The organism is Streptomyces sp. Ag109_G2-15 (assembly GCF_900215565.1).
In the GTDB taxonomy this organism is placed as follows: domain Bacteria; phylum Actinomycetota; class Actinomycetes; order Streptomycetales; family Streptomycetaceae; genus Streptomyces; species Streptomyces diastatochromogenes.
This window is the reverse complement of sequence record NZ_OCNI01000001.1, coordinates 6,051,829-6,166,035: the sequence shown is the minus strand read 5'-3', so window position 1 is coordinate 6,166,035 and position 114,207 is coordinate 6,051,829. Positions and strand designations below refer to the sequence as shown.

Annotated in this window: 96 protein-coding genes, 10 pseudogenes and 1 riboswitch (1 of these 107 only partly in view); of the genes and pseudogenes, 31 read left to right on the top strand and 75 right to left on the bottom strand. The window is 69.9% G+C overall.

Annotated features, from left to right (window positions below):
- On the top strand, positions 1–236 hold the 3' portion of the coding sequence (locus CRP49_RS27870; RefSeq protein WP_097255838.1) for a hypothetical protein. It extends 202 nt beyond the left edge of the window; the window shows 236 of its 438 coding nt (coding positions 203–438); its start codon lies off the left edge, out of view; it ends in the stop codon at positions 234–236.
- Positions 237–257: 21 nt separating this feature from the next.
- Here CRP49_RS27870 and CRP49_RS27865 read toward each other — a convergent pair whose 3' ends face one another.
- From CRP49_RS27865 to CRP49_RS27850, 3 genes are all read right to left on the bottom strand, one after another.
- On the bottom strand, positions 258–1,352 hold the full coding sequence (locus CRP49_RS27865) for a phosphotransferase family protein (RefSeq protein ID WP_097255837.1): 1,095 nt from the start codon (positions 1,350–1,352) through the stop codon (positions 258–260).
- An 11-nt stretch (positions 1,353–1,363) separates the two neighbouring features.
- The gene (locus CRP49_RS27860; protein ID WP_097257565.1) at positions 1,364–2,461 is read right to left on the bottom strand and encodes a hypothetical protein; all 1,098 of its coding nucleotides are present in this window, start codon (positions 2,459–2,461) and stop codon (positions 1,364–1,366) included.
- 343 nt (positions 2,462–2,804) lie between these two features.
- On the bottom strand, positions 2,805–3,977 hold the full coding sequence (locus CRP49_RS27850; RefSeq protein WP_097255836.1) for an acyl-CoA dehydrogenase family protein: 1,173 nt from the start codon (positions 3,975–3,977) through the stop codon (positions 2,805–2,807).
- Between the two features lie 331 nt (positions 3,978–4,308).
- On the opposite strand from CRP49_RS27850, the gene CRP49_RS27845 reads away from it, so the two are divergent.
- Positions 4,309–5,547 carry a glycoside hydrolase family 18 protein gene (locus CRP49_RS27845; protein WP_097255835.1) on the top strand — a complete coding sequence of 413 codons (1,239 nt, stop codon included), beginning with the start codon at positions 4,309–4,311 and terminating at the stop codon, positions 5,545–5,547.
- Between the two features lie 54 nt (positions 5,548–5,601).
- Here CRP49_RS27845 and CRP49_RS27840 read toward each other — a convergent pair whose 3' ends face one another.
- The 5 genes from CRP49_RS27840 to CRP49_RS27825 all read right to left on the bottom strand — a co-directional run bounded on the left by CRP49_RS27840 (position 5,602) and on the right by CRP49_RS27825 (position 10,698).
- Positions 5,602–6,255 (bottom strand): TetR/AcrR family transcriptional regulator, encoded by a 654-nt coding sequence (locus CRP49_RS27840; RefSeq protein WP_373560370.1) that lies wholly within the window; start codon positions 6,253–6,255, stop codon positions 5,602–5,604.
- Positions 6,256–6,335: 80 nt separating this feature from the next.
- Positions 6,336–6,476 carry an SCO1431 family membrane protein gene (locus tag CRP49_RS46270; protein ID WP_107428310.1) on the bottom strand — a complete coding sequence of 47 codons (141 nt, stop codon included), beginning with the start codon at positions 6,474–6,476 and terminating at the stop codon, positions 6,336–6,338.
- A 107-nt stretch (positions 6,477–6,583) separates the two neighbouring features.
- Positions 6,584–7,951, bottom strand: a complete 1,368-nt coding sequence (locus tag CRP49_RS27835) for a peptidase C39 family protein (RefSeq protein ID WP_097255833.1) — start codon at positions 7,949–7,951, stop codon at positions 6,584–6,586.
- Between the two features lie 205 nt (positions 7,952–8,156).
- Positions 8,157–9,698, bottom strand: a complete 1,542-nt coding sequence (locus tag CRP49_RS27830) for an amino acid permease (RefSeq protein ID WP_097255832.1) — start codon at positions 9,696–9,698, stop codon at positions 8,157–8,159.
- A gap of 43 nt (positions 9,699–9,741) precedes the next feature.
- Complete coding sequence (locus tag CRP49_RS27825; protein WP_097255831.1) at positions 9,742–10,698, bottom strand: hypothetical protein; 957 nt, start codon at positions 10,696–10,698, stop codon at positions 9,742–9,744.
- A 252-nt stretch (positions 10,699–10,950) separates the two neighbouring features.
- Between CRP49_RS27825 and CRP49_RS27820 the strand changes: the two genes are divergently transcribed.
- Entirely contained in the window at positions 10,951–11,571 is a 621-nt protein-coding gene (locus CRP49_RS27820) for a uridine kinase (RefSeq protein WP_097255830.1), read from the top strand.
- A 431-nt stretch (positions 11,572–12,002) separates the two neighbouring features.
- On the top strand, positions 12,003–13,865 hold the full coding sequence (locus CRP49_RS27815) for an AAA family ATPase (RefSeq protein ID WP_097255829.1): 1,863 nt from the start codon (positions 12,003–12,005) through the stop codon (positions 13,863–13,865).
- Positions 13,866–13,939: 74 nt separating this feature from the next.
- Here CRP49_RS27815 and CRP49_RS27810 read toward each other — a convergent pair whose 3' ends face one another.
- The 9 genes from CRP49_RS27810 to CRP49_RS27770 form a co-directional block, all read right to left on the bottom strand.
- Complete coding sequence (locus CRP49_RS27810) at positions 13,940–15,025, bottom strand: hemolysin family protein (protein WP_097255828.1); 1,086 nt, start codon at positions 15,023–15,025, stop codon at positions 13,940–13,942.
- Positions 15,022–16,356: a hemolysin family protein gene (locus tag CRP49_RS27805; protein ID WP_097255827.1), complete on the bottom strand. Its 1,335-nt coding sequence runs from the start codon at positions 16,354–16,356 to the stop codon at positions 15,022–15,024. The genes CRP49_RS27810 and CRP49_RS27805 overlap by 4 nt, the downstream gene beginning before the upstream one ends.
- A gap of 173 nt (positions 16,357–16,529) precedes the next feature.
- On the bottom strand, positions 16,530–16,973 hold the full coding sequence (locus tag CRP49_RS27800; RefSeq protein WP_097255826.1) for a PH domain-containing protein: 444 nt from the start codon (positions 16,971–16,973) through the stop codon (positions 16,530–16,532).
- A 14-nt stretch (positions 16,974–16,987) separates the two neighbouring features.
- Complete coding sequence (gene hisG, locus CRP49_RS27795; RefSeq protein WP_094221665.1) at positions 16,988–17,836, bottom strand: ATP phosphoribosyltransferase; 849 nt, start codon at positions 17,834–17,836, stop codon at positions 16,988–16,990.
- 46 nt (positions 17,837–17,882) lie between these two features.
- On the bottom strand, positions 17,883–18,155 hold the full coding sequence (locus CRP49_RS27790) for a phosphoribosyl-ATP diphosphatase (RefSeq protein ID WP_031486114.1): 273 nt from the start codon (positions 18,153–18,155) through the stop codon (positions 17,883–17,885).
- Between the two features lie 34 nt (positions 18,156–18,189).
- The gene (gene ribH, locus CRP49_RS27785) at positions 18,190–18,675 is read right to left on the bottom strand and encodes a 6,7-dimethyl-8-ribityllumazine synthase (RefSeq protein WP_094221666.1); all 486 of its coding nucleotides are present in this window, start codon (positions 18,673–18,675) and stop codon (positions 18,190–18,192) included.
- 22 nt (positions 18,676–18,697) lie between these two features.
- Positions 18,698–20,035 carry a bifunctional 3,4-dihydroxy-2-butanone-4-phosphate synthase/GTP cyclohydrolase II gene (locus CRP49_RS27780; RefSeq protein ID WP_097255825.1) on the bottom strand — a complete coding sequence of 446 codons (1,338 nt, stop codon included), beginning with the start codon at positions 20,033–20,035 and terminating at the stop codon, positions 18,698–18,700.
- Complete coding sequence (locus tag CRP49_RS27775; RefSeq protein WP_094221668.1) at positions 20,032–20,673, bottom strand: nicotinamide mononucleotide transporter family protein; 642 nt, start codon at positions 20,671–20,673, stop codon at positions 20,032–20,034. The genes CRP49_RS27780 and CRP49_RS27775 overlap by 4 nt, the downstream gene beginning before the upstream one ends.
- On the bottom strand, positions 20,670–21,275 hold the full coding sequence (locus CRP49_RS27770; protein ID WP_097255824.1) for a riboflavin synthase: 606 nt from the start codon (positions 21,273–21,275) through the stop codon (positions 20,670–20,672). Before CRP49_RS27770 ends, CRP49_RS27775 begins: the two co-directional genes overlap by 4 nt.
- 161 nt (positions 21,276–21,436) lie before the next feature.
- A riboswitch (FMN riboswitch) is annotated at positions 21,437–21,567 on the bottom strand.
- 259 nt (positions 21,568–21,826) lie between these two features.
- On the opposite strand from CRP49_RS27770, the gene CRP49_RS27765 reads away from it, so the two are divergent.
- Positions 21,827–22,717 carry an RNA polymerase sigma-70 factor gene (locus CRP49_RS27765; RefSeq protein WP_097255823.1) on the top strand — a complete coding sequence of 297 codons (891 nt, stop codon included), beginning with the start codon at positions 21,827–21,829 and terminating at the stop codon, positions 22,715–22,717.
- Positions 22,718–22,812: 95 nt separating this feature from the next.
- Positions 22,813–23,556 carry an SDR family oxidoreductase gene (locus CRP49_RS27760; RefSeq protein ID WP_097255822.1) on the top strand — a complete coding sequence of 248 codons (744 nt, stop codon included), beginning with the start codon at positions 22,813–22,815 and terminating at the stop codon, positions 23,554–23,556.
- A 54-nt stretch (positions 23,557–23,610) separates the two neighbouring features.
- Here the strand turns inward: CRP49_RS27760 and CRP49_RS27755 are convergent, their stop codons facing one another.
- Positions 23,611–24,819, bottom strand: a complete 1,209-nt coding sequence (locus tag CRP49_RS27755; protein WP_097255821.1) for an ROK family transcriptional regulator — start codon at positions 24,817–24,819, stop codon at positions 23,611–23,613.
- A 123-nt stretch (positions 24,820–24,942) separates the two neighbouring features.
- On the opposite strand from CRP49_RS27755, the gene CRP49_RS27750 reads away from it, so the two are divergent.
- Positions 24,943–26,157, top strand: coding sequence for an MFS transporter (locus CRP49_RS27750; RefSeq protein WP_097255820.1), 1,215 nt, complete (start codon positions 24,943–24,945; stop codon positions 26,155–26,157).
- Here the strand turns inward: CRP49_RS27750 and CRP49_RS27745 are convergent.
- Positions 26,117–26,575: a thioesterase family protein gene (locus CRP49_RS27745; protein WP_094221674.1), complete on the bottom strand. Its 459-nt coding sequence runs from the start codon at positions 26,573–26,575 to the stop codon at positions 26,117–26,119. The genes CRP49_RS27750 and CRP49_RS27745 overlap by 41 nt on opposite strands.
- A 101-nt stretch (positions 26,576–26,676) precedes the next feature.
- Positions 26,677–27,933, bottom strand: coding sequence for an alginate lyase family protein (locus CRP49_RS27740; protein WP_097255819.1), 1,257 nt, complete (start codon positions 27,931–27,933; stop codon positions 26,677–26,679).
- A 132-nt stretch (positions 27,934–28,065) separates the two neighbouring features.
- Here CRP49_RS27740 and CRP49_RS27735 point away from each other — a divergent pair, with 132 nt between their 5' ends.
- The gene (locus CRP49_RS27735; protein WP_097255818.1) at positions 28,066–29,475 is read left to right on the top strand and encodes a uracil-xanthine permease family protein; all 1,410 of its coding nucleotides are present in this window, start codon (positions 28,066–28,068) and stop codon (positions 29,473–29,475) included.
- Here CRP49_RS27735 and CRP49_RS27730 read toward each other — a convergent pair.
- On the bottom strand, positions 29,457–30,575 hold the full coding sequence (locus tag CRP49_RS27730; RefSeq protein ID WP_097255817.1) for a glycoside hydrolase family 6 protein: 1,119 nt from the start codon (positions 30,573–30,575) through the stop codon (positions 29,457–29,459). The two genes, CRP49_RS27735 and CRP49_RS27730, sit on opposite strands and share 19 nt — an antisense overlap.
- 209 nt (positions 30,576–30,784) lie before the next feature.
- On the opposite strand from CRP49_RS27730, the gene CRP49_RS27725 reads away from it, so the two are divergent.
- Both CRP49_RS27725 and CRP49_RS27720 read left to right on the top strand, forming a co-directional pair.
- Positions 30,785–31,471, top strand: coding sequence for a DUF5995 family protein (locus tag CRP49_RS27725; RefSeq protein ID WP_097255816.1), 687 nt, complete (start codon positions 30,785–30,787; stop codon positions 31,469–31,471).
- A gap of 96 nt (positions 31,472–31,567) precedes the next feature.
- A complete protein-coding gene (locus tag CRP49_RS27720) occupies positions 31,568–32,497 on the top strand; it encodes an LLM class F420-dependent oxidoreductase (RefSeq protein ID WP_097255815.1) in 930 nt (309 codons plus the stop codon).
- Positions 32,498–32,539: 42 nt separating this feature from the next.
- On the opposite strand, the gene CRP49_RS27715 is transcribed toward CRP49_RS27720, so the two are convergent.
- The gene (locus tag CRP49_RS27715) at positions 32,540–34,237 is read right to left on the bottom strand and encodes an NAD(P)/FAD-dependent oxidoreductase (protein WP_097255814.1); all 1,698 of its coding nucleotides are present in this window, start codon (positions 34,235–34,237) and stop codon (positions 32,540–32,542) included.
- 79 nt (positions 34,238–34,316) lie between these two features.
- The gene (locus tag CRP49_RS27710; RefSeq protein WP_097255813.1) at positions 34,317–35,105 is read right to left on the bottom strand and encodes a carbon-nitrogen hydrolase family protein; all 789 of its coding nucleotides are present in this window, start codon (positions 35,103–35,105) and stop codon (positions 34,317–34,319) included.
- A 304-nt stretch (positions 35,106–35,409) separates the two neighbouring features.
- On the opposite strand from CRP49_RS27710, the gene CRP49_RS27705 reads away from it, so the two are divergent.
- Entirely contained in the window at positions 35,410–35,961 is a 552-nt protein-coding gene (locus CRP49_RS27705; protein WP_097255812.1) for a Repetin, read from the top strand.
- Between the two features lie 26 nt (positions 35,962–35,987).
- Here CRP49_RS27705 and CRP49_RS27700 read toward each other — a convergent pair whose 3' ends face one another.
- The 3 genes from CRP49_RS27700 to CRP49_RS49190 all read right to left on the bottom strand — a co-directional run bounded on the left by CRP49_RS27700 (position 35,988) and on the right by CRP49_RS49190 (position 37,257).
- Complete coding sequence (locus tag CRP49_RS27700; RefSeq protein WP_257033503.1) at positions 35,988–36,371, bottom strand: DUF742 domain-containing protein; 384 nt, start codon at positions 36,369–36,371, stop codon at positions 35,988–35,990.
- A 7-nt stretch (positions 36,372–36,378) separates the two neighbouring features.
- Positions 36,379–36,816, bottom strand: a complete 438-nt coding sequence (locus tag CRP49_RS27695) for a roadblock/LC7 domain-containing protein (RefSeq protein ID WP_097255811.1) — start codon at positions 36,814–36,816, stop codon at positions 36,379–36,381.
- 168 nt (positions 36,817–36,984) lie between these two features.
- Positions 36,985–37,257, bottom strand: coding sequence for a hypothetical protein (locus tag CRP49_RS49190; protein ID WP_373560400.1), 273 nt, complete (start codon positions 37,255–37,257; stop codon positions 36,985–36,987).
- Here CRP49_RS49190 and CRP49_RS49185 point away from each other — a divergent pair.
- On the top strand, positions 37,189–38,103 hold the full coding sequence (locus tag CRP49_RS49185; RefSeq protein WP_373560399.1) for a Cys-every-fifth RiPP peptide CefA: 915 nt from the start codon (positions 37,189–37,191) through the stop codon (positions 38,101–38,103). The genes CRP49_RS49190 and CRP49_RS49185 overlap by 69 nt on opposite strands.
- On the opposite strand, the pseudogene CRP49_RS49180 reads toward CRP49_RS49185, so the two are convergent.
- From CRP49_RS49180 to CRP49_RS27665, 6 genes and pseudogenes are all read right to left on the bottom strand, one after another.
- A pseudogene (locus tag CRP49_RS49180) lies at positions 38,018–39,637 on the bottom strand (nitrate- and nitrite sensing domain-containing protein); the annotation flags it as partial. The gene CRP49_RS49185 and the pseudogene CRP49_RS49180 overlap by 86 nt on opposite strands.
- A gap of 309 nt (positions 39,638–39,946) precedes the next feature.
- A complete protein-coding gene (locus tag CRP49_RS27685) occupies positions 39,947–41,413 on the bottom strand; it encodes an HAD-IA family hydrolase (protein WP_097257562.1) in 1,467 nt (488 codons plus the stop codon).
- Between the two features lie 14 nt (positions 41,414–41,427).
- A complete protein-coding gene (locus CRP49_RS27680) occupies positions 41,428–42,504 on the bottom strand; it encodes an ABC transporter ATP-binding protein (RefSeq protein ID WP_097255810.1) in 1,077 nt (358 codons plus the stop codon).
- 3 nt (positions 42,505–42,507) lie between these two features.
- Positions 42,508–43,326, bottom strand: a complete 819-nt coding sequence (locus tag CRP49_RS27675; RefSeq protein WP_097255809.1) for an ABC transporter permease — start codon at positions 43,324–43,326, stop codon at positions 42,508–42,510.
- Positions 43,311–44,210, bottom strand: coding sequence for an ABC transporter permease subunit (locus CRP49_RS27670; protein ID WP_097255808.1), 900 nt, complete (start codon positions 44,208–44,210; stop codon positions 43,311–43,313). Before CRP49_RS27670 ends, CRP49_RS27675 begins: the two co-directional genes overlap by 16 nt.
- The gene (locus CRP49_RS27665; protein WP_097255807.1) at positions 44,207–45,367 is read right to left on the bottom strand and encodes an ABC transporter substrate-binding protein; all 1,161 of its coding nucleotides are present in this window, start codon (positions 45,365–45,367) and stop codon (positions 44,207–44,209) included. Before CRP49_RS27665 ends, CRP49_RS27670 begins: the two co-directional genes overlap by 4 nt.
- A 226-nt stretch (positions 45,368–45,593) precedes the next feature.
- Here CRP49_RS27665 and CRP49_RS27660 point away from each other — a divergent pair, with 226 nt between their 5' ends.
- On the top strand, positions 45,594–46,334 hold the full coding sequence (locus CRP49_RS27660; protein ID WP_094220759.1) for a GntR family transcriptional regulator: 741 nt from the start codon (positions 45,594–45,596) through the stop codon (positions 46,332–46,334).
- A 126-nt stretch (positions 46,335–46,460) separates the two neighbouring features.
- On the opposite strand, the gene CRP49_RS27655 is transcribed toward CRP49_RS27660, so the two are convergent.
- The 3 genes from CRP49_RS27655 to CRP49_RS27645 form a co-directional block, all read right to left on the bottom strand.
- Entirely contained in the window at positions 46,461–47,369 is a 909-nt protein-coding gene (locus CRP49_RS27655; RefSeq protein ID WP_097255806.1) for a 3-hydroxyacyl-CoA dehydrogenase, read from the bottom strand.
- Positions 47,366–48,355: a 3-hydroxyacyl-CoA dehydrogenase NAD-binding domain-containing protein gene (locus tag CRP49_RS27650; RefSeq protein WP_097255805.1), complete on the bottom strand. Its 990-nt coding sequence runs from the start codon at positions 48,353–48,355 to the stop codon at positions 47,366–47,368. Before CRP49_RS27650 ends, CRP49_RS27655 begins: the two co-directional genes overlap by 4 nt.
- 102 nt (positions 48,356–48,457) lie before the next feature.
- Positions 48,458–49,879 (bottom strand): hypothetical protein, encoded by a 1,422-nt coding sequence (locus CRP49_RS27645; protein ID WP_097255804.1) that lies wholly within the window; start codon positions 49,877–49,879, stop codon positions 48,458–48,460.
- A gap of 246 nt (positions 49,880–50,125) precedes the next feature.
- On the opposite strand from CRP49_RS27645, the gene CRP49_RS27640 reads away from it, so the two are divergent.
- The 3 genes from CRP49_RS27640 (at position 50,126) to CRP49_RS27630 (ending at position 53,602) form a co-directional block, all read left to right on the top strand.
- Entirely contained in the window at positions 50,126–51,409 is a 1,284-nt protein-coding gene (locus CRP49_RS27640) for an acyl-CoA dehydrogenase family protein (protein ID WP_097255803.1), read from the top strand.
- Between the two features lie 83 nt (positions 51,410–51,492).
- On the top strand, positions 51,493–52,710 hold the full coding sequence (locus CRP49_RS27635) for a CaiB/BaiF CoA-transferase family protein (protein ID WP_097255802.1): 1,218 nt from the start codon (positions 51,493–51,495) through the stop codon (positions 52,708–52,710).
- A gap of 112 nt (positions 52,711–52,822) precedes the next feature.
- Positions 52,823–53,602, top strand: a complete 780-nt coding sequence (locus CRP49_RS27630; RefSeq protein ID WP_097255801.1) for a crotonase/enoyl-CoA hydratase family protein — start codon at positions 52,823–52,825, stop codon at positions 53,600–53,602.
- Between the two features lie 50 nt (positions 53,603–53,652).
- Here the strand turns inward: CRP49_RS27630 and CRP49_RS27625 are convergent, their stop codons facing one another.
- Positions 53,653–54,915: a CdaR family transcriptional regulator gene (locus CRP49_RS27625; protein WP_143670031.1), complete on the bottom strand. Its 1,263-nt coding sequence runs from the start codon at positions 54,913–54,915 to the stop codon at positions 53,653–53,655.
- Between the two features lie 117 nt (positions 54,916–55,032).
- Between CRP49_RS27625 and CRP49_RS27615 the strand changes: the two genes are divergently transcribed.
- Entirely contained in the window at positions 55,033–56,598 is a 1,566-nt protein-coding gene (locus CRP49_RS27615) for a long-chain fatty acid--CoA ligase (protein WP_097257561.1), read from the top strand.
- Here the strand turns inward: CRP49_RS27615 and CRP49_RS27610 are convergent.
- The 9 genes from CRP49_RS27610 to CRP49_RS27570 all read right to left on the bottom strand — a co-directional run bounded on the left by CRP49_RS27610 (position 56,519) and on the right by CRP49_RS27570 (position 65,013).
- Positions 56,519–57,631, bottom strand: coding sequence for an aminotransferase class V-fold PLP-dependent enzyme (locus CRP49_RS27610; RefSeq protein ID WP_097255798.1), 1,113 nt, complete (start codon positions 57,629–57,631; stop codon positions 56,519–56,521). The genes CRP49_RS27615 and CRP49_RS27610 overlap by 80 nt on opposite strands.
- A 74-nt stretch (positions 57,632–57,705) precedes the next feature.
- Positions 57,706–58,158, bottom strand: coding sequence for an Lrp/AsnC family transcriptional regulator (locus CRP49_RS27605; RefSeq protein WP_046726552.1), 453 nt, complete (start codon positions 58,156–58,158; stop codon positions 57,706–57,708).
- A gap of 10 nt (positions 58,159–58,168) precedes the next feature.
- Complete coding sequence (locus tag CRP49_RS27600) at positions 58,169–59,635, bottom strand: amino acid permease (protein ID WP_097255797.1); 1,467 nt, start codon at positions 59,633–59,635, stop codon at positions 58,169–58,171.
- Between the two features lie 344 nt (positions 59,636–59,979).
- Entirely contained in the window at positions 59,980–61,422 is a 1,443-nt protein-coding gene (locus CRP49_RS27595; RefSeq protein ID WP_179851769.1) for a GuaB1 family IMP dehydrogenase-related protein, read from the bottom strand.
- A gap of 133 nt (positions 61,423–61,555) precedes the next feature.
- A complete protein-coding gene (locus CRP49_RS27590; protein ID WP_094220755.1) occupies positions 61,556–61,885 on the bottom strand; it encodes a barstar family protein in 330 nt (109 codons plus the stop codon).
- A complete protein-coding gene (locus tag CRP49_RS27585; protein ID WP_097255795.1) occupies positions 61,882–62,361 on the bottom strand; it encodes a ribonuclease domain-containing protein in 480 nt (159 codons plus the stop codon). The genes CRP49_RS27590 and CRP49_RS27585 overlap by 4 nt, the downstream gene beginning before the upstream one ends.
- 50 nt (positions 62,362–62,411) lie before the next feature.
- Positions 62,412–63,455, bottom strand: a complete 1,044-nt coding sequence (locus CRP49_RS27580; RefSeq protein ID WP_094220753.1) for a sugar-binding transcriptional regulator — start codon at positions 63,453–63,455, stop codon at positions 62,412–62,414.
- A 90-nt stretch (positions 63,456–63,545) separates the two neighbouring features.
- A complete protein-coding gene (gene rpe, locus CRP49_RS27575; protein WP_097255794.1) occupies positions 63,546–64,232 on the bottom strand; it encodes a ribulose-phosphate 3-epimerase in 687 nt (228 codons plus the stop codon).
- Positions 64,233–64,350: 118 nt separating this feature from the next.
- Positions 64,351–65,013 carry a GAP family protein gene (locus tag CRP49_RS27570; RefSeq protein WP_097255793.1) on the bottom strand — a complete coding sequence of 221 codons (663 nt, stop codon included), beginning with the start codon at positions 65,011–65,013 and terminating at the stop codon, positions 64,351–64,353.
- 280 nt (positions 65,014–65,293) lie between these two features.
- Here CRP49_RS27570 and CRP49_RS27565 point away from each other — a divergent pair.
- Positions 65,294–65,656, top strand: a pseudogene (locus CRP49_RS27565) (transposase); the annotation flags it as partial.
- A 61-nt stretch (positions 65,657–65,717) separates the two neighbouring features.
- Here the strand turns inward: CRP49_RS27565 and CRP49_RS27560 are convergent.
- Positions 65,718–67,271, bottom strand: a complete 1,554-nt coding sequence (locus CRP49_RS27560; protein WP_097255792.1) for an alpha/beta hydrolase — start codon at positions 67,269–67,271, stop codon at positions 65,718–65,720.
- Between CRP49_RS27560 and CRP49_RS49175 the strand changes: the two are divergent.
- Positions 67,259–67,714: pseudogene (locus CRP49_RS49175) on the top strand (transposase); the annotation flags it as partial. The gene CRP49_RS27560 and the pseudogene CRP49_RS49175 sit on opposite strands and share 13 nt — an antisense overlap.
- 57 nt (positions 67,715–67,771) lie before the next feature.
- Here CRP49_RS49175 and CRP49_RS46980 read toward each other — a convergent pair.
- Positions 67,772–68,388 (bottom strand): annotated as a pseudogene (locus CRP49_RS46980) (IS5 family transposase); the annotation flags it as partial.
- 947 nt (positions 68,389–69,335) lie between these two features.
- Positions 69,336–69,476 (bottom strand): annotated as a pseudogene (locus tag CRP49_RS27540) (IS5/IS1182 family transposase); the annotation flags it as partial.
- Positions 69,477–69,605: 129 nt separating this feature from the next.
- Between CRP49_RS27540 and CRP49_RS46535 the strand changes: the two are divergent.
- From CRP49_RS46535 to CRP49_RS27510, 7 genes are all read left to right on the top strand, one after another.
- On the top strand, positions 69,606–72,509 hold the full coding sequence (locus CRP49_RS46535) for a hypothetical protein (protein WP_143670029.1): 2,904 nt from the start codon (positions 69,606–69,608) through the stop codon (positions 72,507–72,509).
- A gap of 35 nt (positions 72,510–72,544) precedes the next feature.
- Positions 72,545–74,236, top strand: a complete 1,692-nt coding sequence (locus CRP49_RS46530; RefSeq protein ID WP_143670028.1) for a hypothetical protein — start codon at positions 72,545–72,547, stop codon at positions 74,234–74,236.
- A 59-nt stretch (positions 74,237–74,295) separates the two neighbouring features.
- The gene (locus tag CRP49_RS27530; RefSeq protein ID WP_097255789.1) at positions 74,296–74,748 is read left to right on the top strand and encodes a hypothetical protein; all 453 of its coding nucleotides are present in this window, start codon (positions 74,296–74,298) and stop codon (positions 74,746–74,748) included.
- A 105-nt stretch (positions 74,749–74,853) separates the two neighbouring features.
- Positions 74,854–76,038, top strand: coding sequence for an IS701 family transposase (locus CRP49_RS27525; protein ID WP_097255788.1), 1,185 nt, complete (start codon positions 74,854–74,856; stop codon positions 76,036–76,038).
- A 135-nt stretch (positions 76,039–76,173) separates the two neighbouring features.
- Positions 76,174–76,707: a hypothetical protein gene (locus CRP49_RS27520; RefSeq protein WP_257033500.1), complete on the top strand. Its 534-nt coding sequence runs from the start codon at positions 76,174–76,176 to the stop codon at positions 76,705–76,707.
- A 232-nt stretch (positions 76,708–76,939) separates the two neighbouring features.
- Entirely contained in the window at positions 76,940–78,760 is a 1,821-nt protein-coding gene (locus tag CRP49_RS27515; RefSeq protein WP_143670027.1) for a hypothetical protein, read from the top strand.
- 12 nt (positions 78,761–78,772) lie between these two features.
- A complete protein-coding gene (locus CRP49_RS27510; RefSeq protein ID WP_143670026.1) occupies positions 78,773–79,669 on the top strand; it encodes a hypothetical protein in 897 nt (298 codons plus the stop codon).
- A 646-nt stretch (positions 79,670–80,315) separates the two neighbouring features.
- On the opposite strand, the pseudogene CRP49_RS27505 reads toward CRP49_RS27510, so the two are convergent.
- Positions 80,316–80,531: pseudogene (locus CRP49_RS27505) on the bottom strand (transposase); the annotation flags it as partial.
- A gap of 214 nt (positions 80,532–80,745) precedes the next feature.
- A pseudogene (locus CRP49_RS27500) lies at positions 80,746–81,371 on the bottom strand (IS5 family transposase); the annotation flags it as partial.
- Between the two features lie 164 nt (positions 81,372–81,535).
- On the opposite strand from CRP49_RS27500, the pseudogene CRP49_RS27490 reads away from it, so the two are divergent.
- Together CRP49_RS27490 and CRP49_RS27485 are read left to right on the top strand one after the other, a co-directional pair.
- Positions 81,536–81,676, top strand: a pseudogene (locus CRP49_RS27490) (IS5/IS1182 family transposase); the annotation flags it as partial.
- On the top strand, positions 81,653–82,087 hold the full coding sequence (locus tag CRP49_RS27485; protein WP_257033698.1) for a transposase: 435 nt from the start codon (positions 81,653–81,655) through the stop codon (positions 82,085–82,087). The pseudogene CRP49_RS27490 and the gene CRP49_RS27485, both read left to right, overlap by 24 nt.
- Before the next feature lie 196 nt (positions 82,088–82,283).
- On the opposite strand, the gene CRP49_RS27480 is transcribed toward CRP49_RS27485, so the two are convergent.
- The 11 genes and pseudogenes from CRP49_RS27480 to fmt all read right to left on the bottom strand — a co-directional run bounded on the left by CRP49_RS27480 (position 82,284) and on the right by fmt (position 95,051).
- Entirely contained in the window at positions 82,284–84,257 is a 1,974-nt protein-coding gene (locus CRP49_RS27480) for a TniQ family protein (RefSeq protein ID WP_257033697.1), read from the bottom strand.
- A gap of 168 nt (positions 84,258–84,425) precedes the next feature.
- Complete coding sequence (locus tag CRP49_RS27475) at positions 84,426–85,571, bottom strand: TniB family NTP-binding protein (RefSeq protein ID WP_097255783.1); 1,146 nt, start codon at positions 85,569–85,571, stop codon at positions 84,426–84,428.
- Positions 85,568–87,115 (bottom strand): annotated as a pseudogene (locus CRP49_RS27470) (transposase); the annotation flags it as partial. The gene CRP49_RS27475 and the pseudogene CRP49_RS27470, both read right to left, overlap by 4 nt.
- Before the next feature lie 256 nt (positions 87,116–87,371).
- Positions 87,372–87,746 carry a hypothetical protein gene (locus tag CRP49_RS27465; protein WP_097257558.1) on the bottom strand — a complete coding sequence of 125 codons (375 nt, stop codon included), beginning with the start codon at positions 87,744–87,746 and terminating at the stop codon, positions 87,372–87,374.
- Complete coding sequence (locus CRP49_RS27460; protein WP_097257557.1) at positions 87,743–88,570, bottom strand: TniQ family protein; 828 nt, start codon at positions 88,568–88,570, stop codon at positions 87,743–87,745. Before CRP49_RS27460 ends, CRP49_RS27465 begins: the two co-directional genes overlap by 4 nt.
- On the bottom strand, positions 88,567–89,286 hold the full coding sequence (locus CRP49_RS27455; protein ID WP_257033499.1) for a TniB family NTP-binding protein: 720 nt from the start codon (positions 89,284–89,286) through the stop codon (positions 88,567–88,569). Before CRP49_RS27455 ends, CRP49_RS27460 begins: the two co-directional genes overlap by 4 nt.
- Before the next feature lie 154 nt (positions 89,287–89,440).
- Positions 89,441–89,638 (bottom strand): annotated as a pseudogene (locus CRP49_RS48055) (hypothetical protein); the annotation flags it as partial.
- A 599-nt stretch (positions 89,639–90,237) separates the two neighbouring features.
- A complete protein-coding gene (locus CRP49_RS48050) occupies positions 90,238–91,098 on the bottom strand; it encodes a hypothetical protein (RefSeq protein WP_257033498.1) in 861 nt (286 codons plus the stop codon).
- Entirely contained in the window at positions 91,098–91,844 is a 747-nt protein-coding gene (locus CRP49_RS27445; protein ID WP_179851766.1) for a TnsA-like heteromeric transposase endonuclease subunit, read from the bottom strand. The genes CRP49_RS48050 and CRP49_RS27445 overlap by 1 nt, the downstream gene beginning before the upstream one ends.
- Positions 91,845–92,199: 355 nt before the next feature.
- On the bottom strand, positions 92,200–93,618 hold the full coding sequence (locus CRP49_RS27440) for an RsmB/NOP family class I SAM-dependent RNA methyltransferase (protein WP_097255782.1): 1,419 nt from the start codon (positions 93,616–93,618) through the stop codon (positions 92,200–92,202).
- 500 nt (positions 93,619–94,118) lie between these two features.
- Positions 94,119–95,051, bottom strand: a complete 933-nt coding sequence (gene fmt / locus CRP49_RS27435) for a methionyl-tRNA formyltransferase (protein ID WP_097255781.1) — start codon at positions 95,049–95,051, stop codon at positions 94,119–94,121.
- 292 nt (positions 95,052–95,343) lie between these two features.
- On the opposite strand from fmt, the gene CRP49_RS27430 reads away from it, so the two are divergent.
- Positions 95,344–95,922 (top strand): hypothetical protein, encoded by a 579-nt coding sequence (locus CRP49_RS27430; protein WP_097255780.1) that lies wholly within the window; start codon positions 95,344–95,346, stop codon positions 95,920–95,922.
- A gap of 163 nt (positions 95,923–96,085) precedes the next feature.
- On the opposite strand, the gene CRP49_RS27425 is transcribed toward CRP49_RS27430, so the two are convergent.
- On the bottom strand, positions 96,086–98,236 hold the full coding sequence (locus CRP49_RS27425) for a primosomal protein N' (RefSeq protein WP_097255779.1): 2,151 nt from the start codon (positions 98,234–98,236) through the stop codon (positions 96,086–96,088).
- Between the two features lie 57 nt (positions 98,237–98,293).
- On the opposite strand from CRP49_RS27425, the gene CRP49_RS27420 reads away from it, so the two are divergent.
- A complete protein-coding gene (locus CRP49_RS27420) occupies positions 98,294–99,097 on the top strand; it encodes a S1 RNA-binding domain-containing protein (protein ID WP_097255778.1) in 804 nt (267 codons plus the stop codon).
- Between the two features lie 66 nt (positions 99,098–99,163).
- Here CRP49_RS27420 and metK read toward each other — a convergent pair whose 3' ends face one another.
- The 13 genes from metK to pyrR all read right to left on the bottom strand — a co-directional run bounded on the left by metK (position 99,164) and on the right by pyrR (position 113,445).
- Positions 99,164–100,372, bottom strand: a complete 1,209-nt coding sequence (gene metK, locus CRP49_RS27415) for a methionine adenosyltransferase (RefSeq protein WP_097255777.1) — start codon at positions 100,370–100,372, stop codon at positions 99,164–99,166.
- 262 nt (positions 100,373–100,634) lie between these two features.
- The gene (gene coaBC / locus CRP49_RS27410; protein WP_097257555.1) at positions 100,635–101,837 is read right to left on the bottom strand and encodes a bifunctional phosphopantothenoylcysteine decarboxylase/phosphopantothenate--cysteine ligase CoaBC; all 1,203 of its coding nucleotides are present in this window, start codon (positions 101,835–101,837) and stop codon (positions 100,635–100,637) included.
- A gap of 100 nt (positions 101,838–101,937) precedes the next feature.
- Positions 101,938–102,210 (bottom strand): DNA-directed RNA polymerase subunit omega, encoded by a 273-nt coding sequence (gene rpoZ / locus CRP49_RS27405; protein WP_003982715.1) that lies wholly within the window; start codon positions 102,208–102,210, stop codon positions 101,938–101,940.
- A 51-nt stretch (positions 102,211–102,261) separates the two neighbouring features.
- On the bottom strand, positions 102,262–102,819 hold the full coding sequence (gene gmk, locus CRP49_RS27400; RefSeq protein ID WP_097255776.1) for a guanylate kinase: 558 nt from the start codon (positions 102,817–102,819) through the stop codon (positions 102,262–102,264).
- Positions 102,820–102,879: 60 nt separating this feature from the next.
- Complete coding sequence (locus tag CRP49_RS27395) at positions 102,880–103,203, bottom strand: integration host factor (RefSeq protein WP_003977346.1); 324 nt, start codon at positions 103,201–103,203, stop codon at positions 102,880–102,882.
- Positions 103,204–103,505: 302 nt separating this feature from the next.
- A complete protein-coding gene (gene pyrF, locus CRP49_RS27390; RefSeq protein WP_097255775.1) occupies positions 103,506–104,351 on the bottom strand; it encodes an orotidine-5'-phosphate decarboxylase in 846 nt (281 codons plus the stop codon).
- Positions 104,348–105,454, bottom strand: a complete 1,107-nt coding sequence (locus tag CRP49_RS27385) for a quinone-dependent dihydroorotate dehydrogenase (RefSeq protein ID WP_097255774.1) — start codon at positions 105,452–105,454, stop codon at positions 104,348–104,350. The genes pyrF and CRP49_RS27385 overlap by 4 nt, the downstream gene beginning before the upstream one ends.
- A 51-nt stretch (positions 105,455–105,505) precedes the next feature.
- On the bottom strand, positions 105,506–108,814 hold the full coding sequence (gene carB, locus CRP49_RS27380; protein WP_097255773.1) for a carbamoyl-phosphate synthase large subunit: 3,309 nt from the start codon (positions 108,812–108,814) through the stop codon (positions 105,506–105,508).
- Positions 108,807–109,955, bottom strand: coding sequence for a glutamine-hydrolyzing carbamoyl-phosphate synthase small subunit (carA, locus tag CRP49_RS27375; RefSeq protein ID WP_097255772.1), 1,149 nt, complete (start codon positions 109,953–109,955; stop codon positions 108,807–108,809). Before carA ends, carB begins: the two co-directional genes overlap by 8 nt.
- Complete coding sequence (locus CRP49_RS27370) at positions 109,952–110,512, bottom strand: hypothetical protein (RefSeq protein ID WP_097255771.1); 561 nt, start codon at positions 110,510–110,512, stop codon at positions 109,952–109,954. Before CRP49_RS27370 ends, carA begins: the two co-directional genes overlap by 4 nt.
- Complete coding sequence (locus tag CRP49_RS27365; RefSeq protein WP_097255770.1) at positions 110,509–111,795, bottom strand: dihydroorotase; 1,287 nt, start codon at positions 111,793–111,795, stop codon at positions 110,509–110,511. The genes CRP49_RS27370 and CRP49_RS27365 overlap by 4 nt, the downstream gene beginning before the upstream one ends.
- Before the next feature lie 4 nt (positions 111,796–111,799).
- Entirely contained in the window at positions 111,800–112,780 is a 981-nt protein-coding gene (locus CRP49_RS27360) for an aspartate carbamoyltransferase catalytic subunit (protein ID WP_097255769.1), read from the bottom strand.
- 92 nt (positions 112,781–112,872) lie between these two features.
- Positions 112,873–113,445 carry a bifunctional pyr operon transcriptional regulator/uracil phosphoribosyltransferase PyrR gene (gene pyrR / locus CRP49_RS27355; RefSeq protein WP_097255768.1) on the bottom strand — a complete coding sequence of 191 codons (573 nt, stop codon included), beginning with the start codon at positions 113,443–113,445 and terminating at the stop codon, positions 112,873–112,875.
- Between the two features lie 252 nt (positions 113,446–113,697).
- Here pyrR and bldD point away from each other — a divergent pair, with 252 nt between their 5' ends.
- Positions 113,698–114,201, top strand: a complete 504-nt coding sequence (bldD, locus tag CRP49_RS27350) for a transcriptional regulator BldD (protein WP_014671524.1) — start codon at positions 113,698–113,700, stop codon at positions 114,199–114,201.
- Positions 114,202–114,207: the final 6 nt, after the last annotated feature.

Genomic DNA, 114,207 nt, shown 5'->3' with positions numbered 1-114,207 from the left:
ACGCGCTGTGCGCCTCGCCGTGGAACCCGTTCGGGCTCACGGTCTGTGCGGGCACGGGCCGCGCGGCGGCCGACGCCCGTCCCGCCGACGAGTCCGTCGAGCCGCAGGAGCAGGACACGGCCCTGCTGCTCACGCTCCCCCAGGGTCTGAACTGGCGGACGCAGCCCTTCTCGCACGTCGGCGGCCCGGGCTCGCGCCCGATGCGCGTACCGGCGATGCGCCGCGAGGCCGCCTGAGTCCCTGCGGACCGGCCCGGCTCAATCCCAGTAGCTGCCCTGCACCATGGCGCGCAGACTGCCGTGGTGCAGGATCAGTGTGTCCGGGTCCGCCGGGACGGCGACCTCCGCGAAGTGCACCTGGCGGTACGCGACGCGCAGCATGACGATCGCGTGCCGCAGGGCCGCGTAGAGGGTGTAGAACTCCATGTCCCGCGGGGTGTGACCGGTCAGCCGGGCGTAGCGGGCCTCGACGCGGTCGCGGCGCAGGAAGCCGGGCAGTCCGCGCTGTCCGGAGGCGACCGTGAGGTCGTGGAAGAAGCGGTGCAGGTAGACGGTCCAGCCGAGGTCCACCTCGCGCGGGGCGAGGGCCGCCATCTCCCAGTCGAGGACGGCGACGGGGTCGAAGCCGTCGTAGACGACGTTCCCGATCCGCGCGTCGCCCCAGTTCAGGACGGGTGGGCCGGGCTCCTGCGGCCACAGCTGCTCCAGCCGGTCGAAGGCTGCCTCGATCAGGGGTGAGCGGGCGAGCCCGTCGATCACCCAGGAGTAGTAGGCGCGTTGGGCCGTCACATGCCGGCGCATGGCGTCGCCTTCGCCCGGCAGGGTGAGGAACTCGGCGTCTTCCAAGGGCACTTGGTCGTGCAACCGGGCGAGCAGACCGACGGTGGCGGCCTCCAGGTGCTCGCGCTCCGCGTCGCTCGCGGCGTGCAGCCAACTGCCCTCGTACGTGTACGGCATGACGTCCGGCGGCACCCGTCCGGCCACCCGTTCCATGACGAAGAACGGCGCCCCGAGCGGGTCCGGATCCTCCTCCAGCCACAGCACCCGGGGCACCGGAAGGCCGGTGCGGTCGGCCACGAGCTTCAGGGTGCGGTACTGGCGGGCCATGTCGTACTCCGGGAAGACGGTGTACGCCGCCGGGTCCGCCGCGAGCCGCAACGCGCAGGAACGCAGCGGTGGTCGGGGGTGCTCGATGTCGAACAGCAGGGTCTCGCTGGACATCCCGTTGGAGGCCGGGACGGTGACGCCGACGGCCTTGGCCCCGGGCAGCCGGGTGCCGAGCCAGGTCGTGAGGCGCCGGGCGAGTTCCTCGGGGTCTCGGGTGCTGGTGCGCGGACGCGGTGCCGTGGCCATCTCGTCCTCCCTCAGGGTGCGACCGAGTCGAAGCCCGTGAAGCCGCTCGGGTCGTGCCGGCCGAACGATCCGTGCTCGAAGATGCCGTAGCCCGTCTGTCCGTCCATCCGGAAGCGGGCGGAGTGGTCGGTGACGCCGTAGGCGGCGAGGGGGTGCGGCGCCGCCATGTCGTACGTACGGCGGTCGACCCATCCCCGGCCCTGCCAGGTTCCGTGCTGCCAGTCGTCCGCCGGCGGGTAGCCAGCGCCGACCGCGAGCGGCGAGGAGGCCAGGATCTCCGCCTCCACCTCCACGGGTTTGCGCGGATCACCGAGGTGGAGGACCGCGCGCTCGGGGTGGCGGGTGCCGGAGCGGTAGGTGATCTCGGCCTGGGGCCAGCCCAGTTGACGGTCGCGGTGACCGGGGCGGAGCAGGGTGGCGTCGTTCAGGGTGCGGTAACCGTCGGCGTCCTCCTGGGCGATGACCATCAGGAAGCGGTCCTCGAAGCGCACCGGGCACCAGATCCAGTGGAAGCCCTCGGTCGGGTGGTCCTCGGCGAGCCGTCCGCCCTCCTCCCCCGGCACCGGCCGCACGCCCCAGCTGCGGTCCCGGGTGCCGGTCCAGCCCTCGGAGGAGACCTCGAACTCCGTGCCGCCGGCCCGGATCACGCCCGCCACCGTGCCCGCCTGGACGAACCTGCGCCCCTCCAGGGTGAGGCGGTCGCCCCGGCGCTGGAGGTGGTGCGGCTCCCACAGGGCCGGGAAGGCCGCGGTCCAGGTGAGGTCGTACGACAGTTCGTCGTCGCAGACCAGGCGCAGCCGCCGGAGCGGTTCCTGGACCTCGATGCGCAGCGGGCCGACGGCGAGCCGCATCCGGTCCTCGCCGAGCGCGTCCGAGGCACGGACGGCGTGCAGGGTGTCCCCGGTGCGCAGGGTCGCGTAGGCGTCGATCACGCCCAGGTTGGGGTAGACCCCGAGACCGAGGATGAGCAGGGCACGGCCGGTGTGGTCGAAGACGTGGAAGATACAGCGGTCGTAGGCGTTCCGGTCCCCGGTCGCCACGTGCTTCATGGACAGCGGCACCTGGTGGACGGGGTACTCGTCGAGCGGTACGGGACGGTCGTCGGTCACGGACACCCCCCTGGGAGACAGTCCGCTGACGGTACGTCAGACAATCGGAGGAGACCAGAGCCGGAACGGGACGTCCCTGAACTCAGGCTCGATTCCGCCCGGCCGTGACCTGCCCGGCGCCCGGCGCGTTCCCCGGGCATGACCCCCACGTACTCGGCGACCGGGCGTCAGCGCCTCATCTTCGTGCCGCGCCCCGCAGAATCGGCTCCGCCTCCTGTGCCGCTGGACCCGCCCATCTACCTCGCCCTGATGCGCACCTGGGCGGACCGGGGCCGCACCCTGCCGGGCCGCCACGACCCGGAGTGGGTCAGGCTGGCGGCCCCGACGGTCCTCAGGGGGCAGTTCAGCGACCCTCCGGTCCTGCCACGTGACGGGCGATGACCATCCGCTGGATCTGGTTGGTGCCCTCGACGATCTGCAGGACCTTGGCCTCGCGCATATAACGCTCGGCCGGGAAGTCGGCGGTGTAGCCGTAGCCGCCGAGTATCTGCACGGCGTCCGTGGTGACCTTCATCGCCGTGTCGGTGCAGTGCAGCTTGGCCATGGCGGCCTGCTTGGCGAACGGCTTGCCCGCGTCGCGCAGCCGAGCGGCCGCGAGGTACAGCGCGCGGCCGGCCTCGACCTGGGTCGCCATGTCGGCGATCATGAAGCGCAGGCCCTGGAAGTCGGCGATGGGGTGGCCGAACTGCCGGCGCTGGGTGGCGTAGCCGACCGCCTCGTCCAGTGCGGCCTGGGCCAGGCCGATGGCGCAGGCCGCGATGCCGAGCCGCCCGGAGTCGAGCGCGGACAGGGCGATCGAGAAGCCCTGGCCCTCCTCCCCGATGCGCCGGCCGTCGGGGACCCGGACGCCGTCGAAGTGGACCTGGGCGGTCGGGCTGCCCTTCATGCCCATCTTCTTCTCGGGCATCGCGCCGCTCAGTCCCTCGGCGTCGCCCGGCACCAGGAAGGCGGTGATCCCGCGCGGGCCGTCCTCGCCGGTGCGGGCCATCACGGTGTAGAAGTCGGCGATCCCGCCGTGCGTGATCCAGGCCTTGGTGCCCGTGATCACCCAGCCGTCGCCGTCCCGGACGGCCTTGGTGCGCAGGGAGGCCGCGTCCGAGCCGGAGGACGGCTCGGAGAGGCAGTAGGCGCCGAGCAGTCCGCCGCCGAGCATCGCGGGCAGGTACTCGACCTGCTGCTGCTTGGCGCCATAGGCGGCGAGGGCGTAGGAGGCGAGCGTATGCACGCTGACGCCGAGGCCGACGGTGAGGCGGGCCGCGGCCAGCTCCTCCAGGACCTGGAGGTAGACCTCGTACGGCTGGTCGCCGCCGCCGTACTCGGAGTCGTACGGCAGGCCCAGCAGGCCCGAGTCCGAGAGCAGGGTGAAGACCTCGCGCGGGAAGCGTCCGGCGTCCTCCTCCTCGGCCGCCTTCGGCGCGATCTCGCGCTGTGCGATCTCACGGACGAGGGCGAGCAGGTCCCTCGCCTCTTCCGTGGGCAGTTGACGCTCCACCGGCTGCGGGTCGCGGTCGGACATGGCGTCGGTCTCCTCCCTGTTCGGGCACTGGCGGTCTGACCCGTTGTGGGGGCGGCTCCGCCTGGTCGTTCCGGTTCGCCGAAGGGGCCCGCTCCCGGGTCTCGGAAGCGGCTGACCAGCGGCTCTGTGCCGTGAGTATGCCCGATCAGCGACCTCCCGTCACCAGTTAACGACCGCTTACTTCAAGAATCCAGCCGGAACTCTCCGCACACCCGAAATTGGTCCGAACCATTGACCTAGTGGTCTAGTCCTCCTACTGTGCATGACCAACGCTTTACCGCGTTCATGCCAATCGGCGCGCGTTCCCCTCTCCCCCACGAGGAGCCACCCGATGCACACTCCCCACCGTCCCCGCGCCCGGTTCCGGGCGCTCGTCGCCGCCGCGTGTTCCGCCGTCCTCGGCGCCGGGCTGCTGGCCGGGGCGGGCACCGCGACCGCGGCCACGCCGGCCGCTCCGCAGATCAAGGCCGGCTCCAAGGTCGTCGGCTACTTCACCGAATGGGGCACCTACGACCGCAAGTACTACGTCAAGAACATCGAGACCTCGGGCTCCGCGGCCAAGCTGACCCACATCAACTACGCCTTCGGCAACGTCACCGGCGGCAAGTGCGCACTCGGCGACTCCTACGCGGCCACCGACCGGGCCTACACCGCCGCCGAGTCCGTGGACGGCGTCGCCGACACCTGGGACCAGCCGCTGCGCGGCAACTTCAACCAGCTGCTGAAGCTGAAGAAGAAGCACCCCGGGCTGAAGGTCCTGTGGTCCTTCGGCGGCTGGACCTGGTCCAGCGGCTTCGGCGAGGCCGCGAAGAACCCCGCCGCCTTCGCCCAGTCCTGCTACGACCTGGTGAAGAACTCCAAGTGGGCGGGGGTCTTCGACGGCATCGACATCGACTGGGAGTACCCGAACGCCTGCGGCAACACCTGCGACACCAGCGGCCGGGAGGCCTTCAAGAACGTCATGGCCGCGCTGCGGTCCAAGTTCGGCTCCGGCAACCTGGTCACCGCGGCGATCACCGCCGACGCCAGCAGCGGCGGCAAGATCGACGCGGCGAACTACGCGGGCGCGGCCCAGTACGTCGACTGGTACAACCCGATGACGTACGACTACTTCGGCGCCTGGGACGCGGCCGGCCCGACCGCCCCGCACTCCGCGCTGAACTCCTACTCGGGCATCCCGAAGGCGAACTTCTACACGTCGGCGACCATCGCCAAGCTCAAGGGCCTCGGCATCCCGGCCGCCAAGCTGCTCCTCGGCATCGGCTTCTACGGGCGTGGCTGGACCGGGGTCACGCAGGCGGCGCCGGGCGGTACGGCGACGGGCCCCGCGGCGGGGACGTACGAGCAGGGCATCGACGACTACAAGGTGCTCAAGGCCAAGTGCCCGGCGACCGGCACGGTGGGCGGCACGGCCTACGCCAAGTGCGGGAACGACTGGTGGAGTTACGACACCCCGGCGACCATCGGCACGAAGATGACGTACAAGAACCAGCAGGGCCTCGGCGGCACCTTCTTCTGGGAGCTGAGCGGCGACACCACGAACGGTGAGCTGATCAAGGCGATCAACTAGCCCCGGAAGGCAGAGGACTTGGAGCGGAGGACCACGAGCCTCCGCTCCTTGCCGTCAGGCCTCGCGACGGGCCGGGGGCGGGGTCGGGTAGGACGGGTCCAGTTCCTCGATGGCGCGCAGGGATCCGCCGAGTGTCTTCACCAGCAGGTCCCGCATGGTCTCGCGGGAGAGGGCGGGGCGGTCGATCCAGTCGAGGGTGGCCCCTTCGACACTGCAGACCCAGGAGAGCAGGGCCATGCGGGCCAGCGGGGCTATGTCGCTGCGGCCGTAGGCGCCTTCGGCGATGGTGGCGACGATCGCCTCGCGCACACCGTCCCGGATGGCGTGCACCTCGGTGTCGAAGCCGACCCCGCCGCTGACGATGGTCCGGTAGGCGGCCTGGTGGTGCTCGGCGAAGCGCAGGTAGCTGTCGACGGTGCGGTGGACGCGGTCCACGGCGGGCAGTTCGAGGCCGCTCGCGGCGAAGGAGACCAGGTCGGCGACGGAGTCCTGGATGATCGCCAGGTAGTAGCCGCGCTTGGAGTGGAAGTAGTAGTAGATCAGCCCCTTGGCGACATGCGCCTGCCGGGCGATGTCGTCCATGGACAGCGCGTCGTAGGACGTGTCGGCGAACAACTTCCGCCCGATGGCGATGAGTTCGGCGCGGCGCGCCACGGAACGCTCGGTGCCGCGCGCCCGGGGACGGACGGCGGCACTCTGTTGACGCATATTCAATTTCGACCCTGGTCTAGGAGGTCGGCGGGACATCCGCAGTATGTCAGAACATGCCGACCGGATAAGGCGCCGGGTCAGAGCAGACCGAGCTGGGTCACGAGCATCGCGAACACCACGACGAGCACCCAGCCCATGACGTGCTCGAGGATCTTCGGGCCGTCTTCCCGGGGGCCGCCGGTGCGGACGCGGGTGGCGGTGGCCTGCTGTGCGGTCATGGTTTCTCGCAGAGGTCGGACGTACGGAGTGGAATCCCCCCACCCATTTGTCCACCTTGCCACCCGCGACGGCGTTTGCGGCGGAGACCTTGCTCACACGGCTCGGGTCAGCAGACGCCCACCGCCTCGAGCGCCTTGCGCTGGCGCGGGTTCGGATGGGCCGGGAAGTAGAGGTAGCAGACTCCTCCGGTGCCCGAGACGACCTTCCCGGAGGCGTTGTACCGCTTGGTCCTCAGCCAGATGTTCTCGAACTCCCGCCGCAGATAGACGCGCCGCACCGCCGCGTCGTCGGCCGAGGCCGGGTCATTGGCGATCACGTCGCCGTCCGGGGTGAAGCCGATCACGGTCATCAGGTGGCCCGAGGTGCCGTACCCGGCTCCGGTCAGCTCGGTCTTCAGGAAGGACTGGGACGTTATGGCCGGGATGCCGGCCTCGATCAGCGTCTCCAGTTCGGTGAGCGAGGCGAGCCGGGTGACCACGCCCTGGAGACCCTTGAACGTGGCGGCGTAGGCGGCGTTGAAGGGCCAGTTGCCGCAGCCCTGGTACTGGTGGTCATAGGTGAAGCGGGCCGCGTGGTCCACCTGCGGGTCGGCGTAGGACGGGTCGACCCAGGACAGCTGCTCGGGGGTGAGCCGGCCGCCCCAGTACTCGACGATCATCTGAGAGGAGGTGGGGCTGCACCAGGCCTCGCCGCCGTTGTCGTACTCGGGGTACTGGCCCTTGTGGATCTCCTGCGAGTAGCGCGGGACGCCCAGTTCCCGGGCGAGCCCGGGGGTGGAGGCCGGCACGGTGAAGCGGTCGGGGATGTCGGAGCCCATGGCGCCGAGCCGCCAGACGGTCGGGGTGAGCCGGGTGTCCGGCCTGCGGTAGAGGGTCAGGCGCAGCCGGTACGCGGCCAGCCGCAGGCCGGTGCTCGCGTCGTCGATGGCGAAGGTGTCGGTCCAGATCGTGCTCTTGCCGTCCTTCTGGTCGTCCACCGAGGTCCGCTTGATGTCCTGGTCGCCGGCCGCCCAGCGGCCCATCACGTACCAGGGCGTGTCGGTGCCGTCGGAGTACGTGCCCCGCAGCTCGACCTGGAGCCAGGTGCCGTCGGGGGTGTGCGCGTTCCAGGAGGCGACGACCTCCGTCGCGGGCACGGCGAGCCGGTGGACCGGGGAGGTCCAGGTCGCGTACTCCCAGCTGGCGGTGGTGCCGGTGTGCGGGTCGGTGTAGTCGGTGCGGCCCGCGGCGACGCCGATCTCGACGCCGGGGCGCAGGCCGGAGACGGCCCGCACGCCCTGGACGGTGCCGCTGCGCCAGTCGCGGTACGTGGTCCAGGCGTGGTAGTCGATGGGTCGGGCCGCCACCTGGGCGGGGTCGTCGCCGTCGGCGGCGGACGCCGTCTCGGCGGCCGCGGGTACGGCCCCGGAGGCGACCGCGGCGGCCACGGCGGCGGTGAGGACGGTTCGGCGGGACGGCTGCTGGGCTCTGCTCATGGGCTCGGTTACCCCCAAGTATCCGAGTCGTTCCTGGTCCGGTGTGGTTGTGCGCCAACTATGGAGGAGACGGCATGCCCCTGCCAGCACTTCCGCACATGGCGCGCCACCAATATTGGTCTGGGCCACTGGAACAACGTGCGGGGGTGCACGACGGCCCCGGCGCGGACGGGGTGCCGTGCGCCGGGGCCGTGGCCGGTGCGGGTCAGACCAGGTCCATCGCGGCGACCTCGTCGGGGCGGCCGTAGCTGACCGGGCCCTGGAAGCGGCGGCGGGCGGTGGCGAACCACCACACCGTAGCCACGACCAGGACGACGGCCAGCGCGATCGGCGCGTAGTTGAAGGAGTCGACGGTGATCGGCGAGGCCTGCGGCAGCATGAACAGGACGCTGCTGAGCACGATCCAGATCACCGCGAGCCAGCCGATCGGCTTCCCCCAGCGGCCCAGGTGCCAGGGGCCGGGCTGGAACTCGTCGCCCAGCCGCAGCCGCAGGAAGATCGGCACCGCGTAGGCGAGGAAGAGCCCCACCACGTTGACGCTGACGATGGCGGTGAACGCCGTGTGCGACCACCAGCCCGGGACCACCAGGGCGAGCGAGCAGGCCACCGCGAGCCACACGGCCTTCACGGGCGTACGGGTGCGCGGCGAGACCGAGTGCCACAGGCGCGAGCCGGGCATGGCGCCGTCCCGGGAGAAGGCGAAGATCTGCCGCGTGTTGCTGGTGAGGTTGGCGAGACCGCAGAAGAGCATCGCGCCGATCACGATGAGGAGCATCACCTTGGCGGCGCCGAGGCCGAGGCCGTCGATGAGAATCTGGACGGGCGGCGCGGAGGAGCCCGCCACCTTGCCGTAGTCGCTAATGCTGTAGACCAGTGCCAGTATCAGGATCAGGCCCGTGATCGCCGAATAGCCGATGGCGCGGGTGATCCCCTTCGGCGCGTTCACCGTCGCGCGAACCGTTTCCTCGGACATGTGGAAGCTGCCGTCGAACCCGGTGAAGGTCCAGCTGGTGACCAGCAGGCCGAGCATGCCGCCGTAAAGTCCGCTCGTGAAGCCGGTGTTGTTCTCGAAATGCGTCACGAAGGACGCCGGCTGATGATGGTCGGGCATCACTATGAGTGCGCCCACGATCACCACGAGTCCGATCAGCAGCCACCACACGGAAATCCGGTTCAGTACGGCGACGAGCTGGACGGTGTAGGTGTTGGCGAGGCCCTGCAGCACGATGATCACGGCCGTGATCAGGACCGTCTGGTGCGCGGTCGGCCGGTACGAGGTCCACTGCAGGGCGACGAAGGCCTGGATGAAGGTGGCCGCCGCATAGCCGGTGGCGGCGGTGCCGCCGATCTGGCCCACGAAGTTCAGCCAGCCGGTGAACCAGGACCAGGCGCCCTTGTGCCGCTTGGCGAGTTTGCCCGCGGAGAAATACAGCGCGCCGCTCGTCGGATAGGCGGAGGCGACCTCCGCCATCGCCGCGCCGATGAACAGCACCATCACGGACACGCCGATCCAGCCGAACACGAGAATGCGAGGGCCGCCCGCGTTCATGCCGTATCCGAAGGACGAGAAAATACCCGAAAGGATATTGATGATGGTGAAGGAGATCGCGAAATTGTCGAACGCCTGGAAACGCCGGGTGAGTTTCCGGGGATAACCCATCGCATGCAGGGTCGCGTCGTCGTCGATGACGACCGGGTCTTCTCCTCCACGAGCCTTCGCCCGTGGAGTCGATATCCGTTCGGACACAGATCTGCCTTTCTCTCGGTGGGGGGACAGAGCACGTGCGGGGTCAGGCGGCTCCCGGGACGGGCAGGCCGCAGGCGCGCCGGGCCCGGGAGAGCTGCTCGGAGGGGTCGCCGAAGGCACTCCAGGGCATGCGCGAGGCGTACGGGCCCATCGCCGTGAACACCGCCCGGGCCTCGAACTCGCGCTGGCCCATGACCAGCGCGTGCGCGAGGTAGGCCAGGTCGAGCACCGGGGTGAAGCGGTAACCGGCCACCGCGGGCAGCCAGTTCTGGTAGATCGCCAGCGCGGTGGAGCGCCACTGGGGCTGTTCCCAGACGCGGTCGGCGAGCAGCTGGGTGGGGTTGTAGCTCTCCACCAGGGCGACCAGAGGCAGCAGCCGGAGGGCGGAGTCGGCGGGCGCCCGCTGGCTGAGGAAGGCGGCCACGTCCCAGGCCGCGTTGACCGAGCCGCCGTAGCGGGTGAAGAAGGACGACAGGAAGCGGTGGTGGCCCTCGCGGTGCCACGGGTCCAGGGACAGGACGTGCGAGAACAGCCGCCAGGGTCCGGGCGGGGCGGTGAGCAGTCCCTGCGGGGCGGGGTCGCGCAGCCGGTGCAGCCGGGCCATGGCCAGCTTGGCGACCCAGGGGGTGGGGTCGTCGGGGGCCATGGCGGCCGCCCGGTCGCAGGCGGTCAGCGCGATCCGCTCCAGCGCCTCGGCGCGTTCGTCGCGTGCGTCGGCGGCCCGCATCGCGCGCTGCACCGCGACCCGGGCCCACATCAGCGCCGCCTCGGGGGTCGGCTCCTCCGCGAGCCAGCGTTCCACCAGGTCGGTGCCGGCGGCCTCGGAGGCCAGCACCAGCGAGCGGTGGGCGCGCAGGGCGAAGTCGGAACGGGTCTCGGCGAGGGCCTCGGACGCGTATCGATAACGGCCGGCGCGCACATCGACGCATACGCTCGCCAGGACACGGTCGTCGGCCGCCGGATGCCATACATAGTGCCCTTCGAATAACTCCGCGACCATGTCCCCCTGTCCATCCCCGTTCGGCGCATCGCAGTTGCGCAGGAGGCACCTTACTCAGCAGTCGACGCACCGGGAACGGCAGGTTTCACATGTCGGTCAACGGATGGGGAAATGTTAATCCGTTTGATTGACCGGCGGTCAGCCAGTGGTTCAAGAAGTGACGTCTTTCGGCCCACTGGTCCAGTCACTATGGGCCACTACTAGACTGTTTCCGGAAAACACCCCACACCGCACCACACCTCGGGAATCGCCATTCACGACCTCGCCGCCCGGCTGCGCGGGCTTCCCCCCTCCGTGGGACCGGTCCGGCTGATCGCCGTCGACGGGCACGCCGGCTCCGGAAAGTCCACCTTCGCCGGGCGGTTGGCCGCCGCGCTGGGCGGGGCGCCCGTGCTGCACCTGGACGACATCGCCAGCCATGAACAGCTCTTCGACTGGACCGACCGGCTCCTGACCCAGGTGATCGGCCCCCTCTCCCGTGGTGAGAGCGCGCACTACACCCCCTACGACTGGCGCGCCCGCGCGTTCGGCCCGCCGCTCCCGCTGCCGGCCGCTCCCGTGGTGGTCATCGAGGGGGTCGGCGCCGGCCGCCGGGCGCTGCGGCCGTATCTGGCCCGGCTGCTGTGGATGGAGCTGCCCCGCGAGGAGTCCTGGACGCGGGGCAGGCTGCGGGACGGGGACGAGCAGCGGGAGTTCTGGGCCGGGTGGGTCGAGGCGGAGCACGCGCACTTCGCCGCCGACCCTTCGCGCCCCCATGCCGATCTCCTGGTGCACCAGACACCGGAGGGGTACGCGGTGCTGCCGGGACCCGCGAGGACCGCGGAACCGGACCAGGAGGTCACTCAGGGTGACGAGCCATCGGCGATGTGCTGAAACTGTGAAGACCCTTGCGGGGGAACTTCTTTGAGTGAATCGACGGCGCTTGACCCGGGGACCGTACAGGACTTACGTTCTCAATGTGCGGCCATTCGGAGCCGCCCTACAGACGCGAAGCCCCCGGTTGTTCCCCCGTGATCGGGGGCTTCGTTCTGCCCGCGGCCCGTTTTCCGGGCGCCCCGCGCACCGATCCGCTCACCCTCGGTCACCGTTTCGTGTGCGCCCCGTCTGCTCCCACCTCGCCAAACGGCCCGTGCGGCACCCTTCGGCGTGCGGTCGTCCCACGGGTACGATGCCCTCGGTGCGACCTTCGAGCGGCTGCCTCGCGCACCTGCAACTCCGGTCCGCGGCACAGCGGTTCGACCGCGGCGGCCGTCGGGCGACTGCCCGGCGGTGAACCAACGGGGGCACGGTTTGTGGGGGACGTGATGGACTTCGGCACGCAGGGCCCCGAGGCCCCGGCCGACCTCGCCTGGCTGCGAGGTGTGGACGCCTACACGATGGGTGCCTACCCGCAGGCGGAGGAGGAGTTCCGCGCCGCGGCGCGGATGGATCCGGGGATGGCGGACGCCTGGCTCGGGCTGCACGCGCTGCGCGTCGACACGACGACCGCGCTGCTCAGAATGTTCCGGCACCGGGACCGCTTCGGGGAGCAGCGTGCCCGGCACCGCCGGACCATCAACTCCTGGTACTGGCTGGGCTGGTGGGTGCAGCCGGTGCTGGAGAGCCCCCGCGATCTGCTGCTGGCGCACGCCTCGCACTGGCTGGACGGCCGGCACGTCCCGGAGCTGGACCGCGCGCTCGCCGGGCTGCCCCCGGTCGACACCGACCCGCAGGTCCGCTTCCTGCACGCCTGCCGCGCCTATCTCGTCAAGGACTGGGACCAACTGGTCCGGCACACCGATCCACTGCTCGACGATCCCCTGCTCGGCATCGAGGCGGGCCTGTTCGGCGGTATGGCCCGGGTCCGGCTGGAGATGTACGGCCAGGCCGAGCCCCTTCTCTCGGCCGCGCTGATGCGCTGCCGCAGCGAGCAGCCGCAGCGCAAGGAGCTGCGGTACTGGCTGGCGCGGGCGCACGAGGGCACCGGGCGCAGTGCCGCGGCCATGCCGTTGTACCGCGCGGTGCACCGGGTCGACCCGGCCTTCATGGACACCTCGGCCCGGCTCGCCGCGATCGCCGAGGGCGACGGGTACGACGACCCGGCCGACTTCGCGGCGATCACCCTGACCGGTGCCGGTGCGGACGCCATGGACGGGCCGGACACGCTCGATCCGCTCTTCGGCACCGAGGGACGCGATCTCAGGCTGCCGGACCCGGACCTGCCGACCGGGCCGCTGCCGTCGGTCCCCGATCCGGCGGTGCGGATCAAGAGCGGGGTACCGGTCTCGCCGCTGCCGGCGGGGCCGACCGACGCCGCGTTACTCGAGGAGGCGCTCGCCGAGCTGGAGCGCATGGTGGGGCTCGAACCGGTCAAGCGCCAGGTCAAGGCGTTGTCGGCGCAGTTGAACATGGCGCGGCTGCGGGCCGGGCAGGGGCTGCCGGTGCAGCCGCCGAAACGGCACTTCGTCTTCTCCGGACCGTCGGGGACCGGGAAGACCACGGTCGCGCGGATCCTGGGCCGGGTCTTCTACGCTCTCGGCCTGCTCGGCGGCGACCATCTCGTGGAGGCCCAGCGGGCCGATCTCGTCGGCGAGTACCTGGGGCAGACGGCCGTGAAGGCCAACGAGCTGATCGACTCCGCGATCGGCGGTGTGCTGTTCGTGGACGAGGCGTACTCGCTGTCCAACTCCGGCTACGGCAAGGGCGACGCGTACGGCGACGAGGCTCTGCAGGTGCTGCTCAAGCGGGCCGAGGACAACCGGGACCACCTGGTGGTGATCCTGGCCGGCTATCCGGAGGGCATGGACCGGCTGCTCGCCGCGAACCCCGGGCTCTCCTCCCGTTTCACCACCCGGGTGGACTTCCCCTCCTACCGGCCGCTGGAGCTGACCGAGATCGGCAGGGTGCTCGCGGCGGACAACGGGGATCTGTGGGACGAGGAGGCGCTGGAGGAGCTGCGGTCCATCGCCGGGCACGTGGTCGATCAGGGGTGGATCGACGAACTCGGGAACGGGCGGTTCCTGCGGACGCTGTATGAGAAGAGCTGCGCGTACCGGGATCTGCGGTTGTCGACCTATCCCGGGGTGCTGTCGCGCGACGACCTCGCGACGCTGCGACTGCCGGATCTGATGCAGGCGTACGGAGAGGTGCTGTCGGGGCGGGGACCGCACGATCCGTCGGCCACGTAGGTGGAGTCAAGCGCCCCAAAGGGGCGCGGGGAACTGCGCGACCAGCCCCCGCGCGCCCGCAGGCGGGGACGGCGCTACGTGGCCAGTGCTTCCTCCGGTTCGCCGCTCACCCTTGGCTCGGAGACCTTCGGCTCAGGGGTCGCCCGGTGCGCCGGGTCCCGTACCTCGCCCACCAGGAGTTCCAGGGCGTCCTCCAGGGCGACCAGGCCCAGGATCCGGCCGGAGGCGTCCGCCACCTGGGCCAGGTGGGTGGCCGCCCGGCGCATGACCGTCAGGGCGTCGTCCAGGGGGAGTTCCGCGCGCAGGGTGGTCATGGGGCGCCAGACGTGCTGGGGGACGGCTCGGCCGGAGTCCTCCAGGTCCAGGACGTCCTTGACGTGGATGTAGCCCATGAACGCACCCGTCCCGGCCTCCACCGGGAAGCGGGAGTAACCCGTGCGGGCCGTCAGGTCGACGATCTCCCCCGGGGTGACCGACGGAGTCACCGTCACCAGGGACTCGCGCCGCAGCAGGACGTCCGTCACCGGGCGGGAGCCCAGCTCCAGGGCGTCCTCAAGGCGCTCCCGCTCCTCGGGGCCGAGGAGGCCCGCCTGGCCGGAGTCCTCCAGCAGGCGGTTCAGCTGCTCGCTGGTGACGACGGCCTCCACCTCGTCCTTGGGCTCGACGCGGAAGAGCCGCAGGATGGCCTGGGCGCAGGCGCCGAGAGCCACCGTGATCGGCCTGCACACGCGGGCGAAGGCGACCAGACCGGGGCTCAGCCACAGCGCGGCCTTCTCCGGGGCCGCCATCGCGAGGTTCTTCGGCACCATCTCGCCGATCACGAGGTGGAAGAAGACCACGGCGGCGAGCGCGATCACATAGCCCAGCGGGTGGATCATGCCGTCCGGCAGGTGGACCGCCTCGAACAGCGGCTCCAGCAGGTGCGCCACCGTCGGCTCCGCCACCGCGCCGAGCGTCAGGGAGCACATGGTGATGCCGAACTGCGCGGCCGCCATCATCTGCGGCAGCCGCTCCAGGCCGTACAGCACCTGCCGGGCCCGGGCCGTGCCGAGCGGTTCGATCTGGCTGCGGCGCACGGAGACGAGCGCGAACTCGGCGCCGACGAAGAAGCCGTTGGCGAGCACCAGCAGCGCGGCGAAGACCAGTTGGAGGACGCTCATCGGACGGCCTCCATGACGTTGACCGCGGGGACCGTCCTGACCAGGCGGACCCGTTCGGCGCGGTAGTGGCCGACCTGGCGGACGGACAGCCGCCAGCCGGGCAGTTCGGCCCGGTCGCCGGGGGCCGGGATCCGGCCGAGCAGGTCGGCGACCAGGCCGGCGACGGTCTCGTACGGCCCCTCGGGCACGTCGAGGCCTATGCGGAGCAGGATGTCGACCCGGCAGCTGCCGTCGACGTCCCAGGCGGGCCTGCCGTCCTCCGGCGGGGCGGGGGCCAGCTCGGGCATGTCCTTGGCGTCGTGCTCGTCGCGGACCTCGCCGACGAGTTCCTCGACGATGTCCTCCAGGGTGACCACGCCCGCCGTGCCGCCGTACTCGTCCACGACCACCGCGATGGGCTGCTCGCTGCGCAGCCGGGCGAGCAGGGGCTGGACCGGCAGCGTCTCGGGGACGAGCAGCGCCTTGCGGGCGATACGGCCGACCGGTGTGCGCAGCCGGTCGCGCACGGGGACCGCCAGCGCGTCCTTGAGGTGGGCCATGCCGACGATCTCGTCGATCTTCTCGCGGTAGACCGGGAAGCGGGACAGACCGGTGGCGCGGGTCAGGTTGACGACGTCCTCGGCGGTGGCCGTGTCCTGGAGGGCGCTGACCTTCACGCGCGGGGTCATGACGTGCTGCGCGGTTAGGTCGCCCAGGGACAGGGTCCGCACGAACAGGTCGGCCGTGTCCTGTTCCAGGGCGCCGGCCTGGGCCGAGTGCCGGGCCAGGGACACCAGTTCGCCCGGGGTGCGGGCGGAGGCCAGTTCCTCGGCGGGCTCCACGCCGAGGGCGCGCACCAGCCGGTTGGCGACCGTGTTGAGCACGGCGATCACCGGGCGGAACAGGCGGGAGAAGTGGTGCTGGGGGCCCGCGACGAAGCGCGCGACCTGCAGCGGCCGGGACACCGCCCAGTTCTTGGGTACGAGTTCGCCGATCACCATCTGGATCGCGGAGGCCAGCAGCATGCCGACGACCACGGCGACACCGGAGACGGCGCCCTCGGGGATGCCGGTCGCCGTGAACGGGCCCCGCAGCAGCTCGGCCAGGGCCGGTTCGGCGAGCATGCCGACGACGAGGGAGGTGATGGTGATGCCGAGCTGGGTGCCGGAGAGCTGGAAGGAGAGTTCCTTCAGCGACTCCACGACCGTACGGGCGCGCTTGTCGCCCTCGGCTGCGGCCTTCTCGGCGTCCGGGCGCTCGACCGTCACCAGGCCGAACTCGGCCGCCACGAAGAAGCCGTTGGCGAGAATCAGCAGGAACGCGGCTCCGAGGAGCAGCAGGGGGATGGTCATGCCGCCGCCTCGGTATGCCGGGAGGGGGCGGCGCAGGTACTACAGGACGATCCGTCCATCGCTGGAGGGAGTCACTCCTCGGGTAGCAGGGGGCCTCTGAGGGCCGGGGGCACTGCAGAGGCGGAGGCGTACGGAAAACGCCTCCGCCAACAGATTAATCAAGACATGGCCCTCTACGGCAGATCCGTAGTCGAGTGGGCCTCGGCGAGCGCCCGGAGGGCCTTCGCGTCGGCGATGGCGTGCTGCTTGGCGATGCCCGGCTGGATGCCGAGCGCGGGCAGGCTGGTGCCGTCGCTGAGGTTGAGGAACACCCAGGGGTCGCCCGGACGGAGGTTCACCTGGAGGATCTCCGCCCAGGCCAGGCGCCTCTTGCTGGCGATGTTGACGACGGTGACGCCGGACTCGTCGGCGACGACCTTCACCCGGGCGAGCTGGGCGAGCACCCAGAAGATCAGTGCCCCGGTGACGACGAAGCTGAGCCGCTCCCCCGGGCCGAGCTGCTCCAGCAGCATCGCGATCCCGGAGATCACCAGGAAGATCACGACACCGGCGGTGAGCAGGATCGCCCGGGTTCGGCCCGGCCGGAAGGTGACAGGCAGGGTCGGCAGGTCGGTCATGGTCGTACGGTCCCTCAGAGGCGGCAGGCGTGGATGGCCGTGGTCAGGATGGCCCGGGCGCCGATCTCGTACAGGTCGTCCATGATCCGCTGCGCCTCCTTGGCGGGGACCATGGCGCGGACGGCGACCCAGCCCTCGTTGTGCAGCGGGGAGACGGTCGGCGACTCCAGGCCCGGCGTCAGGGCGACGGCCTTCTCGAGCTGCTCGACGCGGCAGTCGTAGTCCATCATCACGTAGGTCCGCGCCACGAGGACGCCCTGGAGGCGGCGCAGGAACTGCTGGACCTTGGGCTCCTCGCCGTCGGCGCCGGTGCGGCGGATGACGACGGCCTCGGACTTCATGATCGGCTCGCCGAAGACCTCCAGGCCCGCGTTGCGCAGCGAGGTGCCGGTCTCGACGACGTCGGCGATGACCTCGGCGACGCCCAGCTCGATCGCGGTCTCGACGGCGCCGTCGAGGTGGACGACGGAGGCCTCGATGCCGCTGTCGGCGAGGTGCTGGGCGACGATCCCCTCGTAGGAGGTCGCGACCGTCTTGCCCTTCAGGTCCTCGATGCCGTTCGCGGTGCCCGGCTTGGCGGCGAAGCGGAAGGTGGAGCGGGCGAAGCCGAGCGGCAGGATCTCCTCGGCGTCGGCGGCGGAGTCGACCAGGAGGTCGCGGCCGGTGATGCCGATGTCGAGCCGGCCGGAGGAGACGTAGATCGCGATGTCGCGGGGGCGGAGGTAGAAGAACTCGACCTCGTTCTCCGGGTCCACGATCCGCAGCTCCTTGGACTCCCGGCGCTGCTGGTAGCCGGCCTCATGCAGCATCTCCGCCGCAGGGCCGGACAGTGAACCCTTGTTGGGGACGGCGATGCGCAGCATGAGGTCGGCTTCCTTTGCGTGAGGTGTGCGGGTGGGAGTGCGTGACTTACAGGTGGGCGTAGACGTCGTCGAGGGAGATTCCGCGGGCGACCATCATCACCTGGACGTGGTACAGCAGCTGCGAGATCTCCTCGGCGGCCGCCTCCTTGCCCTCGTACTCGGCGGCCATCCAGACCTCGGCGGCCTCCTCGACGACCTTCTTGCCGATGGCATGGACGCCCTTGCCGACCAGCTCGGCGGTGCGGGAGGTGGCGGGATCGCCGTTGGCGGCCTTGTGCTGGAGCTCGGTGAACAGCTCCTCGAACGTCTTCTTGGACATGGTGAGCCCCACCCTACGCGGTTTGCCGTACTCCCTAGTGCCAGGGTTCAGATACTGAGCGGAGCGTGGCCGCCGTCGCCACCGCGGCCGTCACGGCCTCGTGCCCCTTGTCCTCGTTGGAGCCCTCGATACCGGCCCGGTCCAGGGCCTGCTCCTCGGTGTCGCAGGTGAGCACGCCGAAGCCGACGGGGACGCCGGTCTCGACGGCCACCTGGGTGAGGCCCTGGGTGACGCCCTGGCACACGTAGTCGAAGTGGGGGGTGCCGCCGCGGATGACGACGCCGAGGGCGACCACCGCGTCGTAGCCGCGGCCCGCGAGGACCTTGGCGGCGACCGGCAGCTCGAACGTGCCGGGGACCCGGATCAGGGTCGGCTCGTCGATGCCCAGCTCGTGCAGGGCGCGCAGCGCGCCGTCCACCAGGCCGTCCATCACCTTCTCGTGCCACTGCGCCGCGATCACGGCGACCCTGAGGTCGCTCACGTTGCGTACGGACAGTTCCGGTGCACCCTTGCCGCTCACGTCTCTCCTTAGTGCTGTTCGCTTACTGGTTGGCGCAGGTGGCCGCGGATGCGGCCACAGGGGCTGTCGCGGACGCGGCCGCGGGAGCCGACCCGGCCGGCGTGTCCAGCCAGGGCAGGTCGTGCCCCATCCGGTCCCGCTTGGTGCGCAGGTACCGGAGGTTGTGCTCGCCCGCCTGGACCGGCATCGGCTCGCGGCCGGTGACCTTCAGGCCGTGGCGCAGCAGCGCGTCGGTCTTCTCGGGGTTGTTGGTCATCAGGCGGACGCTGCGGACGCCGAGGTCCGCGAGGATCTGCGCACCGGCGCCGTAGTCGCGGGCGTCGGCGGGCAGGCCGAGTTCGAGGTTGGCGTCCAGGGTGTCGCGGCCCTGCTCCTGAAGCTCGTAGGCGCGCAGCTTGGACAGCAGCCCGATGCCCCGTCCCTCGTGTCCGCGCAGGTAGACGACGACTCCGCGGCCCTCCTCCTGGATGCGCTCCAGGGCGGTGTCCAGCTGGGGGCCGCAGTCGCAGCGCAGGGAGCCGAAGACGTCGCCGGTGAGGCATTCGGAGTGGACGCGGACCAGGACGTCCTCGCCCTCGCCGATCTCGCCGTGGACGAGGGCGACGTGCTCGACGCCGTCGAGGGCGGACCGGTAGCCGTACGCGGTGAAGGTGCCGTGCACGGTGGGCAGGCGGGTCTCGGCCTCGCGGCGGACGGTGGGCTCGCTGCCGCGGCGGTAGGCGATCAGGTCCTCGATGGAGATGATCGTCAGGCCGTGCTTGCGGGCGAACGGGATCAGCTCGGGCAGCCGCAGCATACGGCCGTCCTCGCCGGCGATCTCCACGATGGCGCCGGCCGGGCGCAGGCCCGCGAGCCGGGCGAGGTCGACGGCGGCCTCGGTGTGGCCGTTGCGGACCAGGACGCCGCCTTCCCTGGCGCGCAGCGGGAAGATGTGGCCGGGGCGGACGAAGTCGGTGGGCTCGGCGGTGCCGTCGGCCAGCAGCTGGAGCGTGGTGGCGCGGTCGGCGGCCGAGATGCCGGTGGTGACACCGTGCGCGGCGGAGGCGTCGACGGAGACGGTGAACGCCGTCTTCATCGACTCGGTGTTGTCCGCGACCATCTGCGGCAGTTGCAGCCGGTCGAGTTCGTCGCCCTCCATGGGCGCGCAGATCAGGCCGCGGCACTCGCTCATCATGAAGGCGACGATCTCGGGGGTCACTTTCTCGGCGGCGACGACGAGGTCGCCCTCGTTCTCCCGGTCCTCGTCGTCGACGACCACGATCGGGCGGCCGGCGGCGATGTCGGCGATGGCCTGCTCGACCGGGTCGAGCGTGAAGTCCTCGATGTCGTCCGGGCTGTAGAGGACGGGTGCCGTAGTCATGCCGGTGCTCCTTCCAGGACCGGCTGCGCGGTCCGGCGGGAGCGCAGCCACCAGTCGCGCATGCCCCACAGGACGAGCGCGCCGTAGATGACGTAGACGAAACCGGAGAAGGCGTAGCCGTTGGCGAAGTTGAGGGGCACGCCGACGAGGTCGACGAGCAGCCAGGCGAACCAGAACTCGACCATGGCCTTGGCCTGGGCGTACATGGCGACGAGGGTGCCGACGAAGATGTAGGCGTCCGGCCAGGGGTCCCAGGACAGCTTCGGGTAGGCCGTGAACAGCAGGGCCACCGCGACGGTGCCGGCGGCGGCAGCGGCGAGCATCACCGCGCGCTCGCGCCAGGTGGCGAACCGGGGGGCGATGTGCCCGTCCTCGGCCTTGCCCTTGGTGCGCTGCCACTGCCACCAGCCGTACAGCGCGACGGCCATGACGACGGCCTGCTTGCCGGCGCTGCCGGTCAGGTGGCCGTAGAAGGCGGCGAAGAGGACGAGGCCGGACAGGAACTGCACCGGCCAGGTCCACAGGGAGCGGCGCCAGCCGAGGGCGAGGGTGATGAGGCCCAGGATGTTGCCGACCATGTCGGACCAGATGATGTGCTGGCCGAACATGGTGAACGCCTCGGAGTTCAGCCAGCTCACTTGCCGGCCCCCTGACCGGCCGCGAGCAGCCGCTCCACGTACTTGGCGATGACGTCCACCTCGAGGTTGACCGGGTCGCCGGGCTGCTTGTGGCCGAGCGTGGTCAGGTCGAGGGTGGTCGGGATGAGGCTGACGGTGAAGTAGTCCGGGCCGGCCTCGACGACGGTGAGGCTGATGCCGTCGACGGTGATGGAGCCCTTCTCCACGACGTAGCGGGCGAGGTCCGCGGGCAGCGAGATCCTGACGATCTCCCAGTTCTCGGAGGGCGTGCGGGCCAGCACCTGTCCGGTGCCGTCCACATGGCCCTGCACGATGTGCCCGCCGAGGCGCGCGCCCACGGCGGTGGGGCGTTCGAGGTTGACCCGGGAGCCGACGGCGAGCGCGCCCAGGCTGGAGCGCTGCAGGGTCTCGGCCATGACGTCGGCGGTGAACTCGTCGCCCTCGTGCTCCACGACGGTGAGACAGACCCCGTTCACGGCGATGGAGTCGCCGTGCTGCGCGCCCTCGGTCACGACGGGGCCACGGAGCCGGAAACGGGACGCGTCGCCGAGGTTCTCGACGGCGGTGACCTCACCCAGCTCTTCGACGATTCCGGTGAACACTTCCCGGGTCCTCCTGCCTCATTGGGGCACGGACTCCGGGGCCTGTCGATGACGACAGAATGGACGGGTGAGCAGCACCGTGAGCGCTGCCGACGCCGAAAAGGACCCGTCCACACGGACGAGCCCAGATACGGCGGCGCGCACACGAACATGCCCGCCCGCCGCGCACTGCCTCCCATCCGGACTTTAACCGTCGGTCCAGGAATTTCACCTGGTCAACCGGCCGCTGGAAGCGACCGGGTCGCGGACTGTAACCGCCGGTTCGGACTTTCACCGACCCCGGAGTGCGCTGCTTCTGGTACACGGCCAGTGTGCCACGCCGGGTGGCCGTCCAGACAGGCGGAGGGTGTGGGCTCCCTCACAGCGTGTGTCGCTGGACTTGCGCGATGGAACCGGCCTGGTCAACTGCCGTGCGAAGAGCGAGGGTTGACCTTGGTCCAGACCCATTGACCACACTGGTCTAGTCCTTTTAGGGTGCGGGCGGGCCCGGTGGCGGTGACGACGGCCCTTGCCCGCCGCCGGGTCGCCCACGCCTCTGACAGGGTGGGCCCATGACGACGCCGCCGCTCGCCGACGAGTTCGAGTCCCACCGCCCCCGGCTGTTCGGCCTGGCCTACCGCCTGCTCGGCTCAGCGCAGGAGGCGGAGGACGCGGTGCAGGACGCGTATCTGCGGCTCAGCGGCGCCGACCGCGCGGGCATCGAGCATCTGGGGGCGTGGCTCGCCAAGACCGTCACCAACCTGTGCCTGAACCGGCTGACCTCCGCCCGGGTGCGCCGCGAGGAGTACGTCGGGACCTGGCTGCCGGAGCCGGTGGTCACCTCCGACGGCACGCTCGGACCGCTGGAGTCGGCGGAGGTGCGCGAGCAGGTCTCGATGGCGATGCTGGTGCTGCTGGAGCGGCTGACCCCCACCGAGCGCGCGGTGTTCGTGCTGCGCGAGGCGTTCGCCTACGGCCACCGGGAGATCGCGGACGTCCTGGACCTGAGCGAGGCCAACTGCCGCCAGCTGTACCGGCGTGCGGTGGGCCGGGTGGCCGCGCCGGAGTCCCGGTTCGAGCCCGCCCCCGAGCGGCGGGAGCAGCTGGTCACGTCGTTCGTCACGGCGGCCCGGGAGGGTGACCTCGCCGGTCTGGAGAAGCTGCTGGCGGCGGACGTGACCTGGTGGAGCGACGGCGGCGGCAAGGTCACGGCGGCCCTGCGGCCGATCGAGGGCCGGGAGAAGGTCGTCCGCTTCCTGGTGGGCATCTCCCAGCGGTTCGCGACGGGACTGGACTTGGTGGTGGTGGAGGTCAACGGCGAGAACGGAATGGCCGCGTGGGCGGGCGACACCCTGCTCGGGGTCTTCGGATTCGAGCTGCGGGACGGGCGGATCGCGCAGGTGCGGGCCGTGATGAACCCGGACAAGCTGGAGTACGTACGACGGCAGCTCACCCGCCCGTAGCCGGGGCCTGTCACATTCTCGCGGGGCTGCGCGGTCTCAGCTGGCGAAGGGCGCCCCGACCAGGGGTGCCCCGGGTCCGGAGGGACGGAAACAGCATGACCACGATCCTGGTGACCGGCGGAACCGGCACGCTGGGGCGGCTCGTCACCGAGCGGCTGCGGGCGGACGGGCACGAGGTGCGGGTGCTCAGCCGGCACACCCAGCCCTACGCCGTCGACCTGCGCGCGGGCGGGCCCGGTCTGGACGCGGCCCTCGACGGCGTGGAGACGGTCGTGCACTGCGCGAGCAGTCCGCGCGGCGGCGACGAGCAGGCGGCGGACCACCTGATCGCGGCGGCACGGCGGGCGGGGGTGGGCCACCTGGTCTACATCTCCATCGTCGGCGTCGACCGGGTGCCGTTCGGCTACTACCGGTCCAAGCTGGCGGTGGAGCGGCGGATCGAGGAGTCGGGGCTCGGCTGGACCGTGCTGCGGGCGACGCAGTTCCACGACCTGGTGGTGACGCTGCTCCAGGGACTGGCCAAGCCGCCCGTCGTGCTGGTGCCGGCCGGGGTGTCGGACCAGCCGGTGGAGGTGGCCGAAGTGGCTGACCGACTGGCCGAGTTGGCGCTCGGGGCACCGGCGGGGCGGGTGCCGGACATGGGCGGGCCCGAGGTCCGTACGTTCGATTCGCTGGCCCGCGCCTTTCTGCGGGCGACCGGCAGGCGCCGACCCGTCGCGAACCTGCCTCTGTTCGGCAAGACCTACCGCGCCTTCCGAGCGGGCGGCCATCTGACGCCGGAGCAGGCCGTGGGCAAGGGGACCTTCGAGGAGTACCTGGCACGCCGCTTCGGGCGGTGACGCTCCGGGCGGTGACGCTCCGGGGGCGCTTCGCAGGATGACCTTCCCGTACGACTAGCGCTCCGCCGGTGCGAACAGCTCGTCCTGGGCCCGCTCCCGGGCCGTCAGCAGGGCCCCGCGCAGGACCGCGGCCCCGCCCAGGCTGCTGGCCCGTACCTCGGTGACCAGCGGTGACATCCGGCGGAGCCGCTCCTCCACGCGTGCGGCGAGCACCGCTCCCCCGGCCTGTCCGACCTCGCCACCCAGGACCACACAGCCCGGGTCGAGGATGGAGGCGACGGAGGCGGCCCCGATGGCGACCCGGTGGGCGAGGGCGTCGAGGAAGCGGTCGGCGGGGCCGGATCCCCCGCCGGGCAGGCCGGTGACCTCGGCGACCGCCTCGCGCACCACCACGGCGACGCCGGGACCGTCCATCGGCTCCGCGCGCGGCAGGCCGAACTCCCGGGCCAGTGCGCCGACCGCCGCCGCCCCGGTCAGCGAGTGGAAGCCGCCGTCGCAGTCGGTCGCCGAGGGCAGTGCGGTCGTCCCCGGGACCGGCAGGAAGCCGATCTCGCCCGTGCCGCCGGAGGCGCCGCGGCGGAGGGTGCCGTCCAGGACGACCGCGGCGCCGACGCCGTGCCCCAGCCAGAGCAGGACGAAGGTGTCCCGGTCATGGGCGGCGCCCTCGCGCTGCTCGGCCAGGGCGGCCAGGTTGGTCTCGTTCTCCACGGTGACCCGGGCCTCGGGCAGCCGTTCCTGCAGGGCCGCGGCCAGGCGCCGGTGCCAGGCGGGCAGGCCGCCGGAGTCGCGCAGGTCGCCGGTGGCCGGGTCGACGAGGCCGGGCGCTCCGATGCCGACGGTGTGCAGCCGGTCGGCACCGGCCTCCTTCGCGGCGCGCTCCACGGCCGCCACCGCCTGCTCCACGGCGGGCCCGGTCCCGGTGTCCCCGCCGATCGGCACGGCCGCCTCGGCCAGCACCCGCCCGACGAGGTCGGAGACCAGCACGAAGACGCCCTCGGTGCGTACGTCGAGCGCGGCCAGGTGGGCGCGGTCGGCGACGATGCCGTAGAGCCGGGCGTTGGGGCCCCGGCGCTGCTCGCCGGACTCGCCGACCACGGTGATCAGGCCGGAGGCGGTAAGCCGTTCGACGAGGTCCGCGACCGTCGGCCGGGACAGTCCGGTCAGCTGCTTCAACTGCCCTGCCGTCAGCGGGCCTTCCCGCTGCAACAGGCGCAGGGCGAGCCGGTCGTTGATGGCCCGGGCGGTGCTCGGTGATGCGGGCATGACCGGAATCCTCCCAGACGCGGGCGGCCGTAATACTCACTATCTATCAGGCAGGGTCCCTGATAGTTTACGACGGTGCCGCGACGGAGCGGTGGGGACACTCTCCCGGGGAGGGGCTGGAACATGGGTGACGTGGGTTACACGCGTGACGAAGTCAGGCGCGCCCGGTATGCCGTGGCGGCCGTGTTCGCCGTGCACGGCGCGGTCACCGGCTCCTTCGCGACCCGCGTGCCGTGGATCCAGGACCACGCCTCGCTGAGCGCGGGGCAGCTCGGGTTCGCGCTGGCGTTCACGGCGTTCGGCGCCTCGTGCGCGATGCCGCTGGCGGGCCGCATCAGTCACCGCTTCGGCAGCCGTACGGCCCTGCGCGGGCTGATCGCGCTGTGGACGCTGGCGCTGGTCCTGCCGTCCTTCGCGCCGAACCTGTACACGCTGTGCCTGGCGATGTTCGTCTACGGCGCGACCGCGGGCATGGCCGACGTGGCGATGAACGCCCTGGGTGTCGAGGTGGAGCGACTGCTCGGGAAGTCGATCATGTCCGGTCTGCACGGCATGTGGAGCGCGGGCGCGCTGACCGGCTCGGCCGCGGGCACGCTCGCCGCCCACCTGGGCGCGGACGCGCGCGTGCACTTCGCGCTCGCCGCCGGCGTCCTCACCGTGCTCGGGCTGCTGGCCTGCGGCTGGGTGCTGGACCTGCAGCCCGCCGAGGACGAGGAGCCGCCGCCGCGGTTCGCGCTGCCGCCCCGCTCGGCCCTGCTGATCGGTGCGGTCGGCTTCTGCGCGGTGTTCGCGGAGGGGGCGAGCCTGGACTGGTCGGCGGTGTTCCTGCGGGACCGGCTGGACAGCTCGGCCGGTCTGGCGGCGGCGTCGACGACCGGGTTCATGCTGACGATGGCGGTGGCCCGGATCGCCGGGGACGCGGTGGTGAACCGCTTCGGCGCGGTCCGCACGGTGCGGGCCGGCGGTGTCCTGGCCGGTCTCGGCGGCCTGCTGGTCGTCGCCGCCGGGTATCCCGCGGTGGCGATGGCCGGGTTCGCGCTGATGGGACTCGGGATCGCCGTGGTCGTGCCGCTGTGCTTCGCGGCGGCCGGCCACTCCGGCCCCAACCCCAGTCAGGCGATAGCGGGCGTGGCGACGATCACCTACACCTCGGGGCTGATCGCGCCCAGCCTGATCGGCGGGGTGGCGCAGGCGACCAGCCTGACGGTCTCGTTCTGCGTGGTGACCGCGCTGGCCTGCGGGCTGGCCCTGTTCGCGGGTGTGCTGCGCACCGCCGAGCGCGGCGGCCGGACGCGGGTCAGTCCGCAGGCCGCAGCAGTTCCCGACCCGCGGCCCTGAAGGAGTCGCTCCACGGCGCGGGGCGCATGGTCGTCGCGTCCAGCCGGACCAGCACCCGGGTGCCCTGCGCGTAGGTCCGGGTCCCGTCGGCCGAGCAGAAGCGGAAGCCGTAGGTCAGGCCGGTGGTGCCGAGCCGTTCCAGCCAGAGGTGGACGGCGTAGGTGCCCGGGCGGGTCACCGGCGCCTCGTAACCGATCCGCAGCTCGCGGACGGCGTTGCACGCGTCGCCGGCGGCCACCCAGTCGCCGTCGAACCGGATGCCGTGCTCGGTCCACAGCTCGGTCCAGGCGCGCTCCACCATCAGCGGATAGCGGGCGTTGTGGAGCAGCCCGAGCGCGTCCAGGTCGTCGAAGTGGACGGTGACGGGGATCAGCCGGCCGTAGGCGACGGCGGGGGCTATCGGGGCTTCGGCGGTCACGGGAGGGGCTCCTGAGCGTGGCGTACGGGGCGGTAGGACACTCCATACTAAGCGACCGCTCAGGAGCCCCGGCCGGGAAGGCCCTGGTCAGACCTGCCTGTTCAGCCCGCTATCGAGTCCAGCTGCTCGGCGGCGGGCCGCAGCGCCCACAGGTCGCCGCCGGGAGGCCCCTCAAGGCCGGGCACGGCCGCCTTCGCCGCCGCGTCACCGGCGTCCGCCGCCGCATGGACGACGTCGCTCGCCGCGTACCGGTAGAACTCCAGCTCGGGATGCGGCCAGGCGGCGGCACCGGTCGCGGCAGGCAGCAGATAGTCCACCGCCCTGAACAGGCTCTGCCCGTCCGGCCCCCGATAGGCCCAGAGGTTCACACCCACATGCCGGCCGATGGCGGCGAGCCGGGTGTAGGCGACGAGGTCGAAGGTCGAGTAGTGCCAGCTGCGGGTGCGGGCGAGTTCCTGCGGCTGGCTGCCGTCGGCGGCGATCTGCGGGTCGATCCGCTTGGCGCGCGCGTCGAGCACGGTCCGCCGGGCCAGGTCCGTGTCGCCGGTGGCGTAGGCGAGGGCGGCGAGCTGCATGTCGTAGAAGGTGCCGTGGTTGTTGGCGGCCGCGCCCTCCTGCCTGCCGAAGTCGCTGTTCTTCAGCCAGCCGAGGAAGTCGGTGTTCCACTTGCCCATCGCGGTGCGGTCCTTGGAGGTCCAGCCGGGGGCTCCGGTGGCGAGGATGCCCTGGGCGTCCAGCACGCTCGTGTACGACTGCGAGAAGTCGATGATGCCGATGGCCCGGCCGTCGTACTTGCAGGGGATGAACTGGGCATGGTTCAGATCGGGGTTCATCCGGGTGGCCGGGTCGAGGAACCAGGTGCGCAGGATCTGCCCGGCCTTCTCGGCGTAACTCCGCTTGCCGGTGTAGTACCAGGCGAGCGAGAGGTCGTACGTGGCGTCGAAGACCTTCTCCACGTCCTGCCGGTCCGTGCCGCTGTCGACCTCGGGATTGCGCTGCCCGTCGCGCTGGACGTACGGGCAGCCCCAGGGGTTGTCGGCGGTGGGGGTGGTCGTGGGCCACCAGTAGGGGGCCTGGCTCAGGTAGTCGTGGACGTCACCGCCGGGGGCGGGCTTGGGCTTGTCGACCACCGTCCAGGGACCCTGGTCCAGCCAGGCGTCCGCACGGGTCGTCAGGTCCTGGAGCGCGCGCCGGAGTCGGGGGTCGTGGTCCAGGCGGGCCCGGGTCTGCTGGAGGCGGGTGCCGTCCAGCACGGCCGTCCGCGGGGCCTTGGGCGCCGCGTGTGCGGAGGGGACGAGCACGGCCGAGAAGGTCACCACCGTGGCCAGCAGCACGGTCGCTCGGGATCTTCCACTCATCGAGCACTCCGATCGTCATGGATCAGGTATGTGAACATGGTTCATGAGTAGGACCGTGCGAGCGTAGAGCGGCCAGGTAACCGTGACAATGGTCCGGACCGTCTTCACGTACAGAGAAAGCGAAACCCCACCATGGACCTCGGCGTGCGCTGGAAGCTGCACGGTGACGGGCGCACGCCCGCGCCCGGAGCGGTGGTACGCCCGGACGAACGGCTCTCCTGGCCCCGCACGGTGGGCCTCGGCGCCCAGCACGTGGTCGCCATGTTCGGAGCCTCCTTCGTCGCCCCGGTATTGATGGGGCTCGACCCCAACCTCGCGATCATGATGTCCGGCGTCGCGACCGTGATCTTCCTGCTCGCGACCCGTGGCCGGATCCCCAGCTACCTGGGCTGCTCGCTGTCCTTCGTGGGCGTGGCCGCGGTGATCCGGGCGCAGGGCGGCACGAGCGCGACGGTGACCGGCGCGGTGTTCGTCGTCGGTGTCGCACTGTTCCTCGCGGGTCTCGCCGTGCAGCGCTTCGGGGCGCGGATCATCCACGTCACGATGCCGCCGATCGTCACCGGCGCGGTCGTCATGCTGATCGGTTTCAACCTCGCGCCGGTGACCGCGTCCACGTACTGGCCGCAGGACCAGTGGACGGCCCTGCTGGTCATGCTGTTCACCGGTCTGGCCGTCGTCTGTCTGCGTGGTTTCTGGTCACGCGTCGCGATCTTCCTGGGCCTGCTCTTCGGCTACGGCCTCTCCTGGGCCTCCGACCAGGTCTTCGGGAAGATCCACTCGGTGGACGCGAGCGGCAAGGTCACCGACCACTGGCGGCTCGACTTCTCCGGCGTCGGCAAGGCCGAGTGGATCGGGCTGCCGTCCTTCCACGGGCCCTCCTTCCAGTGGTCGGCGATCCTGGTCGCCCTGCCCGTGGTCATCGCGCTCGTCGCGGAGAACGCCGGACACATCAAGGCGGTCGGCGAGATGACCGGCCACCGGCTGGACGACAAGCTCGGTACGGCCATCTCGGCCGACGGCGTCGCCTCCATGCTGTCCACCGCGGTCGGCGGTCCGCCCAACACCACGTACTCCGAGAACATCGGCGTGATGGCCGCGACCCGCGTCTACTCGACGGCCGCCTACTGGGCCGCCGCCGGCTTCGCGCTGCTCTTCGGCGTCTGCCCGAAGTTCGGGGCGGTCGTGGCCGCGATCCCGGGCGGTGTCCTCGGCGGCATCACCGTCATCCTCTACGGCATGATCGGCCTGCTCGGCGCACAGATCTGGATCAACGCCAAGGTGGACCTGCGCAACCCGCTGAACCTGGTCCCGGCGGCCGCGGGCATCATCATCGGCGTCGGCAACGTGTCCATGAAGTTCGGCGAGCACTTCACCCTGAGCGGCATCGCGCTCGGCACCCTGGTCGTCATCACCGGCTACCACGCCCTGGGCGCCCTCGCACCCGCCCACCTCAAGCCGCAGGAGCCGCTGCTGGACGAGGGCACGTCCACCTACGACGAGGAGGAGGGTCAGCGCGAGGAGGATCAGCGCGCCAAGTCGTAGGCGTACGACGGCGTGAACGTCCCGGGCGCGCCCTTGCAGCCGTCGGACTCCCCCGGCAGCTTCACCCACAGATAGGCGTCGATGCGGGCCTCGCCCGTGGTCAGGGTCGGCGCCCGGCCGATCCTCCGGCCGGCCGGGTCGCACCACTGGTGGTCGGGCGGGGCGCCGTTGCCGTTGCGGCTGGTGTCGATGACCGCGCCGAGGCTCGCCGGGCCGCCGAGGGCGTCCAGGACCTGCCGGTCGTAGGCGATCTCGTCGGCGGTGGTGTGGAAGTTGGAGACGTTGCTGAAGATGCCGTCGGCGGCGACGGCTCCCGCCTGCCTGAGGAGGGCGGCCTGCTTGTCGGGCGGGTTCCAGCCGGAGTGGCCGGCGTCGAAGTAGACCCGCGCGCGCGGGTTCGCCGCCTTCAGGGCCCGACCCGCGCGGGCCAGTGAGGCGAAGCGGGCGGCCCGGTCCGCGTCCGAGAGACAGTCGGACTGGGCGACCGAGTCCGGCTCCAGGATCACGATCACCTCGTCGGAGCCCAGCCCCTCGGCGAAGGCGTCGATCCAGGCGTCGTAGGCCTCGAGGTCCGGTGCCCCGCCCTGGGAGGCGCCACCGCAGTCACGGTCGGGGATGTCGTACGGCACGAGCACCGGGACCCGGCCCTGCGCCGCCGCACCCGCGGTGACCGCGCGCACCTTGGCGGCGATGGTGTCCGGGCTGTAGTCGGCGAACCACACCGCGGCCGGCCGGTCGGCGATCCGGGACGCGATGAGGGCGGTGCGCGGGTCGTCGGGGTGGGCGCGGACCCAGTCCAGCACCTGGGAGTCGGGGTGGCGGTAGAGACGGGGTGTCACGGCATCGGTCCGCTGCTTCCTCTCGGCGCGGGTCGGGGAGGGGGTGGGGGCCTGCTGCTCCGGCGTCTCCGGCTCGGCCGTGGCAGTCCGCGTCGTCCTCGACGGGGAGGGCGACGGCTCAGGGAGGGCGGGCAGGGGCGCGCGGCTCGGGGTGCCGGTCACCTCGGGCCGGGCCTGGTCGGAGCCCCGGCCGTGGTCCAGCGCGGAGACCATCCCGGTGACGGTGCCGACCAGGGCGACCACCGAGGCCGCCGCGACCATCGCCGCGCGCCTGCGGGCCCGCCTGCGCTCGGCCCGGCGCGCGGCCAGGCGCCGGGTGCGTAAGCCTGACACGGTCTCGCTCCTCCCTCCCTCCCCGCGTGCGATGTCACTCCCATCCTTCCCGTCCTGCCCGCCCTGTGTTCCCCCGTTCCGGCGAAGCACCGGTCCGGTCGGCACACGGGTCGGGTCAAGGCTGGGACCCTTCCCCCATGGTGCAGTCGGAACACCTCACCTCACCCGTCGACGCCGTGATCGCCCGGATGCGCGCCCTCGACGCGGAACTGCCCGAGCGGGACGGGGTCGCCGTGTTCAACCGCGTCTACCTCGCCGTCACCGAGGAGGTCGACCGGCGCCTGGACAGAGGGGAGTTCCCGGACCCACGGGCGGCGACCGCGCTGGACGTCCGGTTCGCCGAGCGGTATCTGGCGGCGGTCGACGCGGTGGACCGGGACCGCCGTCCACCCGCCTGCTGGCGGCCCCTGTTCCAGCTCCGCCGCCATCCCGGCGTACGGCCGCTGCAGTTCGCGCTCGCGGGCATCAACGCGCACATCGGGCACGACCTGGCGCTCGCCGTGGTGGACGCCTGTCGTACGCTCCGCTGCGAACCGGCGGACCTGGAGGACGAGTTCGACCGCGTGGGTGACCTCCTCGTCTCGCTGGAGGAGCGCATCCGCGAGGATCTGATGCCGGGCCCCGACCTGCTGCAGATCGCCGATCCGATCACCCATCTGCTGGGATCCTGGAGCCTGGAGCGGGCGCGGGACGCGACCTGGGCGGCGGCCCGGGCGCTGTGGGCGCTGCGGCACTGCGAGGACGTCGTCGAGGAGTTCGCCGAGCGCCTGGACGCGGCGGTCGGCTTCGCGGGCCGCATGCTGCTCACCCCGCTGACCGACTGACGTGGCCGGATCCGGCCCGTGGGCGAGCCTCCTGTGGAACTGCCGTGGGATCGCCGTACGTTGACGGTTCAACACCCAGCGCAGAGGAGCAGCGGTATGGCGACCCGGCTCGGCCTGAGTCTTCCCCAGATGCGGCAGTACTCCCTCGGCAAGGACGTGCCCGACGTGGCGCGCGCCGCCGAGGCGACCGGTTACGACAGCCTGTGGGTCTTCGAGCGAGCCCTGTTCCCGGAGCCCGCCACCCAGGGCCTGTACGGCATCGAGGGCCTGCCCTGGCCCGACCAGTACCGGAACGTGGCGGATCCGCTGGTCACCCTCACCCTGGCGGCCGCGGCCACCGAGCGGGCCCGGCTCGGCTCCAGTGTGCTGGTGGCTCCGCTGCACATCCCGTTCCAGCTCGCCAAGGCCCTCGCCTCGCTGGACGCCGCGAGCGGCGGCCGGGTGATCGCCGGCTTCGGCACCGGTTGGTCGCTGGACGAGTACGCCGCCGCGGGCGTCCGGCCGATCGCGGAGCGCGGCAAGGTGCTCGACGAGATCATCGGCGTGTGCCGGGCGGTGTGGGGCCCCGACCCGGTGCGCTACGACGGCCGTATCACCAAGATCGAGTCCGCCGTGGTCGGGCCCAAGCCCGCCCGGCCGATCCCCATCCTGCTGGCCGCGAGCAACAAGAAGGCGTTCACCCGGCTCGTGGACCACGCCGACGGCTGGCTGCCGGTGGGCATGGGCGTCGAGCAGATCGCCGGCCAGTGGCAGCAGTTGCGGGACCTCGCTGCCGAGCGCGGCCGCACGGAGCCGATCCAGACGGTGCTGCGGGTGAACTGCGTCCGCCTGCCCAAGGCGTACGAGGGCGCGGACCGCCGGCCCTTCCAGGGCAATGTCGACCAGATCGTCGAGGACCTGGTGGCGCACGCGCAGATCGGTCTCGAGGAGATCCTCATCGACCTCCAGGGCACCGCGCGGGACGCGCAGGAGCTGAAGGACGTCGCCGCCGAGGTGTTTGAAAAGGCGCGGGCGGCCGGAGTCTGAGTCCGGCCGCCCGCGCCTTGGCTCGGGGAGACGAGATCCCGGTCAGTCCTCGGGCAGTTCCACCGGGGCGATCTCGTCGTAGACGTCACCCGGGCCCGGGTTGGCCGCGTCGGTCTCGCCGCCGAAGTGGTGCATGACGCCCCAGACCGCGTTCAGCGCGGTCTGGATCGCGCCCTCGGCCCAGCCGGCCGTCCAGGAGATGTCGTCGCCGGCGAGGAAGATGCCCCGCTTGTCCTCGGGCAGCCGGTCCTGCATGAAGTGCGTGAACAGGCGCCGCTGGTAGCGGTAGTGGCCGGGCAGGTTGGCCTTGAACGCGCCCATGAAGTAGGGCTCGTTCTCCCAGGAGACGGTCACCGGGTTGCCGATGATGTGCTTCCTGATGTCGACCTTCGGGTAGATCTCGCCGAGCGACTTCAGCATGACCTCCATCCGCTCGTTCGCGGACAGCGGCAGCCACTTCAGGCTGTCGTCGCACCAGGTGTAGGAGAGGCAGATGACGGCGGGCTTGTCCGGGCCGTCGTCCAGCAGGTAGGTGCCGCGGGTCATGCGGTCGGTGAGCGTCATCGACATGACGTCCCGGCCGGTCTCCTCGTCCTTGTCCAGCCAGAACGGCCGGTCGACGGGGACGAACAGCTTCGAGGACTCCATGTAGTGGGTGCGCTCGATCGCGGTCCAGTGGTCGATCGGGAAGAGCGAGTCGTCGCAGGCGATCTTGGACAGCAGCATCCAGGACTGGGCGGTGAAGATCGCCGCCTGGTAGGTGCGGATGTCACCGTTCGCGTCGGTCACGGTGATCTGGTTGCCCACGGTGCGGTGCAGCCGGGTCACGGCCGGGCGCGGCTCGCCGTCCAGGTGCAGGGACTTCAGCGAGGTGCCGTACGGCCAGTGGACGATCTTCTCCGGCTCGCGCTCCCACAGGCGCAGCGGCAGCTGCTGGGAGCCGCCGACGATGCCGCGGTGGTGGTCGTCGGCCTCGGTGTAGACGACCCGCAGGATCTCCAGGATGGAGTTCGGGAAGTCGGTGTCCCAGCCGCCGGTGCCGAAGCCGACCTGGCCGAAGATCTCACGGTGCCGGAAGGACTTGAAGGCCTCCGAGTCGCAGAGGAAGCCGTAGAACGTCTGGTTGTCGAGCTTCTCGACCAGCTTCGCCCAGATCTCGCGGATGCGCGGCACGTCCCGCTCGCGCATGGCGCGGTTCATGTCGGAGAAGTCGGCGCCCTCGTCCAGGCACTTGTTCCAGGCCTCGGCGACGTCCCGGTAGACCTGGGGCAGGTCGTCGATCGTCTCGGCGTAGTGCGACTCGCCCTTGAGGTCCACGACGGTGGACGGGGTGGCCTCGGCCAGCGGGTTCGGGAAGGGCTGCGTCTCCAGGCCGACCATGTCGATGTAGTGCTGGAGGGCGGTGGAGGAGGGCGGGAAGCGCATCGCGCCCATCTCGGCGGTGAGCGACTCGTCGCAGCCCTCGAAGCCGACGGTGCGCAGGCGTCCGCCGATCTGGTCGGCCTCGTAGACGACGGGCTTGAGGCCCATCTTCATCAGCTCGTAGGCGGCCACGATGCCGGACAGACCGCCGCCGATGACGGCGACCTCGGTGCCGTGCTCGGTCGCGGGGATCTGGCCGAGCCCCGCCGGGTGGGCGAGGAAGTCGTCGTAGGCGTAGGGGAAGTCCGGGCCGAACATGGTGATCGGCGGCTGCTGCTCGTCGGCGTGCTCGACGGCGTTGGGCACCGTGGACGTCATGGGGTACGGACTCCTTGCGCGGGGGTGAGGCGGGGAGGGCTCGGGTGGGGGGTGATACGGGGAGGGAGGGCTCGGGGGGTCAGGCCAGGGACCCGTACAGGCCGGGGCGGCGGTCCTTCAGGTACGGGTTCGCCTCGCGGGAGGCGGCCAGGAAGGCGGGGTCGGCGTCGGCGAACACCAACTCCTCGCCGCGGCCGGCGCGGGTGCGGGCGATGCCGTCGGGGCCCGCGAGGGTGGACAGTCCGAAGAACTCGAACTCTCCCTCGTGGCCGACCCGGTTGGCGTACGCGACGTACATCTGGTTCTCGAACGCGCGCACCGGGAGCATCGACTCGGCGACGATCTCGAACGGGTGCATGTTCGCGGTCGGCACGACGAGGAGGTCGGTGCCGGCCAGGGCATGGGCGCGGACGTTCTCCGGGAACTCGACGTCGTAGCAGATCATCAGGCCGACGGTGAGGCCGTTCAGCTCGGCCTGGACGACCGGCTGCTCGCCCGCCGTGAAGTGGTCGCGCTCGAAGCCGCCGAAGAGGTGGGTCTTGCGGTAGTTCGCGAGCCGGGTGCCGTCGGCGGAGATCAGCTGGGCGGAGTTGTGGACGGTCTCGCCGTCGCGCTCCGGGTAGCCGTAGGCGATGGCCAGGCCGTGCCGGGTGGCGATCTCGGCGATCGCGTCGGCGGAGTCGCCGTCGGCGGGCTCGGCGAGGCGGCCGACGGCGTCGCCGATCGCGTAGCCGGTGAGGAACATCTCCGGCGCGACCAGCAGCGCGGCGCCCCCGGCGGCGGCCCGGCCCGCGGCCTCGTCGAGGACCTTGAGGTTCTCGGCGATCGAGCCGGGGCGGCCGGAGCTCTGGAGCAGTGCGGTACGCATGCGGGTTCCTCACCGGAAAGGGGGTTTTGGGGGCCACAACGAAGGTACGGTCGGCGCGCTCGGCCGGACAAGAAGGAGCCGTTGCGCGCCGGTGCGCGGTTCGTTGCGTGACAGGGGGGTCGGGCGGCGATTCGTTGCGCGCCCCCGGGCGGGGTTCCCCTCCCCCGCAGACGCAGGTCACGGCGGGGCTTCCCCGCCGGACGGGGGAGGCGGGATGCCACCCGCGGAGCGATGTGCCGACGGCCCGCCGCCGGGAGAGTGGTGAGCGTTCAGTTCACGCGCTTGACCTGCGGAAAGGACCGTCATGCAGCGTCGTACGAAGATCGCCGCCGTCGTCTGTGCCACCGCCCTGCTGATCACCGCCGGGACGGCGGGCGCGGCGATGGCCTCGGGAGCCGGGGCGCACCATCCGCAGCGCGAGGCCGCCGCGCTCACCGGCACGGCCAAGCTGTACCGGTCGGCCGGGGACGACATCACCTTCTCCTTCGACGCGCATCTGGCGGCGAAGGACACCAAGGACCCGCGGAAGGCGACCGGAACGTTCGAGTTCAGCCACTACCTGCACGGGGACGGCGCCTGGGCGAAGGCGAAGGTGGACTGCCTGGTCACCGGCGGCAAGGTCGCCGTCGTCTCCGGCGTGATCACGGCCTCGGACCTGCCGGGGGCCAAGGGCAAGCGGGTCGGCGTCACGGTCCACGACCTCGGCCGGCACGACCGGCTGGGCTACAGCTGGGCCGGGCTCGGCAGCCCCACGGACACCAAGGACCTGCCCCCGTGCGTGTCGTCGGCTCCCTTCGAGAAGGTGAAGCAGGGCACCGGTGACTTCGAGGTCGTCCCGTGGAACCCGGCGCTGTGAGGGTCACCCGGCCCTGAGCGCCGCGGCTACAGCTCCTTCAGCCGCTCCACGATCTCCCGCAGCAGCCCCGGATCGGCGGCCGGGCCGGTGACCGGCAGGCGGCGGGGCTCGTCGATACGGACCAGCCCCGCCTCGGCCAGGTCGCCGAGCAGGACCCGTACGACGGTCAGGGGCAGGTCGGCGTCCGCGGCCAGCTCGGCCACCGGTCGCGGGCCGCGGCGGATCAGGTCGAGCAGCGCGGCGGGGGCGTGGTCGAGGTCCGGGTGCGCCGCGCCGTCCGGCTCCAGGCCGGTGACCCGGGACATCAGGTCGATGGTGTGCCGGTCCGAGGGCCGGGTGCGGCCCCGGGTCACGGTGTAGGGACGGACCATCGACCCGGTCTCGTCCTCGTACCAGTGCTCGTCACTCACCGCGGGGTCAGGGGGCCGAGCGGGTGGCGGCGTCCAGATGGCGGCCGAGGCGGCGGACGAGCAGGGCCATCTCGTGGGCGAGCTGGCCCACGTCGGTCCGCGCCTCGCTGAGCACGGCGAGGCGGCTGCCGTGACCGGCCGGGGTGATGAAGAGGTAGGCGTCCTCCAGCATGACCATGGTCTGCCGCACCTCCCCCGCCTCGAACCGCTCCCCCGCCGAGCGGGCGAGGCCGTGGAAGCCGGAGCAGACGGCGGCCAGGTGCTCGATGTCCCGGCGGCGCATGCCGTCCGAGCAGCTGAGCGGCAGACCGTCGGCGGTCAGCAGCACCGCCTGGCGGACATGGTCGGTACGGGCCACGAGGTCGTCGAGCAGCCAGCCGAGATCCGTACCGGGCGCTCCGGCGGGCGGGGCCGGGTTCTCGGGGGTCTGGTCGTCACCGTGCATCGTCGGTGTCCGTCCCTTCGTCGGCGTCGGTGGTTGCGTCGTGTGTGGCTGGGGTTGCGGCTGGGGCTGGGGGTGCGGCGGTGGCTGCGGGTACGTCTGTGGCTTGGGGTGCGTCTGCGCCCCTGGGTGCGTCTGCGCCCCTGGGTGCGTCTGCGCCCCTGGGTGCGTCTATGTCCGTGGGCGTCGGCAGGCCTTGGCGGCCGCGGTCCAGGCCCCGCTGGAAGGCGCCGAAGATCGCCCGCATCTCCTCGGCGTCGACCTCGCGACCGGGTGCCGCGTCCCGGCGCGGCGGATCGTCGCGCAATTCGGGGGCGAGGGAGGTCTGGCGGGTGCGGGTGGGTAGGGCGGGGGCGGGCTCCGGGGTGGGGGCGTCTGGAGTGGGGGCGTCCAGCGCGGGGGCGTCTGGCGCAGGCGTGCCCGGCGCAGGCGTGCCCGGCGCAGGCGTGCCCGGCGCAGGCGTGCCCGGCGCGGGGGTGCCCGGCGCGGGGGTGCCCGGCGCAGGCGTGCCCGGCGCGGGGGTGCCCGGCGCAGGCGTGCCCGGCGCAGGCGTGCCCGGCGCAGGCGTGCCCGGCGCGGGGGCATCCGGCGCAGGCGTGCCCGGCGCGGGGGTGCCCGGCTCGGGCATGTCGTGTCGCGTGGGTCCGGGTGCGGCAGCGGACGGCGGTGTGGACCGCTTCCTGGTGGGCAGCTCCAGCACCGGCGCTTTCCGCTCGACCGACCCAGGCAGCTCGCCCGCCCCCGACCGCTCGACCGACCCTCGCAGCTCCATCGGCCCCAACGGCCCCGCCGACCCCGGCAGCTCTACCGACCCTCGCAGCTCCACTGGCCCCGACCGCTCAACCGACCCCAGCCGCTCGACCGATCCCGGCACCTCCGCCGCCCCCGACCGCTCAACCGACCCCAGCCGCTCGACCGATCCCGGCAGCTCCGCCGCCCCCGACCGCTCAACCGACCCCAGCCGCTCGACCGATCCCGGCAGCTCCGCCGCCCCCGACCGCTCAACCGACCCCAGCCGCTCGACCGATCCCGGCGCCTCCGCCGGTCCCAGCCGCTCCGCCAACCCCGGGGAATCCGCCACCCGCCCCCGCGCGCCGGCCCCGGCGGACGGCGCCGAGACCGGCTCCACCTCCGCCAGTACCCCCTCCGGAAGCAGCACCACCGCGGTCGTACCGCCGTACGGCGAATCCCGTAGGTTCACCTCGATGCCGTGGCGGGCGGCGAGGCGGCCGACGACGTACAGGCCGAGCCGGTCGTGCCGGGTGGGGTCGAAGGCGTCGGGGTCGGTGAGGGTGCGGTGGGCCTGTGCGCGCTGCTCGGCGTCGAGGCCGAGCCCGCGGTCGTCGATCTCCAGCACGAAGCCGCTGCCGACCTGTCCGGGTCGCAGCGTGACCTGGGTGTGCGGCGGCGAGAACGCCGTCGCGTTCTCCAGGAGTTCGGCGACGAGATGGACGACGTCGGCGACCGCGTCCGCCGCGACGCCGACCTCGGGCATCGGCGGCACCACCACGCGCGCGTAGTCCTCGATCTCGCTCACCGCCGAGGCCACGACGTCCGCGACCGGCACGGGCCTGCGCCAGCGGCGGCCGGGCGCCGAGCCGGAGAGGATGATCAGGCTCTCCGCGTGCCGGCGCATCCGGGTCGTCAGATGGTCGATGCGGAACAGCTGGCGCAGGATGTCCGGGTCGTCGGTGCGCCGCTCCAGCGTGTCGACGAGCTTCAACTGGCGGTGCACCAGCGCCTGGTTGCGGCGCGCGATGTTGAGCAGTACCGCGAACAGGCCCCGGCGCAGGGTGGCCTGCTTGACGGCGGCCTCCACGGCGGCGAGCCGCGCGGTGTTGAAGGACCGGCCGACCTGGCCGATCTCGTCGTCCCTGGTCTCGTCGGCGGCGAGCGGCGGCGCCTCGGCCAGCGCGTCCACCTCCTCGCCGGCGCTCAGCCTCCGCATGACGTCCGGGAGTTGCCGTGTGCTGAGCACGTCGGCGGCGTCCCGCAGGGTCTCCAGGCGCCGCGAGATGCGCCGCGCACCCCGCACCGCGAACCACAGGGACAGCGCCACGGCGGCCAGCCCGACCGCGCCGACGACGGCTGCCTTGGTCAGCTCGTGGTAGGCGAAGGCCCGGCCGCGCGCCGCGGAGTTCTCGGCGGAGCGGGTGCACAGCTGCATGTAGCGCTTGACGGCCCGGTCGGTGGTCGAGCGCCAGGTGTCCGCCGCGACGGCCTCCCCGGCCCGCCCGGCACCGGCCCGCAGCAGCGCGTCCTCGCCGCGCGCCAGCGAGCGGTACAGGTCACCGCGCTGGAACTCCTCGAACAGGCCGCGCGAGTCGGCAGGCAGGTCCGGTACGTACGTCCGCTCGAAGACGCGCCGGTCCTCGATGGTCGCGGTCAGGGTGTCGTACTGCCCGTCGGTCAGGGTCCCGGCCGCCCGCGCCCCGGCGACCAGGGCGTCCTCCCGGGAGACGAACTCCCGTACCCGCACCAGCTCGATGACGACCTGTGCCTCCCGGGCGAGCTGCCCGGCCTGGAGCGCGGTGAGCGTGGACTGCACGTCGAAGCCGGGCTCGACGAGCGCGCTGTACTCGTCGACCGCCCGGTCCCAGGTGACGGCCCGGGACAGCACGCGCTCGCGCAGCCCCTCCAGCCTCCCGGTGGCGGCGACCATGGTGTCCAGGGCCTGCCGCTGCCGGTCGGTGAGCCGGCCGCGGTCCCCGTCCCGGACCGCCTGGCGCATGGCGTCGACGGCCCGGTCGGTACGGCGCTGCTGTCCGAGCAGGTCGCCCGCCGCGGTCGTGTCGAGGCGGGCGCCCAGGTAGGCGGCGGACATCCGGCGTTCGATCTGGATCTGCCCGATCGCGGTGTCCACGGGGGTGCCGAAGTCCTCGTACACCCCCTGGAGCCGGATCAGTGCCCGCAGTTCGGCGGTGACCGACACCATGGCGAAGCTCCACAGGGCCATCAGGGCGACGGCCGGGGCGAGAGCGAGCGCCACGATCCGCGTGCGGACGGTGGTGGGACGGCCGACGGGCCAGCGCATGGTTACCTGCCGGTGTTACCAGTCAGTAGTGGCGGAAAGTCCGGCACAACCTACGGGATCGTCACCTGGTCCGCAATGGTGACCTGCGGTAACCCTGGGTCACCTACGGGGCAACGCGAAGGTGGTCACGACGGCCGCGTGGTCCGAGGGCCAGTCGTTGCCCGCGACGTCGGGCCACGGGCGCGGGGTGCCGATGACGAGGTTCCGCGCGTCGCGCACGGTCAGGCCGCGGTGCAGGACGTAGTCGATCCGGTCCTGCGGTTCCGGGCGTCCGCTGCCGTCCTCGTGCACCGGGTGGATCGGCGACCACGTGTGCCCCGGCTCGGCCACCGGGTCGGGGTGCGCCTCGCGGTAGGAGTCGGCGAAGCCCGCGTCCGCCGCCGCCCGCGTCACCGGCCACTCCACGTCCGGCCAGTCCAGGTGGGAGGGGCAGTTGAAGTCACCGACGAGGACGACCGGAACGCCTTCGGCGGACGACTCGGCGATCCGGCGCAGCGCGTGCCGCATCTGCCCGAGCCGTACGTCCTCGTGGGCGATCAGCTCGGGCGCCCCGAGCCCGTCGAAGGCGGCCTCGTACGGCCCGTACGGCGTGTAGTGCAGGTGGGCCGTCCACACGTCGACCTCGCGGCCGGGCGCGACCTGGATCCGGACGCCGGCGGCACCGTAGAAGCCGACGTCGGGGTCGCCGAAGCGGGCGGTGATGGGATGCCTGCTGATGACGCCGAGGTTCTCCCCGGCCCGGTGGTGGTGCCAGCCGAGCGCCTCGGCCAGTTCCTGGGCTGCCGTACCGGCGGTCTCCTGGAGCCCGACGACATCGGCACCGCTCTCCAGGACGGCCTTGACCTGCTTGGCGCGGTGGTCGTCGATCCTGCTGCCGCCGAGCCACAGGTTCCAGCTCATGACGCGGAGTTCGGGCACGATCATCCGCCGCAGTTTCTCGGGCGTGACGCCGACGAGGCTGTCGCGCACGGTCCGCCCAGGTGCCGCGCCGATCGGCGCGAGGGACGGCACGGCGAGTACGGCGCACCCGGCGGCCTCGGCGGAGGCCACACCGGTCTCGGTGTCCTCGACGGCGACACAGGCGGCCGGGTCGACGCCGAGGGCCCGGCAGGCGGCCAGGTAGGGGTCGGGGGCCGGCTTGGTGCGGGCGGTGTCGTCGGCGGTGACGGAGACCGCGAACCGTCCGGCGCCGAGCGCGTCGAGCACGACGTCGGCGACCGCGCGCGGGGACGCGGTGACCAGCGCGGTGGGGACACCGGCCCGGGCCAGCGCGTCCAGCAGGTCGAGCGCGCCGGGGCGGGGCACGATCCCGGTGCGGACGCGTGCGGCGAACTCCCGGTGCAGGTCGGCCGCGAGGTCGGCGGCGGCCAGGCCGGTGTCGGCGCCGAGCCAGGCGGCGGTGTGCTCGACGGGCCGGCCGAGCACCTCCGGCTGATCGGCCTCGGTCAGCGGCCGCCCGGCGACCTGCTCGACCGCCTCCCACCACAGCCGCTCGGTGTCGACGAGCGTGCCGTCCATGTCGAACAGGACGGCCTGCGGCAGGGGTTGAGGGGTGTGGGGGGTCACGTTGTCGTCGTTCCTCACTTCTGGATACGTTCGGCCACCAGCACCGGCCGCTCGGGCAGCGACACGGCGACGGCGGCTCCGGCGCCGAGCCCGGTGGCCTCGTGGGCGGGCAGGTCGGCCTTGGCCTCGGTGCCGTCGGCGAGCCGTACGGTGACCCGGACGACGGCGCCCAGGAACGCGGTCGCGACGACACGGGCGCTGCCCTGCTCGTCGGCCTGGACCTGAAGCGACTCGGGTCGCACCAGTACGTCCACTTCACCGTTCGGCACCTCGCCGTCGGCCGGCAGCCGCCGGCCGAGCACCTCGACCGTGCCGTCCTTCAGCTCGCCCGGGATACGGCTCATCGTGCCGACGAACTCGGCGACGAAGGCGGTGGCGGGACGGCCGTACAACTCGGCGGGTTCGGCGCACTGTTCGAGCCGTCCGGCGCGCATGACGGCGACCCGGTCGGCGATCGAGAGGGCCTCCTCCTGGTCGTGGGTGACGAAGAGGGTGGTGATGCCGAGTTCCTGCTGGAGCCTGCGGATCTCCTCGCGCAGGGTCAGGCGCACCTTGGCGTCCAGCGCCGACAGCGGCTCGTCGAGCAGCAGGACGCGCGGGCGCAGGGCGAGGGCGCGGGCGAGCGCGATGCGCTGCTGCTGGCCGCCGGAGAGCTGGTGCGGGTACCGCTCCCCCTTGTCGCCGAGCCCTACCAGCTCCAGCAACTCGGCCGCCCGGGCACGCCGTTCGGCCGTACGGACCCGCCGCATGCGCAGCCCGAAGGCGACGTTGTCGACGGCGTTCAGATGCGGGAAGAGGCTGTACGACTGGAAGACCATCCCGGCGTCGCGACGGTGGGCCGGGACGTGGGTGACGTCCTCGCCGTCCACCAACACGGCGCCGGAATCGGGGTGTTCGAACCCGGCGAGCATGCGCAGTGCGGTGGTCTTGCCGCAGCCGGAGGGGCCGAGCAGGGCCAGGAACTCCCCCGGGCGGACGGTCAGGTCGAGTCCGTCGAGGGCGACGGTGGCCCCGAACTCCCTGCGCAGTCCCCGGAATTCGACGGTGGCGGCCTTTTCGGCGGTGGCCTTCTCAAGCGTGGTGACGGTCATGGTTCAACCCCGGGAGGAAGCGGTTCGGGTACGTCCGCCGGCGCCGGCGAGCGCGAGCAGCAGGGCCCAGGTGACGAGCAGGCTGAGCACGGACACGGCGACGGACATCTGGGCCTGCGAGCCGCCGACGTTGTAGATCCACACGGCGAAGGGCTGGAAGCCGAGCAGCCGGGCGACGGTGAACTCGCCGAGGACCAGCGCCAGCGTGAGGAAGGCGGCGTTCAGCAGCGCCCCGCGCAGGTTCGGCAGCACGGCCCGCACGAGGGCCTGCGGCCAGGAGGCGCCGCAGCTGCGGGCGGCCTCCACGAGGGTGCGCACGTCGATGGCGCGCAGGCCCGCGTCCAGGGCTCGGTAGACGAAGGGCAGCGCCATCACGACGTAGGCGAGGACCAGCACGACCGGGAAGCTCGGGTTCTGGATCGCCACGAACGTCTGGAACAGCGGGGTCCTGGACAGATGGTCCGGGCCCCACTTGAGCACGGTCACGATCCCGGCGACGAACGCGATCGGCGGCACCACCAGCGGCAGCGAGCACACCACCTCCACCACCGGCCTGAGCCGGGGCGCGCCGAGCCGCAGCGCGACCACGGCGGGCACCATCAGCAGCAGGACCACGGCGATGGTGGCCACGGCCAGCTCCAGCGAGAGCAGCAGGCTGGAGGTGAAGCCGTCGGTGGACAGGATCTGGGTGTAGGCGTCGAAGGTGACGCCCTGGCCGGGCACGTCGACCGTGAAGACCACGGACGCGGCGAGCGGCACCAGGAAGTACAGCGCGGCCAGGCCGAGGACGGCCCAGCGCCAGGGGGTCAGGCGTCGAGCCATCGGGCGCTCCGTCGTTGCAGGGGCAGGTACACGGCCATCACCAGGCCCGCCACCAGCACCATGTCGAGGCTGAGGGCGAGGGCGACGTTCTCCTGGCCGACCAGCACGTTGCCGGAGAGGGCGTCGGCGATCTGCAGGGTGACCAGCGGCACCGCGCTGCCCACCATCGCGGCGGCGGTGGCGTAGGCGGCGAAGGCGCTGCCGAACAGCAGCACGAGACCGCCGAGGAGCGAAGGTGCCAGCACGGGCAGGGCCACGTGCCGCCAGTACTGCACACCGGTGGCGCCGTTGTTCAGCGCGGCCTCCCGCCACTGGACCCGCAGGCCGTCCAGGGCCGGGGTGATGGTCAGGACCATCAGCGGGATCAGGAAGTACAGGTAGACGAGGACCAGGCCCCAGAAGCTGTAGAGGTCCCAGCCCTTGTCGGTGAGGCCGAGGTGCACGGTCAGGACGCCGGCGTTGCCGAGGGTGGCGACGAAGGCGAAGGCCAGCGGGACGCCGCCGAAGTTGGCCAGCACGCCGGAGGCGGTCAGCACGGCCTCGCGCAGCGCGCGGGAGCGGGAGCTGACCACGGCCTGGGCGAGCGGCAGCCCGAGCAGGGCCCCGAGCCCGGCGGAGATCGCCGACAGCTTCACACTGCCGACCAGCGCGGTGAGGTACGGGCCCTGCAGCGAGGACGTCAGGTTCGCGCCGGTGTAGGACGTGGCGCCGGTCGTCTGGTCCTTGGCCGTGAAGGCGCCGTCCAGGATGGCCAGGGCGGGCAGGCCGAAGGCGATCGCGGTGAACACCAGCAGTGGCACCACGGCCAGCCAGCCGGGGGCGCGGCGCCGCCGCTTCGCCGAAGCGACGGGCGCCACGTCCGCACGCGGGAGAGCGGCGGTCATCCGGAGACGGCCTTGCCCCAGCCCTGAGCGATGACCGTCTTGGCCTTGCTCTGCTGGTCCTCGGTCGGGAAGGACGGCGTGCCGGTGACCTTGGGGAGCTTGGCGGCAGCGGTCTTGTCGAGGGTGCCGGCCTTCTCCATGGTGGTCATCAGGGCCGGGCGGGCGTAGCCCTTGAGCCACAGGTTCTGGCCCTCGGCGCTGTAGAGGTACTCCTGCCACAGGCGGGCGGCCGCCGGGTGCGGGGCGTCCTTGTTGATGGCCTGGGAGTAGTACTGGGAGAACTGGCCGTCGCTCGGCACCGCGACCTTCCAGTCCACGCCCTTGGACTTGAACTCGTCCGCGTAGCCGGCGTTCAGGTAGTCCCAGTCGATGCTGATGGGCGTCTCGCCCTTCTCGACGGTGGCCGGGGTGGACTCGACGGGCGTGTAGTTGCCGTTCTTCTTCAGCTTGGCGAAGAAGTCGAGGCCGGGCTGGATGCTGTCGAAGGAACCGCCGTTGGCAAGGGCGGCCGCGTAGACGCCACCGAAGGCCGAGCCGGACTTGGTCGGGTTGCCGTTCAGCGCGACCTGGCCCTTGTACTGCGGCTTGAGGAGGTCCTTGAAGGTGGTCGGGCACTCCTTGACGCGCTTGGCGTCGCAGCCGATGGAGATGTAGCCGCCGTAGTCGTTGTACCAGCGGGCCTGCGGGTCCTTCTGGCCCTCGGCGATGTCGGCGTAGGAGGTCACCTTGTAGGGCGCGAGCAGGCCCTGCTGGGCGGCGCTGAGGGCGAAGGAGGAGCCGAGGTCGAGGACGTCCGGGGCGCGGTCCTGACCCTTCCGCGAGGTCACGGCGTTGATCTCGTCCTGGCTGGAGCCGTCGGGGCTCTCGTCCTCGATCTTGATGCCGTACTTCTTCTGGAAGCCGTCGATGATGGCGCCGTAGTTCGCCCAGTCGCGGGGCACCGCGATGATGTGCAGCGTGCCCTCCTTCTTGGCCGCCTTGACGAGGGCGTCGAGACCGCCGAAGTCGGCCGCGGAGGTGGCGGTGGCGGCGTTCTTGCCGTCCTTGGTGGTGGTGGACGCGTTGTCGGGGGCGGCGCCGCAGGCGCTCAGCGCGAGTGCGGCGACGACGGCGAGGGAGCCGCCGAGGACGGCGTTTCTCGGCAGGGACACGGTCACGGTCTCTCCAGGGGTGCGCACGAGGGTAGTGGCGGTGCGTTTGAGAACTGCGGAGAACTTGTATGAACAAGTTGCGTCACAGTACGCCCGCCACAGGTGTCCTGTCTGTAAACCGCGACGAAACTCTGAGCCCTAGTTGTGTGCACAATCCAGACCGTTGCAGATCACGCTCAGGTCTCGATTAGGCTGGTCACGCTGTGCACAGCGACCTGAGCAGAGGGGAAGCATGACGGCGCGACACGAGGAGATCGCCGACGAACTGCGGCGCGCGATCGACCGCGAGAAGTACACGGTCGGCAGCCGGCTGCCCTCGGAGTCGGAACTCGCGACGCACTACGGCGTCTCACGCGGCACGGTCCGCCAGGCCGTCGCGGCCCTCACCTCCGAGGGCCTGATCGGCTCCCGCCAGGGCGCCCGGCGCGTGGTGCTCGCCAGCCGCCGCAGCCAGAGCTTCGAGGAACTGCGCAGCTTCGCCCAGTGGGCGCGGGCCATGGGCCGCGAGGCCACCGGACACGTGGTGGCGCAGGAGTACCGCCCGGCCACACAGGAGGACGCCGTACGGCTCCAACTGTCCGCCGGGACCCGGGTGTTGCATGTGCTGCGGGTGCGCGGCCTGGACGGTGAGCCGGTACTGCTGGAGCGGACGGTGTACGCGGACTGGATCGCACCGGCGGTCGAGCCGATCGAGCCCGACTGCCCCTCCGTCACCCAGCGCCTCTACGACGACACGGGCCTGGTCTTCGCCTACGGTGAGCACATCATCGACGCGGTGGCGGCAGGCGCCCAGGACGCCGAACTGCTCGCCGTCCGCCGCACGAGCCCGCTGCTGCGAGTGCGGCGGGTGACGACCACCCGCGAGGGCCGCCCGGTGGAGTGGTCGGACGACCGCTATCGCTCGGACGCGGTGAGCTTCAGCGTGCACAACTCGATCGGGAACAACGCGCTGGCCCGGAAGACGGCGGGCTGAAGGGGCTTGCGTGGAGCGGGCGCCGACTGCACGGCCTCCGGCCCGGGCAGTACTTCGGCGACGCCAGGTTGCTGCAAGCGCTCCCCACGCAGTTCCGAAAGGCAGCGACGGCTGCAGGAGGCGCGGCTAGCCCCTCGTTCCGGTCGGCAGCACCGCACGGGCGATGCCGGTGAGGTTGCCCTGTGCGACGAGGATCTCCCTGCGGTTCGATCCGTCGAGGCCTGCCGCGTAGACGCTCCCGGCCAGGTCGGTCACGTACATGCGGCCGCCGTCCGGATCGAGGGCGATGCCGATGCCCTCCATCAGGTGGGTCAGCAGGATCTCGGGCGCCCGCTGCTCGTCCGGCGGCTTCATCGGCGAACGGCTCACGCTGTTGCCCCGCGGCGGGTCCCCGCGATCCGTCCAGTACAGCATGCGCTCCACGAGGTCGAGTTCCAGGTCGATCGGCTCGGGCAGCCCGTCGAACAGCACCTCGATGTCGTCGCGTTCGGCCGCTCCCTGCCCGGCGGGCAGGTCGATACCGGCCCGCAGGAGCTTCCCGAGCCCCGCGTCACTCGGGCCCTTCTGCGTCCAGTAGAGGTGTCCGCCGACCGGGTCGACGGCGACTCCCACGCACCACCTGGTCTCGTCGCGGCTGTCGTCCTCGCCCTGTCCCGTCTGCACGAGGGTCTCGACGTTCGAGCCGTCGAGGTCGCAGCGCATCACCCGCATGCCCTCGCGATCACCCCAGTACAGCTGCCTGCGGCCGACCGTCTCGAAGTGGAGCTGCTTCGGTGTGTGCGTGACGCCGCTCGGGACGATCGTCGTCCGGTTGCCTCCGTCCAGGTCCACGCGCTCGATCGAGCCGTCGTTCTCCTGCGGAACACCCATGTTGGTCCAGTAGATGTGCCCGGCCTCCGCGTCGACGGCGACCCCGTCGGGGATCCTGCACCCGGTGACGAGGACCTTCTTGTCGGAACCGTCGGGGTTCACGGAGAACAGGCGGCCACCGCCGCTGGCCTCGAGCACGAACAGTCTCTCCTGCCGCTCGCTCACGGTCCCTCCTTCGCCTCGGGACCGGCTGCGGCGTCCCGCGGACCGGACGGGTCGTGCTGGGCGCGCACGGCCAGCAGGGCCGAGAGCATCGCATCGCGCCGGGCGGCCAGTTCGTCGACCGAGTGGCCGTTGGCCTCTTTCAGGACACCGCTGACGATCGTCTCCTTGAGCTCAGGCGTGAACTCGGGGGTGCCCAGGTCCTGCCAGGACGCCACCATCCGCGGCATGAGCGTGTCCATGAAGTGCTGGATGCCACCCTCTCCTCCGCCGAGATGCCACAGCAGATGGGGACCCATGACGCCCCATCTGAGCCCAGGCCCCCAGGACACCGCGTCGTCGGAGTCCGCCACGTCGAGCACCCCTTCCTGGACCAGGTACACGACCTCGCGGTACAGCGCGGCCTGGATGCGGTTGGCGACGTGCCCGGGAAGTTCCTTCTTGAGGTGGATCGGCTTCTTTCCGATCGCGGCGTAGAAGGACATGACGCCCCGGATCGTCTCCGGAGCGGTCCTCGTTCCGCCGACGACCTCGACCAACGGGACGATGTGCGGTGGGTTGAAGGGATGACCGATGACGGTGCGCTCCGGACGCCGGCACTCGGCCTGGATGACGCTCATCGTGATGCCCGACGAACTCGACGCGATGATCGCGTCCGGCGGTGTCGCGTCGTCGATGTCGGCGAACAGCTTGACCTTGAGCTCCGGGCGCTCAGGTGCGTTCTCCTGTACGAAATCGGCGTCCGCGACGGCCTGACGCAGGTCCGCGGTGAAGCTCAGGCGCTCCGGCGAGGCCTCGGGCGTGAGCCCGATCGAGGCGGCCGCGTCCCACGCCGCCTCCACGTACGACCGCAGGGCCGCCTCCGCGGCGGGGGAGGGATCGGTCGCCGTGACGTCGAAGCCGCGGACGAGATAGTGCGTCGCCCAGCTGGCACCTATGGTGCCGGTCCCGACGATCGCCACACGGTGGACTGGCTTGTACGCGTTCATGCGGCAACCCTCGGCCGACGCACGTGCCGGCGCATCGGGCCGCGCGCCCAGGATTCGACCGATTCCTTGGTATCGCGGAACAGGTGGCTCGGACGCCGGTTCTCACGAGCCTTGCCGGAAGCCGATGTCGTCGTCGATGACCGTGCGCGGTGAGACGGGCAGTTTCTCGGGATGTTCGAGGTCGAGCGTGACGAACGTGATCCCGCGACTCCACACCGTGCGCAGGAACTCCTTGACGAACTCCGTGGTCAGTTGTTCTCCGCCGCAGCGCCGGTAGCCGAATCCGAATGGCGCGTAACCGGCCGTGTCGCAGACCGGGTAGGCGGTGCCGTCGACCACCCCGTAGACGGCTCCGAACGCGCTGTTGGTCAGGTCCGCCCGGCGGCCGTCCTTGACGGTGAACGGTGCGGGTGGGAAGGGGCAGCGCGCGAACCCGGCATGGCGGCTTGTCGTCTCGGCGTCGTCGGCGCTCGTCGGCACTGTCCGGTACCTGTCGGGATCGAACTCGTCCGGGTTGTGCCAGTGCCGGGGGTCCCGGCTGGCGGTGGGGTGCAGGGTGAGGACACTGCCCAGGCGAGGCTCGGCACCTCGTTCGGTGGTCACGGTCGACAGGCTCCCTCCGTTCGGTGAAACCGTGCGGAAGAGCTCCATCACATAGCGGTCGAGCGGGGTGAAGGCGCCCTCGTCCGCCGTGTCGGGGCTGTTCGTCATCTCGAACCACGACCTGACGGCCGGGTCTGCGTGGTCGGTGTCCAGCAGGGCCATGGTGCGGTAGATCGTGTTGCCCCACTGGCTGAACGCCAGGAAGTTGTGGAAGCACTCGAAGACGATGTCCTCGCGGCGGAAGTGTTCGCCGCCCTGGCCGTTCCTGAGCCAGTAGTGGACGAAGGTGGCCTCCGGGTCCTGGACGTCGCCGTCGATCACTGCCTGCACGCGGCGGTCGATCCACTCCTTGAGCAGCGGGCGCAGCTCGCGCACCCGCATGAAGTTCTCCCGCACCACGTCCTCGGTCGGGTACCAGTGGCCGAGGACGGCGGTGAAGCTGCTGCCGATCGTGCGCACCTCGGGCGGGACGGCCTCGCCGGTGGCACCGAGGTGGAGGTCCCAGTAGAGGTCGAAGTAGTTCTCGTAGTACTCGTGCATCAGCGGCTTGCCGGTGTTGGTGTCGGCGAAGAGGCGGGTGAGGAAGCCGTGGACCTTGGGGGCGTACTTGGCCGCGTAGAGGTCGGGCGTGGTGGCCGAGGCGTAGATCTTCTTGCGCTCGTTGTCCGGACCTCGCTGGTCGTAGCCCGTGATGAAGACCGTGGTGCCCTCCTTGGGGTCGGGCGCCCAGCCGTCGTAGAGCATGCCCCAGAAGTGCGGCGGCGCCGCGTTCTCCTTGCTCAGGGCGAGGTCGATCATAGGGAGTGCGGGCCGTTCGCCCACGTACTCGCCGCTCGAGAGGAAGGGCACGACGGCGCGCTCGATGTAGTCCGGGTCGAAGGCCGGGGGAAGGAGCCCGACCCATGCGTCGGGTGTGGTCATGTTCGTCTCCTCCGATCGTGGTGTCGTCTCGGACAGCCGGGACGGCCGCGCGGCTCATCCCGGGCCGTAGTGCAAGGCTGACGCGCAAGGACCATCGGGCGAATTGGTACATGAACACCAAATCATGAGGAAACATGGTGTTCCGCGCCCAGTGGCCCTGCCCCCGCCCGCTCCTAGCGTCGATCTCACTGACGCCGTCGGACCCCCGATCGACGCCATCGGACCCCCGATCGAAAGGAGCGGCAGATGAAGGCGACTCACGGAGCGGCGGCCGGCTCGGACCAGAGCCTTCTGGGTGGGGTCGGCCCTGCCGGGAACGGGCATGTGGTGGAGCCACCGGTGCTGGGCGGACCCGAGCACTCCGACTACTACCTGCTGGGCGACCTCCTCACGGACGAGCAGCAGACCCTTCGGCACAAGGTCCGCGACTTCATGGACCAGGAGGTCATCCCGATCATCAACCCATACTGGGAGCGTGCGGAGTTCCCGCACGAGCTGGTGCCCAAGCTGGCGCAGCTGGATATCGCGGGCTTCCAGCTCCCCGGCTACGGCAGTGCGGGGATGAGCAACGTGACCGCCGGCATCGTGATCCTGGAGCTGGCTCGCGGCGATCTGAGTATCTCCACCTTCATGGGTGTCCACTCGGCCCTGGCCATGGCCTCCATCGGTCTGCTGGGCTCGGAGGAGCAGAAGCAGCGCTTCCTGCCGCCGATGGCGCGCCTGGAGAAGATCGGCGCCTTCGGCCTGACCGAGCCCGCGCACGGCACGGACGTGGTCAAGCTGGAGACCAGCGCGCGCCGGGACGGTGACTCCTACGTCCTCAACGGTCACAAGCGGTGGATCGGCAACGCGACCTTCGCCGACTACGTGATCATCTGGGCCCGCGGCGAGGACGGGCACGTGGGCGGCTACGTGGTCGAGAAGGGCACTCCCGGTTTCGACGCCCAGGTCATCACGGGCAAGACGGCTCTGCGCTGCGTCCAGAACGCACAGATCACCCTCACCGACGTCCGGGTGCCCGCCGAGAACCGGCTGGCGGGCGGCAACACCTTCCGCGACACCGAGAAGGTCCTGCTGGCCTCGCGCTTCTGCGTGGCCTGGGAGTCGATCGGCGCGGCCGTCGCGGGCTACGAGACCGCCCTGGCGTACGCCAAGCAGCGCAAGCAGTTCGGGATGCCGCTCGCCGCCTTCCAGCTCGTCCAGTACCGGCTGGCGCGGATGCTGGCGGACATCACCGACATGGTGTGCATGCAGTACCGGCTGAGCCAGTTGCTGGACGAGGGCAAGTACTCGATGCCGCGCGTGGCTCTGGCCAAGATGCACTACACGGAACGCGCCCGCGCCATCCTCGCCGACGCCCGCGACATGCTGGGCGGCAACGGGATCATCCTCGACTACCACGTGGCACGGCACCTGTGCGACATCGAGGCGATCAACACGTACGAGGGCACCGACACCGTGCAGGCGCTGATCGTCGGCCGGGACATCACGGGATTCAACGCCTTCGTGCCGGCGGCTCCGGGCCACTGACCCGGCACACATCGCGTCGGCGCCGACGGCCGCGCGAGCGGCCACCGGCGCCACGCGGGAGCCATGCCGAGAAAGGATCTGTCATGGCGAACACGCCTCTGCTGGAGGGACTGCACGTCGTCGACCTCGCGAGCTTCATCGCCGGGCCCGCCGCGGCCGCCATCCTCGGTGACTTCGGCGCCGACGTCGTCAAGGTGGAACCACCGCGCGTGGGCGACGCATACCGATCGCTCAGCCGGATGCCACCGAACCCTCGCGTCGAGGGGATCAACTACCCCTGGCAGCTGGACAACCGCAACAAGCGCAGCATCGCACTCAACCTGAAGTCGCCCGGCGCCCGGGACGTGGTCGAGCGGCTGGTGACCTGGGCGGACGTGCTGGTGACCAACTTCCCGCCGCGCACCCGGGCCAAGCTGGGACTGGACTACGACGACCTGGCCCCCCTCAACGCCCGGCTGATCTACGCCGATGTCACCGGCTTCGGCGAGGAGGGTCCGGACGCGCACCTGCCCGGGTTCGACGTGACGGCGTTCTGGGCGCGCAGCGGTCTCATGGACGTGACGCGCCAGCGGGACGCGGCACCGGCGATCAACGCGTTCGGATCGGGCGACCACCCGACGGCGATCACCCTGTTCGCCGGGATCATGACCGCGCTGTACCGGCGGGAGAAGACCGGCCAGGGCTCCCGCGTCACGGCGTCGCTGGTCGCCGAGGGCGCCTGGGCGGCGGGCATGTGGCTGCAGGCCGCGCTGGTCGGCGGGAAGGCACCCAGCCCGGCCGACCGGTCCGACCCGCCGAACGCGCTCGCCAACGTCTACCGCACCGCGGACGACCGCTGGCTGCTGCTGGCCTTCGCCAACGAGGACAAGCAAGTTCCTCTGTTCCTGCAGGCCATCGGCCACCCCGAGGCGGCAGAGAACCCGCACTACGCCGACTCGAAGAGCCGCCGTGCCCACGCCGCCGAGATCGCCGGCGTGCTGGACAAGACGTTCGCGACCCGCTCGCTGGACGAGTGGCGTGACCTGCTCGACTCCGCGGGCCTCACCTACGGGGTCGTCCAGACGCTCGACGAGTTCGCCCACGACCCCCAGCTCGTCGCCAACCGGATCCTCGTTCCGATCGAGGACGGCAACGCCGAGCCGCACCTGACGATCGACAGCCCCGTGCGGCTCGAACAGGAGCGGAAGGTCCCGGCGCGCCCGGCACCTGACCTGGGCGAACACACCGAGTCGGTGCTTCGTGACCTTGGCTACGACGATGCCGGGGTGGCGGAACTGCGCAAGGCGGAAGCGATCGAATGACGTCGCAGCCGGGACCAGGACGAGACGCCACGGATTCACGCCGCCGAGGCGTCCACAGCCTCGGCGGGCGCCGGGGGGACGAGGGAACCGGGGGGAGAAGGGAATCACCGCTATGAGCGCGGCCACTGGCACCCCAACGGTGCGCACCGAGGAACGAGACGGCATCTTCGTGATCACGATCGACCGGCCGAAGGCCCGCAACGCCATCGACGGAGCCACCGCCCGGGCCCTGGCGGCCGCCGTCGACCACCTGGAGTCCCGCGACGACCTGCTGGTCGGGATCCTCACCGGGGCGGGTGGCGTCTTCAGCGCGGGCATGGACCTCAAGGCCTTCGCGGCCGGGGACAAGCCCATCGTCGAAGGACGGGGCTTCGCCGGCATGACCCGCGCCCGGATCAGGACCCCGCTCATCGCCGCCGTCGAGGGCTACGCCCTGGGTGGCGGAACCGAGATGGCGCTCGCCTGCGACATGATCGTGGCCGCGAAGAACGCCACCTTCGGCCAGACCGAGGTCCACTACGGGATCGTGCCGCCCGAGGGAGGCATGCTGCGCCTGCCCGAGCGCATCCCGCGCAACATCGCCCTGGAGCTGCTGCTCACCGGCGACCCCCTGCCGGCCGAGCGGGCCGAGCGACTCGGCCTGGTCAATCACCTCACGGAACCGGGTCAGGCCCTGAAGCGGGCCCTGGAACTGGCCACCAGCATCGCGCACAACGCGCCCCTGGCCGTGGCCGCCGTGAAGCAGGTCGTCAACGAGCGGCGAGCCTTCTCCGACCAGGACGCCTTCGCCGAGCAGGACCGGATCGTCGCGCCGGTTCTGGCGTCCCACGACGCACAGGAGGGCGCCCACGCCTTCGCGGAACGGCGCGAACCGCACTGGCAGGGCCGCTGACCTCCACACCGCGAGAAAGGGCGCCCGACGATGACCGAGGCTTTCGCACGTCATTCGGGGTCGGTACGAAGAAGTGTCGAGCCGAGGTACTGGACGGCGCGCAGCGCGACCTCCAGATCGGTGTGCCCTTTCTGGACCGGGCGTCCCATGATTTCCTCGGCTTTCCGGATTCGGTACTGGACGGTGTTCTTGTGCAGAATCTGAGTGCTGGCGGTGGCGGTATAACTGCAGCCGGAGTCCAGGAATATGTGCGCGGTCTCCCGAAGCCGTGCGGAGTTCTCGTCGTCGACGGCCAGCGGACCCAGGACGCCCCACACCCAGGCGCGCATGTCGTCGATGTTCGTGGCCATCAGGGCGATGGGAGCCACCGTGGAGAAGTCGGTGAACTGGCGGGCAGGATTCGCCGCTGCCGCGAGTTCCTGCGTGCGCAGTGCCTGCCGATGCGTGGACCGGAATCCCTCGATGCCGTACCCGACGCCCCCGGCGCACACGTGCACGGAGGGCTCGCTGCGCTCGACCACGTTCGACACCTCCTGCCAGGAGACGTCGTCGCGCGAGCCGATCGGCAGCCAGGCCCAGGACAGCACCGCGTCCCGGGGGACGAACAGCGGCCGGCCGGGGCAGTCGAGTTCCCGGGCGATCTCGCAGGTGATCCGGTCGAGTCGGGCCAGTCCCGCCCCCTCGTCCGTGAGCGTGGGCAGCCAGACCACCAACCCGAGGTGGTTCTGCCGGAGGCGGTAACCAAGAGCCGGCTCGGCCCAGTTGAGGTCGACGTCCTTCTCGTCGAGGATGTCCCGCACGCGCGCGGCGCGCGCGGCGCTCTGACTGAGCAGCCAGTGATCGCGTTCCAGTTGGTAGGTCACGATGACGTGTTCGGTCACCCGGTCGATGTAACCGAAGCTCACCTGCAGCATGCGCCGGTTGGTCGCGGCGTACAGCTCGTAGTCGACGCCCTGTCGGTCGAGCTCGTCCAGACACCACTGCAGAAAGCGCCAGTGGCCGATCCTGTAGGCCCTGGCCATCGCGCTGAGGGGGACATCCCTCTGGGCCAGTCTCCTGGCGTACTCGAAAGCGGCTGCAGGGCCCTCGACGTTTTCCAGAGAAATATTGTTCTCGAAAACGTGCAGCAATGTGGCGATATTTTCCTCGCAACTTGCCTGCAGGATCTTGACGACGGTTGTGTCACCCCTGAGCTCGGGCACCTCGGCCATGACATTGTCGACGACGTCGCGGCCGACCTCCGAAAGGTGCACCTCGACGTTCTCCGCGACCACGGACAGTTGTTTCGCGGCCTCGGGATGCTCCGCAGCCATGCCCCAATCCTACAGGGCGGCTCCTGATCCCTCCGCTGCGCGAACACCGCCGACAGAACAGCCAAACGGAATAGTTGATGAGCACCAATTCCCACCCGAGGGGTGATTCGCGTGAGCATGAACCTCGCATCCCAACTGGTCGGCAGCGCCCGTACCCATCCGGATCGCGCCGCGCTCCGCCTCGGGGACACCTCCGTCTCCTATCGCGCGCTCGACCAGGGCAGCGCCCGCATGGCGGGACTGCTCCACGACCGCGGCGTCGAACCCGGGGACCGAGTCGCGATCATGCTGCCCAACGTGCCGGAGTTCGCCCTCGTCTACTACGGCGTACTCCGGGCCGGCGGCATCATCGTCCCGATGAACCCCCTGCTCAAGTCCCGTGAAGTCGCCTACTACCTCGGCGACTCGGGTGCCCGGCTGCTGTTCGCCTGGCAGGACTTCGCCGACGAGGCACGGGCCGGTGCCCGGCAGACGGAGGCCGAGGCGGTCGTCGTCGGTCCCGGCGCACTGGACGAGTTGACGGGAGCAGCCCAACCCGTTGCCGACCCGGCCGGCCGGAACGAGGACGACACCGCGGTCATTCTCTACACCTCGGGGACGACCGGTGAGCCGAAGGGCGCCGAACTGACCCACGCCAACCTCACCCGCAACTGCCACGTCGTGGCCTCGGAGCTGTTCCAACTCACCGGCGATGACGTCATTTTCGGTGGGCTGCCCCTGTTCCACGCCTTCGGACAGACCTGCACACTCAACGCCGCTGTCACCACCGGCGCGTGTCTGACGCTGCTGCCGCGCTTCGACGCGGCGAAGGCGCTGGGCATTCTCGCCGAGCACGGGGTGACCGTCTTCGCCGGGGTGCCGACGGTGTACAGCAGGCTGCTGCGGCAGCCCGATCGCGACGCCTACGACGTCTCCCGGCTGAGCGTGGCCCTCGCCGGCGGCGCGGCGATGCCGGTCCAGGTGCTGCATGACTTCCAGGCCGCGTTCGACTGCGTCGTGCTCGAAGGGTACGGACTGTCGGAGACCTCGCCCGTCGCCTCGTTCAACACCCTGCAGGCCGGACCCAGGCCCGGCTCGGTCGGCACCCCGATCCCGGGCGTCGAGATGCGGGTGGTCGACAACGGCACGGAGGTACCGCAGGGGGAGACCGGCGAGATCGTCATCCGCGGGCACAACGTGATGAAGCGGTACTGGCAACGCCCCGAGGAGACCGCCGCCACGATCCGCGACGGCTGGCTCCACACCGGCGACCTCGGCCGGGTCGACCAGGACGGATATTTCTGGGTCGTCGGACGGACGAAGGACGTGATCATTCGGGGCGGCTACAACGTGTACCCCCGCGAACTCGAAGACGTGCTGTACGAGCACCCCGCGGTCGCCGACGCCGCGGTCATCGGCCTGCCCGACCCCGATCTCGGTGAGGAGGTCGGTGCGGCGGTCGTTCTCAAAGCGGGTGCCCGGGTGACGGCCGAGGAGCTGCGTGAGTACGTCAAACGTCAGGTCGCCGCCTACAAGTACCCGCGGAAGGTGTGGATCGCTGACGCACTGCCCAAGGGACCCACCGGCAAGATCCTGAAGAGGGAGATCGTCCCGCCGGCCGGGTTCAGTTCCGCAACGACGACAGCGCGGCAGCGACCCGATCGGACGCCTCCGGCGGGGTCGAGGCGTGCGGGGAGAGCCTGAGCGAGTCGGTGCGCACCGTCGGAGTGACACCCTCGGCATGCAACGCCTTCGCGATGAGGGACGGATCGTGGTCCGGCATCGCGAAGGAGAGGATGCCCGCGCGCCGCGCCGGGTCGGTGGGGGAAAGGACCTGGCCGCCGTACTCCTGGACGACGTCGGTGAGTTCGGCGATCCGCGTCGCGATCGCGGCCTCGATCGCCGCGACGGTGTACCGCTCGACGAGGTCCAGTGCGGCCGCGAACGAGGCGGCCGTCACCGGGCTGAGATGGGTGATCGACCACCGGCGCGCGTCCGGGGCGGGCAGGTGCTCCGCTCCGTCGAAGAGGCCGACGTCCTCGACGCCCGTCCAGCCGGTGAGCACCGGCTCCAGGGATTCCAGCGCGCGGTCGGACAGCGTCGCGAAGCCGGTGGCCCATCCCGCGCGCAGCCATTTCTGACCGCCCGCGACCAGCACGTCGGCCGCGTCCCAGTCCATCCCGGCCACGCCGAACGCCTGGATGGCGTCCACGATCAGCAGCCGGTCCGGTCCGATCGCCTCGCGCAGCGCCGCCAGGTCGGCGCGGAAGCCGGTGCGGAAATCCACGGCGCTGACGGACACGGCGACGACGTCGTCGGTCAGCGCGGCGCGGACCAGGTCAGGGGTGACTCCGCCGCCGGACGCCGGGTCGAGCCAGCGCGGCGTGGCCCGGCCCAGGTCCGCCGTCCGGCGCCACGGATAGTGGTTGGCCGGGAAGTCGGTGCGCGGCGCGAGGACCACCCCTTCCCGGATGCCGAGAGCGGCGTGGAACAGGCCGGTGGACGCGTTGGGGAGCAGCACGGTGTGCCGGGCGTCCGTGCCCGCGAGCCGGGCGGCCGTGTCCCGCGCCACGCCTTCCGCGCCCATCAGACCGTCCACGGTGGTGTGGTCGGCGCCGGCGGACTCCTCCATGGCCCGCACGGTGGCGGCCACGGCGTCCCGCGACGGCGGACCGAACCGTGCGAAGTCGAGATACCCGGCGGGCGTGTCGAAGTGATCTGCGTACGACGTGAGCACGGGGCTCGTCCTTTCGGGACGGTGCGTAGGGCCTGTCTGAGAATTCCCGCCTGTCGCGCGACGCCTGGCAGGCTCTAGCCCGGCGCCCCCGACGAGAACCTCCGCAGCAACGGCGAAAGCACCAGCACCGACTTGGTCCGCTCCACGAACGGCTCCCCGGCGATCCGCTCCAGCACCCGCTCGAAGTGCCGCATGTCGGACGCGAAGACCTGGACGACCGCGTCCGCCTCGCCGGTGACCGTGGACGCGGCCACGACCTCCTGGTAGCGCTCCAGGCCCCGCTGGATGGTCTCCGGCGAGGTGTTGCGCCGGCAGTAGATCTCGACGAACCCCTCGGTCTCCCAGCCGAGCGCCGCGGGATCGACCCGGACGGTGAATCCGGTGATGGCTCCGGTGGCCCGCAGCCGGTCCACGCGCCGCTTGACGGCGGGCGCGGACAGGCCGACCAGTTGCCCGATGTCCGCGTAGGAGCGGCGGGCGTCCTCGGCGAGGGCGTGCACGATGCGTTCGTCGAGATCGTTCAGCACGTTGGGTTGATCAGCTCTCAGGTGTTGCGAGTCGGGACCGGCGATAGCCGTACACGAAGTAGAACACGAGCCCGACGGCCATCCAGCACCCGAAGACGACCCAGGTGATGGTGTCGAGGCTGAACATGTTGTACGCGCAGAACAGGAAGCCCAGCACCGGCAGGACCGGACCGAACGGCACCTTGAACGTGCGCTCCAGCTCCGGCCGCTTGAACCGCAGGACGATGACCGCGATGTTGACCAGGCCGAAGGCGAACAGCGTGCCGATGCTGGTGGCGTCGACGAGCTTGCCCAGCGGGATGAGGGCGGCGAGCACGCCGCAGAACAGGGACACGATCACCGTGTTGAGGCGGGGAGCGCCGGTCTTCGGGTGGACCTTGCCGAGCGCCTTCGGCACCAGGCCGTCCCGGGCCATCGCGAACAGGATGCGGGTCTGGCCGTAGAGCACGGTGAGCACCACGCTCGCGATGGAGATGACCGCACCCAGCGCGAGCAGGGTGCCCCAGAAGGTCTGGCCGGTGACATCGTTCATGATCGCGGCGAGGGTGGCCTCCGAGCCGTCGAACTTCTTCCAGTTCCAGGCGCCGACGGCGACGGCCGCGACGAGCACGTACAGCGCGGTCACGATGATCAGCGACAGCATGATCGCCCGCGGCAGGTCCCGCTTGGGGTTCTTGGCCTCCTCACCGGCGGTGGAGGCGGCGTCGAAGCCGATGTACGAGAAGAACAGCGTGGCACCGGCGGCGCTGACACCGGTCATGCCGAGCGGCATGAAGTCGGCGTAGTTGCCGGACTTGAAGCCCATGAAGCCGACCGCGCAGAACAGCACGAGGGCGACGATCTTCACACAGACCATGATCGTGTTGGCGCGGGCGGACTCCCGCGCGCCACCGAGCAGGAACACCATCGCCAGCAGGACGACGATCAGGGCGGGCAGGTTGATGATGCCGCCCTCGCCCGGGGCCGAGGACAGGGCGTCCGGGATGGTGACACCGATGGTGCCGTCGAGCAGCTGGTTCAGGTACTCGCCCCAGCCGACGGCGACAGCGGCCACCGACACGCCGTACTCCAGCACCAGGCACCAGCCGCAGACCCAGGCGACCAGCTCACCCAGCGTTGCGTACGCATACGAGTACGAGGAGCCGGCGACCGGGATGCTGCCCGCCAGTTCGGCGTACGACAGGGCCGAGAACAGAGCCGTGAGACCGGCGATCACGAAGGCCAGGGTGACCGCGGGACCGGCCTCCGGAACGGCGTCGCCGAGGACGACGAAGATGCCGGTGCCGAGCGTGGCACCGATGCTGATCATGGTCAGCTGCCACAGCCCGAGGGAGCGCTTCAGCTGCCCTCCCTCGCCCTGGCCGCCCTCCGCGACCAGGCGTTCCACGGGCTTGCGACGCATGAGGCGCGCGGCGACGCCCGGGGACGCGGGGGCGGCCGTTCTCTGGTTCTGCGGGGGTGCGCCTTGGTCGAGCACTCGCTGGCTCCTTCTCGCTGCCGGTCAGAGCGGGTAGGGACCGGCGGACGCCTGCCAGGGCAGGAACCCACCGAGCGGAGTCCCCGCCACACTACGTACAGCGCAGCACCCTATGAGCTGGAGCGTTGCCCTTGTAATGCAGCAACCTTGCGCATGGCCGCAAGATCATTGCGTTCCTCGGCGCGCCGTGTCCATTCGTTGCGCGCGGGCTTTCGACCGTTGCACAGGCGCCTCACAGGCCCCTTTTTCACCGTCCGCCCGAAGCCCGGAAACGCCGACGGCCCCCGTCCTCCCGTCACCGGGAGAACAGGGGCCGAAGAGGGGCCGTCCGCGAGCGGCTCGGCTCAGCTCCAGCTGGCGTGCAGCGGCTTGCCCTCGGCGTAGCCGGCGGCGCTCTGGATGCCGACGATGGCCTTCTCGGCGAACTCCTCCAGGGAGGCGGCACCGGCGTAGGTGCAGGAGGAACGGACGCCCGCGATGATCGAGTCGATCAGGTCCTCGACGCCCGGACGGGCCGGGTCGAGGAACATCCGGGAGGTGGAGATGCCCTCCTCGAACAGCGCCTTGCGGGCCCGGTCGTAGGCGGATCCTTCGGACGTACGGTTGCTCACCGCGCGCGCGGAGGCCATGCCGAACGACTCCTTGTACAGGCGGCCGCCCGCGTCCTGCTGGAGGTCGCCCGGGGACTCGTAGGTGCCCGCGAACCAGGAGCCGACCATCACGTTGGACGCGCCGGCCGCGAGGGCCATGGCCACGTCGCGCGGGTGCCGGACACCGCCGTCGGCCCACACGTGCTTGCCGTACTTCTTCGCCTCGGCGGCACACTCCAGGACGGCCGAGAACTGCGGCCGGCCCACGCCGGTCATCATGCGGGTGGTGCACATCGCGCCCGGGCCGACACCGACCTTGATGATGTCCGCGCCCGCGTCGATCAGGTCCTTGACGCCCTCGGCGGAGACGATGTTGCCCGCGACGATCGGCACCTTCGGGTCGAGGGCGCGCACCTGCTTGATCGCGTTGATCATCGACTCCTGGTGGCCGTGCGCGGTGTCGATGACGAGCGTGTCCACGCCCGCGTCGAGCAGCTGCTTGGCCTTGCCCACGAAGTCGCCGTTGACACCGACGGCGGCGGCGATGCGCAGCTTGCCGTCGGCGTCGGTGGCCGGCGAGTACAGCGTGGCGCGCAGGGCGCCCTTGCGGGTCAGGATGCCGGCGAGCTTGCCGTCCTTGTCCACGGCCGGGGCGTAGCGGCGGTTGTGCGTGTCCAGGGTGCTGAAGGCCTCGTGCGGGTCGATGTCCGCGTCGAGCAGCAGCAGGTCCTTGGACATGACCACTTCGAGCTGGGTGAAGCGGTCCACGCCGCTCAGGTCCGCGTCGGTGACGACACCGACGGGCCGGTGGTCCTCGTCGACGACCACACCGGCGTTGTGCGCCCGCTTGGGCAGCAGGGCCAGGGCGTCGGCGACGGTCTGGTGCGGGGCCAGCACGATCGGGGTGTCCAGCACCAGGTGGCGGCTCTTCACCCAGCTGATGACGTCGGTGACCACGTCGATCGGAATGTCCTGCGGGATGACCACCAGGCCGCCGCGCCGGGCGACCGTCTCGGCCATACGGCGGCCGGCGATCGCGGTCATGTTGGCGACGACGAGCGGGATGGTGGTGCCCGTGCCGTCGGGCGAGGCGAGGTCCACGCCCTGACGCGAGCCCACCGCGGAGCGGCTGGGCACCATGAACACGTCGTCGTACGTCAGGTCGTACGGGGGCTGGATGTCATTGAGGAAACGCACGTGCCACACATCCCAGTCGATCAGAGGTGACCCCCCGACGGGTGCGCCAGGGGGAAAAGAGCACGTACTTCATTCTCCCATGACGGGGACCCCGTCATGCCCCCACAGAACATCCAGGCTGGTCGGAGCAGCCCTAGGAGGATCCTCCAAGGGCCAGGACGACGGAGAGCGCCGGGGTGCGGTCCACCGCCTCGGCGAACACGTCCTGCGCGGTCCGCCACTCGTCCGGCCTCGCCTCGGCGTACGGCTGCCAGCCCCGTACGACGACCAGCAGTCCCTGCTCGACGGCGCCCTCGGGCCAGACGGTGTGGTCGGAGAGCGAGTCCACCAGCGCGTCCCAGTTGCGGCCGAACCAGTCGGGCAGCGCCAGGGCCCGGGCCGTACGGTCCATCAGGCCCGCCTTGTCCGTGACTCCCCCGAGGTCGAGGGTGACCGTGAGCCGGTCCGCCAGGTCTTCGCTCATCTCAGCACCGCCCGGAACGAGTTGTAGTGATCATCGGTGTAGTAGATCTCCCCGCCCTGCCCGGTGACGATGCGGCGCGCCCCGCGGTCGCGCGAGCCGGGCGTCTTCACCGTGTACTCGTGGTAATAGCCGCGCTGGTGCTTGGGCAGCAGCCCCTCGAAGTTCCCGAAGACGACCCCGTCCCTGGCGTACGGGAAGGGCCCGCCCTTGTCGATGAGGGCGAGGGTCTGCCGGGCCTCGGCCGGCAGCCGCGACTCCTGGACGGTGCCCATGCCCTGGGCCCACGCAGGAGTCGACGCGCCCGAGACCGTCGCGGTGCCCGTGCCCGACGAGCAGCCCGTCAGCAGGACGGAAAGCAGAACCGAGAGCAGGACAGCGAGCAGGGCAGAGAGCAGGACGGAGAGACGGACCAGCAGCCCGGCGCGTGCGCGCGGCACGCGCCGCGGGAGCGGCGAGGGGACGAACCGCAGCAGCATGCGCCGATGCTGCCACGGCCGCCCCGTCACGGCGTCGCCACGACCCGCCGTCAGACCCCGTCCGGGTCCGCGCGGCTGAGCGCGGGCTTCGGCGTCGGCCCCGCCGTCATCAGGTAGTCGGCGGCCGAGGTGTCGGTCACCAGGCTGGTGACCAGCCCGGAGCGCAGCACCGCGTCGATCGCGGACGCCTTGCGCTGCCCACCCGCGATCGCCACGACCTCGGGGACACGGCGGAGCTGGTCGGCCTTGACCGTGATGCACCGCTCCCCCAGGTCCCGTCCGACCCGGCGCCCCTCGGCGTCGAAGAGGTGCGCGGCCATCTCGGCGGCGACACCGAGCGAGGCGTAGTGCGCGCGCTCCTCGTCGCTGAGCATGTCGTGCACCGTCGAGATGCCCGGCTCCCAGGAGCCGATGGAGACACAGGCGACCGTGACCTTGTCGAAGTACTCGTAGGCCCGCGCGATCCCGGTCTGGTTGCGCAGCGCGGCCGCGGTGGCCGCGTCCGGCAGCAGCATCGGCGCGTAGATGGGGTGCGCGTCACCGCCCGACACCTGCGCGGCACGCCGCACCGCCTCGACCGAGCCGCGCTCGGACGTCCCGGCGTCGTACACGCCCGTCAGCTGCACCACCGTGCAGGGCGGCAGCCGGTCGAGCGCCGCCGCCATGTGGATGGTGGACCGGCCCCAGGCCAGCCCGAGCACGTCCCCTTCGTTGACGAGCTCGCCGAGCAGGTCGGCGGCGACCTCGCCGAGGTTCTCGGGGTCGGGGGTCTCCTCGGCCTCGGCCGGGGACTCGACCACGACGGCGTGCCTCAGGCCGTACCGGGCACGGAGCGCGTCGGAGCGCTCGGCGTCCAGTTCGGCCGGCACGCGGATCTCGATGCGTACGAGATCCCGTTCGAGGGCGGTCTCCAGGACCCGGGCCACTTTGAAGCGGCTGACGCCGAACTCCTCCGCGATCTGGATCTTGGACTTGCCCTCGAGGTAGAAGCGGCGGGCCATGGCCGCCGCCTGCACCAGCTCAGCGGGTCCCATCCGCATGGCTGACCGGCCCGCCGACATACCCGACACGGCGATCTCCTCACTGCTGTTCACACTCTGGATTCGCCGTTCATCCTTGCAGATTCGGCGGAACTGATCTGCCCTGAAGGGCGCCGAGCACTTAACCGTTCACGTAGCCGTGGCTCAGTGGTCGCATGCCCAGGAGGCCTTGGCGGTCGCGGAATCCGCCTGGGCGCGCAGCGCCCGCACCGCCTCGGCGGGGTCCGTGGCCCCGTACACCGCCGAACCGGCGACGAAGACGTCCGCTCCCGCGTCCGCGCACTGCTCGATCGTGGACGCCGACACACCGCCGTCGACCTGCAGCCACAGCTGGAGACCGTGCTTGCCGATCAGCTCACGGGTGCGACGGATCTTGGGCAGCATGATGTCGAGGAAGGCCTGGCCGCCGAAGCCCGGCTCGACCGTCATGATCAGCAGCATGTCGAGTTCCGGGAGCAGGTCCTCGTACGGCTCGATCGGCGTGGCGGGCTTCAGCGCCATGGAGGCGCGGGCGCCCTTGGCGCGGATCTCCCGGGCGAGCCGCACGGGCGCGGCCGCCGCCTCCACGTGGAAGGTGACGGACGAGGCGCCCGCCTCGACGTACTGGGGGGCCCAGCGATCGGGGTTCTCGATCATCAGATGGCAGTCCAGCGGGGTGTCCGTCGCACGGGCCAGGGACTCCACGACCGGCACGCCGAGCGTGAGGTTGGGGACGAAATGGTTGTCCATCACGTCGACGTGGAGCCAGTCGGCTCCCTCGACCGCCTTCGCCTCGTCCGCGAGGCGGGCGAAGTCGGCGGACAGGATGCTGGGGTTGATCTGCGCGGCCATGCCCCAAGACTGCCATGTCCGGGGCACTGATGTTCGCGCCGTCCACAGGCGAGACCGTTCATCGCACTTGTACGACCGTATGAGGGCGCCTGTGGACAACCGGCCTGCAGGGCGTGTTTCACGCGGTGAGCTGGTAGATGCTCTTCCCGGTGAGCCAGAACCCGAGGCCCAGACAGAGGATCACGATCGCCTGCTGCTGGTGGCCCTTCATCCAGGCACGCAGGCGGAGCAGCCGGGGCTTGGCCTTCTCCGGCGCGAACACCACATACAGCTCGATGGCCAGCAGACTCGCTGTGGCGAGCAGACAGAAGGCGAAGAGGACCAGCCAGGTCACCGGGTGGGACAGGTCCGCGGACACGACCTCCGTCGCCCCCGCCGCGACCATGCCCCACGGTTGCAGCAGTACCGCCAGGCCCGCCGAGGTCCACACCGTGCTGCGGTCGAGTTCGGACGTCAGGCTCGGCTGCTCCGGTGCGTGACGGTGGGCGCGTTCGGCGACCATCCGTCGGCGTCGGTGTACGCCGTAGACGACGAGTCCCACCCCGATCGCCAGCTTCGCCGCGAGCGCGGCCTTCGACGGCGTCGATCTCGGTGCCGGTGGGTGTCCGCCGGTCAGGGCCAGGACGAGGGCGATCACCGCGACCAGGCACGCCAGCCAGCTCAGGATGAAGACGAGTCCCTTCCACACGCCCTTCGCCGACGCCACCACCAGGACGAACGCGGTGAGCGGCAGCGGATCGAGCGTGATGGCAAGCGCGATGAGCAGCAGATCGAGGACCATGGCGAAACCCCACCGTGTCGGGACACCCCGAGCGTAGGCGGGGGCGGCCGACCGCACCTCCCGGCTGCGGCCGCTGTAGGTTCTCGTTTTTCTTGGCCAAACCCAATGCTCTGACCTGGGGATCCTCAGCCGTCTCAGTGGTGGCCGACCCGGTTCCGTCTCACGATCTTGGCCAATCCCCAAAAGGCCCCAGATCCAGTGGGCGGTTCGTGAGTCTATGAGTGGTTCTGGTGTCGCTTGATGGTGTGGGCGGAGCCGGAACGTCCCGTACCAGAGCGACTTGTCCGACGAGCAGTGGGCGTTGATCGCGCCAGTGCTCACGGCCTGGAAGAACCGGCACCGTCCCGTGAGCGGCCACCAGGGCCGCTATCCGATGCTGGAGAACGTGAACGCGATCCTCTACCAGTCCCGGACCGGCTGTCAGCGGGCCCCGTTGCCGAACGACCTGCCCCCGAAGACGGGAGAGGAGCCGGCGACTACCATGCTGGCCGCGAGTGTCCACGACAACGCCGCTGGCATCGCTCTGCTCGACCACGTCGCCGTCGCGACCGGCGGCTCGGTCAGCAAGGCCCTGGTCGACCAGGGCTTCAAGAACCAGGTCGTCACGCACGGGGCCGCCCTCGGCATCGACGTCGAGATCGTCGGATCCGGCTCTGCGGCGATCGTGGGGGGGATCGAAGCCGCCCGGCGGATCCGTACGAGCCTCAAGACATGCTGCCCCGGCACACCGTCCCCGGAGCCGGGGTGCGGCCCGTGCGGAGGTAGTGGTCGACCGTCTCCGTGACGCAGCGGTTCTGCGGGTATGTGCCGTGGCCCTCCTCCTGGGCCGTCAGGAGGACGCCGACGCCGTCGCCCAGGGCGCGGGCCATGTGGCGGGCGCCGGGGTAGGGGGTGTTCGGGTCGCCGGTGCCGCCGACCACCAGGACGGGGGCCGCGCCGTCGGCGTCCACCTGGAGCGTGGCGCGCTCGCCGTCGAACGGCCAGTCGTAGCAGAGGTAGACGCCGGCGGACCAGGCTGCGCCGAAGACAGGCGAGGCAGCTTTGATGCGGGCCTGGTCCCGGTCGAGGCGTTCGAAGCCGGGGCGCAGGCTGGAGTCCGCGCACGTGATCGCGATCAGGGCAGCGCGGCTGTCGTCGCGCGGGGTCGCCGCGCGGTCGGCGGAGCCGACGTCGTCCGCGCCCTTGCTCAGCGGACGGCCGTCGTTGTGGTCGATCAGCGCGGTGAGGGCCTTGGCCAGCGGCGTCCAGCCGTCCGTGCCGAGGTCGAGATGGTCGCTGATGGCGTACGCGAGGTCGTCGGCGTCGAGGTTCCTTCCGGCGCCGGCCGGCGCGGGCTTCTTCTCCAGGCGGTCGGCCAGGCGCGCCATGCGCCGCGCGGCCTCCTCGGGCCCGTCGCCGGTCGGGCAGTGGCGGATGCGGGCCGCGCAGTGCACGGCGAACCGGTCGAACGCCGCCTGGACCGCCTTGACCTGCGACACCTTCTCCTGGTCGAGGTCCTCGGTCGGATTGACGGACGCTTCGAGGACGAGCCGTCCGACGTTCGATGGGTAGAGGTGGGCGTAGACCGCGCCGAGCGCCGTTCCGTACGAGACGCCGAAGTAGTGCAGCCGCTCGTCGCCGAGGAGGTAGCGCATCAGGTCGAGGTCGCGCGCGGTGTGCGAGGTGCCGATGTACGGCAGGAGCGCCCCGGAGTGCTCGGCGCAGGCGCCAGCCCCGTCGTAGCCGGTGTCGTCCGCGGTCTTCCCGCATCGCACGGGGATGGTCGCGCCGGCGCCGCGCGGGTCGAAGGAGACCATGTCGTAGCGGTCGAGGAGCGGCTCGTACTGGTTGAGGAATTCAGGCAGTCCGCTCACGCCGGACACGCCGGGACCGCCGAAGTTGAGGACGAGCGAGCCGATGCGCCGGGAGTTCGGCCCGGTGGCCTTGCGGCGGATCAGGGCGACGTCGATCGTCCTGCCGTCCGGTTCCCGATAGTCGAGGGGGGCCTTCATGGTGGCGCAGTCGTAGCCCGTGCGCGCGGTGGGCGGCGAGGTGCAGCTGGACCAGTGGAGGTGCTGGCCGGTGGTGAGCGCGGTGGGCAGACCGGCGGGCGGGTTGTGCGCGGTGAACTCCGTACGCGGCTCCGTACTCCGGCCGGGAGCCTCGTGCTGGAGCCAGGCGCTGACGGCCCCGATCGCGGTGAGGACGACCACGGCGATGATGCGCGCGCCGACGGAGAGGCCCGGTCTGCGGCTGCGTATCGGATGTGCGTCACTCATCTAAATCCCAGCGCTCCCGCCCTTGGACGCGCGCCCTGTACCCGCATGCCCGTACCCGTGATCGCCCGATCGCCGAATGCGTGCAGGATACAAGCCTCGACTCCGACCGCTTACAAATCACCTGTCCCCAGGGCCAGGTCAGCGCCGGCTGGCACGGCCCCTGCCCGACGTCCTCGCCCGCCGCCGCCCCACTGATCGTGGCACGATTCACCAAGAGGAAGTGCCGCCCCTGTCCAGTCCGCACCCGGTGCGCCACCACCGCCGACAGCGCCGGGACTCTGTGCTTTCCCACGAGAACTCCGCGACCTTCAACTCCGCGTCCGCGCCGAGCAGTAGACCCCCCCGACTGGAAGGATCGCTACGCGGTCCGCTCAGGAGTCGAGGGCATCATCAACGAGTTCGCCCACGGACAGGGCATGCGCCACTGCCGCTACCGGGGACAGCCGAAAATGAACCGCTCCGCGGCTGCTGACCACGCTGCTCGACGCCCACCGCTACCCAGCCGTGATGCCGCGCTTGCGCAGGTGTTCTCGGATCGCGCGGGACGAATAGGCCTTGTCCGCAAGGATCGTATCCGGCCTGGAGCGGGGTCGCCCTCGCGGTCGTGGAATGCGCAGGCGGGCCATGACCTCCGTGAAGGCGGGCGCATCCCCGGCCTGCCCGGCGGTGAGATGGAAGGCCAGCGGCCGACAGCGGTCGTCTGCAGCAAGGTGAATCTTCGTGGTCAGCCCGCCGCGGGACCGACCGATGGCGTGGTCGTCAGGTTCGCCTGCTGGGGCCCCTTTTTGCGGGCCCCTGCCGCATGCTGGCGAGCGCGCACGATCGTGGAGTCCACCGAGACAGCCCAGTTGAGGTCCTCGTCGGCGTCGGCCTGGGCCATCAGCGCGGTGAACACCCGCTCCCAGGTGCCGTCGACGGCCCACATCCGCAGCCGGTTGTAGACGCCCCGCCAGTTGCCGTACTTCCCCGGCAGATGCACCCACTGGGTGCCGGTCTGGAACTTGAAGGCGATCGCGTCGATCACCTCCCGGTGATCACGCCAGCGACCACCCCGCTTGGGCGTCCGGTCCGGGAGCAACGGCTCGATCCGCGCCCACTGCGCATCACTCAACGGCACACCCGGACCAACGACTAGCTGATCCAAACGAAACTGCCTAGCCGACGCCGTAGCCGTTGTGCGCTTCAGGTGCGGCTGGGCACCGTCACCACAGTGGCCCCCGCCTGAGGTTCTCCACTCCGCGACCCACGGCGGGTCTCCGCCATGAAAGGACTCGGTGGCGAAGCAGAACAGACCCGAGGTTCACCGGACGAGCTCTATCACCAGTGATGGCTGTCATAGGTGTGCCCACAGAATTCTCTCCGGCAAGAGGCGTGAGGGCGGTGGGGTGTCGTCACATACGCCGGACATCCGCACTTCAAGCACGAGGTTCCATCGTCATCGTAGGGGCCATCATTGATGCCCACTGCCTTCAACCTCGCACGGGCCTTCTGTTGGGCCATCCGGAGTTGCTCCTCGGCCTTATCGAGGGCGGCAGCGTTCTCCTTGAACGCTTCGCGCTGAGCCTCAGTAAGGTGCGGCGGGTCCTCGTCGCTAGGCGTGTGCACCACCGCCCCAGCCGTGTGTGCTGGAGTGAACTGAGCGTTGTGTTCGGCCGCGGCCTGGTTGGCGGCATGTTCGCTTGGGAACAACATGACGACGTTGAGGTCTTCCTCCGGGCAGTACACATCCCACATGGTTCGGGAGCGGAGCCCCGTTGAAGCTTGCTGCTCGCTAGATTTCGTCATCACGGAAACACCTCCATGCAGAGCTATGCCGGGCTGCTGAGCTGAACGGAAGAAGCGGCAGACCGTGCCCAGACTGAAGGGTGAATCGCGGAGACGAGTGGTGGGCAACCGGGCATAGTCGTAAGCCCTCATCTACCCTGAACGGAACTCCATTGTCCGACTGGTGACGCGGGCCCGCCACTGGAGAAGTGCTCACAGCGACTGGGCTGGCACCGCTGGACCACCGTCGCGCGAGAGGCGCCCGTGGGATGCTGCAACAGCTAGGCGGTTTCGTTTGGATCAGCGGGCGGACCAGAGGAAGATGCCTGCCACGTGGAGTCCGGCCAGGTAGATGGTCGCGGTCTTCTCGTAGCGGGTGGCGATCCCGCGCCACTGTTTCAGGCGGTTGATGCACCGCTCGATGGTGTTGCGCTGCTTGTAGTACCGGATCGCGAGGGCCTGGCGGAGCTCTGCCGAAAAGAGCGGATGAAGATCGGCGGCTGCCAGGGTAACGTGGAATCACGCAAGGAAACGCGTTGAGCCCGCCCACGTCAACTCGAGGAATTCGGCATGGCTGCTCCGCTACGCCTGGCCGTGGTGCCGATGCTGGCCCCGACAGCACCGCGCTTGACACACGTGACCAAATCCTTCGTGGAAAAGGTCATGGTCTCCGTTCGTGACTACTACCAAAGGCAATCGGGTGGTCGGGCAAACTGGTCTTACCAGGTATTCGACTGGTATCGGATGCCCATCCCGCAAGTCGAGTTCGAAAAGCTGGGGCAAGGACTTGGGGACAGGGCGCTCCCACTGCTGGCACATGATATTGGATTGAACGCTTCGCAGTTCACGCACTTTGCTTTCCTTCTGGATCACGAAGGGGTAGGTTCGCAAGGTGCATGGTTTCCGCAGCCCGGCCAGATCAAGTACCTTCACATCGGCGCCCCTAGTCTGTCGCCAAGTCTCCTAGAGCACGAGCTTGGTCACATGTTCGGGCTCGGACACGCATTCCTGGATCTGTTTCCGAGTGCGCCAGTTGAGTACGAGGACTACTTCTGCATGATGGGCCGGACGGGCGCATATGGCTTTGCAGACAAGACGATCAGCTTCAAGTCCGACTTCGGCGACCCCAGCTGGTTCCTCTGTACTCAGTGTGGCACGGCATTCCGGCAAAGGGCCGGAGATGTGAGCCTGTGTCCGGGTGCACCACCAGGGATTGCGGGCCACAGTGCCGATCCTAAGGTAAATTACAACCCGCGCCACGAACCGCCGACCCCGTCATCGGACGAGGAATCGTCCTGGCGCTTGTGCGGCAACTGCGGTGCGCTCTTCTACCATGGCGCAGCGGGCCACGGTCAGTGCCCTGTGGGCGGCGGGCACCAACCGTCCATCGATGGCACACCGTCGTTGATCCTGCGATACGACAGCCCACCGATCAAAGCCGAGACGGGCAACTGGCAACAGTGCGTCAAATGTCGCGTGCTGTACAAGACCGACTCAGCCGCCAAGAGCTGCACTGTTGCTGCCCCCACGGCGGAACATGAGCCGGTACCTGCCGGGCACACCTACGTACTTCCCTTCGACGGCGACAACAATCTGTCCGGTCCTGGTCTTTGCGCGCCCATGCTGGAAGCAGCAGGATGGCTCGATCCAGTAGTCCACGGCACCGACATCGGGGCACAGTTGATCAATCGGCCGGGATCGACCGAGGTCGAGCTGACGTGGCTTCGCGGTGCACCTGCCCCTGGCTCCGTGCAAACCCCTGTCTACGCCTTTGCCGAAGGCCTTGCCGCCCGGCGCATCTACTTCGAGTTCCGCCACGCAGGCGACGACGACGTCAACCTGCCGCAGTCGTCTCCAGGCACGTCAGGCTGGGTGCTTGTCCATTTGCAACAACCGGATAATCAGGCACACTTGCTCGCCAGGCTCTCCTCGGTAACTGGAGCAAGTGCATATGTCCAGTACGCCGATCTGCACGTCAGGGTGATCGCAGAGCCATCATTCAACCGCGTCAGGCTTGGTATCACAAGCGCCGCGCGTGCAGGCTTGCCAGCCCAACACCTGACGTCAAAAACCGTGTTGCAGGAACTCAGCGAGGTTCGGCCGGCGATCGCGTCGGGCACAGCCTATGTCGCCCTCGCGTGGACCGGCACTGACGATCACCTCAACGCGGCGATATCCACGGACGGCGGCCGTACGTTCGCACCCAAAATGCACCCGGTTGAGAAATCGGGGCCCCCCCCTGCTCTCGCCGGCGGGGAGCTGTACATCGCCTGGACCGGAATCGACAAGCGACTCAACGTCGGCGAGCTCTTCGGCGTGTTCGCTATGGGCGGGCCGGTGACACTTCCCGAGACGAGCGACTTCGGTCCTGCGCTCGCCCGCGACCGGGACGGAAAGCTGTTCCTGGCGTGGACCGGCGAAGACAACTCGTTGAACATGATCCTGTCCACGGACGACGGATGGACGTGGATCGAGAAGAAGACGTTCGATTTGAAGTCGAACGACCGCCCTGCACTTACATCCGATCCGACCGAGGACCGCACGTTCCTGGCCTGGCGTAGGGAAGAGGACCTCTACGCAGCAGAAGTGAAGTTGAGACTAAATAAGGACATTCCCGAGGGAAGTCCTGGACGGTACACCCTTGAGCTGGGCGAGATCCGCACTACAAATGAACTCAGCGAGAATGCCCCCTCACTTACCGTTCATGACCATCGGTTCTATCTCGGCTGGACGGGGACCGACGAGACTCTCAATCTCAGCGGACCGATGTTCACTCCGGCACTGCCTACCAAACGGGTCCTCGATCCCGAGCGTTCAGCGAACGACATCGACCTGACCGCGCGCGAGGACACCATCGTCGTCGGTTGGACCGGTACGGAGGAGACCCTGAACGTCGGGATCATGGACATGGGTTCCAGAGGCCGCCGGCTGGATGACTTCCGAACAGGCGTGACACACATCGTGGTGCCTCCGACCACAACGACGGTCTCCTTCCAGACCGGATCGATGATCGGCGGGTCACGTCGGGCCCGCGTCCTCAACAGACACCACACCGCACGGGCGGAAGTCGATCTCTGGGCGATGTTCGACAGAGGACTTGAACTACAACTGGAGCAGGCCCATGACGGCGCAACGCTTGAGCTTGTCTATGGCCCTACCGGCGACGCGGCCGGGCTGGCACTCGGGCTCGATCTGACACAGGGAGGCGCCGATCGCCTGCGAGTCAACATCTCCCAGCTCGGTGGCGTTGGGCTCAACATCGACGCATGGCTGGTCACCAAAAGCAGGCTTTCGTCAGCAACTGCCTTCGTCGGCGTACGAGGCCCTGTCGACTTCCTCTTCACCGACTTCGATCAGGGCTTGCTGTCCAACGTCGACCGACTCGTATTCCAATTCGACGTGTTCCGCAGCACAGGCGAGAAACCTACCCTGGCGATCGACAGCATCGAAACTCGTGGACCGGCGGACGGCTAGGCGCCAGAGTACATCCAGAAGATAAGGGCAGGCCGATGGCCGACATCACAATCGACACGAGCGCCTTGAGCTACACCAAATTTACGATCCCCGGACGGGGTCCGGAAGTGCTGGACGGGGCCGCAGCACCAACGCTTTCACTCCTTCCGGGGACTTATTCGTTTGTGCAGAGCGAATTGGGCGAACCAGCTTTCCGATTCGACGTGGCTGACGGGGATGTGGTCACGTATGACGCGGAAAGCGAGGCGTTCCTCGACGGCAAGGGGACACGGAATTTGGTGGTCCGTGGCTTTCCAGTAGTAATGCAGACCAGTGCGCTCAGCGAAGATCTGGGGCTCCGGATAACGGGTCGGCCCACCCTTGGGCGCGGATCACACGATCTAAGGCTCACCCCTGGCCGATACGGTTTCTTCCTGGCGCTGGGGCTGTCCGACCTTGAATTCCGCTTGGGTGCCGATGGGCAGGTCACGGTGCCACCTGCGCATGCCGGATACGCCACCGGCAACGGAAGTACGCTTGAAATCCGCGGCTATACAGTCACCCTCGATTTCCGTCAGCTGTCACATGACCTGCGGCCGGAGTTGCTCGGAAATGACGCTGTTCTCTCTCGTGCAACTACCCACCAACTGACTCTGGTCCCGAGCCCGTCTTACAGGTTCTCCCTCAAGCTCGGTTATACGGATTTGGTGTACCGCCTCACCCCGGATGGACAGGTCACGGTGCCACCTGCGCATGCCGGATACGCCACCGGCAACGGAAGTACGCTTGAAATCCGCGGCTATACAGTCACCCTCGATTTCCGTCAGCTGTCACATGACCTGCGGCCGGAGTTGCTCGGAAATGACGCTGTTCTCTCTCGTGCAACTACCCACCAACTGACTCTGGTCCCGAGCCCGTCTTACAGGTTCTCCCTCAAGCTCGGTTATACGGATTTGGTGTACCGCCTCACCCCGGATGGACAGGTCACGGTGCCACCTGCGCATGCCGGATACGCCACCGGCAACGGAAGTACGCTTGAAATCCGCGGCTATACAGTCACCCTCGATTTCCGTCAGCTGTCACATGACCTGCGGCCGGAGTTGCTCGGAAATGACGCTGTTCTCTCTCGTGCAACTACCCACCAACTGACTCTGGTCCCGAGCCCGTCTTACAGGTTCTCCCTCAAGCTCGGTTATACGGATTTGGTGTACCGCCTCACCCCGGATGGACAGGTCACGGTGCCACCTGCGCATGCCGGATACGCCACCGGCAACGGAAGTACGCTTGAAATCCGCGGCTATACAGTCACCCTCGATTTCCGTCAGCTGTCACATGACCTGCGGCCGGAGTTGCTCGGAAATGACGCTGTTCTCTCTCGTGCAACTACCCACCAACTGACTCTGGTCCCGAGCCCGTCTTACAGGTTCTCCCTCAAGCTCGGTTATACGGATTTGGTGTACCGCCTCACCCCGGATGGACAGGTCACGGTGCCACCTGCGCATGCCGGATACGCCACCGGCAACGGAAGTACGCTTGAAATCCGCGGCAACACCATCACCCTCGACTTTCACGGTCAGCACCACGACCTCGTGCCGGACCTTTTGGGGCACCAAAACGTCGTCCTGCCGCACACGCAACCACACCAATTGACTCTGGTCGCGGGAAGTTTCCTGCTGCGGTCGAAGCGGGATTCGCTATGCGACGTCCATATAGCCGTTCGACCCGACGGCAGTATCCAACCCGCATAGTACTCCAGCCGTAGATCGTGATCACGGCTGTGAAAGTCGCTCGTCGGTAGCCTGCGCGTGTGGCCGAGACCTGGGACGAAGCGCAACTGATCGCGGACGGCTTCGAGCGTGTGTACGCCGAGTTGGAGTGGTACGACGGACCGCGCGTCGGCCTTGCTGACATCGACGGGAAACCCCACTACTTCGACGGCTATGGCCAATACCTCGGCGACGAGGCTGACGAGTACCGTGTCTGGCCCGCCAGCGAGGCCGCGGTGCAGTGGGAGCGCGAGCAGTGGGCGATCTTTGCCCGGTGGAACCAGCGCCGTGAGGCCGGGACGGTCACGCTTGAGAGTCATCCGGGCCATGGGGGAATCGACGCTCGGTACGATGAACTGACACTGCTGCTGGCCCCGCATCGCCAGGTGCCGGACGACGCGCGTCGGCTTGTGGGTGAGATGCGGTTCACCGCCGGTGCCCGCTACCAGGTTGAGGGGCCCGACTACTGGTTCCGGTGGCGTCCAACCAGGTGAGGCCACCGATGATCCTTAGGTGTTGTGTGGACATCCAATGATCACGCGGCGGCCTCGGCCGTCAGCGTAGTACCTGCCCGATGGCAGGAAGCGTTCGAGGGTTTGATGAGCCGGATATCGGGCCGGTTCGCCAGGGTCGAACCGCGGCGACGGGTACGGCGGTTGGTACTTGGGCTGCTGTCGGACCTGCCGCGCAAGAACTGCTGGACCCTGGCCGAGCACGCGGGTGACGCCAGCCCGGACGGCATGCAGCACCTGCTGCACCGCGCGAAGTGGGACGCCGATGCGGTCCGTGACGACCTGCGGTCCTACGTGGTCGAGCACCTGCGCGACGACGCGGCCGTGCTCGTGGTCGACGAGACCGGTGACCTGAAGAAGGGCACCGCAACAGTCGGCGTGCAGCGCCAGTACACCGGCACGGCTGGCCGCATCGAGAACGCCCAGGTCGCCGTCTATCTCGTGCACTCCGCCATCCGCGGACATGCCTCCATCGACCGAGCCCTGTACGTGCCACGCTCCTGGACCGAGGACCCGGACCGCTGCCGGAGCGCGGGCATCCCGGATGATCTGGCCTTCGCCACCAAGCCCCAACTCGCCGCCCGCATGGTCGAGCGGGCGCTCGACGCGGGAACCCCGGCACGCTGGGTCGCAGGCGACGAGGTCTACGGCGACAACCCGCACCTGCGGATCACCCTTGAACGCCGCCGGACCGGCTACGTCCTGGCCGTCTCCAGCACCCACCCGATCACCACGCACGCTGGGAAGTTCCAGGCAAAGACCTTGGCCGCACGGATCCCGAGGCGGGCCTGGCAACGGCTGTCGGCCGGAATGGGCGCGAAGGGCGAGCGGTACTACGACTGGGCACAGATCGACATCCACGACCCCGCCGGTCGGCCCGGCCACTGGTGCCTGCTGGTCCGCCGCAACCGTCGCACCGGCGAACTCGCCTTCTACCGCTGCTTCTCACCCCGGCCGGTGCCGCTGTCGGAACTGGTCCGAGTGGCCGGACGGCGCTGGACGATCGAGGAAACGTTCCAGGCCGGCAAGGGCCTGACCGGCCTGGACGAGCACCAGGTCCGCCGCTGGACCTCCTGGCACCGCTGGGTCACCCTCGCGATGCTCGCCCATGCCTTCCTCGCCGTCACCGCAGCCACCGAACGCCGCGACCAGCCCGCCCTCGACAGCCTGATTCCCTTGACCAGCAACGAGATCCAGCACCTGTTCGCGGCCCTGATCAGCCCGGTCCACGACCTCGCACACCGCCTGCGCTGGTCACACTGGCGACGCTGACACCAAGCCCGCGCCCGAGCCTGCCACTACCAACGGAAAGCAACTGCCCAGCCATAGAGGTTCGTCCCCTGGCCGGAGGCGATATCGAGATGTCGCGAGGTCGGTGCCGGTGCATACTTCCTCACCGTGGAAATCATGACAGGCGAGCTGCGGCGCCTTCGATCTGGACCGGGAGCCGAGGATGACGACCAGCCCCGGCCATTTCTCGTGCGCTGCCGGTTCACTGCCGAGGAGCCGGTCCAGGTCATCGACAACGCGCGTGCGGTACTGACATGCGTGGTCTCCCAGATGGGTGACTGGCCGACAGATGAGCTTTGGCCGCAGCTGTTGCCGAACTGGCTCATCCAGCGGTGCGCGCCCGAGACCCCGGAGCCGGAGCATGGCGAGCCCTTCGACGTCGAGGCGTGGCTGCGTCAATGGCGGGCGATGACGCCTGAGGAGAAAGCGGCCGTCGATCAGGGGCCGTGGACGCTCTCGGGGTGGCTGTACTACTTCGACCCGACCGAGGAAGGGATGGGAGACGATCGCAGCTGGTGGTGGTGGCACGCAGGAACCGACGAGTCGGGCGGCTGGGTGCAGGTGGCCACCACTGGCTGGCCCTTCGGAAGCGGTTCGCTGTCCTGGCTGATCGAGGCCAGTGGGGGTGCGGATCTCGTCTACGGGCCGTGAGCAGCGACTCGCCGTGATCGCGAACTACGGCTGGAGTAAGGACCTTAAGTTGCCGCCCTCCTATATCGGCGCAATGCTGGTAATGGCCAGCTTGCTCTCATCACAGCGCACACATCACTACATGTGCGGGACACAGCAAGTGAGGGCGAGTATGCCCTTGGCGCGACTGCCTCCCGACCGCCTCTGCTAGCCGTCGGGTGCGTCCATCACCGATAAACCGGAGCGGGACAATATGATCGACGTCAGGACCCATGTCGCGGCACTGGGTGACCACAAGGATAACGTGTCGGTGGCTGTGTTGGACGATCCCACACTCGTGGAGTTCCGAGATCAACTGCTCAACGATATCGACAACAACCGGGGTAGCGCGGTTTTGGGCAGTTTGATTGACCATCTCTTCCATCACGCTCAGTCGGATGGCAGAGAGCTAGAACTGCTCGCCGAAGCCGCTGCGTTGTGGGCTGAAGGAGTTGACGTCTACACCACCCTTGGACGGATCCGTCGGGACATCGAATCAGCTCTTGTAGATCCCGCAGCCCCCGAATCGGCAGCAAAATTTTGCAAAGCCACGCTGAGTATTCGTCAACTACAAGGCAAAGTCGAGGGTAAACAACTGGATATCGAATCGCTCGGCAAGCGTCTGGCGGAGATGGATCATATTCCGGAACACCCGAGGCAGTTGGACGCACCCTTGAGCGAATGGGGATGGGGAGACCTGTTCCTTGCTCGGAGGACCGCTGCGTTCGTGCGCACCGCGTTCGAGGACGCAAAAGACCCGGCCACCCGGGCCATGGCGTTCGGCATCATGTCCGGCTACTCGGCAAATGTGTATGGCTCGGCGTATCTGACACAGGTGGTCGGCGGTCCTCGACGTGCTCACCGATTCCGTGACCGAGTGGCGCGCAACACGATGGGCGCGTACATCGCCCAGATCCGACCGGAGGTCAAGCAGTATCGCAACATAGCCACTTCCATCCGCTTTGACAATGCCCCTGAACCGTACTTGCCTGATGACCTCGTGTCGTTCGTGGGAAAGGTCATCGAGGATACCTACGACCTGGGTGCGACGGGTCCAGTGCCGGACTTGCAAGTCGGATATGCGCGCCTCGTGCGGCAGTTGGAGCTCCTCGATACGTTTCGGATGCCGCCGGCGCCGATTCTGCCGCCCCCTCGATTTGTTGCGGCCATCTATGCCGACGCGGCCAAGCCGCCCGAAGCGGTGATCACGCCGGAGACGGCGACCCCGCCCAACGGCCACGGTCCCGGAGTTAAGCCGACGACGTACTCCGGCCCCCCGGTGCCCCCCTATCAGCGCCCGCCTTCCAGCACGGACAGCACACGGGATAGCGACAACGCATGCGGCAGCTTCTGGCTCGGAGTCTTGGCGTTCCTCGGCTGGGCGGTCCTTCTGGGCGGCCCATGCTGGGAGGACTGGGCAAACGACAAGCCGTGCAAGTACTGGGACAAGCACGTGGCCGACAACTTCCGTCACGCCTTCGAGAACAACCTCACCCAGGAGGAAAGGGACGCGCTGGCCTCACAGAGCCAGCCGCTCACCTCAGAACAGTTCTCCGATGCCGCGGACATCCCCCAGCTCGCGTCCCTCATCCAGCAACTATTCGACTCGCAAGTTCGGCTCTGGGAAGCCCTCGGTAAGGCCAGCGCCAATCTCTCTGGTTGCGGCGTGATATCTCCTGACGGGAGACTAAACTTCCCTTTGTATCGGCAGTACCTTCGCGTCCCAAAGGTTTTTGGGCCACACCGCCCTGAAGCGGATCCCGTGACAACCTTCTACCGGTATCCGCCGACTCCGCTGGAGCACCCGATTAACGACGCTGCATCATTCCCTACCGGATCCAGCCCTAGCGATTTCCTCGATCTATCCTCGGCTGAGTTCGTCAACCTTTGGACGCAGATCTCGGAAGGTGCATCTGATGTGAGCGACCTGGACCTCGATGCGGATCGCAACTTCAACCACAAATGCTGGTCCACCGTCGGACTGATCGACGACGATCCAGTGGGCGTGAAGATCTTGGGCCACTCGGACATGTGAGGAGCGAAACCCATGGCTCCCGACAACAACGGCCAGGGAGAACGGCAGGGCGAAGGTAACGATAGGCCGTATCTTTTCGTCCACAGCTACCCGCCGCCCATCGCCCATGCGCCCGCCTTCCCGACGGATACCGGTAAGCGGCCGGTGCCGACGGAAGTCGTATGGTATCTGTGCTCGGGTATTCAGCCACTGACCGTCTTCCAGCCTGGAACAGATCTAACCGTCACCGTGACCATCGGCAACTGGCAAGGCGGTAACAGTGATTCGATCGCCTATGTGGGCCTGTGGTGGACGTTGCCGGTGAGCGGCTCCCCCATGCCGGGCCCGGACAAGTTCATTGGCTTCACAACCGTGGTGGTGCCTCCGCACGGAGGTCAGGTTGTCTCCGATCCGCTGACCGCGAAGATACCCGAAGACTCCGGAGACCACATCTGCCTGCTCGCAAAGGTGTGGCATCCTCTCGACCTTCCGGACGCTGCAGTGGCGGATCCGGTTAACGACCGCCACTGGGCGCAACACAACCTGGTGATCCTTCCGTCCGAAGCCCGCCAAACGTTCACGTTCCTGGCCACGAACCCAACTGACCGGGAAGCCGGCTATCAGATCAATGTCCGGCCCGTACACGCGAGGATGTGGCCCAATTTCAACTTCGATGGGAACCTCCAGCCTGTGAGGGCAACTGCGCGACGACTGGTGCTCACCAGCGAGGTGGGCGAACAAGAAGTCCAAGGTGAAGGCACGCTGATCCACACGCTGGTGCTCGACCCGGAGGAGCAGCGGGAGCTGAAGCTCACGATCGACTTGAGCGAACCACTGCGGCAGGGAACATTCGCGCCTTTTGAGATTGTCCAAAGTATTGAAGAAAGACCGACTGGTGGAATCGGAATTGCCGTTGTCGGCAGTAGTTGAGGCCGCCGCGATCGTGATCGTCTGTGACAACAGATCGCTGGACGCTGGCCGAGGCACCCGGTCACAGCGGCCCGCACCGGCTGCAGTACTTCCTGGTCCGCGCGGTGTGGGATCACGACGCCGTACGCGGCCGCCTGGCCCGCTGGACGGTGGGCCACCTCGCCGACGACCGTGCCGTGCTCGAGGAGGGAACGGGAAGTCGCCCATGGACGCGGTGGGCGCCGCACACCACTATTCGGGTCGGTTGGGCGGGATCGGCCTGTGCCAGGCAGCCGCCCAGCTCACCTACGCCGCGCCCGCCGGGCACATCTTTGTCGACCGGGCCTTATACCTGACGAGGGACTGGGCCGCAGACGACGAACCATTCGAGCTGACCGGGGTTCCGGACGGCCTGACCTTCGCCCAAGCCCCAGCTCGCCGCCGACATGCCGCAATGTGCCCCCGCCGCCACTCTGCCGGCTCGCTGGGTGGCCGCCGCGCCGACGCCGCGACCTGGCACACATCCTGCACTGGTCACGCTGGCGCTGCCGTCACCAACACCTGGCAGCCGCCTGCCACCGCTGTTGGAACCAGGTCACCGCAGCCGCCACTACCTGACCACCGACCGCAAAGATCACGATCTACAGCTGCCGTGATAGACCGTGTCCTACGTGGTGAGGCGGGCAAGTCGCTTGTAGCAGCACATGGCTGCGGCGAGACCGAGAAAGGCCAGGCAGTTGCGGGGATCGCGCTCGTAGCGGGGGCTGAGTCTGCGGTAGCCGGACAGCCAGGACATCGTGCGTTCGATCACCCACCTTCGACGGCACAATCGTTCGCTGGACTCGATGCCTTTGCGGGCGATCCGGACTCCAATGCGCTTGCCGGATGGCGTCCCGCCAAGTGGTGTAGGCGATCAACTGCCCGGAATGCGCAGGCCACCGCCACATCGACGCGACCTGGGGCCGTCCGTGGTGCTGACCGCAGGTCAGCCGGGCACAATGCGGAAGCGGTGTCCCCACAGGGTGGCCAGCGCGCGGCTTTCCGGAACGCGTCGAGCAAGGTCGCTTACACCACGAGGCGGGACACGACCGCTTGCCGCGTAACCATTTACGCAGGTCCGGGCGATCGTAGGCTTTGTCGGCGTGGAGGCGCTGGGGCTTGAAGTAGCGGCCGCGGCGGGGGTCGTGTCTCGTTTGGTGACCCGCCACCATGGACTTCAACCCTTCGCTGTCGTGGGTGTTGCCGGCCGAGACGCCGACGAGAAGGGGCAGTCCGTTCGCGTCCGACAGGACGTGCATCTTGGAACCCGCCTTGCCTCGGTCCACGGGGCTCGGACCTGTGTGTTCGCCCCCTTTTCCGCCCTGATGTGAGCGGTGTCGAGGACGACACGGGTGACGTCGATGAGGCCGGCGTCGTCGAGCCGGTGCAGGACCGCCTCGTGCAGACGGCCCCATACGCCAGCTCTGGACCAGATCAGGAACCGGGGGTGGGCAGTGGACTTCGAGACGCCGAAGCAGGGCGGCAGCGCCCGCCAGGCACAGCCGCTGACCAGGACGTAGATGATGGCCGCGAACAGAGTCTCGTCAGGTGTGTTTTGCGTCCCGCCGCCCTGCGGCCGCACCTTCGACGGCGGGATCAGCGGCTTCGCGATCTCCCACAGTCCGTCCGGAACAACCCAACTCCATGTGCCGCCCCTATACCGACGTAAACGAGGCCTCACCATGTAGGACACGGTCTTAGATCGTGTCCTACATGGCAGTTGGTCGTTGAGTGAGCTTCTTCGAGTTGGCCACCGATCAGGTGACGGTCCATGCAGCGCAACGAGCGAGGCCCCCGGGCTGTTGATCGAGATGTCTGACGTCTCAACCACGCTGCTCGGGGGCCTCGTTGGTCATCTATCCTGCCGCACTCGACCTGCCGCATGCGCTCGTGGAATGGGTCACCATGCTCGTCGTCACCCGCGAGGGTGACCGGCGCTGCAAGCTCCGCCCGTCACAGCGTGCGATGGTGGCACTGGTGTACCTGCGCAACGTGCTGTCCGACACGGACGGACTGCCCCTACGCGTCGGACTCTCCGCGGCCAACACCCACGACAGCCTCGCGCTGAAGCCGATGCTGTCCCATTTCCACATGGGACACGAACCCCATGCAGCCGATTCCAAGCCCGTGCGTCTTCACGCCGACAAGGCCTACGACATCCCTCACCTGCAGCGATGGCTCTGGAGCAAGCACATCGGCGTCCACATCGCCGGCAAGGGCATCGACTCGAGTGAACGACTCGGCCGCCGCCGCTGGGTCATCGAACGCACCATGTCCTGGCTGACCGGCTACCGCCGCCTCAACCACCGCTACGAGCGCAAACCCGGCAACTACCTGGCCTTTCTCGGACTCGCCGCGGCCCTCTGCTGCTACAAACGGCTCCTCAAACTGACCATGTAGGACACGGTCTTAGGTCACTTGGACAGCGAGCGTCTCTCCTGGCGAAGGACCGCTACCGAAGGGTGCGTCGTCCGCAGCGTCGTCGGGGAACTTGTTCTCGTTCGAGAATGTTGCGGACGGTTGCCTTGCACATCCCCGTGGCATCGGCGATGTCTTGGAGGGACTGGCCAAGTTTGGTGTAGCGGTGGATGACCTCTTAGGTCAGATGTGTGTACTGGTGGCGGGGAGTACGGGGGCGGATTTCCACGCCGAGGCGGCGGAGCTCGGTCAGGATGGTCTGGTGCCCTCCGCCGACCTCGCGGGCGATCTCGGCTACCGATCGGCCGGATAGATATAGCTGGCGCCACTTCTCGATGCGGTCGGCGACGATGTCGTGCCGACTGAGCGGATGCCGGTCGATGATGCAGCGGATGTGGGCCGCGCTGGTGCCGAGGGCCTTGGCAACGCCGGATGCGCTCGGTGTGTCCGCCAGAAGCAGCTCGTGCACCTGGCGGGGAGTAATGCTCTCCAGGGTCGTCCCGGAGAGCCGCACGGTGTCCAAGTGCGCTGGGATCGAAGGCTCCCATGACAGCGGTTCGGTGATGTCGTGCTCTGTAAGGAGTCTGTGGCAGCGGCGTGTGAGTGCGTCGGTCTCCAAGGGCTCGAGGCCGAAGGTGAACTGCGGATACTTGCGTGGCTTGTCGTCGGGGATCGGCGTGGTGGGGGCGGGCATCATCCGTGCGGGGCTGCCGGTGAGTCGTTGGTAGATCCACCGGTTGGCGTGGTGCACGGAGGAGTCTGCAGGGTAGTTGTGGCCTGCGCTTCTCCTGATGTGCGTCCAGTCGTCGAGGGTGATGAAGTCCCGGCGCTTTCCGAAGATCGTGCGGCGTCGTGCGTAGTTGATCGGGGAGCCGTCGCTGTCCAGCAGGTCAGCAAGCAGGGTCAGGGCCCGCAGGATCTCGGGGCCACTCTCATGCGTGTGGAGTGTCTCCACTGTGCGGGAGAGGGTCTTTACCTGTAGGTTCGTGCCCAGAATGTCCATGGCCTGGCGCAGATTGACCCAGGCTCCGACCTGCAGTGTGCTGACCGCGAGTGCCTGCTGGACCGTGGCCCAGCGCAGGTTTCCGCCGGACGCCTGCGGCATCATCCGTAAGGTCCAGGTGTCCCACAGGCTGGCAGGCATCTTCTGTGCTCGGTCCTGCGGAAGTTGGAGTCCCTTGACGGGGCGTCGGGGTCGGCCTGTGGTGCTGCGGTAGTGCAGGCGCACTGCCCGGCGCCCTTGGCTGCGATGTACCGCACCGAGGACGAGGGCGACGAGGTCGGGTGAGACCTCTGAGCTCCAGTGTTCGATATCGCAGTGAGCGATGCCGCCTCCTGCTTCCTGCAGTCGGTCGGTGAGCCATCCGACACGGTCCGCATCAGGGCCGCTGAGGCCGTCGAATGCCGCCGAGAGAGCAAGGCCAGCTGCCGCGGCGTCGGTGGGTGCCACCCATGAGCCTCTCGTGTGAGGAGCGCGGTGGCCGCTGTAGCTGGTGAGCGGGGCCTGGCGGTACGCGTTGCAGCGGCGCACCAGCTCACCGTCGCCCCAACGCGCGAGGTCGTCGTCGTGAGCGCAGGTCAGCACGCGGAAGGCCAACGTCCGCAGGTCCGCCAGGACCTGCGCGATGGCGACGGCCTCGTTGCCGTAGACGCCAGCAAAGGCCGTCGTTGTCTCGTGCTCGCCCTCGATCAGTTTGTTCAGCTGTCGCTGTGCCCTAAGCAGGGGGCTGCCGGTGGCAAGCAGTGGGGTGGTTGTTTCGCGGAGGTCTTGCCAGCACCGTTCTCGCGGTGCGTTGCGTGCTCGTGTGGGGCAGATTCCCAAGGCGGGTGGGGTGCCGGTGTAGTGGGCGTTGCTGCGGGGGATCTGCCCGCATGCCGGGCAGGTATCCGCCAGGAGCATGTGATGGCGTGTGCAGGCGAAGGTGAAGGCCAGGCGCCACGACAGCTGCCAGCGTCCGCCGGATTCCTTCAGGCACTGGGGACAGTAGCGGGATCCGCATGCCCGTCCCCACAACCGCCGTCTGTCGACGGTGGAGCGTCGTGGATCGATGAAGAGTGCTCTGCCGTGCCAGCGTGCCAGCGTCATGCGCTGCAGCATCTCCGGAGCGACGCCGGTGGCCACGGCGAGATGCTCACGCTCTGTGGGAGTCAGGGTGATGGCCCACCGTGGATTGGCGAGGCGTTGTCCGCCTAGTCCCAGTGCGTCGGCGACCTGGGGTCAGTGGGGCTCTGCTGCTGGAGGCCAGGGCTTCGAGCCAGCTGTCCAGGGCCTCCCCTGCCACAGGCTCGGTCCGCAGGGGGATCGTGCGCACCGGGCCCATCAGCCGCGGGCTGCCTTGGTGGTTGCGCTGCGGGCTGTGCTTGTCTTGGACGTCCAGCGTCGGGCCCGCAGGGACGCTTCCAGCTGTTGGCGAGCCTTCTCGGAGGCAGCGTCGATCTTGACGCTGTTCAGGAGGTCCTCGTCGAGCCGTTCGGTGCCGGTCCTGATCGCCCGCTGGCAGCCGCGGTTGACCAGTGTCATCAGGGAGCCGATGTGTCCGGTGGTGCGAGCATAGAGGTAGTCCGACAGCTCATCTGCCAGCATGCCGGGGAACTTCTCGGCGAGCACGATGCGCTTCTCCAGCCACAGCATCAGGTTCCGCCATTCACGGCGACGCTTGTCATCGTTCACCGCGAACGGCTCCATCGTCAGGGGTGTGGTGCGGCGAGCTGTCTGCGCAAGCGTGACGTCACCGCCGTCGTCTGCCTCGGAGTACAGGCCACGGTTGGCCAGTTCGACACCCACGAAGATCAAGGTCACGGGGAACTCGTTGGCGATGTACTTGAAGTGGTTGCTGACCTCCCTGCCGTTGCGGCCCGACCACCTCAAGAAGTGCAGGTCGTCGATGATCAAGACTTTGGTCTCGCAGTCAAGGACGCAGTCCAGCGCCCGCTGCAGGAATTGAGCGGAAGTCCCCCTGAAGCGGGCCGGGTGGGCGAAGAACTCCAAGATGGCGCGGTTGAAGTCCTTCATGCCGACGTTGCTGGTCAAGCCCACCCGGCATACCGGCCACCGTTCGTGGCCGGCCTGGGTGAATTCGCCCTCTTCCCCGATCTCGCGCAGATGGAATTTCTGTGCGAAGTGAAGCACGGCCGTGGTCTTTCCCAGACCCGGAAACGCATCGACCGCGATCGCCCCTTTGGGCTTGTCGCCATCCTGGACGTTACTGTCGACGATGTCCCACAGGTCCTCTTGCAATGCGGCCAACTGCGGAGTCCGGATGGGGCCGAGATTAGCGAGCCAGTCCCGCCGCAGCCGGTCATAGGCAGCGCGTGCCGCAACACCAAGCGCGGCAAGGTCCGCCGCCGTGAGCGCATCCGGCTGGATGCGCGGTGGCGCCAGCGCCAGCTGTCGAAATCCTTCCTTACGCGAGAGCGTCAGATTGTCGAGCCGTGGCCGCTCGCTGAGGGATCTCGGCTCGCTCACGCGTCCTCCAGGGCGTCTGCGTAGAAATCGTCTTCGTCACCGGGGTCCTCGCCTCGGTGGCCGTGGCCCTCGAGTTCGTCGTCATCGTCGTCATCACCGGCCAGCTGCCCCTCGTACAGTCCGGGTTCCTCCTCTTCCTCCTGGTCTGCCGTGGAGCCGGCTGCCAGGGCCCGTGCCACGGACGGCAGCGCGGCAGCCTCGTCTGGGGCATCGGTGGAGGGCAGTTCGATGGCGGACTGCTCCCGTGCCATCCGCAAGGCGATCCGCCGCTCGGACATCGTCATGCCCAGCCCGAGGTTCCAGCGCTGCAGCAGCTCAGCGACCGCGCTCTCGTCATCGGGATAGCGGTACTTGTGCGCGGCCATCCGCCGGGCCAGCTCCAAAGCCTCCTCGCTGACGGGGAACTTCACAGCCGGTGCGTGTTCCCAGGTCAGCGTGTGCCACTTGCGGGTTTCGGGGTGGCGGAAGTAGGTGCGGGTGATGTCGTCGGGATCGACCTGGATGGGCCAGCGTCCCTTGGCCCGCGGACCGGTGTAGGGGCTGGTCTGATTGCGTAGCCCGTTGAGCCCGGGACCGTTGTAGCGGCAGCTGCGGATATCCACGCCGTAGTGGTGAATCGGTCGCCAGTCCGTCTTGAGGAACTCAAAGCCCAGATCCCTGTCGCGCGGGACCTCGATGTATCCGGCGCGGGCGGTGCCGTGGTCGAACATGGCCGCCGGAGACAGATCCAGCCCCGGCACCCGCGGATCGACGAGACCATCGTGGGGCCGGTGGTGGTAGACCACGGCAACCCACTCACGGATGATCGCCTCCAGTTCGTTGAGGAAGAAGAACGCCTCCCCCTCCGGATTCACCCCCCGTGCGTAGATGTCTGGCCCCTTGTAGCCGGGCAGCGTCTCCAAAAGCCCCTCGCGCAGAGTCCGGAAGAACCGCTCAATGGGTCCTTTGTCGCGGCCTGTGCGCAGGCGGGCGGGCTGGATGGAGATGCCCAGCCGCTGGCAGACAGACGTGATGTGCTCGGAGACGTAGACCTTGCCGTGGTCGACCACCAGGGTCTCCGGAACGAGCGCTGGCCCTGCAGCGCCCCGTCCTGTCACCCTGGCTGCCGCATCAGCCATCGGTCCCTCGATCGCGTCCCGGTCCAGCAGGACTATGCGGGGAACGCCGTGGTCGGGCCAGACCGCATGGCGTGGCCAGTCCTTCCCCGCCGGGCGGGGGCGATAGGCCTGAAAGAGCGTTGCCGCGACATCGACGGACTTGGTCGACACCGGGGTGAGCCGCAGCCCGGCGATGCACCGGTCGTACCAGTCCATCGCGACGGTCAGCTCCGGCTGCACCCAGCGCAGCGTCAGGGGATCCATCGCGAAGACATCGAGCCGGTTGGTGTCCATCAGCAGGTACTCGCCCGGCCGGGTCGGCCGCAGCTTGCCGTACACACCGGACGGGCGGGCGGCGATGTCCCTGTTCCTCTTCGCACTCAGCCGGAACGTCGGTCGCCGCTTCTCCAGCTCGCTCAGCCACCGGTAGGCCGTCGCCCGTGCGGGGACTGCGGGGTGACAGGTTGAGTTGCGACTCACTGAGGGCAAGACCAGGCGTGTCGGAAGAGCTGCGGTCGGTGCCGATGGCGCGTCTCATTGATCATGGCGAGGGCGGTGCTTCTGAGCAGGGCCTTGTCAGGATGGCGAGACGCCGGACTCCAGGTTTTGCACTGAAGTTGGCGGTTTCCCGGTCAGACGCCGCCGTGCCGTATGCCGTGATCGGTGGCTCTGCGTTGTGACAGGTGGTCTGCCAACAGGTGGCTCAACGGTCGACTGTCCATGCTGCATCCGCGGGCGGGATGCCATGGGCGAGGATGTGGCGGACGATTCGGAACGCCTCGCCAAGGAGCACTGTGTCTTCGTCGGGGTACTCGTCGTTCTGCCCGTTCTCCAGGATGAAGCCGTCGCTCCAGTCCTCGGCCCCTGGGTCTGACGCGTGTTCACCGGGGTCGCCCTCGCCGTCGAGCAACATCACCATCGCTCGCTCGGTGTTTGTTACAACAGCAAGACTTCGCCCCGTTGAGCTGGTCAGCCACGACTCAAGCTTCCCGTCGGCGATCCTCCTGCCGAGCTCTTCAACGGCCTCATCAGCTGACACCGGCAGAGCGTTCTCGCTGAAGGCCCACGTCTCGATCATGGGAACGACCATCTCATGCAGCGGAAGTGGTGGGGTGTGATGTCGAGTCGCTGTGCCGCTTCGGTGGGCAGTTGGGGGTGGTCTCGCCAGTGCGGTGAGGTGAACAGGCCGGTGAGGACGATGGCTTCGGGGTAGGTGGCCAGTTCGATCCGAGCTTCGGAAGGACGGTGGGGATCACCGAACGGGTCCTCGCCCAGCACGTCGAGCCGACGGTTCCAGCGCTGTCGAAGGGACTCACCAGTGCTCTCGCTGGTGAACCACCTGGTCAGGCGGTCGCGGGCTTCGATGTAGGCCAGCGCGGTGCAGGGATGGGTGCCCCGGCGGACAATCCGGTGGTGCCGGAGGTTGGCCCGCAGGACCTCGGGCAGCCGTGTCAGGTCGTGCTGTTCATCGCCGAGGAGCCAGCGGTGGTGCCGGTGGCAGACGCCTTCATGGTGTGGAGTGCTGCGGACGACGAGACCGCGAATGTGACGGCGGGCCATGCAGAGGCGGCAGGCCGGGCGGCGCCGCGGCTCGAGGACCTCCTCTGTGGCGGACAGCGGAAGCCGTCGGAGCGGGTCGCCGATCGAGCCTAGCGGCGGCATCGCGTGGATCAGGGAGGACGGGCTGCGGCCGGTCAACGCGGCGAGCCGTCTCAGCCCTTCTGGGGTCCAGTAACCGACCCGGTTGTCGACGCGGCGGTGTTGCCGCGACGGGCCGACCAGGGACGAGAGGTAGCCGATGGTGAGGTGGTTGGCGTCGGCGAGCCGGTTCAGGTAGGAGCCGATGGTCTCGCGATGAACGGGTGGCGGCGTGAGCGGCAGGGCTCGCAGCCGGATGGTCACGCGATGCGTTTCTCGCCGCGGGCCCGGCGCCGGCGTGCGCGGGCAAGGTTCTGCTGTTCGGCGCTCTCGTCCAGGTCGACCCGTTCCAGGGAGGCTTTGGTGATCTTCTCGCTGCCGTCGAGGATGGAGTCCAGGGCGGCTTCGCGGACGAGGTGGGACAGGCTGCCGATCATGCCGTCGGTGCGGTCGTGCAGGTAGGCGCTCAGCTTCAGCAAGGTGCCCGGCCGGTGGGCGTGCAGCCGCAGGGACTCCTCCAGAGTCGCCACGAGTGATCGCCAGGAGTTGCGCTGTTCCTCGGCCTTGTGGCGGAAGGGGCTGGTGGGGATGAGGGTGTAGCGGCTGGCGATCTGTCCGCCGCGGCGTCCGGCGAACAGCCCGGTGCCCTCGACGTCGACGCCGGCCAGGACGAACGTCGCTGGGATGCGCTCGGACAGGTACTTGATCTGGTCGGATGCCTCGGCGCCCGATCGCGTACCGATGTCGAGATTGTGGAGCTCGTCGATGAGCACGAGACGGCAGCCGAGTGTGCAGAGCAGGTCGCAGACCTTGTTGGTGACCTCGACCTGGCTGTAGCGCGACGGCAGTGGCAGGCCGATGAACCGGGCGAACTCGATGGCCAGCATCTTCGGGGTGGCCGCGGGCGGGACGGTGACATAGACGACCGGCAGCGAGTCCGGTTTGGTGTGACGGCGGCATGGCGTCCTCGTCGGTGTCATCGGCTCCCTTGGCGGCCAGCACGGCTCTGGCATGGCGCCAGGTGAAGTCAGCGAACGGGGCGGAGACCGTGCCCAGCCTGGTCCAGGGAACGGTGATCCAGCCTCCGGCCCGGGTGTCGCGTACCCAGACGTGCGACAGGTCGTAGGGGTCGTGGTGGACCTCCCAGAGGTTGCCCTTGGTGTCTACTCCGGACGGCTGACGCCGGTAGGGTCCCAGCTCCCGGCAGTCGTAGGTGCGGTAGTCGAGTGTGATGCCGTAGTCGTTGATCTTCCGCCACTCCGCGGGCAGCAGCTCGATGTAGTCGTCACCGCCGAGACAGACCGGCAGGTAGCCGGTGCGGGAGACCAGCATGGCGTAGACCTCGTTCGGCGAGAGTGCCTTGCCCGGCAGGAACGGACTGCGCAGGGAGTCATGGGGGCGGGTCTGCCACCGGGCGATGACCCACTCGTGGAAGAGATCGGCGAGTTCGGCGATCGTCCAGATGGCCTGGACGTCGCGCCCGCGTCGGGTGGTCTCGGAGCCGACATATCCGGCGACGTGCTGGCAGAACAGCGTGTTGATGGACTCGAACGTCCGCTCCACGACGCCCTTGTCCGTCGGCGTGGCCGGCCGTGCGGGCTGGACGGAGATCCCCAGCGAACGGCAGGCCCCGACGAACGTGTCCGAGACGAAGACCTTGCCCCGGTCCACGGTGATCGTGTCCGGGACGATCACCGGACGTGCCGCGGCGTGCGCCAGGCGGGCATCGACACTCATCAACCGCGCGTACGGGACCAGCGACGCTGACATCCGCAGGGCATCGGACCAGCCGGGCCGCATCGGTTCGGGCACCAGCATCCGCGCCAGCAGCAGCGCGGCGTCCACGGCCTTCGTCCCGGCCGGACGCAGGATCGCCGCGCAGATGGTGCGGGAGGCGACATCCACCGCGATCGTCAACTCGACCCGTCCCGTCACACCGTCGTCCGGGACGGCCAGCACGTCCAGCGGATGGTGTCGATCTGCACCACCTCGCCAGGCCGGGCGGCCAACGTCGGGGTGAACGGAGCCTCCGGCCGCCCGGCCAGAGACCGCCGGGTCGTTGCCGCCCCGAAGCTGTGACGCCCCTCAGAGAGCGACTTGAGCAGCCGGAAGTACGTTGCCCGCGACGGCAACGGGACCGTGCCCTCCCCGTGCCGTTCGGCGACCAGCTTCTCGGCCTGCCGGATCACACGGGTGCGGGTCCCCGTCGACGAATTCTCCTGCGCGGCCAGGACCTCCAGCACCGCCTCGACCAGGCGCTCGTCCACCCGGCCGGTTCCCGGCGCCATGGACAATCTGGTGGCCCGTCGGTCCACCAGCCCCCACAACCCTTCATCCCGCCACTTCGACCTCAGCCGGAACAGCGTCCGCTCCGACACCTCGGTGCCCGACGCGGTCAGCTCGGCCGCTTTGGCCACCAGCCGTTCGTTCACGGTCCGCCACTGCGGGTCGTACTCCGGTCGAGGAACAATCCCCTTCGGCGCGTCGGGAGGGAGTCCGGTCTCCATCTCGATCAGGTGCTTCTCGAAGAACCGGGCCTTGCGCAGAGCCACTTCGGGAACGGTGTCCAGCAGGCCGAAGGGCGGAAGTCCCGGCGTGGGCGCCGTGGAGTCCAGCAGCTCGAACCCGTCCGACGCCATCAGGTGGGCGAACATCACCATGCTCGCGGTGTTGTGCTCGTCGACCAGGCGGACGGTCGTGCCCGAGAGGCCCACCACCGTGTGGACCCGGTCCTCGAAACGGACCCGGTCACCCACCCGCAGCACACCCCGCGGCCTCTCCTTCTCCGGCATCAGCCCTCCACCCGGCTCACCAAAGAGTGATCGCCCAAGGGGCGCGACAGGTCTGCCGCAAGGCGTCCGCACCACAGCAGATGGAAGACGACCGGCAGCACCCGGATCGGATCGGCGACCTGGGCGGCCTGGCCCACCAGGGGGCCGGGAACCACGAAGGCGGCCTCCACCGCCTCTGTCAACCCGGCCCCGCCGAACCGGGGATGGCGAAACCCGGCGAGCCACCGCAGGTTCGCCACCCGCACCCGGTCGATCTCTCCCACGAGCTGGTAGTCCCACCCCACCCCCTCGCACGCAGCCTGCGTACCGGCGAACTTGGCCAGGTCCCGCGGATTGCGCCGCCCCTCCGGCCGGCAATCCACCACCACGGCCGACCCGTCGGCCCGACGTGCGAAGTAATCCGGGGCGTGCGACAACCGCACCCCCTCCGCCGACGTCCAGAACAACCAGAACGGCTGCGACGCGAACCCAGTGACACGCGGGTCGAAGTCCATCGCGATCGCGTGATCACGCTCCAGCCACGACTCGAACCCCACATGGCGCAGCATCGTGGCCGCCCAGTACAGGCCCGGAAAGTGCCTCTGCCCCCGGTACGACGGGAACTCCCGCACGGGAGCGACCTCCTCGAAGGCCACCTCCGCCACGTCCGCCAGCGGCCTGCGTACCTCGACACCCTCCTGGACCCAGGCCACCTCGAAACCGGCCGCCCTGTCCCCGCCGCTCAGCGGCTCCCCCGCATCGTCCACACCAGGACGATGTCCGCTGGATTGAGACAAGCCACCTGCAGCGAGACAAGAGCCACCCCAAAGCGGGACACCGTCTCATCCAAACCTGTCCTGGCCCCCTGCACCGCACGTTCGGTACACAGATCAGTGCGACAAGCAGCAGTTCGATGCGACGGGACACACAAGCCCCTGGCGGTGACCAGACTTCGATGAGATGAACAGGACAGTCGTCAGACTTCGTGAGACCGGTCAAGGTCGGATGAGACAGGACAGCGGACACGCGTCCGTCTCACTTTTCGTGGCCAATTGGTCAGACATTGGCCACGCGAAATGAGAATTGGTCACTCATTCTGAGACGCTACAGCCGCCCGTGCCGTCAGACGGTGCGGCGGATGAGCGCCAGGTACATCGCGTCGGTGCCGTGCAGATGCGGCCACAACTGCACGTCCGGGCCGTCGCCGAGCGCCGGGACGCCGGGGAGCAGGGGCCGGGCGTCGATCAGCTCGGCCTCCGGGTGCTGCTTGAGCATGTCGGCGACGACCGCCCGGGTCTCGGCGAGGTGCGGCGAGCAGGTGGCGTAGCCGACGACCCCGCCGACGCGCACCGAGTCCAGCGCGGTGCGCAGCAGGGCGCGCTGGAGCGGTGCGAAGTTGTCCAGGTCCTCGGGGCGCCGTCGCCACCGGGCCTCGGGGCGCCGTCGCAGCGCGCCGAGCCCGGTGCACGGCACGTCCATCAGGACGCGGTCGAAGGTGCCGGGCCGCCACGGCGGCCGGGTCCCGTCGGCGGCGATGACCTGGTACGGCCCCGGGTTGCCGTGCAGGGCCTTGGCCACCAGGCCCGCCCGGTGCGGCTGCTTCTCGGAGGCGAGCAGCAAGGCGCCGCGCTCGGCGGCGAGGGCGGCCAGCAGCGCGGCCTTGCCGCCGGGACCGGCACACCCGTCGAGCCACTTCTCGTCGGGTCCGTCGATCGGGGCGTTCGCCAGCGCGAGGGCGACCAGCTGGCTGCCCTCGTCCTGCACACCGGCCCGCCCCTCGCGCACGGCCTCGACGGCACCCGGCTCACCGCCCTCGGCGAGCCGCACGGCGTACGGCGACCAGCGCCCCGGCACGGCGGCGTCCTCGCGGAGCAGCTCCTCGGTGGTGGCCCGCCCCGGCCGCGCCACGAGGGTCACCTCGGGGCGCTCGTTGTCGGCCTCCAGCAGGTCCTCGATACCGGCCCGCCCGCCGCCGAGGGAGTCCCACAGCGCGGAGACGACCCAGCGGGGGTGCGAGTGCACGACGGCGAGATGGTCCTCGGGATCCTCGTCATAGGGCGGCGCGACCTTCTCCAGCCACCCGTCGAGATCGGCCTGTGCCACCTTCCTCAGCACGGCGTTGACGAACTTGGCCCGCCCGTCGCCGAGCACCACCCGCGCCAGCTCCACGGAGGCGGACACTGCCGCGTGCGTGGGAATCCGGGTCCCGAGCAGCTGGTGCACGCCGAGGCTCAGCACGTCGAGCACCGGCGGGTCGACCTCACGCAGCGGCCGGTCGACACACGCGGCGATCACGGCGTCGTACGTCCCCTGCCGGCGCAGCGTCCCGTACACCAGCTCGGTGGCGAGGGCGGCGTCCCGCGCGTCGAAGTCGCCCTTCTCCCGCGCCTTGCGCAACAGCGGCGGCAGCACGAGGTTGGCATAGGCGTCCCGCTCGTCCACCGCGCGCAGCGCCTCGAAGGCGAGGACGCGGACGGGGTCCTTCTGGGGACGACGGTAGGGCTTGGCGGGCTTACGCGGCCGCCGAGACTGCTCGCTCACGAAAAAGGTGCTCCGGATGTGAAGAGGGGGTGCGATTCCCAGCGTACGTCGAGCCACTGCAACCCCGGCCTCCCGGGGGCTGGGCTCCCGTGCACCTGCCGGGGGCTCGGCTCCCGTCCGCCCGCCGGGGGCTCGGCTCCCGCGTACGTTCCGAGGACCTCGGCTCCCGAGCGCCTGCTGGGGGGCCTCGGGTTCCGAGCGCCTCCATGGGCCTCGGCTCCCGTCCGCCTCCGAGGCCTGGGCTTCCGTGCGTGCTCCGGGGGCCTCAGCTCCCCCGCGGCTCCCAGGGCCCCGGCTCCGGCTCGCCTTTCGTGGCCTCAGCCCCCGAACGCCTGCCGAGGCCTCGGATCCCCTGCGCCTCCATGGGCCTCGGCTCCCGTCCGCCCATGTGGGCCTCGGCTCGCGTGCGCCCTCCGAGGCCTGGGCTTCGATGCGCGTTCCGGAAGCCTCAGCTCCCGTGCGCCTTGCGGGGGCCTCGGCTCGCTGCGCCTCCCGGGCCCTCAGCCCCCGAGCCGCTCCCCCTCGGTGATGCGCACGCCGCGGGCCCAGTCGGCGGCTCGCATCGGCTTCTTGCCCTGGGCCTGTACCCACAGCAGCTCGACGGCGTACGACCCGGTGCCCACGTGGACGCTGTTCTTGCCGACCGCGAGCTGCCCCGGGGCGAGGTCGGTGCGCTCGGGCACGGGTGTGACCTGGATGAGCTTGAGGCGCTCGGCGCGGAAGGTGGTCCAGGCGCCCGGCGCCGGCGTGCAGCCGCGCACCACCCGGTCGACCCGCAGTGCGGGCGCGGCCCAGTCCACCTGGGCGTCCTCGACGGTGATCTTCGGCGCGAGGGTGATGCCCTCCGCAGGCTGCGGTACCGCCTTCAGGGTGCCGTCCTCGATGCCGTCCATGGTCGCGGCGAGCAGCCCGGCACCCGCGAACGCGAGCCGGGTGAGCAGGTCACCGCTGGTGTCGGTGGGCCGGATCTCCTCGGTGACGGTGCCGTACACCGGCCCCGAGTCGAGCCCCTCCTCGATCAGGAAGGTGGAGGCGCCCGTGATCTCGTCACCCGCCATGATGGAGTGCTGCACCGGGGCTGCCCCGCGCCAGGCGGGCAGCAGCGAGAAGTGCAGGTTGACCCAGCCCTGCGCCGGGACGTCCAGGGCCACCCTGGGCAGCAGGGCGCCGTAGGCGACGACGGGGCAGCAGTCCGGGGCGATCTCCGTCAGCCGCTCCAGGAACTCCGGGTCCCGAGGCCTGACCGGCTTCAGCACCTCGATCCCGGCCTCCTCCGCACGTTCGGCCACGGGCGACGCGACCAGCCTGCGCCCCCGCCCGGCCGGCGCGTCGGGCCGCGTGACGACGGCGGCCACCTCGTGCCGCCCGGAGGCGATGAGAGCGTCCAGAGCGGGAACGGCGACCTCGGGGGTACCGGCGAAGACGAGCTTCATGGGTGGGTTGGGGCCTCTCGGGCGGGGTCGGACGGGCAACGCACAAGTCTATGACGAGGATCCGCCGACCACGGAGGGAAAGCCGCCGACGCCGAGCACCCCCACAGGTCGCCCGGCCTCTCCGCCAACTGGAAACGGGTGGTGCGCGGGTGGGAGACAGGCGTACGCATATGCCCGTACGCCCCCACCCCGTGACCAGCGGAGCGCAAACGCGTTGGTCAAGAAAGAGTTGACCACATCGGGCCGCTTTCGCGGCCCAATTCCTTTCAACGCCGGTTCGAGAGGCTTGTTCATGGCCGACCATGCAACCCACGACGCCCAGGCCCGGGCCAGCCTGCACTTGTTGGTGCGGGACATCGAGCGGGTCCGCCGGCAGGTGGACGCACTGCGCACGCTGACCGCCCAGTTGGGCAACGTCTACCGCCCGCGCCGCTCCGGCCCTTCCACGGGCTTCGTCGTCTACGGACGCGCCCCCGCCCCGACGGTCCGTCTCGCCCAGGAGCTCCGGGACAGTGTCGAAACCCTGGTCACGGCCGCCGTGGACTTCGACCGCTCACTCGGCTTCTCCTGGGACGCGGTGGGCTCGGCGCTCGGGGTCACCAAGCAGGCGGTGCACCGCCGTTACGGCGCCCGCCGCGCCGCGGCCCAGGCGGCCGCCGAGACCGAGCGGTCGACGGAGCCGTCCGGCACCCGCACGCTCAACGTGACCGCCGGCCTGCCCACGGTGCCCGGCCTGCCCGCAGTGCCCGGCCTGCCCACGGTGCCGACGGTGCCCGCGGCCCGCTCCATGCCGACGCAGCCGACCGCGGGCAGCCCGACGCTCCGCGACGACGCCAGGCCGACAGCCTTCCCCGGCCCGCGCAACGGCTGACGCAACAGCTCACGCGACTGCCGACACCCTCACCCTGCCCTCCCGGGCGACCTCCGGGAGGGCAACCGCATGCCAGGCCACGACGGCCCCGGCCGGCACGGTCACCCGATCTCCGGGTCACCCGATGTCCACGGTCCCCCGAAGTCCGGAGTCACCGCCCGGGTCACCCGATGTCCGGCGGATCGATCCGCACCCGCACCGCATCCCCGCCACCGCCCCGCGCCATCCGCGCGGCCTGAGCCGTCTTCAGAGCGGCGGCCAGCGCACCCCCGCTCCCCGGGGGCACCCGCACCAGCGCCCGCTCCCAGTCCTCGCCGGGCGGCGGCGCCCCGGGCCTGCGCTGTCGCCCGGGGAGCGTGGGCGGCACCGGCACCGGCCCCAACACCTCGGCGTCCGGCGGCAGTTCGACCGCCCGCAGGAACTCGGCGACGGCCTCGGCCGGGCCCGACACGGCCGCCATCCGGGACACCGGCGGGAACCCCAGTTCGGCCCGCTCGGCCAGCTCCCGCACCGCATGCCCCACGGGATCCCACCGCACCAGCGCCTGCACGGGCCGCAGGGTCGGCTCGGCCACGACGACGACGGTGCCCCGCTCCCCCTGCGGCCGTACGAGCGCCCCGGCCGCGATCCACCGGCGCAGCGCGTCCTCACCGGCCCGCAGGTCGGGCCGGCCGAGCATGGCCCAGCCGTCCAGCAGCAGGGCGGCCGCGTAACCGCCCTCGGCGACCGGCTCGGCTCCCGGGGTGCTCACGACCAGCGCGGGCGTGCCCGGCACGGTGTCCAGCACCTGCTCACGTCCCGAGGTACGCACCGGTACGGCGGGAAAGGCCCGCCCCAGCTCCTCGGCGGTCCGCCGCGCCCCGACCACCTGGGCCCGCAGCCGGAAGCCCCCGCACTCGGGGCAGTGCCAGGCCCCCTCCTCGCGCCCGCACCAACCGCACCGCAGCGCCCCCGCGTCCTGCGCCTCGAGCGGCCCGGAACAGTGCCGGCAGCGGGCGGGCGCCCGGCACTGGGCACACGCCATGCGCGGCACGTACCCGCGCCGGGGCACCTGGACCAGCACCGGTCCGTGCCGCAGCCCCTCCCGGACCACCTGCCAGGCGAGCGTGGGCAGCCGGGCGGCGCGGGCGGCCTCGTCCCGCGCGAGGTCGTCGTCCCCCACGGTCCGCACCAGGGGCGCAGACCGCCGTACCTGCTCCCGCCCGGCGACCAGCGGCCGCGCCCAGCCGCTCTCCACGAGCTGCGCGGCCTCCACGGTGCAGCTCCAACCGCCCAGCAGAAACGCGCACTTGTCCAGGGCAGCCCGCAGCAGCAGCACATCCCGCGCATGCGGCTGGGGAGCGTGCTGCTCGCTGTGGCTGTCGTCGCCGTCGTCCCAGATGGCGACGAGCCCCAGATCCCGCACCGGAGCGAACATGGCCGCCCGCGTCCCGACCACGGCCCGCACGCTCCCCCGCCGCACCGCGAGCCACTGCGCGTACCGCTTCTCGGGCCCGGCGTCGGCGGTGAGCAGCGCGTGCCGGCCCTCGCCGAGCAGCGCGGTCAGCGCGGCGTCGACCCGCGCGGCGGCCCGCCCGTCCGGTACGACGACGAGTGCGCCGCGTCCCGAGGCGAGCGTCGCGGCGACGGCCCGGGCCAGCTCCTCGCTCCACAGCGGTCCTGGCAGCGCGTTCCACACCGCCCTCGGCGCTCCCCCGGAGGCCAGGGACTCGATGAAGGCGCCCCCGTGCTCGTACCGCGCCCACGACCCGGTGTCGGGCGCGGCGGGCGGCGACAGGGGCGTGGGCGACGGCCGCCGCTCGGCCCGCGCGCTGCGCGGCGGCACGGCCAGCTGGAGCACGTCGGCGAGGCTTCCCGCATACCGGTCGGCGACGGCCCGCGCGAGCCCCAGCAGCTCTTCGCTCAGCACGGGCTCGGGCGACACGACCTGGGCGAGGGCGGCCAGCGGCCCGGAGTACTCGGACTCGGCCAGCCTCTCGATGAGAAACCCGTCGATGAGCCCGCCGCCCTCGCGACGCCCCTCGCGCACCCGATGCCGCCCGGCCCCGAACCGCACCCGCACCCTGACCCCGGGCTGCGCGTCGGCGTCCAGCTCCTCGGGCACGGCATAGTCGAAATACCGGTCGAGGTGCAGCACACCCTTGTCGACGAGCACCCGCGCGACAGGCAGGTCCTTGGCCAGCGCGGCCCCCCGCCACGTCCGCGGCTTGGCCCGGGGCACCTTGGCCCCCCGCACACTCTCCCGAATGAACGCGAGCTGCTCCGGCGGCGCCCCTGCGCCCCCGCCGTCCCCCGACCCGTTCTCGCTGCTCACGCTTGCATTCTTACCAAACGACACTGACAACGGGCGCCCATGCCTAGGCTCGCGGCCATGACCGAACCCGCTCCCGATCCGCTCGAACTACTCCGCGAACGCCTCGCGGCCTTCCCCGACGGGGAGGTCAGGACCGGCACGGTGGCCGGCTTCGGCGAGCGGGGTGACGTGCTCGTACAGCTCGACGGGGATGATCCGCAGGCACCGACCGGAACCATCCCCCGGCACCTCCTCACGTGGGCCGCGTTCGAGGACCCCGGGGAGGTGGTGTCGATCGGGCAGCGGATCACCGCCGAGGTGTCGGGCGTCGACGAGCGGACCGGCGAGGTCGCGCTCTCCGCCAGGGCCTGCGAGGACGAGGCTCTGTACCGGTATCTGCGCCGCACGCGGCGCGGGGACGTCGTCACGGGGACGGTGGCCGCCGTGCACAACTTCGGGGTCTTCGTCCGGCTCGACGGGGAGCCCGCGCACCCCGCCTATCCGGGGACGGGCTTCATCCGGGTCCCCGATCTGACCTGGTCGCGCATCGATCACCCCGGGGACGCGGTCCGGCCCGGACAGCGGGTCACCGGCGAGGTGGTCATCATCGACACGTACCAGGGGGAAGTGGTCGTCTCGCTCAAGGCCCTCCAGGAGGACCCCTGGGACAGACTCATCGCGGGCACGGGAGACGTCGTGGCAGGGCCGGTGACCAAGGTGGTCCCCTTCGGCGTCTTCGTCCGGGTCGGCGAGGCCGCGGAGGGTTTGGTCCATGAGTCGGACCTGGACGGACAGGTCGTGAGCGAGGGGCAGGAGCTGGCGGTCAGGATCGTGGAGATCGACCGGGTGCTGCGCCGGATCCGGCTTGCGCCCGCCGGCTGACGGCGCACACGCCGAGGCCCGGCCCCCCGAAGGGAGACCGGGCCTCGGCGAGAGAGCCGTGCGGGCTTACAGCCCAGCGGCCTTGCGCAGGGCGTCCACGCGGTCCGTGCGCTCCCAGGTGAAGTCGGGCAGCTCACGGCCGAAGTGACCGTACGCAGCCGTCTGGGAGTAGATCGGGCGAAGCAGGTCGAGGTCGCGGATGATCGCGGCCGGACGGAGGTCGAAGACCTCGTCGATCGCCTTCTCGATCTTCTCGGCGTCGATCTTGGCGGTGCCGAAGGTCTCGACGAAGAGGCCGACGGGCTCGGCCTTGCCGATCGCGTAGGCGACCTGGACCTCGCATCGGGAGGCCAGACCCGCCGCCACCACGTTCTTGGCGACCCAGCGCATCGCGTACGCGGCCGAACGGTCCACCTTGGACGGGTCCTTGCCGGAGAACGCGCCGCCGCCGTGGCGGGCCATGCCGCCGTAGGTGTCGATGATGATCTTGCGGCCGGTGAGGCCGGCGTCGCCCATCGGGCCGCCGATCTCGAAGCGGCCGGTCGGGTTGACCAGCAGGCGGTAGCCCTCGGTGTCCAGCTTGATCCCGTCGTCCAGCAGCGCCTTCAGCTCGGGCTCGACGACGAACTCGCGGATGTCGGGCGCCAGCAGCGACTCCAGGTCGATGTCGGACGCGTGCTGCGAGGACACGACCACCGTGTCGAGGCGGACGGCCTTGTCGCCGTCGTACTCGATGGTGACCTGCGTCTTTCCGTCGGGGCGCAGGTAGGGGATGGTGCCGTTCTTGCGGACCTCGGACAGCCGCTTGGACAGGCGGTGCGCCAGGAAGATCGGCAGCGGCATCAGGGTCGGCGTCTCGTCCGACGCGTAGCCGAACATCAGGCCCTGGTCGCCCGCGCCCTGCCGGTCCAGCTCGTCCTCGTCGCCCTCGACCCGGGACTCGTACGCCGTGTCCACGCCCTGCGCGATGTCCGGGGACTGCGCACCGATCGACACCGACACACCGCAGGAAGCGCCGTCGAAGCCCTTCTTGGAGGAGTCGTAACCGATCTCGAGGATCTTGTTGCGGACCAGCGTGGCGATGTCCGCGTAGGCCTTGGTCGTGACCTCACCGGCCACGTGCACCAGGCCGGTGGTGATCAGGGTCTCGACCGCGACCCGGGAGGTCGGGTCCTCGCGCAGAAGCGCGTCGAGAATGGTGTCGCTGATCTGGTCAGCGATCTTGTCGGGGTGACCCTCGGTCACAGACTCCGAGGTGAACAGGCGACGGGACACAACGCTCCCTGGGGTTGCAGCGGCTGCTGGCTGATCATTTGCGGACGGGCACAGGGCTGCGCCTGGCGTCGTCCGAGAACAGTTTACGGGTCGCACCGTGCCACCGGCCCACCCGTCTCGCCTCTCGGGAGCGCTGTGACCTGCGGCACGGGCATTCTGCACAATGACGGTGACCTTGACCAGGGGGCACCACGCGACATCGCTGTGTTTCGAAAACCCGTCATACGGCCGAAACACATCGCCCCGGACGGCGGAATCCCGGTCAGCCCAGCCGGGCCGTCACGAGGTCCCAGACGATGTCCGCGAGGGCTTCCTTCGGACCGTGCGGTACGGGGGTCTCGCTTCCGTCGGCGCCCAGGACTAGGGCCTCGTTCTCCTCCGACCCAAAGGTCTTGCGCTCCCCCACCTCGTTGACCACGAGGAGGTCGCACCCCTTGCGGGCGAGCTTGGTGCGGCCGTTGGCGAGGACGTCGTCGGTCTCCGCGGCGAAGCCGACGACGACCTGTCCGGGGCGGGCGCGATCGGCCGAAATCTCGGCGAGAATGTCCGGATTTCGCACTAGGACGATGGGGTCGGGGTCCTGGCCGTCCTTCTTCTTGATCTTGCCGGCGGCGTAGGCCGCGGGGCGGAAGTCGGCGACCGCCGCGGCCATCACCACGGCGTCGGCGTCCGCCGCGGCCTTGAGGACCGCTTCGCGCAGCTGCACAGCGGTGCCCACCTGAACGACGTCGACGCCGGCCGGGTCGGGCAGGCCGGTGTTGGCCGCGATCAGGGTCACCCGGGCGCCGCGCGCCGCGGCCGTGCGGGCGAGGGCGTAGCCCTGCTTGCCGGAGGAGCGGTTGCCGAGGAAGCGAACCGGGTCGAGCGGCTCGCGGGTACCGCCGGCCGAGACGACGACGTGCCGGCCCGCGAGGTCGGGCTCGGTGACGCCCCGGGCCAGCACCCGGCGGCAGACCTCGAAGATCTCCGCCGGGTCGGGCAGCCGGCCCTTGCCGGTGTCGACCCCGGTGAGGCGGCCGACCGCGGGCTCGATCACGACGGCGCCGCGGCGGCGCAGCGTGGCCACGTTCTCCTGGGTGGCGGGGTGCTCCCACATCTCGGTGTGCATGGCGGGCGCGAAGACGACCGGACAGCGTGCGGTGAGGAGTGTGTTGGTCAGCAGGTCGTCGGCGAGGCCGTGGGCGACCTTGGCGAGCATGTCGGCGGTCGCGGGGGCCACCACGACCAGGTCGGCGTGCTGGCCGATGCGGACGTGCGGAACCTCGTCGACGTCGTCCCAGACCTCGGTGGAGACCGGGTTGCCGGACAGGGCGGACCAGGTGGCGGCGCCGACGAAGTGCAGCGCGGAGGCGGTGGGCACCACGCGCACGTCGTGGCCCGACTCCGTGAACCTTCTCAGCAGCTCACAGGCCTTGTAGGCGGCGATCCCGCCACTGACCCCCAGCACGATCCTTGGCTTGTCCACCATCTCTCCCCGGCTCGGCAACGTACGAGACCATCACACACCACAGGCCCGGCAGCGTGACTGCCGGGCCTGTGGATAAGTCAACCGCAATCTGAAAGTACTACTGGGCCGGGCCCTCGACAGCCTCGGACGTCAGCAGACCCGCGTTGATCTCACGCAGGGCGATCGAGAGCGGCTTCTCGTGGACGTGGGTGTCGACGAGGGGACCGACGTACTCGAGGAGGCCCTCGCCGAGCTGCGAGTAGTACGCGTTGATCTGGCGGGCACGCTTGGCCGCGTAGATCACAAGGCTGTACTTCGAGTCGGTGGCCTCAAGCAACTCGTCGATCGGCGGGTTGATGATGCCCTCGGGCGCGGTGATGGAAGAGGACACGCTCTACCTTCCGATGGATGGGAAAGATTCAGTGTGCATGATCGGAAACGATCACACAACGTCCATCAAGGCTAGCAGCTCGCTCGCCACGTCCTCGACGGAGGTGTTGACCAAGGTCACGTCGAACTCCGGCTCGGCCGCCAGCTCGGTCCTGGCCGCCTCCAGGCGGCGCTCGATGACCTCGGGCGGCTCGGTCCCCCGACCGGTGAGCCTGCGCACCAGCTCCTCCCAGGAGGGCGGGGCCAGGAACACCAGCTGGGCGTCGGCCATCGACTCACGGACCTGCCGGGCGCCCTGGAGGTCGATCTCCAGCAGCACGGGCTCACCGTTCTCCAGCCGCTCCAGCACGGCCGCACGGGGCGTGCCGTAGCGGTTGCCGGCGAACTCGGCCCACTCCAGCAGCTCGCCGTTGGCGATCAGCTTGTCCATCTCCTCGTCGGTGACGAAGAAGTAGTGGACTCCGTGCCGCTCACCGGGCCGCGGCTTGCGGGTGGTGGCCGACACCGAGAGCCAGACCTCGGGGTGTTCCTTGCGCATATGGGCGACGACCGTGCTCTTGCCGACCCCCGAAGGGCCGGAGAGCACGGTCAGCCGCGGACGTTCACTCATGCAGCGATTATTCCAGCAATCCCGGGGTGCCCGGGACGCCCGGTCCGGCGGCGGCCGGACTCAGGAACCGGTGCTGCCGAACTCACGTTCCAGGGACGCGATCTGGTTGGAACCGAGACCCCGCACGCGGCGGCTCTCGGAGATGCCCAGACGCTCCATGATCTGCTTGGCGCGGACCTTGCCCACGCCAGGCAGGGACTCGAGCAGCGCGGAGACCTTCATCTTGCCGATGACGTCGTTCTCCTGGCCCTGCTTGATGACCTCGTGCAGGGAGGCGCCGGAGTGCTTGAGTCGATTCTTGACCTCGGCCCGCTCCCGGCGAGCCGCGGCGGCCTTTTCGAGCGCGGCTGCGCGCTGTTCAGGGGTAAGGGGCGGAAGAGCCACGCCTACGTCACCTCGGATGTCGAACTGTCGGATACGGACCGGTGAGGAACCTAGTCGCCCCACACCTGGGGAGCTACGAGCAACACGCTGCCCGTTCTCCCCCACTGCCTTAACGGCGTGGGAGGTGGTACCCCCACTGCTCGGAGACTAGCGGGCAAGTCCGCCAGAGTCAGCGAGAACAGCGGAAAAGTACTGGTCAGCCGCCGCCAGGCCGGACATTTCAGACATACTGCCCTCGATTTGAGGATGTATTCACACTCAAGTCGCCCTGGTGCCGTCCACCGGAACGCCCGGCGGAGATCTCAGGCGCCGCCGACGGCGGCCCGGATCTCCTCCGCGAAGCGCTCCGTGGCCGAGCGCAGCGCCCCGACGTCGGGACCGTGCCGCAGCACACCCCGGCTGACGTTCGGGACGACGTTGCGCGCCGCCGACCCGAAGACCTTGGGAAGGTCGGCCGCGGTCGCCCCCTGGGCGCCGACACCGGGCGCGAGGAGCGGGCCGTTGATGTCGAGGTCGTACGACGACAGGTCGCCCACCGTGGCGCCGACGACCGCCCCGAAGGAGCCCAGCGGCTCCTCGCCCGCGTTCTCGGCGGCCAGGTGGGCCAGCATGGTCGCGCCCACGCTGCGCCCGTCGGCGCGGACCGCGTGCTGGACCTCCGGGCCCTCCGGGTTCGAGGTGAGGGCCAGGACGAACAGCCCGGCACCGCTCTCCCGGGCCAGCGCGACGGCCGGGCTGAGCGAGCCGTAGCCGAGGTAGGGCGAGACGGTCAGGGCGTCGGAGAACAGCGGGGCGTCCTTGTGCAGGAAGGCCTCGGCGTACCCGGCCATGGTCGAGCCGATGTCGCCGCGCTTGGCGTCCATCACGACCAGGGTGCCGGCCGCGCGGGCCTCCTGGACCGCCTTCTCCAGGACGGCGATGCCGCGCGAGCCGAACCGCTCGAAGAAGGCGATCTGCGGCTTCATGACGGCGACCCGGTCGGCCACCGCCTCGACGACCGTGCGGCTGAACCGCTCCAGACCGGCCACGTCGTCGTTCAGGCCCCACTCGGCGAGCAGGGAGGCGTGCGGGTCGATGCCGACGCAGAGGGGGCCGCGCTCGTCCATGGCGCGGCGCAGACGGGCGCCGAAGGGTTCCAGTGCAGTCATGCCGTCTTCCTCACGTCGGCGCCGACCGCGTCGGCGAGGGTGGCGTACGGGCTGGTGCGCAGGCGCGCGGCGAGGCCCTTGTGGATGGCGCGGGACCAGAACGGGCCCTCGTAGATGAAGGCGCTGTACCCCTGGACCAGCGTGGCACCGGCCAGGATGCGCTGCCAGGCGTCCTCGGCGGTCTCGATGCCGCCGACGCCCACCAGGGTGATCCGGTCGCCCACGCGCGCGTACAGGCGGCGCAGGACCTCCAGGGAGCGTGCCTTCAGGGGCGCGCCGGAGAGTCCGCCGGCCTCCTTCACCAGCGAGGGTTCGGTTTTCAAACCGAGGCCCTCGCGGGCGATGGTGGTGTTGGTGGCGATGATGCCGTCCAGGCCCAGCTCCACGGCCAGGTCGGCGACCGCGTCGATGTCCTCGTCCGCGAGGTCGGGCGCGATCTTCACCAGCAGCGGGACGCGCCGGTTGGCGACCGTACGGTCGGCGGCCTCGCGCACGGCGCTGAGCAGCGGGCGCAGCGCCTCGGTGGCCTGCAGGTTGCGCAGGCCGGGCGTGTTCGGCGAGGAGACGTTCACGACCAGGTAGTCGGCGTACGGCGCGAGGCGCTCGGCCGACTTCACGTAGTCGCCGACGGCCTCCGCCTCGGGGACGACCTTGGTCTTGCCGATGTTGACGCCCACCACGGTCTTGAACACGGGTTCGCGGGACGCGAGGCGCGCGGCGACCGTCAGGGAACCGTCGTTGTTGAAGCCCATGCGGTTGATCAGCGCCCGGTCGGCGACGAGCCGGAACAGCCGCTTCTTGGGGTTGCCGGGCTGCGCCTCACCGGTGACCGTGCCGATCTCGACGTGGTCGAAGCCCAGCATCGACATGCCGTCGATGGCGACGGCGTTCTTGTCGAAGCCGGCGGCGAGCCCGAAGGGGCCGTGCATGCGCAGCCCGAAGGCCTCGGTGCGCAGCTCCTTGTGGCGGGGTGCGAGGGCGGCCGCGACGAGGGTGCGCAGCACGGGGACGCGGACGGCGAGGCGGATCCAGCGGAAGGCCAGGTAGTGGGCCTGCTCCGGGTCCATCCGCTTGAAGACGAGGTTGAAAAAGATCTTGTACATGGTGTCCTCACGAAGAGGGGGACACCGTTTCCGGTGTCCCCCTCAGGGCTGCTAGTCGCGGGCCGCGGTCAGGTGTTCCGCGTGTTCCTGGAGCGAACGGACGCCCACGTCACCGTGGTTGAGGGCGTCGATGCCCTGGACGGCCGCGGCGAGTGCCTGGACGGTCGTCAGGCACGGCACGGAGCGGGCCACCGCGGCCGTACGGATGTCGTAGCCGTCGAGGCGGCCGCCGGTGCCGTACGGGGTGTTGACGATGAGGTCGACCTCGCCGTCGTGGATGAGCTGGACGATGGTCCGCTCGCCGTTCGGGCCGGTGCCCTCGGACTGCTTGCGCACGACCGTGGCGTTGATGCCGTTGCGCTTGAGGACCTCGGCCGTGCCGGAGGTGGCGAGCAGCTCGAAGCCGTGCGCGACCAGCTCGCGGGCCGGGAAGATCATCGAGCGCTTGTCGCGGTTGGCGACCGAGATGAACGCGCGGCCCTTGGTGGGCAGCGGGCCGTAGGCGCCCGCCTGCGACTTGGCGTACGCCGTGCCGAAGACCGAGTCGATGCCCATGACCTCGCCGGTGGAGCGCATCTCCGGGCCGAGGATGGTGTCGACGCCGCGGCCCTGGATGTCGCGGAAGCGCGACCACGGCATGACGGCTTCCTTGACGGAGATCGGCGCGTCCAGCGGGAGTTCGCCGCCGTCGCCGGTCGCCGGAAGCAGCCCTTCCGCCCGCAGCTCGGCGATGGTCGCGCCGAGCGAGATCCGGGCGGCGGCCTTCGCGAGCGGCACCGCGGTCGCCTTGGAGGTGAAGGGGACCGTACGGGAGGCCCGCGGGTTGGCTTCGAGGACGTACAGGATGTCGCCCGCCATCGCGAACTGGATGTTGATCAGGCCGCGCACCCCGACTCCGCGCGCGATGGCCTCCGTGGAGGCGCGCAGGCGCTTGATGTCGAAGCCGCCCAGCGTGATCGGGGGCAGGGCGCACGCCGAGTCGCCGGAGTGGATGCCGGCCTCCTCGATGTGCTCCATGACGCCGCCGAGGTAGAGCTCCTCGCCGTCGTACAGGGCGTCGACGTCGATCTCGATGGCGTCGTCGAGGAAGCGGTCGACGAGGACCGGCCGGGAGGGGCTGATCTCGGTCGACTCGGCGATGTAGGAGGCGAGGCGGGTCTCGTCGTAGACGATCTCCATGCCGCGCCCGCCGAGGACGTACGACGGCCGGACCAGGACCGGGTAGCCGATCTCGTCGGCGATGGCCTTGGCCCCGGCGAAGGTGGTGGCCGTGCCGTGCTTGGGGGCCGGCAGGCCGGCCTCGGCGAGCACCTGACCGAAGGCCCCGCGGTCCTCGGCGGCGTGGATCGCCTCGGGCGAGGTGCCCACGATCGGCACGCCGTTGTCCTTCAGGGCCTGCGCGAGACCCAGCGGGGTCTGGCCGCCCAGCTGCACGACCACGCCCGCGATCGGGCCGGCGAGGGACTCCGCGTGGACGATCTCCAGCACGTCCTCCAGCGTCAGCGGCTCGAAGTACAGGCGGTCGGAGGTGTCGTAGTCCGTGGAGACGGTCTCCGGGTTGCAGTTGACCATCACGGTCTCGTACCCGGCGTCGGACAGCGCGAAGGAGGCGTGGACGCAGGAGTAGTCGAACTCGATGCCCTGGCCGATGCGGTTCGGGCCGGAGCCCAGGATGATCACCGCGGGCTTCTCGCGGGGCGCGACCTCGGACTCCTCGTCGTAGGAGGAGTAGAAGTACGGCGTCCTCGCGGCGAACTCGGCGGCGCAGGTGTCGACCGTCTTGTAGACCGGGCGGATGCCGAGGGCGTGCCGGACCTCGCGGACGACGTCCTCGCGCAGGCCGCGGATCTCACCGATCTGCTGGTCGGAGAAGCCGTGCCGCTTGGCCTCGGCGAGCAGGTCCGCGGTCAGCTCGGGCGCCTCGGCCAGCTCGTCCGCGATCTCCTTGATCAGGAAGAGCTGGTCCACGAACCACGGGTCGATCTTCGTGTACTCGAAGACCTCCTCGGGCGTGGCGCCGGCGCGGATGGCCTGCATGACCGTGTTGATCCGGCCGTCGGTGGGGCGGACGGCCTCGCGCAGCAGCGCGTCCTTGTCGCCGGGCTCACCGACGAAGGTGAACTGGCTGCCCTTCTTCTCCAGCGAGCGCAGCGCCTTCTGGAAGGCCTCGGTGAAGTTGCGGCCGATGGCCATGGCCTCGCCGACCGACTTCATGGTGGTGGTGAGGGTGGAGTCGGCCTGCGGGAACTTCTCGAACGCGAACCGCGGAGCCTTGACGACCACATAGTCGAGCGTGGGCTCGAAGGAGGCCGGGGTCTCCTGCGTGATGTCGTTGGGGATCTCGTCGAGGGTGTAGCCGACGGCGAGCTTGGCAGCGATCTTCGCGATCGGGAAGCCGGTCGCCTTGGAGGCGAGCGCCGAGGAGCGCGACACACGCGGGTTCATCTCGATGACGATCACCCGGCCGTCCTCGGGGTTCACCGCGAACTGGATGTTGCAGCCGCCGGTGTCGACGCCGACCTCGCGGATGACGGCGATGCCGATGTCGCGCAGGATCTGGTACTCGCGGTCGGTCAGCGTCATCGCGGGCGCGACGGTGATCGAGTCACCGGTGTGCACGCCCATCGGGTCGAAGTTCTCGATGGAGCAGACGACCACGACGTTGTCGTGCTTGTCGCGCATCAGCTCCAGCTCGTACTCCTTCCAGCCGAGGATGGACTCCTCCAGGAGCACCTCGGTGGTCGGCGAGAGCGTGAGGCCCTGGCCGGCGATGCGGCGCAGCTCCTCCTCGTCGTGCGCGAAGCCGGAGCCGGCGCCGCCCATGGTGAAGGACGGGCGGACGACGACCGGGTAGCCGCCGAGCTGCTCGACGCCCTTGAGGACGTCGTCCATGGAGTGGCAGATGACCGAGCGGGCGGACTCGCCGTACCCGATCTTCGCGTTGACGGCCTCGACCACACCCTTGAACAGGTCGCGGTCCTCGCCCTTGTGGATGGCCTCGGGCTTGGCGCCGATCAGCTCGACGCCGTACTTCTCCAGGACGCCGTTCTCGTGCAGCGAGATGGCGGTGTTCAGGGCCGTCTGGCCGCCCAGGGTGGGCAGCAGGGCGTCGGGGCGCTCCTTGGCGATGATCTTCTCGACGAACTCGGGGGTGATCGGCTCGACGTAGGTGGCGTCGGCGATCTCCGGGTCGGTCATGATCGTCGCCGGGTTGGAGTTGACGAGGATCACGCGCAGGCCCTCGGCCCGCAGCACGCGGCACGCCTGGGTGCCGGAGTAGTCGAACTCGGCGGCCTGGCCGATGACGATCGGGCCGGAGCCGATGACCAGGACGGACTGGATATCGGTGCGCTTAGGCACGCTGGCCCTCCATCAGGGATACGAAGCGGTCGAACAGGTAGGCGGCGTCGTGCGGGCCCGCTGCCGCTTCGGGGTGGTACTGGACGGAGAAGGCCGGCTGGTCGAGCAGCTGCAGCCCCTCCACGACGTTGTCGTTCAGGCAGACGTGCGAGACCTCGGCGCGGCCGAACTCGGTGTCGCTGACCTTGTCGAGCGGCGCGTCGACGGCGAAGCCGTGGTTGTGCGCGGTGACCTCGACCTTGCCGGTCGTACGGTCCTGGACCGGCTGGTTGATGCCCCGGTGGCCGTACTTCAGCTTGTAGGTGCCGAAGCCGAGGGCGCGGCCGAGGATCTGGTTGCCGAAGCAGATGCCGAACAGCGGGGTCCTGCGCTCCAGGACGGCGGTCATCAGGGCGACCGGGCCGTCGGCGGTGGCCGGGTCACCGGGTCCGTTGGAGAAGAAGACGCCGTCCGGGGCGACCGCGTAGATGTCCTCCGGCGTGGCCGTCGCGGGTAGCACGTGCACCTCGATGCCGCGCTCGGCCATGCGGTGCGGGGTCATGCCCTTGATGCCGAGGTCGATGGCGGCGACGGTGAACTTCTTCTCACCGACGGCCGGGACGACGTAGGCCTCCTTGGTGGCGACCTCCTCGTACAGGCTCAGGCCCTTCATGCGGGGCTGGGCCTGCACACGCTCCAGCAGCTCGGTCTCGGAGGCGCTGTTCAGCGCAGTGCCGGAGAAGATGCCGGCGCGCATCGAGCCGCGCTCGCGCAGGTGGCGGGTGAGGGCGCGGGTGTCGATCCCGGAGATGCCGACCACGCCCTGGGCGATCAGCTCGTCGTCCAGGGAGCGCTTGGCCCGCCAGTTGGACGGCACGCGCGCGGGGTCGCGCACGACGTAGCCGGAGACCCAGATGCGGCTCGACTCGTCGTCCTCGTCGTTCCAGCCGGTGTTGCCGATCTGCGGGGCGGTCGCGACGACGATCTGGCGGTCGTACGACGGGTCGGTGAGGGTCTCCTGGTAGCCGGTCATGCCGGTGGAGAACACGGCCTCGCCGAAGGTCTCCCCCACGGCCCCGTAGGCACGACCGCGGAAGGTGCGGCCGTCCTCCAGGACGAGTACGGCGGGAACCTTGGCAGCTCCCCTGGTGGAGGTCGTCATCGTGCGCCTTCCGTGTCGTTGGTCATCTGGTTCAGGGTGTCGACCCAGTCGGTGTGCTCGGCCGCGTGGTCGGAGCGGAAGCCGGAGTCGATCAGCTTGTCCCCGAGCGCCCAGGTCACCACCAGCAGGCCGCCCTCGGTGAGGACCTTGCCGGCGATTCCCTTGTCGAGCCGGGCTCCGCGCAGCGCGGCGGTGGGGACGAAGAAGTCGGTCGCCCCGGGGCGTACGACCTCCAGGCCCGCGTCCGTGAGGGTCAGCTCGGCCCGGCTGCGGGTGCCGAGGCCGTGGGCCACGATGCGGTCCAGCCACTGCCCGGCCGTGGTCGAGCCGTGGTAACGGCCGCTCATGGTCAGTCTGGCCTCGCCGGGCTCCTGCGGCGCGCTGGGCAGCTCGGGCAGGTCACCCTGGAGCGTGCCGCGCCACTTCCAGCCCTCGCGCATCAGCCAGTAGATGAGCGCGACGAAGAGCGCGAGGCCGACGAGCCAGCCGATACGGGCTCCCCAGTGGGTGACCTCGGCCGACTTCTCCGCCTCGGCCAGCAGGATTACAGGTGTCACGTGAGCTTCCCGTCGACGAGCGTGGCCTTGCCCCGCAGCCACGTGTGGGTGACACGGCCCGGCAGCTCACGTCCCTCGTACGGGGTGTTGCGGCTGCGCGAGGCGAAGCCTGCGGGGTCCACCGAGCCACGGTATTCCGTGTCGACGAGGGTGAGGTTGGCGGGCTCACCAGCCGAGACGGGACGGCCGTGGCCGATGGCCTGTCCGATCTGCGCGGGCTTGACGGACATGCGGTCGGCGACGCCGGCCCAGTCCAGCAGACCCGTGTCGACCATGGTCTCCTGGACCACTGACAACGCGGTCTCCAGACCGACCATGCCCATGGCGGCCGCGGCCCACTCGCAGTCCTTGTCCTCGTGCGGGTGCGGGGCGTGGTCGGTGGCGACGATGTCGATCGTGCCGTCGGCGAGCGCCTCGCGCAGGGCGTGCACGTCCCGCTCGGTGCGCAGCGGCGGGTTGACCTTGTAGACGGGGTTGTAGGTGCGCACCAGCTCGTCGGTGAGCAGCAGGTGGTGCGGGGTGACCTCGGCGGTGACCTGGATGCCGCGGGACTTGGCCCAGCGGACGATCTCCACCGAGCCCGCGGTCGAGAGGTGGCAGATGTGCACCCGGGAGCCGACGTGCTCGGCGAGCAGCACGTCCCGGGCGATGACCGACTCCTCGGCGACGGCCGGCCAGCCGCCCAGGCCCAGCTCGGCGGAGACGACGCCCTCGTTCATCTGGGCGCCCTCGGTGAGCCGCGGCTCCTGCGCGTGCTGGGCGACGACACCGCCGAAGGCCTTCACGTACTCCAGCGCGCGGCGCATGATCACGGCGTCGTCCACGCACTTGCCGTCGTCGGAGAAGACGGTGACCCCGGCGGCGGACTCGTGCATGGCGCCCAGCTCGGCGAGCTTCCTGCCCTCCAGGCCGACGGTGACGGCACCGATGGGCTGGACGTCGCAGTAGCCGTGCTCCTGGCCGAGCCGGTAGACCTGCTCGACCACACCGGCCGTGTCGGCGACCGGGAAGGTGTTGGCCATGGCGAACACGGCGGTGTAGCCGCCGGAGGCGGCAGCGCGCGTGCCGGTCAGGACGGTCTCGGAGTCCTCGCGGCCCGGCTCGCGCAGGTGGGTGTGCAGGTCGACCAGGCCCGGCAGCAGCACCTTGCCGCCGGCCTCGACCACCTCGGCGCCCTCTGCGCTGAGACCGACGCCCACCTCGGCGATCGTCTCGCCGTCGATCAGCACGTCCTGCGGCTCGCCGCCGAGCACCTTCGCACCACAGATAAGGATCTTGCTCATGGTCTTACTTCTCCTCGTTGGTGCGGGTGTGGGTGACGGCGGGCTCGTTTCCACCGAGCAGCAGGTACAGGACGGCCATCCGGATGGAGACGCCGTTCGCCACCTGCTCGACGACCGTGCAGCGCTCGGAGTCGGCGACCTCGGCGGTGATCTCCATGCCGCGGACCATCGGGCCGGGGTGCATCACGATGGCGTGCTCGGGCATCTTCGCCATGCGCTCGCCGTCGAGTCCGTAGCGCCGCGAGTACTCGCGCTCGGTCGGGAAGAAGGCGGCGTTCATGCGCTCCCGCTGGACCCGGAGCATCATCACCGCGTCGGACTTCGGCAGGGTGCTGTCGAGGTCGTACGACACCTCGCACGGCCAGGTCTCGACGCCGACCGGCACCAGGGTCGGCGGGGCGACGAGGGTGACCTCGGCGCCGAGGGTGTGCAGCAGGTCGACGTTGGAGCGGGCGACCCGGCTGTGCAGGACGTCGCCGACGATGGTGATCCGCTTGCCGGCCAGGTCCTGGCCGAGGCCGGCGTCCCGGCCGACCAGGCGGCGGCGCATGGTGAAGGCGTCCAGCAGGGCCTGCGTGGGGTGCTGGTGGGTGCCGTCGCCGGCATTGATGACGGCCGCGTCGATCCAGCCGGAGGTGGCCAGGCGGTAGGGGGCTCCGGAGGCGCCGTGCCGGATGACGACGGCGTCGACGCCCATGGCCTCCAGGGTCTGGGCGGTGTCCTTCAGGGACTCGCCCTTGGAGACGCTGGAACCCTTGGCGGAGAAGTTGATGACGTCCGCGGACAGCCGCTTCTCGGCGGCCTCGAAGGAGATCCGGGTGCGAGTGGAGTCCTCGAAGAAGAGGTTGACGATCGTGCGGCCGCGCAGGGTCGGCAGCTTCTTGATCGGCCGGTCGGCCACCCGGGCCATCTCCTCGGCGGTGTCGAGGATCAGGACGGCGTCGTCGCGGGTGAGGTCGGCGGCCGAGATGAGATGACGCTGCATCTGTCAGGCTCCGTAAGGCAGTTCATTCGGGAGGATTGAGGCAAACCGGTGCGCGTGTCGGCACGCCGAAGCGGCCGTGCGCGCCTGACTTGCTACTGGTCGGCCGGATTCACACCGAGCAGCACGGTGTCGCGACCGTCCTCCTCGGCGAGCTGGACCTTGACCGTCTCCCGCAGCGACGTGGGGAGGTTCTTGCCGACGTAGTCGGCGCGGATGGGCAGTTCGCGGTGGCCGCGGTCGACCAGGACCGCGAGCTGCACCGCACGCGGGCGCCCGATGTCGTTCAGGGCGTCGAGGGCGGCACGGATGGTGCGCCCGGAGAAGAGCACGTCGTCGACGAGGACGACCAGCCGGCCGTCGATGCCGTCACCGGGGATCTCGGTGCGGGCCAGCGCACGCGGCGGGTGCATGCGCAGGTCGTCGCGGTACATGGTGATGTCGAGCGAGCCGACGGGGACCTTGCGGTCGGTGATCTGCTCCAGCTTGGCGGCGAGCCGCTGGGCGAGGAAGACACCCCGGGTCGGAATGCCGAGGAGCACCACGTCGTCGGCGCCCTTGGCGCGCTCGACGATCTCGTGGGCGATTCGGGTCAGCACCCGTGCGATGTCAGGGCCTTCGAGTACGGGCCGCGCATCGGATGCATGCGGGTTCGCTTGCGAGTCCATACGAAACGGACCTCCTTCTCCGCCTCACGGGACGGACCTTAAAGGACGTCGGATTTGCGCCATCTACCGTAGCAGGTCCCAGGCGGGCGTCGATCACCCGCCTGGCGCAATCGGGTGCCACTACCACGGAAGAGTCGGTGTGGACCATTCGGCTTGACGCATGAGAGTCACGCTGCGTAACCTCACAGTGAGTTACCAGCCGCGCGGCGGGAAACCCAACCGACCGCGTCGACACAGTGTCCGGGGAGCTATATGTCCAGCGAATACGCCAAACAGCTCGGGGCCAAGCTCCGGGCCATCCGCACCCAGCAGGGCCTTTCCCTCCACGGTGTCGAGGAGAAGTCCCAGGGGCGCTGGAAGGCCGTGGTGGTCGGTTCATATGAGCGCGGTGACCGTGCCGTGACCGTGCAGCGCCTCGCCGAGCTGGCCGATTTCTATGGCGTCCCGGTACAGGAGCTCCTGCCGGGCACCACGCCGGGCGGCGCCGCCGAGCCGCCGCCGAAGCTGGTCCTCGACCTGGAGCGGCTGGCCACCGTGCCGGCCGAGAAGGCAGGCCCCCTGCAGCGCTACGCGGCGACGATCCAGTCCCAGCGCGGCGACTACAACGGCAAGGTGCTCTCGATCCGCCAGGACGACCTGCGCACCCTCGCCGTCATCTACGACCAGTCCCCCTCGGTCCTCACCGAGCAGCTGATCAGCTGGGGTGTCCTGGACGCGGACGCGCGCCGCGCGGTGGCGACGCACGAAGAGGCGTGACCGCCT

Bases quoted from the DNA above. Each gene is read 5' to 3' on its own strand.
- CRP49_RS27865 (WP_097255837.1), bottom strand. From the start codon at position 1,352: ATGGCCACGGCACCGCGTCCGCGCACCAGCACCCGAGACCCCGAGGAA.
- CRP49_RS27850 (WP_097255836.1), bottom strand. From the start codon at position 3,977: ATGTCCGACCGCGACCCGCAGCCGGTGGAGCGTCAACTGCCCACGGAA.
- CRP49_RS27845 (WP_097255835.1), top strand. From the start codon at position 4,309: ATGCACACTCCCCACCGTCCCCGCGCCCGGTTCCGGGCGCTCGTCGCC.
- CRP49_RS27840 (WP_373560370.1), bottom strand. From the start codon at position 6,255: ATGCGTCAACAGAGTGCCGCCGTCCGTCCCCGGGCGCGCGGCACCGAG.
- CRP49_RS46270 (WP_107428310.1), bottom strand. From the start codon at position 6,476: ATGACCGCACAGCAGGCCACCGCCACCCGCGTCCGCACCGGCGGCCCC.
- CRP49_RS27835 (WP_097255833.1), bottom strand. From the start codon at position 7,951: ATGAGCAGAGCCCAGCAGCCGTCCCGCCGAACCGTCCTCACCGCCGCC.
- CRP49_RS27825 (WP_097255831.1), bottom strand. From the start codon at position 10,698: ATGGTCGCGGAGTTATTCGAAGGGCACTATGTATGGCATCCGGCGGCC.
- CRP49_RS27815 (WP_097255829.1), top strand. From the start codon at position 12,003: ATGGACTTCGGCACGCAGGGCCCCGAGGCCCCGGCCGACCTCGCCTGG.
- CRP49_RS27810 (WP_097255828.1), bottom strand. From the start codon at position 15,025: ATGAGCGTCCTCCAACTGGTCTTCGCCGCGCTGCTGGTGCTCGCCAAC.
- CRP49_RS27805 (WP_097255827.1), bottom strand. From the start codon at position 16,356: ATGACCATCCCCCTGCTGCTCCTCGGAGCCGCGTTCCTGCTGATTCTC.
- CRP49_RS27800 (WP_097255826.1), bottom strand. From the start codon at position 16,973: ATGACCGACCTGCCGACCCTGCCTGTCACCTTCCGGCCGGGCCGAACC.
- hisG (WP_094221665.1), bottom strand. From the start codon at position 17,836: ATGCTGCGCATCGCCGTCCCCAACAAGGGTTCACTGTCCGGCCCTGCG.
- CRP49_RS27790 (WP_031486114.1), bottom strand. From the start codon at position 18,155: ATGTCCAAGAAGACGTTCGAGGAGCTGTTCACCGAGCTCCAGCACAAG.
- CRP49_RS27780 (WP_097255825.1), bottom strand. From the start codon at position 20,035: ATGACTACGGCACCCGTCCTCTACAGCCCGGACGACATCGAGGACTTC.
- CRP49_RS27765 (WP_097255823.1), top strand. From the start codon at position 21,827: ATGACGACGCCGCCGCTCGCCGACGAGTTCGAGTCCCACCGCCCCCGG.
- CRP49_RS27760 (WP_097255822.1), top strand. From the start codon at position 22,813: ATGACCACGATCCTGGTGACCGGCGGAACCGGCACGCTGGGGCGGCTC.
- CRP49_RS27755 (WP_097255821.1), bottom strand. From the start codon at position 24,819: ATGCCCGCATCACCGAGCACCGCCCGGGCCATCAACGACCGGCTCGCC.
- CRP49_RS27750 (WP_097255820.1), top strand. From the start codon at position 24,943: ATGGGTGACGTGGGTTACACGCGTGACGAAGTCAGGCGCGCCCGGTAT.
- CRP49_RS27740 (WP_097255819.1), bottom strand. From the start codon at position 27,933: ATGAGTGGAAGATCCCGAGCGACCGTGCTGCTGGCCACGGTGGTGACC.
- CRP49_RS27735 (WP_097255818.1), top strand. From the start codon at position 28,066: ATGGACCTCGGCGTGCGCTGGAAGCTGCACGGTGACGGGCGCACGCCC.
- CRP49_RS27730 (WP_097255817.1), bottom strand. From the start codon at position 30,575: ATGGTCGCGGCGGCCTCGGTGGTCGCCCTGGTCGGCACCGTCACCGGG.
- CRP49_RS27725 (WP_097255816.1), top strand. From the start codon at position 30,785: ATGGTGCAGTCGGAACACCTCACCTCACCCGTCGACGCCGTGATCGCC.
- CRP49_RS27720 (WP_097255815.1), top strand. From the start codon at position 31,568: ATGGCGACCCGGCTCGGCCTGAGTCTTCCCCAGATGCGGCAGTACTCC.
- CRP49_RS27715 (WP_097255814.1), bottom strand. From the start codon at position 34,237: ATGACGTCCACGGTGCCCAACGCCGTCGAGCACGCCGACGAGCAGCAG.
- CRP49_RS27710 (WP_097255813.1), bottom strand. From the start codon at position 35,105: ATGCGTACCGCACTGCTCCAGAGCTCCGGCCGCCCCGGCTCGATCGCC.
- CRP49_RS27705 (WP_097255812.1), top strand. From the start codon at position 35,410: ATGCAGCGTCGTACGAAGATCGCCGCCGTCGTCTGTGCCACCGCCCTG.
- CRP49_RS27695 (WP_097255811.1), bottom strand. From the start codon at position 36,816: ATGCACGGTGACGACCAGACCCCCGAGAACCCGGCCCCGCCCGCCGGA.
- CRP49_RS27680 (WP_097255810.1), bottom strand. From the start codon at position 42,504: ATGACCGTCACCACGCTTGAGAAGGCCACCGCCGAAAAGGCCGCCACC.
- CRP49_RS27675 (WP_097255809.1), bottom strand. From the start codon at position 43,326: ATGGCTCGACGCCTGACCCCCTGGCGCTGGGCCGTCCTCGGCCTGGCC.
- CRP49_RS27670 (WP_097255808.1), bottom strand. From the start codon at position 44,210: ATGACCGCCGCTCTCCCGCGTGCGGACGTGGCGCCCGTCGCTTCGGCG.
- CRP49_RS27660 (WP_094220759.1), top strand. From the start codon at position 45,594: ATGACGGCGCGACACGAGGAGATCGCCGACGAACTGCGGCGCGCGATC.
- CRP49_RS27650 (WP_097255805.1), bottom strand. From the start codon at position 48,355: ATGAACGCGTACAAGCCAGTCCACCGTGTGGCGATCGTCGGGACCGGC.
- CRP49_RS27645 (WP_097255804.1), bottom strand. From the start codon at position 49,879: ATGACCACACCCGACGCATGGGTCGGGCTCCTTCCCCCGGCCTTCGAC.
- CRP49_RS27640 (WP_097255803.1), top strand. From the start codon at position 50,126: ATGAAGGCGACTCACGGAGCGGCGGCCGGCTCGGACCAGAGCCTTCTG.
- CRP49_RS27635 (WP_097255802.1), top strand. From the start codon at position 51,493: ATGGCGAACACGCCTCTGCTGGAGGGACTGCACGTCGTCGACCTCGCG.
- CRP49_RS27630 (WP_097255801.1), top strand. From the start codon at position 52,823: ATGAGCGCGGCCACTGGCACCCCAACGGTGCGCACCGAGGAACGAGAC.
- CRP49_RS27625 (WP_143670031.1), bottom strand. From the start codon at position 54,915: ATGGCTGCGGAGCATCCCGAGGCCGCGAAACAACTGTCCGTGGTCGCG.
- CRP49_RS27615 (WP_097257561.1), top strand. From the start codon at position 55,033: ATGAACCTCGCATCCCAACTGGTCGGCAGCGCCCGTACCCATCCGGAT.
- CRP49_RS27590 (WP_094220755.1), bottom strand. From the start codon at position 61,885: ATGAGCGAAGACCTGGCGGACCGGCTCACGGTCACCCTCGACCTCGGG.
- CRP49_RS27585 (WP_097255795.1), bottom strand. From the start codon at position 62,361: ATGCTGCTGCGGTTCGTCCCCTCGCCGCTCCCGCGGCGCGTGCCGCGC.
- rpe (WP_097255794.1), bottom strand. From the start codon at position 64,232: ATGGCCGCGCAGATCAACCCCAGCATCCTGTCCGCCGACTTCGCCCGC.
- CRP49_RS27570 (WP_097255793.1), bottom strand. From the start codon at position 65,013: ATGGTCCTCGATCTGCTGCTCATCGCGCTTGCCATCACGCTCGATCCG.
- CRP49_RS27560 (WP_097255792.1), bottom strand. From the start codon at position 67,271: ATGAGTGACGCACATCCGATACGCAGCCGCAGACCGGGCCTCTCCGTC.
- CRP49_RS46535 (WP_143670029.1), top strand. From the start codon at position 69,606: ATGGCTGCTCCGCTACGCCTGGCCGTGGTGCCGATGCTGGCCCCGACA.
- CRP49_RS46530 (WP_143670028.1), top strand. From the start codon at position 72,545: ATGGCCGACATCACAATCGACACGAGCGCCTTGAGCTACACCAAATTT.
- CRP49_RS27525 (WP_097255788.1), top strand. From the start codon at position 74,854: ATGAGCCGGATATCGGGCCGGTTCGCCAGGGTCGAACCGCGGCGACGG.
- CRP49_RS27520 (WP_257033500.1), top strand. From the start codon at position 76,174: ATGACAGGCGAGCTGCGGCGCCTTCGATCTGGACCGGGAGCCGAGGAT.
- CRP49_RS27515 (WP_143670027.1), top strand. From the start codon at position 76,940: ATGATCGACGTCAGGACCCATGTCGCGGCACTGGGTGACCACAAGGAT.
- CRP49_RS27510 (WP_143670026.1), top strand. From the start codon at position 78,773: ATGGCTCCCGACAACAACGGCCAGGGAGAACGGCAGGGCGAAGGTAAC.
- CRP49_RS27485 (WP_257033698.1), top strand. From the start codon at position 81,653: ATGGTGGCACTGGTGTACCTGCGCAACGTGCTGTCCGACACGGACGGA.
- CRP49_RS27465 (WP_097257558.1), bottom strand. From the start codon at position 87,746: ATGATCGAGACGTGGGCCTTCAGCGAGAACGCTCTGCCGGTGTCAGCT.
- CRP49_RS27455 (WP_257033499.1), bottom strand. From the start codon at position 89,286: ATGACACCGACGAGGACGCCATGCCGCCGTCACACCAAACCGGACTCG.
- CRP49_RS48050 (WP_257033498.1), bottom strand. From the start codon at position 91,098: ATGCCGGAGAAGGAGAGGCCGCGGGGTGTGCTGCGGGTGGGTGACCGG.
- fmt (WP_097255781.1), bottom strand. From the start codon at position 95,051: ATGAAGCTCGTCTTCGCCGGTACCCCCGAGGTCGCCGTTCCCGCTCTG.
- CRP49_RS27430 (WP_097255780.1), top strand. From the start codon at position 95,344: ATGGCCGACCATGCAACCCACGACGCCCAGGCCCGGGCCAGCCTGCAC.
- CRP49_RS27420 (WP_097255778.1), top strand. From the start codon at position 98,294: ATGACCGAACCCGCTCCCGATCCGCTCGAACTACTCCGCGAACGCCTC.
- gmk (WP_097255776.1), bottom strand. From the start codon at position 102,819: ATGAGTGAACGTCCGCGGCTGACCGTGCTCTCCGGCCCTTCGGGGGTC.
- pyrF (WP_097255775.1), bottom strand. From the start codon at position 104,351: ATGACTGCACTGGAACCCTTCGGCGCCCGTCTGCGCCGCGCCATGGAC.
- CRP49_RS27385 (WP_097255774.1), bottom strand. From the start codon at position 105,454: ATGTACAAGATCTTTTTCAACCTCGTCTTCAAGCGGATGGACCCGGAG.
- carA (WP_097255772.1), bottom strand. From the start codon at position 109,955: ATGACGACCTCCACCAGGGGAGCTGCCAAGGTTCCCGCCGTACTCGTC.
- CRP49_RS27365 (WP_097255770.1), bottom strand. From the start codon at position 111,795: ATGAGCAAGATCCTTATCTGTGGTGCGAAGGTGCTCGGCGGCGAGCCG.
- CRP49_RS27360 (WP_097255769.1), bottom strand. From the start codon at position 112,780: ATGCAGCGTCATCTCATCTCGGCCGCCGACCTCACCCGCGACGACGCC.
- pyrR (WP_097255768.1), bottom strand. From the start codon at position 113,445: ATGGACTCGCAAGCGAACCCGCATGCATCCGATGCGCGGCCCGTACTC.
- bldD (WP_014671524.1), top strand. From the start codon at position 113,698: ATGTCCAGCGAATACGCCAAACAGCTCGGGGCCAAGCTCCGGGCCATC.